The 112081-nt window shown below is 71.8% G+C and carries 108 protein-coding genes and 2 pseudogenes (1 of these 110 only partly in view); 67 read left to right on the top strand and 43 right to left on the bottom strand.

What is annotated here, in order from left to right; genetic code table 11:
- A protein-coding gene (locus AB0J93_RS07005) for a GNAT family N-acetyltransferase (RefSeq protein ID WP_363918948.1) crosses the window boundary here: on the top strand, positions 1–124 show its end. It extends 398 nt beyond the left edge of the window; only the last 124 of its 522 coding nucleotides appear in the window; its start codon lies beyond the left edge, outside the window; it ends in the stop codon at positions 122–124.
- A gap of 50 nt (positions 125–174) precedes the next feature.
- Here the strand turns inward: AB0J93_RS07005 and AB0J93_RS07000 are convergent, their stop codons facing one another.
- Both AB0J93_RS07000 and AB0J93_RS06995 read right to left on the bottom strand, forming a co-directional pair.
- Positions 175–762, bottom strand: a complete 588-nt coding sequence (locus tag AB0J93_RS07000) for a general stress protein (protein ID WP_363918946.1) — start codon at positions 760–762, stop codon at positions 175–177.
- Positions 763–933: 171 nt separating this feature from the next.
- Positions 934–2316, bottom strand: coding sequence for a glycoside hydrolase family 6 protein (locus AB0J93_RS06995; RefSeq protein ID WP_363918944.1), 1383 nt, complete (start codon positions 2314–2316; stop codon positions 934–936).
- Positions 2317–2480: 164 nt separating this feature from the next.
- Between AB0J93_RS06995 and AB0J93_RS06990 the strand changes: the two genes are divergently transcribed.
- Positions 2481–3443, top strand: coding sequence for an FAD-dependent oxidoreductase (locus AB0J93_RS06990; protein ID WP_363918942.1), 963 nt, complete (start codon positions 2481–2483; stop codon positions 3441–3443).
- 24 nt (positions 3444–3467) lie between these two features.
- On the opposite strand, the gene AB0J93_RS06985 is transcribed toward AB0J93_RS06990, so the two are convergent.
- Positions 3468–4745 (bottom strand): cation:proton antiporter, encoded by a 1278-nt coding sequence (locus AB0J93_RS06985; protein WP_363918940.1) that lies wholly within the window; start codon positions 4743–4745, stop codon positions 3468–3470.
- Positions 4746–4898: 153 nt separating this feature from the next.
- Complete coding sequence (locus AB0J93_RS06980) at positions 4899–7028, bottom strand: SpoIIE family protein phosphatase (RefSeq protein ID WP_363918938.1); 2130 nt, start codon at positions 7026–7028, stop codon at positions 4899–4901.
- A gap of 188 nt (positions 7029–7216) precedes the next feature.
- On the opposite strand from AB0J93_RS06980, the gene AB0J93_RS06975 reads away from it, so the two are divergent.
- A complete protein-coding gene (locus AB0J93_RS06975; protein WP_363918936.1) occupies positions 7217–8077 on the top strand; it encodes a hypothetical protein in 861 nt (286 codons plus the stop codon).
- Positions 8078–8146: 69 nt separating this feature from the next.
- Here the strand turns inward: AB0J93_RS06975 and AB0J93_RS06970 are convergent, their stop codons facing one another.
- Positions 8147–8518, bottom strand: a complete 372-nt coding sequence (locus AB0J93_RS06970; RefSeq protein ID WP_363918934.1) for a DUF6401 family natural product biosynthesis protein — start codon at positions 8516–8518, stop codon at positions 8147–8149.
- Positions 8519–8677: 159 nt separating this feature from the next.
- On the opposite strand from AB0J93_RS06970, the gene AB0J93_RS06965 reads away from it, so the two are divergent.
- Positions 8678–9124, top strand: a complete 447-nt coding sequence (locus AB0J93_RS06965; RefSeq protein ID WP_363918932.1) for a hypothetical protein — start codon at positions 8678–8680, stop codon at positions 9122–9124.
- Between the two features lie 73 nt (positions 9125–9197).
- Here the strand turns inward: AB0J93_RS06965 and AB0J93_RS06960 are convergent, their stop codons facing one another.
- From AB0J93_RS06960 to AB0J93_RS06940, 5 genes are all read right to left on the bottom strand, one after another.
- Positions 9198–9407 (bottom strand): hypothetical protein, encoded by a 210-nt coding sequence (locus AB0J93_RS06960; RefSeq protein ID WP_363918930.1) that lies wholly within the window; start codon positions 9405–9407, stop codon positions 9198–9200.
- A 170-nt stretch (positions 9408–9577) separates the two neighbouring features.
- Positions 9578–9835: a hypothetical protein gene (locus tag AB0J93_RS06955; RefSeq protein ID WP_099846597.1), complete on the bottom strand. Its 258-nt coding sequence runs from the start codon at positions 9833–9835 to the stop codon at positions 9578–9580.
- Positions 9836–9977: 142 nt separating this feature from the next.
- A complete protein-coding gene (locus AB0J93_RS06950) occupies positions 9978–10439 on the bottom strand; it encodes an SRPBCC family protein (protein WP_363918928.1) in 462 nt (153 codons plus the stop codon).
- A gap of 49 nt (positions 10440–10488) precedes the next feature.
- Entirely contained in the window at positions 10489–10905 is a 417-nt protein-coding gene (locus AB0J93_RS06945) for a DUF2795 domain-containing protein (RefSeq protein WP_363918926.1), read from the bottom strand.
- Between the two features lie 45 nt (positions 10906–10950).
- Positions 10951–11928: a YihY/virulence factor BrkB family protein gene (locus tag AB0J93_RS06940; protein ID WP_363918924.1), complete on the bottom strand. Its 978-nt coding sequence runs from the start codon at positions 11926–11928 to the stop codon at positions 10951–10953.
- Between the two features lie 140 nt (positions 11929–12068).
- Between AB0J93_RS06940 and AB0J93_RS06935 the strand changes: the two genes are divergently transcribed.
- Positions 12069–12470 carry a ChaB family protein gene (locus tag AB0J93_RS06935; RefSeq protein WP_363918922.1) on the top strand — a complete coding sequence of 134 codons (402 nt, stop codon included), beginning with the start codon at positions 12069–12071 and terminating at the stop codon, positions 12468–12470.
- 120 nt (positions 12471–12590) lie between these two features.
- Here the strand turns inward: AB0J93_RS06935 and AB0J93_RS06930 are convergent, their stop codons facing one another.
- Positions 12591–14024: an aldehyde dehydrogenase family protein gene (locus AB0J93_RS06930; RefSeq protein ID WP_363918920.1), complete on the bottom strand. Its 1434-nt coding sequence runs from the start codon at positions 14022–14024 to the stop codon at positions 12591–12593.
- Between the two features lie 69 nt (positions 14025–14093).
- Here AB0J93_RS06930 and AB0J93_RS06925 point away from each other — a divergent pair, with 69 nt between their 5' ends.
- Entirely contained in the window at positions 14094–15707 is a 1614-nt protein-coding gene (locus AB0J93_RS06925; RefSeq protein WP_363918918.1) for an NAD(P)/FAD-dependent oxidoreductase, read from the top strand.
- A 16-nt stretch (positions 15708–15723) separates the two neighbouring features.
- Here the strand turns inward: AB0J93_RS06925 and AB0J93_RS06920 are convergent, their stop codons facing one another.
- Together AB0J93_RS06920 and AB0J93_RS06915 are read right to left on the bottom strand one after the other, a co-directional pair.
- Positions 15724–16491 carry a polyprenol monophosphomannose synthase gene (locus tag AB0J93_RS06920; RefSeq protein ID WP_210824628.1) on the bottom strand — a complete coding sequence of 256 codons (768 nt, stop codon included), beginning with the start codon at positions 16489–16491 and terminating at the stop codon, positions 15724–15726.
- Positions 16492–16584: 93 nt separating this feature from the next.
- A complete protein-coding gene (locus AB0J93_RS06915) occupies positions 16585–17022 on the bottom strand; it encodes an SRPBCC family protein (protein ID WP_363918916.1) in 438 nt (145 codons plus the stop codon).
- Between the two features lie 250 nt (positions 17023–17272).
- On the opposite strand from AB0J93_RS06915, the gene AB0J93_RS06910 reads away from it, so the two are divergent.
- Genes AB0J93_RS06910 through AB0J93_RS06875 form a run of 8 tightly spaced genes read left to right on the top strand, consistent with a single transcriptional unit; the run spans position 17273 to position 25855 of the window.
- Positions 17273–18976 carry an HAD-IIIA family hydrolase gene (locus AB0J93_RS06910; RefSeq protein ID WP_363919462.1) on the top strand — a complete coding sequence of 568 codons (1704 nt, stop codon included), beginning with the start codon at positions 17273–17275 and terminating at the stop codon, positions 18974–18976.
- Positions 18973–19944, top strand: coding sequence for a glycosyltransferase (locus AB0J93_RS06905; protein WP_363918914.1), 972 nt, complete (start codon positions 18973–18975; stop codon positions 19942–19944). The genes AB0J93_RS06910 and AB0J93_RS06905 overlap by 4 nt, the downstream gene beginning before the upstream one ends.
- The gene (locus tag AB0J93_RS06900; protein ID WP_363918912.1) at positions 19935–21152 is read left to right on the top strand and encodes a glycosyltransferase; all 1218 of its coding nucleotides are present in this window, start codon (positions 19935–19937) and stop codon (positions 21150–21152) included. The genes AB0J93_RS06905 and AB0J93_RS06900 overlap by 10 nt, the downstream gene beginning before the upstream one ends.
- Entirely contained in the window at positions 21152–21805 is a 654-nt protein-coding gene (locus AB0J93_RS06895) for an SIS domain-containing protein (RefSeq protein WP_363918910.1), read from the top strand. Before AB0J93_RS06900 ends, AB0J93_RS06895 begins: the two co-directional genes overlap by 1 nt.
- A 10-nt stretch (positions 21806–21815) precedes the next feature.
- Positions 21816–23246, top strand: coding sequence for a PfkB family carbohydrate kinase (locus tag AB0J93_RS06890; RefSeq protein ID WP_363918908.1), 1431 nt, complete (start codon positions 21816–21818; stop codon positions 23244–23246).
- Positions 23243–23938 (top strand): SDR family oxidoreductase, encoded by a 696-nt coding sequence (locus AB0J93_RS06885; protein ID WP_363918906.1) that lies wholly within the window; start codon positions 23243–23245, stop codon positions 23936–23938. Before AB0J93_RS06890 ends, AB0J93_RS06885 begins: the two co-directional genes overlap by 4 nt.
- Positions 23935–24888 carry a glycosyltransferase family 9 protein gene (locus AB0J93_RS06880; protein WP_363918904.1) on the top strand — a complete coding sequence of 318 codons (954 nt, stop codon included), beginning with the start codon at positions 23935–23937 and terminating at the stop codon, positions 24886–24888. The genes AB0J93_RS06885 and AB0J93_RS06880 overlap by 4 nt, the downstream gene beginning before the upstream one ends.
- Entirely contained in the window at positions 24872–25855 is a 984-nt protein-coding gene (locus tag AB0J93_RS06875; RefSeq protein WP_363918902.1) for a DNA topoisomerase IB, read from the top strand. Before AB0J93_RS06880 ends, AB0J93_RS06875 begins: the two co-directional genes overlap by 17 nt.
- A 9-nt stretch (positions 25856–25864) precedes the next feature.
- On the opposite strand, the gene AB0J93_RS06870 is transcribed toward AB0J93_RS06875, so the two are convergent.
- On the bottom strand, positions 25865–26665 hold the full coding sequence (locus AB0J93_RS06870; protein ID WP_363918900.1) for a TetR/AcrR family transcriptional regulator: 801 nt from the start codon (positions 26663–26665) through the stop codon (positions 25865–25867).
- Positions 26666–26759: 94 nt separating this feature from the next.
- On the opposite strand from AB0J93_RS06870, the gene AB0J93_RS06865 reads away from it, so the two are divergent.
- Both AB0J93_RS06865 and AB0J93_RS06860 read left to right on the top strand, forming a co-directional pair.
- Positions 26760–27725 carry an ATP-binding cassette domain-containing protein gene (locus AB0J93_RS06865; RefSeq protein WP_363918898.1) on the top strand — a complete coding sequence of 322 codons (966 nt, stop codon included), beginning with the start codon at positions 26760–26762 and terminating at the stop codon, positions 27723–27725.
- Positions 27718–28482: an ABC transporter permease gene (locus AB0J93_RS06860; RefSeq protein WP_363918896.1), complete on the top strand. Its 765-nt coding sequence runs from the start codon at positions 27718–27720 to the stop codon at positions 28480–28482. Before AB0J93_RS06865 ends, AB0J93_RS06860 begins: the two co-directional genes overlap by 8 nt.
- A 130-nt stretch (positions 28483–28612) precedes the next feature.
- Here the strand turns inward: AB0J93_RS06860 and AB0J93_RS06855 are convergent, their stop codons facing one another.
- The 4 genes from AB0J93_RS06855 to AB0J93_RS06840 form a co-directional block, all read right to left on the bottom strand.
- A complete protein-coding gene (locus tag AB0J93_RS06855) occupies positions 28613–29116 on the bottom strand; it encodes a hypothetical protein (RefSeq protein WP_363919460.1) in 504 nt (167 codons plus the stop codon).
- Between the two features lie 131 nt (positions 29117–29247).
- Positions 29248–30879: a RecQ family ATP-dependent DNA helicase gene (locus AB0J93_RS06850; protein WP_363918894.1), complete on the bottom strand. Its 1632-nt coding sequence runs from the start codon at positions 30877–30879 to the stop codon at positions 29248–29250.
- A 47-nt stretch (positions 30880–30926) separates the two neighbouring features.
- Entirely contained in the window at positions 30927–31877 is a 951-nt protein-coding gene (locus AB0J93_RS06845; protein WP_363918892.1) for a TIGR03557 family F420-dependent LLM class oxidoreductase, read from the bottom strand.
- A gap of 72 nt (positions 31878–31949) precedes the next feature.
- A complete protein-coding gene (locus AB0J93_RS06840; RefSeq protein WP_278181633.1) occupies positions 31950–32072 on the bottom strand; it encodes a hypothetical protein in 123 nt (40 codons plus the stop codon).
- A 295-nt stretch (positions 32073–32367) separates the two neighbouring features.
- Here AB0J93_RS06840 and AB0J93_RS06835 point away from each other — a divergent pair, with 295 nt between their 5' ends.
- Entirely contained in the window at positions 32368–33882 is a 1515-nt protein-coding gene (locus AB0J93_RS06835; protein WP_363918890.1) for a glycoside hydrolase family 3 N-terminal domain-containing protein, read from the top strand.
- Here AB0J93_RS06835 and AB0J93_RS06830 read toward each other — a convergent pair.
- Positions 33866–34147, bottom strand: a complete 282-nt coding sequence (locus AB0J93_RS06830) for a GNAT family N-acetyltransferase (RefSeq protein ID WP_363919458.1) — start codon at positions 34145–34147, stop codon at positions 33866–33868. The two genes, AB0J93_RS06835 and AB0J93_RS06830, sit on opposite strands and share 17 nt — an antisense overlap.
- 108 nt (positions 34148–34255) lie before the next feature.
- Between AB0J93_RS06830 and AB0J93_RS06825 the strand changes: the two genes are divergently transcribed.
- From AB0J93_RS06825 to AB0J93_RS06795, 7 genes are all read left to right on the top strand, one after another.
- Positions 34256–34600 carry a hypothetical protein gene (locus AB0J93_RS06825; RefSeq protein WP_363919456.1) on the top strand — a complete coding sequence of 115 codons (345 nt, stop codon included), beginning with the start codon at positions 34256–34258 and terminating at the stop codon, positions 34598–34600.
- A gap of 59 nt (positions 34601–34659) precedes the next feature.
- Positions 34660–35481: a DUF1206 domain-containing protein gene (locus AB0J93_RS06820; protein ID WP_363918887.1), complete on the top strand. Its 822-nt coding sequence runs from the start codon at positions 34660–34662 to the stop codon at positions 35479–35481.
- 138 nt (positions 35482–35619) lie between these two features.
- Entirely contained in the window at positions 35620–36834 is a 1215-nt protein-coding gene (locus AB0J93_RS06815; protein WP_363918885.1) for a mechanosensitive ion channel domain-containing protein, read from the top strand.
- 146 nt (positions 36835–36980) lie between these two features.
- Positions 36981–37451, top strand: a complete 471-nt coding sequence (locus AB0J93_RS06810) for a phage holin family protein (RefSeq protein WP_363918883.1) — start codon at positions 36981–36983, stop codon at positions 37449–37451.
- On the top strand, positions 37448–37762 hold the full coding sequence (locus tag AB0J93_RS06805; protein ID WP_363918881.1) for a DUF3618 domain-containing protein: 315 nt from the start codon (positions 37448–37450) through the stop codon (positions 37760–37762). Before AB0J93_RS06810 ends, AB0J93_RS06805 begins: the two co-directional genes overlap by 4 nt.
- Positions 37759–38031, top strand: coding sequence for a DUF4235 domain-containing protein (locus AB0J93_RS06800; RefSeq protein ID WP_363918879.1), 273 nt, complete (start codon positions 37759–37761; stop codon positions 38029–38031). Before AB0J93_RS06805 ends, AB0J93_RS06800 begins: the two co-directional genes overlap by 4 nt.
- Positions 38032–38320: 289 nt before the next feature.
- Positions 38321–38524 carry a cold-shock protein gene (locus tag AB0J93_RS06795; RefSeq protein WP_013732668.1) on the top strand — a complete coding sequence of 68 codons (204 nt, stop codon included), beginning with the start codon at positions 38321–38323 and terminating at the stop codon, positions 38522–38524.
- 110 nt (positions 38525–38634) lie between these two features.
- Here AB0J93_RS06795 and AB0J93_RS06790 read toward each other — a convergent pair whose 3' ends face one another.
- Complete coding sequence (locus AB0J93_RS06790) at positions 38635–38829, bottom strand: hypothetical protein (RefSeq protein ID WP_363918877.1); 195 nt, start codon at positions 38827–38829, stop codon at positions 38635–38637.
- Between the two features lie 56 nt (positions 38830–38885).
- Entirely contained in the window at positions 38886–39869 is a 984-nt protein-coding gene (locus AB0J93_RS06785) for an aldo/keto reductase (RefSeq protein ID WP_363918875.1), read from the bottom strand.
- Positions 39870–39961: 92 nt separating this feature from the next.
- Between AB0J93_RS06785 and AB0J93_RS06780 the strand changes: the two genes are divergently transcribed.
- Complete coding sequence (locus AB0J93_RS06780; protein ID WP_363919454.1) at positions 39962–40753, top strand: trans-aconitate 2-methyltransferase; 792 nt, start codon at positions 39962–39964, stop codon at positions 40751–40753.
- Positions 40750–41775 carry an adenosine deaminase gene (locus AB0J93_RS06775; RefSeq protein ID WP_363918873.1) on the top strand — a complete coding sequence of 342 codons (1026 nt, stop codon included), beginning with the start codon at positions 40750–40752 and terminating at the stop codon, positions 41773–41775. The genes AB0J93_RS06780 and AB0J93_RS06775 overlap by 4 nt, the downstream gene beginning before the upstream one ends.
- A 287-nt stretch (positions 41776–42062) precedes the next feature.
- On the opposite strand, the gene AB0J93_RS06770 is transcribed toward AB0J93_RS06775, so the two are convergent.
- Both AB0J93_RS06770 and AB0J93_RS06765 read right to left on the bottom strand, forming a co-directional pair.
- Entirely contained in the window at positions 42063–43481 is a 1419-nt protein-coding gene (locus AB0J93_RS06770; protein WP_363918871.1) for a HAMP domain-containing sensor histidine kinase, read from the bottom strand.
- A 17-nt stretch (positions 43482–43498) separates the two neighbouring features.
- The gene (locus tag AB0J93_RS06765; RefSeq protein WP_363918869.1) at positions 43499–44188 is read right to left on the bottom strand and encodes a response regulator transcription factor; all 690 of its coding nucleotides are present in this window, start codon (positions 44186–44188) and stop codon (positions 43499–43501) included.
- Between the two features lie 74 nt (positions 44189–44262).
- On the opposite strand from AB0J93_RS06765, the gene AB0J93_RS06760 reads away from it, so the two are divergent.
- A complete protein-coding gene (locus AB0J93_RS06760; RefSeq protein ID WP_363918867.1) occupies positions 44263–45183 on the top strand; it encodes an ADP-ribosylglycohydrolase family protein in 921 nt (306 codons plus the stop codon).
- A gap of 23 nt (positions 45184–45206) precedes the next feature.
- Here the strand turns inward: AB0J93_RS06760 and AB0J93_RS06755 are convergent, their stop codons facing one another.
- Entirely contained in the window at positions 45207–46160 is a 954-nt protein-coding gene (locus AB0J93_RS06755) for a DUF1775 domain-containing protein (RefSeq protein WP_363918865.1), read from the bottom strand.
- A gap of 196 nt (positions 46161–46356) precedes the next feature.
- On the opposite strand from AB0J93_RS06755, the gene thrS reads away from it, so the two are divergent.
- From thrS to AB0J93_RS06740, 3 genes are all read left to right on the top strand, one after another.
- Positions 46357–48363: a threonine--tRNA ligase gene (thrS, locus tag AB0J93_RS06750; RefSeq protein ID WP_363918863.1), complete on the top strand. Its 2007-nt coding sequence runs from the start codon at positions 46357–46359 to the stop codon at positions 48361–48363.
- A 62-nt stretch (positions 48364–48425) separates the two neighbouring features.
- A complete protein-coding gene (locus AB0J93_RS06745; protein WP_363919452.1) occupies positions 48426–48938 on the top strand; it encodes an HIT domain-containing protein in 513 nt (170 codons plus the stop codon).
- A gap of 359 nt (positions 48939–49297) precedes the next feature.
- Entirely contained in the window at positions 49298–50356 is a 1059-nt protein-coding gene (locus tag AB0J93_RS06740) for an aldo/keto reductase (RefSeq protein WP_363918861.1), read from the top strand.
- Positions 50357–50360: 4 nt separating this feature from the next.
- Here AB0J93_RS06740 and AB0J93_RS06735 read toward each other — a convergent pair whose 3' ends face one another.
- Entirely contained in the window at positions 50361–52511 is a 2151-nt protein-coding gene (locus tag AB0J93_RS06735) for an elongation factor G-like protein EF-G2 (protein ID WP_363918859.1), read from the bottom strand.
- Between the two features lie 276 nt (positions 52512–52787).
- Between AB0J93_RS06735 and pgsA the strand changes: the two genes are divergently transcribed.
- From pgsA to pdxT, 6 genes are all read left to right on the top strand, one after another.
- Entirely contained in the window at positions 52788–53420 is a 633-nt protein-coding gene (gene pgsA / locus AB0J93_RS06730) for a phosphatidylinositol phosphate synthase (RefSeq protein ID WP_363918857.1), read from the top strand.
- 25 nt (positions 53421–53445) lie between these two features.
- On the top strand, positions 53446–54324 hold the full coding sequence (locus tag AB0J93_RS06725) for a phosphatidylinositol mannoside acyltransferase (RefSeq protein WP_363918855.1): 879 nt from the start codon (positions 53446–53448) through the stop codon (positions 54322–54324).
- Positions 54325–54337: 13 nt separating this feature from the next.
- Positions 54338–55498: a glycosyltransferase family 4 protein gene (locus AB0J93_RS06720; protein ID WP_363918853.1), complete on the top strand. Its 1161-nt coding sequence runs from the start codon at positions 54338–54340 to the stop codon at positions 55496–55498.
- A gap of 35 nt (positions 55499–55533) precedes the next feature.
- On the top strand, positions 55534–56031 hold the full coding sequence (locus AB0J93_RS06715; protein ID WP_363918851.1) for a hypothetical protein: 498 nt from the start codon (positions 55534–55536) through the stop codon (positions 56029–56031).
- Between the two features lie 237 nt (positions 56032–56268).
- A complete protein-coding gene (gene pdxS / locus AB0J93_RS06710; protein ID WP_363918849.1) occupies positions 56269–57186 on the top strand; it encodes a pyridoxal 5'-phosphate synthase lyase subunit PdxS in 918 nt (305 codons plus the stop codon).
- 7 nt (positions 57187–57193) lie between these two features.
- Positions 57194–57817, top strand: a complete 624-nt coding sequence (gene pdxT, locus AB0J93_RS06705; protein ID WP_363918847.1) for a pyridoxal 5'-phosphate synthase glutaminase subunit PdxT — start codon at positions 57194–57196, stop codon at positions 57815–57817.
- Between the two features lie 33 nt (positions 57818–57850).
- Here the strand turns inward: pdxT and AB0J93_RS06700 are convergent, their stop codons facing one another.
- Positions 57851–58699: a helix-turn-helix transcriptional regulator gene (locus tag AB0J93_RS06700; protein WP_363919450.1), complete on the bottom strand. Its 849-nt coding sequence runs from the start codon at positions 58697–58699 to the stop codon at positions 57851–57853.
- Between the two features lie 103 nt (positions 58700–58802).
- Here AB0J93_RS06700 and AB0J93_RS06695 point away from each other — a divergent pair, with 103 nt between their 5' ends.
- From AB0J93_RS06695 to AB0J93_RS06685, 3 genes are all read left to right on the top strand, one after another.
- Positions 58803–59519 carry an NAD(P)H-dependent oxidoreductase gene (locus AB0J93_RS06695; protein WP_363918845.1) on the top strand — a complete coding sequence of 239 codons (717 nt, stop codon included), beginning with the start codon at positions 58803–58805 and terminating at the stop codon, positions 59517–59519.
- Between the two features lie 7 nt (positions 59520–59526).
- On the top strand, positions 59527–59823 hold the full coding sequence (locus tag AB0J93_RS06690; RefSeq protein WP_363918843.1) for a hypothetical protein: 297 nt from the start codon (positions 59527–59529) through the stop codon (positions 59821–59823).
- A gap of 219 nt (positions 59824–60042) precedes the next feature.
- Positions 60043–60792: a YebC/PmpR family DNA-binding transcriptional regulator gene (locus tag AB0J93_RS06685; protein WP_099846556.1), complete on the top strand. Its 750-nt coding sequence runs from the start codon at positions 60043–60045 to the stop codon at positions 60790–60792.
- 257 nt (positions 60793–61049) lie between these two features.
- Here AB0J93_RS06685 and AB0J93_RS06680 read toward each other — a convergent pair whose 3' ends face one another.
- Positions 61050–62834, bottom strand: a complete 1785-nt coding sequence (locus tag AB0J93_RS06680; RefSeq protein ID WP_363918841.1) for a hypothetical protein — start codon at positions 62832–62834, stop codon at positions 61050–61052.
- A gap of 66 nt (positions 62835–62900) precedes the next feature.
- On the opposite strand from AB0J93_RS06680, the gene AB0J93_RS06675 reads away from it, so the two are divergent.
- Complete coding sequence (locus tag AB0J93_RS06675) at positions 62901–63452, top strand: hypothetical protein (RefSeq protein WP_363918839.1); 552 nt, start codon at positions 62901–62903, stop codon at positions 63450–63452.
- Between the two features lie 7 nt (positions 63453–63459).
- On the opposite strand, the gene AB0J93_RS06670 is transcribed toward AB0J93_RS06675, so the two are convergent.
- Positions 63460–64230, bottom strand: coding sequence for a nuclear transport factor 2 family protein (locus AB0J93_RS06670; protein ID WP_363918837.1), 771 nt, complete (start codon positions 64228–64230; stop codon positions 63460–63462).
- A gap of 68 nt (positions 64231–64298) precedes the next feature.
- Here AB0J93_RS06670 and AB0J93_RS06665 point away from each other — a divergent pair, with 68 nt between their 5' ends.
- Positions 64299–64487 (top strand): hypothetical protein, encoded by a 189-nt coding sequence (locus AB0J93_RS06665; protein WP_363918835.1) that lies wholly within the window; start codon positions 64299–64301, stop codon positions 64485–64487.
- Positions 64484–65107 (top strand): DUF402 domain-containing protein, encoded by a 624-nt coding sequence (locus AB0J93_RS06660; protein WP_363918833.1) that lies wholly within the window; start codon positions 64484–64486, stop codon positions 65105–65107. Before AB0J93_RS06665 ends, AB0J93_RS06660 begins: the two co-directional genes overlap by 4 nt.
- On the opposite strand, the gene AB0J93_RS06655 is transcribed toward AB0J93_RS06660, so the two are convergent.
- From AB0J93_RS06655 to AB0J93_RS06620, 8 genes are all read right to left on the bottom strand, one after another.
- Positions 65104–66165, bottom strand: a complete 1062-nt coding sequence (locus AB0J93_RS06655) for an ABC transporter permease (protein WP_363918831.1) — start codon at positions 66163–66165, stop codon at positions 65104–65106. The genes AB0J93_RS06660 and AB0J93_RS06655 overlap by 4 nt on opposite strands.
- Positions 66162–67055: an ATP-binding cassette domain-containing protein gene (locus AB0J93_RS06650; protein WP_363918829.1), complete on the bottom strand. Its 894-nt coding sequence runs from the start codon at positions 67053–67055 to the stop codon at positions 66162–66164. Before AB0J93_RS06650 ends, AB0J93_RS06655 begins: the two co-directional genes overlap by 4 nt.
- Before the next feature lie 81 nt (positions 67056–67136).
- Positions 67137–67817, bottom strand: a complete 681-nt coding sequence (locus AB0J93_RS06645; protein WP_363918827.1) for a response regulator transcription factor — start codon at positions 67815–67817, stop codon at positions 67137–67139.
- Complete coding sequence (locus AB0J93_RS06640; protein ID WP_363919448.1) at positions 67814–69028, bottom strand: sensor histidine kinase; 1215 nt, start codon at positions 69026–69028, stop codon at positions 67814–67816. The genes AB0J93_RS06645 and AB0J93_RS06640 overlap by 4 nt, the downstream gene beginning before the upstream one ends.
- Positions 69029–69564: 536 nt before the next feature.
- Positions 69565–71505, bottom strand: coding sequence for a M48 family metallopeptidase (locus AB0J93_RS06635; RefSeq protein WP_363918825.1), 1941 nt, complete (start codon positions 71503–71505; stop codon positions 69565–69567).
- Positions 71506–71515: 10 nt separating this feature from the next.
- A complete protein-coding gene (locus tag AB0J93_RS06630; RefSeq protein WP_363918823.1) occupies positions 71516–72112 on the bottom strand; it encodes a LemA family protein in 597 nt (198 codons plus the stop codon).
- 71 nt (positions 72113–72183) lie between these two features.
- Positions 72184–73128: a permease prefix domain 1-containing protein gene (locus tag AB0J93_RS06625; RefSeq protein WP_363918821.1), complete on the bottom strand. Its 945-nt coding sequence runs from the start codon at positions 73126–73128 to the stop codon at positions 72184–72186.
- Positions 73125–73466: a PadR family transcriptional regulator gene (locus AB0J93_RS06620; protein ID WP_204008260.1), complete on the bottom strand. Its 342-nt coding sequence runs from the start codon at positions 73464–73466 to the stop codon at positions 73125–73127. Before AB0J93_RS06620 ends, AB0J93_RS06625 begins: the two co-directional genes overlap by 4 nt.
- A 248-nt stretch (positions 73467–73714) precedes the next feature.
- Between AB0J93_RS06620 and dnaE the strand changes: the two genes are divergently transcribed.
- Together dnaE and AB0J93_RS06610 are read left to right on the top strand one after the other, a co-directional pair.
- Positions 73715–77248: a DNA polymerase III subunit alpha gene (gene dnaE, locus AB0J93_RS06615; RefSeq protein WP_363918819.1), complete on the top strand. Its 3534-nt coding sequence runs from the start codon at positions 73715–73717 to the stop codon at positions 77246–77248.
- A gap of 244 nt (positions 77249–77492) precedes the next feature.
- Positions 77493–78530, top strand: coding sequence for an aminotransferase class V-fold PLP-dependent enzyme (locus AB0J93_RS06610; RefSeq protein ID WP_363918817.1), 1038 nt, complete (start codon positions 77493–77495; stop codon positions 78528–78530).
- 182 nt (positions 78531–78712) lie between these two features.
- On the opposite strand, the gene AB0J93_RS06605 is transcribed toward AB0J93_RS06610, so the two are convergent.
- Positions 78713–79570 (bottom strand): SPFH domain-containing protein, encoded by an 858-nt coding sequence (locus tag AB0J93_RS06605; RefSeq protein WP_363918815.1) that lies wholly within the window; start codon positions 79568–79570, stop codon positions 78713–78715.
- A 139-nt stretch (positions 79571–79709) separates the two neighbouring features.
- Here AB0J93_RS06605 and AB0J93_RS06600 point away from each other — a divergent pair, with 139 nt between their 5' ends.
- The 3 genes from AB0J93_RS06600 (at position 79710) to AB0J93_RS06590 (ending at position 82639) form a co-directional block, all read left to right on the top strand.
- On the top strand, positions 79710–80321 hold the full coding sequence (locus AB0J93_RS06600) for a transcriptional regulator (RefSeq protein ID WP_363918813.1): 612 nt from the start codon (positions 79710–79712) through the stop codon (positions 80319–80321).
- Between the two features lie 136 nt (positions 80322–80457).
- A complete protein-coding gene (locus AB0J93_RS06595) occupies positions 80458–82035 on the top strand; it encodes an MFS transporter (protein WP_363918811.1) in 1578 nt (525 codons plus the stop codon).
- A gap of 4 nt (positions 82036–82039) precedes the next feature.
- Complete coding sequence (locus tag AB0J93_RS06590; protein ID WP_363918809.1) at positions 82040–82639, top strand: TetR/AcrR family transcriptional regulator; 600 nt, start codon at positions 82040–82042, stop codon at positions 82637–82639.
- A 68-nt stretch (positions 82640–82707) separates the two neighbouring features.
- On the opposite strand, the gene AB0J93_RS06585 is transcribed toward AB0J93_RS06590, so the two are convergent.
- The gene (locus tag AB0J93_RS06585) at positions 82708–84627 is read right to left on the bottom strand and encodes a helix-turn-helix domain-containing protein (protein WP_363918807.1); all 1920 of its coding nucleotides are present in this window, start codon (positions 84625–84627) and stop codon (positions 82708–82710) included.
- Positions 84628–84644: 17 nt separating this feature from the next.
- Positions 84645–85427 carry a 3-hydroxybutyrate dehydrogenase gene (locus AB0J93_RS06580; protein ID WP_363918805.1) on the bottom strand — a complete coding sequence of 261 codons (783 nt, stop codon included), beginning with the start codon at positions 85425–85427 and terminating at the stop codon, positions 84645–84647.
- Positions 85428–85660: 233 nt separating this feature from the next.
- Here AB0J93_RS06580 and ruvC point away from each other — a divergent pair, with 233 nt between their 5' ends.
- From ruvC to AB0J93_RS06530, 10 genes and pseudogenes are all read left to right on the top strand, one after another.
- Positions 85661–86188, top strand: coding sequence for a crossover junction endodeoxyribonuclease RuvC (ruvC, locus tag AB0J93_RS06575; protein WP_363918803.1), 528 nt, complete (start codon positions 85661–85663; stop codon positions 86186–86188).
- The gene (gene ruvA / locus AB0J93_RS06570; RefSeq protein WP_363918801.1) at positions 86185–86787 is read left to right on the top strand and encodes a Holliday junction branch migration protein RuvA; all 603 of its coding nucleotides are present in this window, start codon (positions 86185–86187) and stop codon (positions 86785–86787) included. Before ruvC ends, ruvA begins: the two co-directional genes overlap by 4 nt.
- A pseudogene (locus tag AB0J93_RS06565) lies at positions 86784–87065 on the top strand (Holliday junction branch migration DNA helicase RuvB); the annotation flags it as partial. The gene ruvA and the pseudogene AB0J93_RS06565, both read left to right, overlap by 4 nt.
- Positions 87048–87800: pseudogene (locus AB0J93_RS06560) on the top strand (LAGLIDADG family homing endonuclease); the annotation flags it as partial. The pseudogenes AB0J93_RS06565 and AB0J93_RS06560, both read left to right, overlap by 18 nt.
- Positions 87801–88856 carry a Holliday junction branch migration DNA helicase RuvB gene (gene ruvB, locus AB0J93_RS06555; protein WP_363919446.1) on the top strand — a complete coding sequence of 352 codons (1056 nt, stop codon included), beginning with the start codon at positions 87801–87803 and terminating at the stop codon, positions 88854–88856.
- A 138-nt stretch (positions 88857–88994) separates the two neighbouring features.
- Positions 88995–89333, top strand: a complete 339-nt coding sequence (gene yajC, locus AB0J93_RS06550) for a preprotein translocase subunit YajC (RefSeq protein ID WP_170863428.1) — start codon at positions 88995–88997, stop codon at positions 89331–89333.
- 286 nt (positions 89334–89619) lie between these two features.
- Entirely contained in the window at positions 89620–91515 is a 1896-nt protein-coding gene (secD, locus tag AB0J93_RS06545; protein ID WP_363918798.1) for a protein translocase subunit SecD, read from the top strand.
- 1 nt (position 91516) lies between these two features.
- Positions 91517–92698, top strand: a complete 1182-nt coding sequence (gene secF, locus AB0J93_RS06540) for a protein translocase subunit SecF (RefSeq protein ID WP_363918796.1) — start codon at positions 91517–91519, stop codon at positions 92696–92698.
- A 105-nt stretch (positions 92699–92803) separates the two neighbouring features.
- Complete coding sequence (locus AB0J93_RS06535; protein WP_363918794.1) at positions 92804–93370, top strand: adenine phosphoribosyltransferase; 567 nt, start codon at positions 92804–92806, stop codon at positions 93368–93370.
- 196 nt (positions 93371–93566) lie between these two features.
- A complete protein-coding gene (locus tag AB0J93_RS06530) occupies positions 93567–96002 on the top strand; it encodes a bifunctional (p)ppGpp synthetase/guanosine-3',5'-bis(diphosphate) 3'-pyrophosphohydrolase (protein WP_363919444.1) in 2436 nt (811 codons plus the stop codon).
- A gap of 281 nt (positions 96003–96283) precedes the next feature.
- Here AB0J93_RS06530 and AB0J93_RS06525 read toward each other — a convergent pair whose 3' ends face one another.
- Positions 96284–97117 (bottom strand): peptidylprolyl isomerase, encoded by an 834-nt coding sequence (locus AB0J93_RS06525; protein WP_363918792.1) that lies wholly within the window; start codon positions 97115–97117, stop codon positions 96284–96286.
- Positions 97118–97181: 64 nt separating this feature from the next.
- The gene (locus AB0J93_RS06520) at positions 97182–98123 is read right to left on the bottom strand and encodes a peptidylprolyl isomerase (protein ID WP_363918790.1); all 942 of its coding nucleotides are present in this window, start codon (positions 98121–98123) and stop codon (positions 97182–97184) included.
- A 245-nt stretch (positions 98124–98368) separates the two neighbouring features.
- On the opposite strand from AB0J93_RS06520, the gene AB0J93_RS06515 reads away from it, so the two are divergent.
- Together AB0J93_RS06515 and hisS are read left to right on the top strand one after the other, a co-directional pair.
- A complete protein-coding gene (locus AB0J93_RS06515; RefSeq protein ID WP_363918788.1) occupies positions 98369–99088 on the top strand; it encodes an MBL fold metallo-hydrolase in 720 nt (239 codons plus the stop codon).
- Between the two features lie 87 nt (positions 99089–99175).
- A complete protein-coding gene (gene hisS / locus AB0J93_RS06510) occupies positions 99176–100504 on the top strand; it encodes a histidine--tRNA ligase (RefSeq protein WP_363918786.1) in 1329 nt (442 codons plus the stop codon).
- A gap of 137 nt (positions 100505–100641) precedes the next feature.
- On the opposite strand, the gene AB0J93_RS06505 is transcribed toward hisS, so the two are convergent.
- Positions 100642–101472 (bottom strand): SGNH/GDSL hydrolase family protein, encoded by an 831-nt coding sequence (locus AB0J93_RS06505; protein WP_363918784.1) that lies wholly within the window; start codon positions 101470–101472, stop codon positions 100642–100644.
- A gap of 245 nt (positions 101473–101717) precedes the next feature.
- On the opposite strand from AB0J93_RS06505, the gene AB0J93_RS06500 reads away from it, so the two are divergent.
- From AB0J93_RS06500 to AB0J93_RS06475, 6 genes are all read left to right on the top strand, one after another.
- A complete protein-coding gene (locus AB0J93_RS06500) occupies positions 101718–102767 on the top strand; it encodes a S1 family peptidase (RefSeq protein ID WP_363918782.1) in 1050 nt (349 codons plus the stop codon).
- Between the two features lie 103 nt (positions 102768–102870).
- Complete coding sequence (locus AB0J93_RS06495) at positions 102871–103572, top strand: hypothetical protein (protein WP_363918780.1); 702 nt, start codon at positions 102871–102873, stop codon at positions 103570–103572.
- Between the two features lie 201 nt (positions 103573–103773).
- A complete protein-coding gene (gene aspS / locus AB0J93_RS06490; RefSeq protein WP_363918778.1) occupies positions 103774–105597 on the top strand; it encodes an aspartate--tRNA ligase in 1824 nt (607 codons plus the stop codon).
- A 128-nt stretch (positions 105598–105725) separates the two neighbouring features.
- A complete protein-coding gene (locus tag AB0J93_RS06485; protein WP_363919442.1) occupies positions 105726–106550 on the top strand; it encodes a sugar nucleotide-binding protein in 825 nt (274 codons plus the stop codon).
- A gap of 192 nt (positions 106551–106742) precedes the next feature.
- Positions 106743–107339 (top strand): helix-turn-helix domain-containing protein, encoded by a 597-nt coding sequence (locus AB0J93_RS06480; RefSeq protein WP_363918776.1) that lies wholly within the window; start codon positions 106743–106745, stop codon positions 107337–107339.
- Positions 107336–108709, top strand: a complete 1374-nt coding sequence (locus AB0J93_RS06475; protein ID WP_363918774.1) for an MFS transporter — start codon at positions 107336–107338, stop codon at positions 108707–108709. Before AB0J93_RS06480 ends, AB0J93_RS06475 begins: the two co-directional genes overlap by 4 nt.
- Here AB0J93_RS06475 and AB0J93_RS06470 read toward each other — a convergent pair.
- On the bottom strand, positions 108667–109401 hold the full coding sequence (locus tag AB0J93_RS06470) for a GNAT family N-acetyltransferase (protein WP_363918772.1): 735 nt from the start codon (positions 109399–109401) through the stop codon (positions 108667–108669). The two genes, AB0J93_RS06475 and AB0J93_RS06470, sit on opposite strands and share 43 nt — an antisense overlap.
- 182 nt (positions 109402–109583) lie before the next feature.
- On the opposite strand from AB0J93_RS06470, the gene AB0J93_RS06465 reads away from it, so the two are divergent.
- Entirely contained in the window at positions 109584–109793 is a 210-nt protein-coding gene (locus AB0J93_RS06465; RefSeq protein WP_093404409.1) for a hypothetical protein, read from the top strand.
- A 75-nt stretch (positions 109794–109868) separates the two neighbouring features.
- Positions 109869–111395: a replication-associated recombination protein A gene (locus AB0J93_RS06460; protein WP_363918770.1), complete on the top strand. Its 1527-nt coding sequence runs from the start codon at positions 109869–109871 to the stop codon at positions 111393–111395.
- Positions 111396–112081: the final 686 nt, after the last annotated feature.

Genomic DNA, 112081 nt, shown 5'->3' with positions numbered 1-112081 from the left:
CGCGTCCTGCCGGGTCGCCGAGCGGGCCGGCTTTCCGGCCGAGGGCACCCTGCGGCAGTCGCACCGCTACGGCGACGGCCGACGCTACGACGAGCACCTGCACGCCCGCCTCGCCACCGACTGACCGGGCGGCCCCACCCACGGCGGGACCGCCCGGTCGGCGTCTTCGCGGGGTCAGCCCGCCGTCTGCGGAGCCCGTCCACCCAGGTTGAGCCGGGCTAGCAGCTGACGGGCCTGGTCGGCTACGTCGGCCTCCACGGTGACCGCGTACTGGTTGGCCCGCAGGGAACTGGCGGAGGTGAAGTCACGCTGCCCGCCCGTCATCGCATGTGCCACGGCACCGAAGACGGCACCCCAGATCGCACCGATGACGAGGCCGGCGAGGATCACCGCCACCCAGTTGCCGACGGTGAAGATGCCGAACAGCAGGCCGATGAACAGACCGAACCAGGCCCCCGTACCGGCCCCGACCAGCGCCGCGCGAGCGGTGGTCATCCGGCCCAGCACGGTCTCCACCAGGGTCAGGTCGGTGCCGACGATGGCGGTGCGTTCCACCGGGAACCGGTTGTCGGCGAGGTGGTCCACCACCCGCTGGGCGGCCGGATAATCCGGGAACGCGCCGATCGTCACGGTCGGCGGCCCGGTCGGCGGTCCGTGGCCGTCGCCACTGGGAGCGGCCGGGCGGCCGCCGGGACCCGACGGGAGGGTGCCGCCGCCGGTCACACCCGGCTGCCAGGCCGAGGGGTTCGACTGTGTGGTCATGGGTCTCCTCCTTCGTCGCCGGTCGCCTTCCCCCGTCGGCGCGGCGGTAACACCCCGGCGGCCTCCGGCTCGTGCGCCTGCGCTGAAGCGGCGGCCCTACCGGAACAGGGGCGGGCCCCCGGCGCCGCCGGTACGGGCGGCGGCCGGGGGCCCTCGGGACGGGTCGGGCGATCAGGCGCAGGCGGTCCCGTTCAGCGTGTAACCGCTCGGCGCGGACAGGCTGCTGCCGGTGTAGGTGCCCTGAAGACCAACGCTTACCGTGCCGCCGCTGGGCAGGTTGCCGTTCCAGGCGGCGTTGCGGACCGTGATCTGGTTGCCGGACTGGCTCCAGTCACCGTTCCAGCCGTTGCTCAGCTGCACCCCGGAGGCGACGTTGAAGGTGAGGTTCCAGCCGTTCAACGCGGAGCCGCGGTTGGTGACCCGGATCTCGGCGGTGAAGCCACCGGTCCACGTGTTCGGGGTGAACGTCACCGAGCAGCCACCGCCGGGCGGGTTGGTGGTGGGCGGGGTGGTGGTGGGCGGCGTGGTGGTGGGCGGCGTGGTGGTCGGCGGGGTGGTGGTCGGCGGTGCCGTGGTCGGCACCGGACCGGCCGCGATGGCCAGGTCGTACGCCCGCTGCGGCACGAACTGACCCGCTGCCGCGATGCAGCCGTCCGCCTCGCCCGGCAGCTTCACCCAGAGGAACGCGTCGATGGCGGAGTCACCGGTGTTGGTGGTGCTCGGGGTGCCGATCGCCCGCCCCGGCGGGTCACACCATTCGGAGCCGGCCGGGCCGTTGCCGTTGCGGCTGGTGTCGACGACCGCCTTCAGTCGGGAGTTGCCGGTGGCCGCGATGATCTGCTTGGCGTACGAGACCTCGTCGGCGGTGCGGCGGTAGTTCGACACGTTCACCGAGATGCCGTCGGCGCTGTTGGCGATGTCGGCGGCGTTCAGCCGCGCGGCGGCCTCCCCGGCGGAGAGCCAGCCACCGTGGCCGATGTCGAAGTAGACCTTCGCCGCGGACGAACCCCGCTTGAGTGCCTTGCCGGCGTACGCCATCGAGGCCCGTACCTCGGCCTGCTGGCTCTCGTTCATGCAGCTGGTCATGATGGGGAGCACGTCGGGCTCCAGGATGATGCTGGCCGGCCGACCGCCGAGGCCCGCGGCGACCTGGTCCACCCACTGCCGGTAGGCCGAGTGGTTCGGTGCGCCGCCCCCGCTGTGGTTGCTGCAGTCACGGTTGGGGATGTTGTAGACCACCAGGATCGGGATCTTGCCGGCGGCGGCTGCGGCGCCGACGAAGGAGTCCACCTCGGCGCGTACGGTCGAGGTGTTGGTGGTGGTGTACCAGCGGGGCTGGGGGACGCTGGCGATCCGGTCCCGGATCACGGCGGCCTTCGAGTCGTTCGGGTTGGCCGCCACCCAGCGGGCGGCGCTGGTCTGCGGGTCGACGTAGAAGGCGGAGTCGGCGGCCGCGGCGGGCGCGGGGCGCAGCGCGCCCACGCCGACGCTGCCGGCCACGGTCAGTGCCGTCGCCACGACGCCGACCAGAGCGAAGGTGCTTCGGGTTCTCATGGTCTGCTCCTCGTACCCATCGAAGAAAGTGCGTGGAAGCGCTCCCACATGTCCGACAAGGTACGGGCCGATTGCCGGCTTGTGAAGACCTTCCGGAAGTATCCGACCGACCACCGTCTCCCGGGCGTCGAGCCGTGGCGGGCGGGCCGCCCTACGATCATGGGATGCATGGTGAGCGGTCGGGCGTGGTGGTGATCGGTGCCGGGATCGCCGGTGTGGCCTGCGCCCGGGAACTGCGCGACGCCGGCGTACCGGTCCAGATCCGGGAGCGGGGACGGGTGGCCGGCGGCCGGATGGCCAGCCGGCGCTTCGACGGCCGCCCCGCCGACCTCGGCGCGGCCTACCTGACCGTGAGCGACCCCGAGTTCGCCGAGGTGGTACGCGGCTGGCAGGCGGCCGGTCTGGCCCGCGAGTGGACCGACACCTTCGTCGCGTACGACGGTGGGGGCCGCCGCGAGGTCCGCGGGCCGATGCGGTGGGCGGCACCGCGTGGGCTGCGCTCGCTTGTGGAACATCTCGCCCGGGACCTGCCCGTGGTGGTGAACCGGCTGGTGCTCGGGGTCGGGCCGGGACCGACCGTGGACGGCGAGGAGTGCGCGGCGGTGGTGCTGGCGATGCCCGGGCCGCAGGCCGCGTGGCTGCTCGACCCGGGACTCGCCGCGGCCACCGAGGCCGTGGCACGGCAGCGGTGGTCGCCGACCCTGGCGGCGATGCTGCGGTTTCCGAGCCGGCGGTGGAGTGACTTCCGGGGCGCGTTCGTCAACGACCATCCCCTGCTCAGCCTGGTCTGCGACGACGGCGACCGGCGCGGCGACGGTGCTGCGGTCCTGGTCGCCCACACCACCGAGGAGTTCGCGGCCGGACACCTGGCCCAACCCACCGCGGCCGCGCCGGACGTCGAGGCGGCCGTACGCGACCTGCTCGCCCTCGCCGACCGGGCAGAACACCTGCACGTGCACCGGTGGACGTACGCCAAGCCGGCCGACGGTGGTGGCCCGGACACCGGCTTCCACCTCGACGACGACGGCATCGGACTGGCCGGGGACGCGTTCGGAAAACCCCGGGTGCAGACCGCCTGGTGCTCCGGCCGCGACCTCGGCCGGGCGCTGGCCCGCCGGCTGACCTGACCATCGCGCCGCCGGGTGGGCGGCTCAGGCGGCGACGGCTGCGGAAGGCTTCGGGGCCGCCGTCCTGGTACGCGGACCGGACGCGTCCAACAACCGCATGACCGGGGTCGCCGCGACGCCGTGTACAACCACGGAGACGATCACCACCAGGGCGGCGGTGGCCCAGACGAGCTCCGCCTGCGGGAAGTCCGCCTTCGTGGTGGCGTAGGCCAGGTAGTAGAACGAGCCGATGCCCCGGATGCCGAAGGTGGCGATCACCAAATGCTCCGCCGGTCGTCCCGGTGCGCCGCGCAGCGCCAGCCAACCGGCCAGCGGCCGGACCAGGAACACCAGAGCCAGGCCGACCAGCGCGGCGGGCCAGGTCAACGGGGCCAGCAGACCGCCGATCACCGCGCCGCCCAGCAGCAGCAACATCAGCACGGTGAGCAGCCGTTCCACCTGCTCGGCGAAGTCGTGCAGCACCGCGTGGTACTGGTGGCTGCGCTCCGCCGCCCGGATCGCGCGGGCGGCCACGAAGACCGCCAGGAAGCCGTAGCCGCCGGCCACCTCCACCAGCCCGTACGCCAGGAAGGTGGCGGCCAGCGCCAGGAATCCCTCCGCGTGCCGGGCCAGCCGCAACTCGCTGGGCGCCCGGAAGAAGAGCTTGCCGAGCAGCCAACCGATCAGGAGCCCACCGACCAGCCCGGCCCCGACCTTGTAGAGCAGGTCGACAGTGATCCAGCGGACCAGCCAGTCGCCGGGAGCGAGGCCGGTGCCGGCGATCGCGATCGCCGCGTAGACGAACGGAAACGCCAGACCGTCGTTCAACCCCGCCTCCGAGGTGAGCGCGAAGCGAACCTCGTCCTCGGAGTCCGACTCGGCGGTGGGTTCACCGACCTGGACGTCGGAGGCGAGGACCGGATCGGTCGGCGCGAGCGCCGCGGCGAGCAGCAACGCGCTGGCCGGCACCAGGCCCGCCCACCACCACCCGAGCAGTGCGACGGCGGCGATGCACAGCGGCATGGCCACGGCCAGCAGCCGCCACGTCGACGACCAGCGCGCCCAACTCAACGGACGATCGATCTTCAAGCCGGCGCCCATCAGCGCGACGATCACGCAGATCTCGGTCAGATGGGTGGCCAGATCCCGATGTGACAGGGGATCCGGCACGGGCAGTCCGGTGGGCAGCGCGTACACAAGCATCCCGAAGCCGAGGAAGGCCAGCGGCATCGACAGCGGTCGCCGCTCCAACAACCGAGGCAGGATGCCGGCGAGCAGCGCGGCCACGCCGAGCACCGCGAACGCAAAGTCGATCGTCTCCACCGGACCGCCTCTCGCCACGTCCGCGGCACGCGGACAGGTGGCGCACAACGTGCCCCGGCGGAGGTTCCGGTAATCCGGGGAAAACTCCCGCGCCCGGTGACGACGGTGCCGGCCGGTGACCGACGGCGAGCGGCGTCAGCCTCCGTGGAGTGCTCAGGCGGGTGGGAGCAGGATCTCGAACCAGACCGTCGAGCCGCGGACGGTGGGGTCGGTGCCCCAGGCGTCGCTCAGCTCCTCGATCAGACCCAACCCGCGTCCGCGGCTGCTCAGCGTCTCCGTGCGGGCCCGGCTCACCGTGCCCCGGGAACCCGAGTCGGCCACCGACACGAGCAGGCGCTCCGGGCTTAGATCGACCTCCACCCGAGCCGCGGTGCCGGCGTGCAGCAACGCGTTGGTGGTCAGCTCGCTGGTGCACAGCACCGCCGCGCCGATCACCGACTCCGCGACCTCCCACTCGGTGAGCTGGGCGGTCATCCAGTGCCGCACCCGGCTCGGCGCGGTCGGCTCGGCGGGCACCTCCATCCGCGCCGACCGGCTGGGCCGCACCGCGTACTCGACAGCGAGCACGGCCACGTCGTCCTCGGTCGCGCCGGGCACGGCCGCGGAGGCCACCGCGCACAACGACCTCGGGTCGCCGCTGGGTGCCCCGGCCACCGACTCCGCCAGGCGTTCCAGGCCGTCCGACAACCCGCGCCGGCGTCGTTCCACCACACCGTCGCTGAACAGCAGCAGCGTGTCGCCGGGCGAGAACGCGACGGTACGCGTCGCCGCCCGGTAGCCGATCCCCAACGGGGCACCGGAGGGCACGTCGAGGTACTCGGCCCTCGGCTCACCCGTCGCCGCACAGCGACGCACCAGTGGTGCCGGATGACCGGCGCTGGCCAGGGTCAGCTCCTCCCGGCCGACGTCGATGACGCCGAACGCCACGGTGACGAACAGCTCGTACGTGCCGGCCTCGGCGCCGAGGCTGCCTACCAGCCGGTCGAGCCCGGCGAGCACCTGGTCCGGGCGGGGGTCGTTGAGCGCCAGCGCCCGCAGCGCGGCGCGTACCTGGCCCATCCGTGCGGCGGCCTGCACGTCATGGCCGGCGACGTCGCCGAGGACCACACCCAGGTCGCCGGTGGGCAGCACGAACGCGTCGTAGAAGTCCCCGCCCGCGGCGTTGCCGTCGACCCCCGGGTCGTAACGCGCGGCGATCCGCAGGCGGGGCAGGACCGGCAGGTTCTCCGGCAGCATGCTGCGTTGCAGCAGTTGGGCGGTGCCGTGCTGGGTCTCGAACCGGCGGGCCCGTTCGGTGGCCTGCCCGACCAGTTCGGCCGAGGCTGCCAGCAGTGCCCGCTCCGCCGCCGACCACGGATGCGCCGAGCGGTAGCCGACCGTCAGCGCTCCCCGGACCACCGAGGCCCGCAGCGGTACCGCCGCCAGGGCCCGGATCTTCTCGTCGTGCCGGTCCGCCGCGATCTCGTGCAGGGGCTGGCCGTCGTCGATGAAGCTGGCCTGTCCGCTGCGGGCACTGACCACCGCCGGCGCCGACCAGCCGGCCGGGCCGCGCCGCCACAGCGGGGGCAGCCGCTCGTCCGCCTCGTCCACCAACTCGCCGCGGACCCGCCGGACCATCCGCCACCCGCTGCCACCGCCCCCGTCGTCCACCGCGAAGGAGACCCGGTCGGCGTCGAACGAGGTGATCGCGTAGCGCATTGCCACCCGGGCCACGTCGTCCAGGGTGAGCGTGCCGGCGAGCGCCGCGGCGAAATCGCTGAGGCCCTGCAACTGGCGGGTGGCCGGGCTGGTCTCGGCCACCACGGACAGCACGCCGACGACCCGGCCGTGGCTGTCCCGCAACGGTGAGCAGGCACGGGTGTAGACGGGCTGGTCGAGGGCGACGGCGGCAGGGTGCAGGGGGAGCGGGATCTCCCGGTCCAGGACGGGAACGCCGGTGCGATAGGTCTGCTCGACGACGTCACCCACCCCGGGGCGTTGCCAGACCTCGGCGAAGACCTCGGCGGGGGGACGGCCGATGGCCTCCGGGTGCCGATCGCCGATCAGGTCGGCGTACGCGTCGTTGTACAGCAGCAGCAACTCCGCGCCGAGGTGCAGGGCCATCGGGGCCGGAGAGGCGAGCACCACCTCGACGGTCGCGCGGACGGCGGGATCCCACGACTCGTACGGGCCGAGCACCGTGGCACCCCAGCGGGGGTGGCCGGCGACGGTCGCCGTGCCCGGCACCGCCGTGCCCGGCAGCGGGCCTGCTGGCGTGGGTACTCGCCCGACCGTTCCTGGCATGAACGCAGCCTAGTCCGCCCGCTCGACCGGCGTTCCCGATCATCGGCCGGGCGCGCCGGGTCGGGACGTCAGCGCAGGTCAGAGCCGTTCCGGTGCGGTCTGTCCAGAAAAAGGGGGTGATCGGAGCGGCGTGCTGGCCGGGGGAAGGGGTAAGCGCGCGGGGCAATCCATGCGACAGGAGGGACGTCATGCCGGAAACCCTCGCGGCCAGGCAGGTCAACATCGGTGACGCCGCGGCCGACATGTGGAGGTCGGTGCTGCTGTTCGTGCCCCGGGCCATCGCGTTCATCGCGATTCTCGTGGTCGGATGGCTCATCGCCAGAGCCGTGCTCAAGATCGTGGACACGGTCCTGGAACGGGTGGGGTTCGACCGGTGGGTCGAACGGGGCGGTATCAAGCGTGCGCTGGAGCGGACGCGGTACGACGCCAGTGACATCCTGGCGAGGCTCGCGTACTACGCGGTGCTGCTGTTCACCCTTCAGTTCGCCTTCGGCGTCTGGGGGCCGAACGCGATCAGCGATCTGATCGCCGGCGTGGTGGCGTGGCTGCCCCGGGCGTTCGTCGCGATCGTCATCGTGGTGGTGGCCGCCGCGATCGCCAACGCGGTGCGGGATCTCGTCACCGGGGCGCTCGGCGGGCTGTCGTACGGCCGCTTCCTGGCCGACGTGACGGCGATCTTCATCATCGCGCTGGGCGTCATCGCGGCGCTCAACCAGGTGGGTATCGCCACCACCGTCACCCAGCCCGTGCTGATCGCGGTGCTCGCCACGGTGGCCGGCATCCTGATCATCGGCGTCGGTGGTGGTCTGGTGCGGCCGATGCAGAACCGCTGGGAAGGCTGGCTCACCAGAGCGGCCGAGGAGTCGCGGGCGATCCGCGAGCAGCGGCAGGGTGCCGAGGCCGGTCGCGGCGACATGCAGCGGCAGATGGCCGACCGGACCGGCGCGGCCCAGCCGGCCGCCCGGGGATCGGAGTCCTCGATGGCCGGGGGACGGGGTACCTACCAGTCCGGCAACGCGGGCGACGAGACCCAGCAGTTCCGTCCGTGACGGTGCTTCGGTCGCGTTGCCGGTCGCACTGGGACGGGTGTCCGCCGCATGGCGGGCACCCGTCCCACCTCACAACGGTGGTGGCTGCGGCGCCGGGGTGTCCAGCGCGGCCGTAAGCGCGCAGACCGCGAGCAGGCGCAGCAGTACCCAGTCCGCCTCCGCCCAGTCGATCGGGGTGGCCGGCTGCCAGCCGTACTCCTCGGCGGCGGCGCGCACACCGTCGGCGTAACCGGCGAGGGCTGCGGCGGTCAACGGCCGCCGGTCCCCGCGCAGGCTGTCACGCACCGCGGCGGCGTGCTGGTCCACGGCGGCGAGCAGCCCCGGCCGGGCGGAGGCGGCGGCGAGCCCGTCCAGCCCCACGGCGTTGGCGAGCGTGACCAGACTGGACCGGGTCCAGTCGACGGCGGTGGGGGAGACGACCCGGTTCGACGGCACGCGCATGGGGAACGAATGTAGCCAACCCGCAGCGTCGCGACCTCGGCCGCTCGGACGGTCCCGGTATCCGCGGCGGTGCCCGGCAGGTGTCCGAGGGGATCGAGTCGGGCGCGGCGGACGGCGGGTAAGCGGACGCTGCGGCACGACCGGCACCAGGAGGTACGGATGGACACCACCGACGGGCCCGACGAGCAGCACCGGCGTCCGGCCGGAGTGAGCGACGACACGGTGGCCGCCCTCGGCAAGCTCAGCGAGGCCCTGGAGTGCGTGGAACGCGCCCGTGGTTATCTCTACTCGCTGCACCAGCTCATCGGGCACGCCGACCTGATGCTCGACGACGCGGTACGGATGTTCCGCGACGCCGGGCACCCCGGGATCGCCGACCGGATCGCCGACGAACTGGTGGGCCGCAACGTCATCGCCGGTCGGTGGACGTTCCAGATCGTCGAGGACTTCGACGACGGATACCACGCGGTGTTCCGCGACCTGGACCGGTCGGCACGTGACCAACTGGTCGGTGGCCGACGGCACCTCTACGAGGCGGAGATGAAGGAACGCCGCCGGACACACGGGCGTTCGGGCCACGAGGCGCGCCCGGTTGGCGAACCATGAGCCCTCGGCCCGGCCGAGGCGCGCGGCCGGCGAAGTGTGCCGCCTCGACCCGGCCGGTGACCTCGGGCAGCCCCTACTCGGAAGGCGCGTCCGCCGGGCGGCGCCGCGCGGCGTCGTCGGCGATGATCACGGTCGCCACCATCAGCGCGACGCAGAGGCTGAACAGCCACGAGCTGTCGTCGACCAGCCTGGCGGAGACGGGTGCCTGCACTGCGGCGAGGAGGAAGCCGAGCCATGCCAGGCGACGCTGACGCGTGGAGAGGAAGCCGGAGCCCTGATGCATTCCGAAAGTCTTGCGCGCGACGCGGCCATTGCCGTCAGCCGAACGGCCGATTCTGCCTGAGCTGTCCGAATTCGCCGTCCGTTCGGCTGACCTGTTTCCGCTGCCGGCTGTCGCGCTCCGGGTACCTCACGGACCGCTGCCGCGGCCCGGAACGCGTACCCGTGGTGGTGTCAGAGAGTGTCCGGGCCGGTGCGCCCGGTGGTGGAGGGGCGGTAGGCGCGGTCCGGATCGGTGGGTTCGCGGCCGGTGCCGGGCACCTCGCCACCCCGGTCGGCCGCCTCGGGGCCGTGCCCGAAGGCGGCTTCCTCTCCGGCGTCGTTGCCGGTCACGTCGTCGGCCTGCCCGTCGAGCGTGGACCGGGCGACGGCCCGGTCCAGTTCCTCCAGCGGGAGTCGTTCCTCGTTGCGCCACGCCCTGTCGTCGGTCATGCCATCGCGGTACCCCCGCGCCGTCGTCGCAAACGGCACCCCCAGGCCGGGCGTGATCGTTCGGCGGTAGGGCACCGGATCCGGTGCACGCGGCGACGGCCGCCGGGGACACCCGGCGGCCGTCGACGGTCTCATCGCGGGATCAGGGCTGCGGACGGTCGACCTGCCCGCGCCACGCACCGGTCTCCTGACCGCGCCGCTCGATGAACGTCTTGAACCGTTGCAGGTCGCCCTTGGCCCGGCGGTCGACCACGCCGAGCTTGTCGCCGGCCTGCTCGATGACGCCGTGCGGGTCGAACTCCAACTGGAGGCTGACCCGGCTGCTGTTCTCGTCCAGTCGGTGGAAGGTGACCACCCCGGAGTGCTGGGTGCCGCCGGTCGACCGCCACGCCACCCGCTCGTCGGGCAGCTGCTCGGTGATCTCAGCGTCGAACTCCCGCTTGACCCCGGCGATCTCGACGGTCCAGTGGGTCATCGTGTCGGAGACCTGGCGAATCTCCTGCACGCCCTCCATGAACTGCGGAAACTCCTCGAACTGGGTCCACTGGTCGTACGCCGTCCGCACCGGGACGGCCACGTCGACATGCTCAATTACGCCACTCATCAGCATCCTTCCCTGCGCTTGGTGAGGCTTGCGGACCGGTCGGGTCCACCTACCAGCGCGTTGTCTCGTTTGTGTGGCCGAGCGCCGCCCACACCTCGGACACCGTCTGGTACCGGGTGCTCTCGGGCAGGCGCTCCAACGCGGCCAGTACGTCGTCGGGGGCCTCGTTCTCGCGCGCGTTGGCGAGCAGTGCGGCCCGGTCCCCGGGTAGGGCGCTCATCGTGATGAACCGCCCCAACCGGCTGCGGGCCTCGACGTCCTCGGAGGTCATGCCCTGGGGAGCGCCGCTGCGCAGGTCGCCGGCCGGCGCCGTGGTCGGCTCCGGCTGGTCCTCTCCCGCGGGCTCCGGGACGCGGAACTCGTCGACCCGTGAGCCGCCGGTCCCCGGCCCCTGCACGAGGCCGCTGACCTCCTGGCTCATCTGCTCGTCGACCCTCGGTGAGTGCTTGCTGCTGCCGCGATCCATGTCTTCTGCGCTACCCGGCGGGACGGGTGGTAAACCGGTGAGCGGTCACGCACCGGCCGGCGACCGCGGCGGCAGCACCGGCTCGTCGGCGTCCTCCCGGCCGGACTGGAGCCGCCGTCCCCGCTGAAGTTCGGCGTTGATCTGGACACCGAGCATCAGCGCGGAGTTGGACAGGTAGAGCCAGACCAGGAACGCGATCACCGCTCCGAGGCTGCCGTACGTGGTGTTGTACGAGCCGAAGTTCGCCACGTACAACCCGAAGCCGAAGGAGCCGAGCGCCCAGGTGGTCAGGGCCACCACCCCGCCGGGGGTGAGCCAGCGGAAGCGTGGCTGACGCACGTTCGGGGCGACCCAGAACAGCAGGGACATCAACAGCATCGCGATCAACGCAAGCGCCGGCCACTTGGCCACCGCCCACGCGGTGCGGGCCGCACCGCCGGCCCCCACCAGGTCACCGACCGCGTCGGCGACCGGGCCGCTGACGATCAGACCGGCGGCCACGGTGGCGAGCAGCACCAGCGACAGGGCAGCCAGTCCGATCTGTGTCGGGCGCAGCTTCCACACCGGCCGTCCCTCGACCACGCCGTAGATCGCGTTCGAGGCCCGGGTGAACGAGGCGATGAAGTTCGAGGCCGACCAGAGCGCGCCGAGCAGACCGAAGCTGAGCAGCACCCCGGCGGAGCTGTTCTGGTCCACCACCTCGCGGACCACGCCGACGAAACTCTCGTTCGCCACCACGGAGCCGGCACCGACGTCGCGGGCCAGATCGAGCACCGTGTCGACGGTGCGTTCACCGTCGGAGACCAGACCGACCAGGGCCACCACCACGACGGTGGAGGGGAACAGCGCCAGCACCCCGTAGTAGGTGAGCGCGGCGGCCCAGTCCGTGCAGTTGTCCCGCAGGTAGTTGCGTCCGGCGCGGACCAGCACGCCACGCCAGGTCTGCCAGCGGAGCTGGCGGATCCCGGGTAGCCCCGGCACCGGCGGATCGGTCGACGGGGCGTCGGGGTTCGTCGTCGTCATAGCCGCTCCCTGGGCACTGCGGGCACCGTAGCTGGCCCCGCCGGTACCCGGCGCGGTCGAGCGGCAAACGCCGCCGACGTTTGCCGCCGCATCGCCCGGGTACACCAATCCGAATCGCTCGCACACGGAGGAGGATCGAGATGCCCGGGCGCGAGGTACTGCCCAGCACGCTGCGGCGCTCCCCGGAGAAGGCCCAGCGCACCTGGGAGAAGACACACGATTCCGCGGTCGAGACCTACGGCGAGGGCGAGCGGGCGCACCGCACCGCGTTCGCCGCCGTCAAGCACGAGTTCGAGAAGGTCGGCGACCACTGGGAGCCGAAGGGCCGCAAGGGCCCCAGCGACCAGCAGGCCGCCGGCGGTGGCCCCGCCCGGCGGGCACCGACCGCCGGTGGGGTCGACGCGAACGCCCCCAAGGAACACCTCATGGGGGTGGCCCGCGAACTGGACGTGTCGGGGCGGTCGAGCATGACCAAGCCGGAACTGGTCAAGGCCATCCAGAAGGCCAACGACCGCCAGACCCGCAAGGCCCGCGGTCGCTGAGCCGACGTTCGTCGACCCACACGGCCCGTGGCGGGTCGAGCCCGCCGTTCGTCGACAGGGGCCCGACCGGCGTACGCGCCGGGCCGGGCCCCTGCGGCACGCCCGGTCCGAGGCGCCGGTTCACCAGTGGCCGCCGCCGGGTGCCTGAATGTGTACCGCCTTGGTGGCGGTGAACTCGTCGAGCAGCTCCGGTCCGTAACCGAAGCCCTGACCACTGCCCCGGCGGGGGTGCGCGGCACCGGCCGGCGCGCCGCCGAAGACCGCGTTCACCTTCACGGTGCCCACCGGCAGCTCCCGCCAGGCCCGCTGGGCGTGGCTCATCGACCCGGTCAGCACGGTCGCCGCCAACCCGTACGGTGAGTCGGCCGCGCATCGCAGCGCCTCGGAGAACGAGTCGACCACCACCACGGCGGCGACCGGGCCGAACGTCTCCTCGCGGATCAACGCCAGGTCGTGCCGGCAGCGGTCGACCACGGTCGCCGGGTAGAAGGCACCAGGCCCCTCCGGCAGGGTGCCGCCGACGCGCAGCCGGGCGCCGTCCGCCATCGCCGCGATCACCTGCCCGTGGACCTGATCGCGATGGCGCCGATCGACCAGCGGGCCGAGCTGGGTGTCCGGGTCGCGCCCCGGTCCGACCCGCAGTGCGGCGGCCCGCTCGACCAGCGCGTCCACGAAGTCCTCGGCGACGTCGCGGTGGGCGTAGATCCGCTCCACCGCGACGCAGATCTGTCCGGCGTTGGCGAAGGCGCCCAGGGCGGCCTCACCGGCGGCCCAGTTCGGGTCGACGTCGGCGTCGACGATCAGCGGGTCGCTGCCACCGTTCTCCAGCAGCACCTTGGCGCCGGTGCCGGCCGCGGCCGTGGCGATCGCCCGGCCGGTGGCGCTGGAGCCCACGTGGGCGACCATGTCCACCTCGGCGGCGGCCAACGCCGCGCCGGTCGTCGGGCCGCCGCTGAGCAGCGACAGCACCCCGGCCGGCAGGGCGGTGTCGAATGCGCGGGCCAGCAGCCACCCCGTCGCGGGAGTGCGCTCGCTGGGCTTGTGCAGCACCACGTTCCCGGTGACCAGGGCCGCACCGAGCAGCCCGCACGACACGGCGACCGGGTCGTTCCACGGCGTGATGGCAGCCACCACGCCACGCGGCTGTGGCGTCATGAAGTCGATCGCGGCGGGATCGCCGTGCAGGGTACGGCCGCCCCGGGCCGGCGCGAGTTCGGCGTACTGCCGCAGGGTGGCGACGCCCGCCTCGACGCCGCCCCGGGCGTCCGCGAGAGGCTTGCCCATCTCGGCCGTCGTCGCCTGCGCCAGGTCGTCGGCGATCTCGCTGACCGCGTCGGCGATCCGGTGCAGCGCCGCGGCCCGCGCCGCCGGGGCCGTCGCGGCCCACTCGGACGCGACTCCCCGCGCCGCCGCCACCGCCTTGTCGACCTCGTCAGCGGTGGCGATCGGGGCGCTGGTCACCGGGCGGCCATCGGCCGGATCGTGCACCGTCAACTCGCCGGCCTCCCCGCCGGCACCCCAGACCCCACCGATGAGCTGCGTGACCGTGTACATGGCGCGCTGCATGCCCGGGCCCGGCCCCGGCAAACGTTTCGTCGGAACGACTCGGGGTAGCGTCCTCGGATGACTTCGCCAGGTTCCCTCGGTGCCGAGCGGGCCGACGCCGTCGTCGTCGGTGCCGGACACAACGGCCTGGTCGCCGCCAACCTGTTGGCCGACGCGGGTTGGGACGTGCTGGTGCTGGAGGCGACCGGGGTACCCGGCGGGGCGGTGCGCTCGGCCGAGGTGACCGCGCCCGGCTACCTCAGTGACCTCTTCAGCTCGTTCTACCCGCTCGGCTACGCCTCGCCGGTGCTGCGCGGGCTCGGCCTGACCCGGTACGGGCTCTCCTGGCGGCACGCCCCCGACGTGCTGGCCCACCTGTTCCCCGACGACCGGGCCGCCGTGCTCAACCGCGACCCCACCGTCACGGCGGCGTCACTGGAGACCTTCGCCCCCGGTGACGGCGAGCGCTGGCTGACCGCGTACGAGCAGTGGCAGCAGGTCGCCGACCCGATGCTGGAGCTGATCACCACTCCGTTCCCGCCGGTACGCGGCGGCCTCGGCCTGCTGCGCCGACTGCGGGTCGGCGGCTCGCTGCGGCTGGCCCGGCGGCTGGTGCTGCCGGCGAGCCGGCTCGGTGAGGAACTGTTCACCGGTGCCGGCGGGCCGGCGTTGCTCGCCGGCTGCGCCCTGCACACCGACCTGTCCACCGAGGAGGCCGGCTCCGGCGTCTACGGGTGGCTGCTCGCCATGCTCGGCCAGCAGGTCGGCTGGCCGGTGCCGGAGGGCGGCGCGCAGAAGATCACCGACGCGCTGGTTGCCCGGTTGGCCGAGCGGGGCGGCCGGATCCTCTACGGTGCCCGGGTGGACCGGATCCTGGTCGCCCGGGGCCGGGCGGTGGGGGTACGCACCGTCGGCGGTACCAACTGGCGGGCCCGTCGGGCGGTGCTCGCCGACGTGCCCGCGCCCGCGCTGTACCTGGATCTGGTCGGCCCGGCCGTGCTGCCCCCGCGACTGGTGGCCGACCTGGAACACTTCCGCTGGGACGGGTCCACGCTGAAGGTGGACTGGGCGCTGTCCGCCCCGATGCCCTGGACGAACCGCCGCGTGTCCACCGTCGGCACGGTGCACCTGGGAGCGGATCTCAACGGGCTTACCGGTTACGCCGCCACGCTGGCCCTGGGCGAGCTGCCGCCGGACCCGTTCCTGCTGGTGGGGCAGATGTCGGTGGCCGACCCGAGCCACTCGCCGCCGGGCACCGAGTCGCTCTGGTCGTACACCCACCTGCCGTTTCGCCGGCACTGGCGGGCCGACGACATCATGGCCCACGTCGAGCGGATGGAGACGGTGCTGGAAGCCGCCGCCCCCGGGTTCCGCAGTCTGGTCGTGGGCCGGCACGTGGCCGGCCCGGCCGAGCTGGAGGAGGCGAACCCGAGCCTGGTCGGCGGCGCGCTGGGCGGCGGCACCGCCGCCCCCTACCAGCAGCTCTTCCTGCGGCCGGTCCCCGGACTCGGCCGCGCCGACACCCCGGTGGACCGACTCTTCCTGGCCAGCTCGTCGGCACACCCCGGCGGCGGGGTGCACGGCGCACCCGGCGCGAACGCCGCCCGTGCGGCGCTGGCTCGCGACCGGGCCCTCACCGGTGGGTTGTACCAACGGGCGATCGCCAGCGCGCACCGGGCCGTCTACGCGTGACCGCCGGGCCGACCGGTCAGGGCTCGATGTTGCGGTGCCGGGTACGGAGCTTGAACGGCATGAGGGCGCTTTCGATCTTGGTGGCGGTGGTCATCTTCGAGGCACCGTCCCGCCGCTCCTCGAACCGGATCGGCACCTCCAGGATGGTGTGCCCCAACTTGGTGGCCAGGTAGTGCATCTCGACCTGGAAGCTGTAGCCGTTGGACTGCACCCGCTCCAGCCCGATGTCGCGCAGCGCGTCGGCCCGCCAGATCTTGAAACCGGCGGTGAGGTCGCGGATACGTACCCGCAGCAGCGTGTGCACGTACAGGTTCGCCCAGCCACTGAGCGCCCGTCGGTACAGCGGCCAGTTCTCGTCCAGCTCGCCGCCGGGCACGTAGCGTGAGCCGATGACCACACCGGCCTGAGTGGACAGCAGGGCGCCGAGCATGCCCGGCAACGCCTCCGGCGGGTGGGACAGGTCGGCGTCCATCTGGGCCACGTACTCGGCGCCGCCGTCGAGGGCCCGGCCGATCCCGTCCACGTACGCCCGGCCCAGACCCTCCTTGCCCGGCCGGTGCACGACCTGCACCCGTTCCGGATGCTCTATGGCGAGCTTGTCCGCGACCTCACCGGTGCCGTCGGGGGAGTTGTCGTCGGCGACCAGCACCTTCAGGCCGGGTAGGGGCAGCGCGAGGAGACGCTCGACCAGCGTCGGCAGGTTGCCCGCCTCGTTGTAGGTCGGGACCACGACGGTCAGGCGCACGTCCCGCCACGGCGAGGGCAACTGGACGGGTTCGATCATGGGGGACATCCTCGGTCTGCGGACAGGGTTCCCCGTGAGCGTAGCCACTTGTCCCTTCCGGGGTGAAATGGCTCCCCGTCGCCGTGCCCGCGATCAGTCCGGTGTCTTCTGCCGGCGGGCGATGTCGGAGAGCCGGTCCAAGGTCTCCTCGTTGCGCAGATGCAGCACCAGATCATTGATTTTGGTGCGGATCCAACGCAGCGGTCCGGCAGCGAAGTCCTCGGCGAGCAGCACCCGGGTCGCGTCCGTGCCGACGGGTTCCAGGGTGAAGACCACCACCGCCTCCCCGGCTGGCCAGAGTTGCACCCGGAGCACGAGTTTTCGACCCGGCTCGCAGGCCAGCACCGTCGAACAGTCCTCCAGGGAGAACGGCCAGGGACCGGCTCGGTGGTACAGCCGGGTGCCCACCCGGGGCCAGTCCTGGTCCACGTTGCGCATGTGGGCGGTGCCCACCACCCAGTCGCTGTAGGTCCATCCGTCCGCGAGCACCGCCCACACCTGCCCGGCCGGTACCTCGATCAATTTCTCCACGACCGCCACCGCCCCTCGGTACCCGGCCCGTGGCCTCGGCTAACGAGGTGGCCGGGTTAGCTTCTCGGGGACCGCGGGTAAGGCCAACCGCGGGCGGCCGTGCGGGTGCCGCCGGTGCGCGGTGTCCTCAGCCGCGTCGCGGGTGACGTTTACTCACCGGGGCGCAGGGAACCCGCCGCCCGTGCGACAGGACCATGGGGAGCCGGATCAGCGCAGGTCAGCAGGGGTGCTGGCCGAATCCGACCGGACCATGTCCCGCCCGGTCCTGTTCGACGCGGTCCTGCTGGACCGGGACGGCACCCTGGTCGAGGACGTGCCGTACAACTCGGATCCGGACAAGGTGCGCCCGATGCCGGGTGCCCGCGCGGCGTTGGACCGGCTGCGGGCGGCCGGACTGAAGCTCGCCGTGGTGACCAATCAGTCCGGGTTGGCTCGGGGGCTGTTCACCGAACGACAGTTGCACCGGGTGCACCGCCGGATCGAGGCACTGCTCGGCCCGTTCGACTCCTGGCAGGTGTGTCCCCACGACGACGGGGACGGCTGCGCGTGTCGCAAGCCGAGGCCGGGCCTGGTGCACGCCGCAGCTCGGGCGCTGGGCACCGTACCTACCCGCTGCGCCCTGGTTGGTGACATCGGCCGCGACGTCACGGCGGCGCTGGCCGCCGGTGCGGCCGGCATCCTGGTCCCGACGCCGGTGACCCGCGCCGAGGAGGTGGCGGCGGCTCCGTGGGTGGCCGCCGACCTGCCCTCGGCCGTCGCGGAGATCCTGCGGCGTCAGGCCGCACTGGGCCCGGCGAAGCCGATGTCGGGGGCCGGGAACCGTTCCGAGGTCACGGGTGCCCGGCGAGCCGGCGCGGGACGCCCCGGCAGCGGTCGCACCGTTCTGGTGGTGCGGTCGGACTCGGCTGGTGACGTGCTGGTGACCGGACCGGGCATCCGGGCGGTCGCCGCCGGGGCCGAGCGGGTGGTGCTGCTCTGCGGGCCCCGCGGGCGGGCCGCCGCCGACCTGCTGCCCGGGGTCGACGAGGTGATCGAGCACCGGCTGCCCTGGATCGACCCGGCCCCCGCGCCGGTGGATCCGCCGGAGCTGGCCACCCTGGTCAGCCGGCTGGCGGCGGTGGCCGCCGACGAGGCGGTCATCTTCACCTCGTTCCACCAGTCGCCGCTGCCCTTGGCGCTACTGCTGCGGATGGCCGGCGTCGCCCGGATCGCGGCGATCAGCGACGACTACCCGGGCAGCCTGCTGGACGTGCGGCACCGGGTGCCGGTTGGCGTGCCGGAGGCCGAACGGGCCCTGTCCCTGGCCGCCGCCGCCGGTTACGCGCTCGGCGAGGGCGACGAACCGCACCTGCGACTGCGCCCGGTCCCACCGCCACCGCTGGCGGCCGGCGAACCGGGTTACGTGGTGCTGCATCCCGGCTCGGCGGCACCGGCCCGGGGTTGCCCGCCCGAGTTGGCGGAGCGGATCGCCGACGAGCTGAGCGCCGCCGGGTACCGGGTGGTGGTCACCGGCGGTCCCCACGAGCGGGACCTCACCGAGCGGATCGCCGGACGGCACGGCCGGGATCTCGGTGGCCGCACCGGCCTGGCCGAGTTGGCCGGGATCGTGGCCGCGGCCGGCGCGGTGGTGGTCGGCAACACCGGTCCGGCGCACCTGGCCGCCGCGTACGGCGTGCCGGTGGTCAGCCTCTTCGCCCCCACCGTCCCCTTCGGGCAGTGGGGGCCGTGGCGGGTGCCGACGGTACGCCTCGGCGACGCCAGCGCCGCCTGCCGCGACACCCGGGCCGCACGGTGTCCGGTACCCGGGCATCCTTGCCTGAGCGACATCGAGCCAGGTGCCGTCCTCGACGCGCTGCGACTGCTGGGTGTGGCGCCGGACCGGGTGGCCACCGGTCCGGCCGGGCCCACGACGGCACCCGAGGTGGCCACCGTCGGCGGTGGGGGCGGCCGATGAACATCCTGCTCTGGCACGTGCACGGTTCCTGGACCACCTCGTTCGTGCACGGCAAGCACCGCTACCTGATCCCGGTCACCCCGGACCGGGGGCCGTACGGGCTGGGCCGCGCCCGGACGTACACCTGGCCGGAGAGCGCCGCGGAGGTGAGCCCGGAACAGTTGCGCACCGCGGACGTCGACCTAATGATCCTGCAACGCCCCGAGGAACTCGACCTGGCCGAGCAGTGGCTCGGTCGCCGGCCCGGCCGGGACCTGCCGGCGATCTACGTGGAGCACAACACGCCGAAGGACGGCCAGATCCCCAACAGCCGCCACCCGATGGCCGACCGGGACGACCTGCTCATCGCCCACGTGACCGCGTTCAACGAGCTGTTCTGGGACACCGGTACCACCCGCACCACTGTCGTCGACCACGGCATCGTGGCACCCACGGCGGCCTGGACCGGCGAACTGGACCGGCTGGCCGTGGTGATCAACGAGCCGGTACGCCGGTGGCGGGTCACCGGCACCGACCTGCTGCCCCGGTTCGCCGAGATCGCCCCGCTGGACGTCTTCGGCATGAAGGTGGCCGGGCTGGCCGAGCACCTCGGTCTGCCGGCTGACCGGTTGAAAAGCCACGACGACGTGCCGCAGCACCGGATGCACGCCGAGTTGGCGCGCCGCCGGGCGTACCTGCACCTGTGCCGGTGGACGTCGCTGGGGCTGAGCCTGATCGAGGCGATGGCCATGGGGATGCCGGTGGTGGCGTTGGCCACCACCGAAGCGGTGATGGCGGTGCCACCGGGTGCCGGTGCCCTTTCCACCCGGGTCGACACCCTGCTGGAGGCCGCCGACCGCTTCGTCGCCGAACCGCAGCGGGCGCGCGCGGCCGGCGCCGAGGCTCGCGCCGCCGCTCGTGAACGTTACGGCCTCGACCGTTTCCTCACCGACTGGGACCGGCTGCTGGAGGAGGAAGTATGCGGATAGCGATGATCTCGGAGCACGCCAGCCCGCTCGCCATCCTGGGCGGCGAGGACGCCGGTGGCCAGAACACGCACGTCGCGGAACTCTCCGCCGCGCTCGCCGCCGCCGGGCACGACGTACGGGTCTACACCCGCCGCGACGCGGTGGACCTACCGGTGACCGTACGCAGCCCGGACGGCTACGACGTGGTGCACGTGCCGGCCGGGCCGGCCGAGCCGGTGGCGAAGGACGCCCTGCTGCCGCACATGCGCCCGTTCGGCGCCTGGCTGATCGACAGGTGGCGGGGCGGGGACTGGGCCCCCGAGGTGATCCACGCCCACTTCTGGATGAGTGGGCTCGCCGCGCTTGAGGCCGGCCGGCAGACCGGGGTGCCGGTGGTGCAGACCTACCACGCCCTCGGCACGGTGAAGCGTCGTTACCAGGGTGTGCAGGACACCAGCCCGGCCCGGCGGATCGGCTACGAACGCCAACTGGGTCGTTCGGTCGACCGGGTGATCGCCCAGTGCCGCGACGAGGTCGGTGAGCTGGTCCGGATGGGGGTCCCACGCACGGCGATGACGGTGATCCCGTCCGGTGTCAACCTCGCCACCTTCGCCCCGCTGGGGCCGGCCACAGAGCGGGAGCCCGGGCGACCCCGGATCCTCACCGTCGGCCGGTTGGTGGAACGCAAGGGCTTCCAGACGGTGGTACGGGCGATGGCGCACGTCCCCGAGGCCGAGTGCGTCGTGGTCGGTGGTCCGCCGGCCGGCCTGCTGGAGAGCGACCCGTACGCCCGGCGGCTGCGGGCGCTCGCCGGCAGTTGCGGTGTCGCCGACCGGGTTCGCCTGGTCGGTGCGGTGCCCCGGGAGGAGATGGGCCGCTGGTACCGCTCGGCGGACATCCTGGTCGCCGCGCCCTGGTACGAACCGTTCGGGCTGACCCCGCTGGAGGCGATGGCGTGCGGGGTGCCGGTGGTGGCCACCGCCGTCGGCGGCCTGCGTGACACGGTGGTCGACGGCGTGACCGGGGACCTGGTGCCGGCGCGGGATCCGCGCGCGCTGGGGGAGGCGCTGCGTGCGCTGCTCGACGACCGGATCCGCCGGTTCGCGTACGCGGGCGCGGCGCGGGCCCGGGCCCGCCGCCACTACTCGTGGGCGGTCACCGCGCAGCGCCTCGCCGAGGTCTACGACGAGGTGGCCGCGGTACACCGACCGACCCGGGTGGTGGCCTGATGAGCCTGCTCGACGCGCACCTGGCACACCTGACCGCGGCGCTGCCACCGTTCCGGCGCTGCGAGCCGCTGCTCAACCGGTGGGGCGCGGCGCTGGCCCGGCGGCTCACCGACGGCGGTCGGCTGCTCGTCGCCGGCAACGGTGGCAGCGCCGCCGAGGCGCAACACCTGACTGCCGAACTGGTCGGCAAGCTCCGCGACGACCGTCAGCCGCTGTCCGCCATCGCGCTGCACGCCGAGACGTCGGCGTTGACCGCGATCGGCAACGACTACGGCTACGAGGAGGTGTTCGCCCGGCAGGTCCGCGCGCACGGCCGACCCGACGACGTGCTGCTGTTGCTGTCCACCAGCGGTGGCAGCGGCAACCTGCTCGCCGCCGCGCGGGCCGGTCGGGAGGTGGGACTGCGCTGCTGGGCGTTCACCGGGCCGGTGCCGAACCCGCTCGCCGAGGCGTGTCACGAGGTGCTCGCCGTGGACTCGCCGGACACCCAGGTGGTCCAGGAGTTGCATCTGGTCTCCAGCCACCTGCTCTGCGAGTACGTCGAGCAGGCGATGGCGGATCAGCTGACACCGGTGGCGCCGGCGGCCGGTGCGGTGCGGGCCGGTGTCGAGGTGGTGCTGGACGGCGGTGCCGCCCGGCCGGTGCAGGCGTGAGGAGGCAAGCGTGACGGGACCCGTGGTGGTGGTCGGCGACACCCTGCTCGACCGGGACGTCGAGGGTGTGGTCAACCGGCTCTGTCCGGACTCGCCGGTGCCCGTGCTCGACGAGATCGCGCACGTGGATCGGCCCGGCGGCGCCGGGCTCTCCGCCGTCTTCGCCGCCGCACAGGGTGCCGAGGTGGTGCTGGTGACCGCGTTGGCCGACGATGCCGGTGGGGCCCGGCTGAGCGTGCTGCTCGCCGCCGCCGGGGTGCAGGTGTATCCGCTGCGGCTGGCCGGTGCGACCCCGGAGAAGATCCGGTTGCGGTCCGGGGGTCGGGTGCTGCTGCGCCATGACCGGGGCGGCGGGGTGGGGGAGCTGGGGGAGCCGGGCGAGGCGGTGTTGCGCGTCCTGGACCGGGCATCGGTGGTGCTGGTCAGCGACTACGGCCGCGCGGTGGCGCGGCAGCCGGCGCTGCGGGCGGCCCTGGCTTCGATCCGCGCCCCGCTGGTGTGGGATCCCCACCCTCGTGGTCCCGCCGCGGTACCCGGAGCGAACCTGGTCACCCCGAACGAGGCGGAGGTGCGGGAGTTGATGGAGGCCCCGGTCGGCGCCACCCGGCTGGCCACCGCCGCCGAGGGGGCGCAGCGGCTGCGGCAGCGGTGGCGCGCGGGGGCGGTCGCGGTGACCCTCGGTGCCGACGGCGCGCTGCTCAGCCACGCCGGGTCCACCCCGCTGATGGTCCCCGCCCCGGTGGCCGCCGAGGGGGACACCTGCGGCGCGGGCGACCGGTTCGCCGTCGCCGCCGGCCTCGCCCTGGCCCGTGGCGCGCTGGTCTCCGAGGCGGTGCAGGAGGCGGTGGCGGAGGCCTCGGCGTACGTGGCGGACGGTGGTGTGGCGACGGCGCTGCCGGCACCGGTGCGGCGTGCCCCGCAGGCGGTGCACGCCGCGGTGGCCGGCGACCGGGTCGGGGTGGCCGCGTCCGCCGCCGCGGTCGCCCGGGTCCGCGCCGCCGGAGGCACGGTCGTCGCCACCGGCGGCTGTTTCGACCTGCTGCACGCCGGCCACGTGGCGACGTTGCAGGCCGCCCGGCAGCTCGGCGACTGCCTGATCGTGTGCCTCAACTCCGACGCCAGCATCACCGGCCTCAAGGGGCCGGACCGGCCGGTGATGCGCCAGGACGACCGAAGTCGCCTGTTGGCCGCGTTGAGTTGCGTCGACGCGGTAATGATCTTCGACGAGCCGACGCCGGAGGCGGCGCTGTCCTGGCTGCGCCCGGACGTCTGGGTCAAGGGTGGCGACTACGCCTCCGGCGGCGGTGACGGTGACGGCCTGCCGGAGGCGGAGCTGCTGCGTCGGTGGGGCGGTCACACGGTGGTGGTGCCCTACCTGGACGGGCGCTCCACCACCGAGCTGATCGCCGCGACGGTCACCCGGACGGAGACGGTCCGGTGAGCGTGTCGGGTACCGGGCGGACGGTGCTGGTCACCGGCGGCTCCAGCGGACTGGGTGCGGCCGTGGTGGCGGCGGTGGCCGCCGCCGGTGGTCGGCCTCTGGTGCTGGATCGGCGGGCGCCGGCCGACGGGGTGCCCTGGATGGAGTGCGACCTGGCCGACACCCGCAGCGCCGAGGCGGCCACCCGCGAGTTGGTCGAACGCGTGGGCGGGCTGGACGCCGTGGTCACCGCCGCCGGCATCGACGTGCCCGGTCGGCTCGCCGACGTGCCCGGTGAGACCTGGGACCGGATCATCGCCGTCGACCTGCTGGCGACCGCGGCGGTGGTCCGGGCCGCGCTGCCGTTCCTGACGGCATCCAGGGGCACCGTCGTGACGGTGGCCTCGACCCTCGGAGTCAAGGCGGTCAGCGACGCGACGGCGTACTGCGCGGCGAAGTTCGGGGTGGTCGGTTTCACCCGGGCGCTCGCCGCCGAACTGGCCGGTACGGTCGGCGTCACGCTGCTCATCCCGGGCGGGATGCGGACGGCCTTCTTCGACGAGCGCGACCCGCAGTACCGGCCGGGGGCGGACGCGATCCTCAACGATCCGGCCGACACCGCTGCCGCGGTCATGTTCGCCCTGTCCCAGCCGGCCGGCTGCGCGATCCGCGAGATGGTGGTCTGCGCCGATCAGGAGACGTCGTACCCATGATCCTGGCGCTGCGTGCCCTCGGCGTCGGTGACCTCGTCACGGCGGTCCCGGCGTTGCGGGCGTTGCGGGTGGCGTACCCGGACCAGCAACTGGTGCTCGCCGCGCCCGCCTGGCTGGGGCCGCTGGTCGAGCTGGTCGGCGGGGTGGACCGGTTGCTGCCCACCGACGGCCTGACCCGGCTGGACCGGCCCGCCGGGCGGGTGGAGGTGGCGGTCAACCTGCACGGCCGGGGTCCACGGTCGCACCGGCTGTTGGCCGCCGTCCGCCCTGGCCGGCTGCTCGCCTTCGCCAACGCCGAAACGCCGCACGTCGACGGGCCGGAGTGGGACGACGAGGAGCACGAGGTGTGGCGCTGGTGCCGGCTGCTGCGGGGGTACGGGGTTCCGGCCGACCCGACCGACCTGGACCTGCGCCGGCCGGAGCCGGGCTTGGCGGCCGGCGGTGTCACGGTGCTGCACCCCGGCTCGAAGGAGCCGGCCAAACGCTGGCCGGCCGGCCGGTACGCGGCCCTGGCCCGGGAGCTGACCGGGCGGGGGCACCGGGTGGTGTTGACCGGCAGCGCGTCGGAGCGGGCCGGGGTCGCCCGCATCGCGTACCAGGCCGGGTTGCCAGCCGCTGCGGTGCTGGCCGGCCGGACGGACCTGGCCCAGCTCGCCGCGCTGATCGCCGGGGCGCGCCTGGTGGTCAGCGGGGACACCGGGGTGGCACACCTGGCCACCGGCTACCGCACCCCGTCGGTGGTGCTGTTCGGCCCGGTTCCGCCGGCGCGTTGGGGGCCGCCGCCGGAGCGCCGACGGCACCGGGCGCTCTGGGCCGGCGCGCGGGCCTGGCCGGCGTGGGACGGGGTGGGTGACCATCCCACGATGGTCGCCCTCGGTGTGGACGAGGTGCTGGCCGCCGTCGACGAGGTGGAGCGGGCGGTGCGGGTGGACCGTGCGGTTGCGGCGTAGCGATCCGGGTCGGCCGGGGTACCGGCGACGCCGACGGGGCGGGGGCTGGTCGTTCCTGGGCCCGCGCGGCGAGCCGGTACGCGACCCCGACGAGTTGGCCCGACTGCGTGCCCTGGTCATCCCGCCGGCCTGGCGGGACGTGTGGATCTCGCCCCACCCCAACGGTCACATCCAGGCCATCGGTGTCGACGCGGCCGGCCGTAAGCAGTACCTCTACCACCCGCTGTGGCGACAGCGGCAGGACGAGGCGAAGTTCGACCACGTGCTGGAGGTCGCGGGCCGGCTGCCGCTGCTGCGCGAGCGGGTCGGTCACGACCTGGCGGTACGGGGGCTGCGCCGCGAGCGGGTGCTGGCGACGGTGACCCGGCTGCTGGACATGGGCACCTTCCGGGTCGGCAGCGACCAGTACGCGGCGGGTGAGGATCCGACGTTCGGGGTGGCGACCCTGCGCCCCGAGCACGCCCGGCTCCGCCGGGGTTGTGTGCTGTTCGAGTTCCCGGCCAAGGGCGGCATCGAGCAGGTACGGCTGATCTCCGACCCGCAGTTGTGCCGGGTACTGACCGACCTGCGTCGGCGGCGGCGGGCGGCCGACCGGTTGTTCGGTTACTGGGACGGCCGGCAGTGGCGGGACGTACGGGCCGACGAGGTCAACGACTACCTCCGCGAGGCCAGCGGCGGCGAGATGACCGCGAAGGATTTCCGTACCTGGCACGCGACGGTACGGGCGGCGACGGAGCTGGCCGCGTTGGCCTCCGCCCGGTCGGTCACCGCTCGCCGTCGGGCGGTGGCGGCGGTGATGAGGCAGGTGGCGGAGTTGCTCGGCAACACACCGACGGTGGCCCGCGCCTCGTACGTGGACCCGAGGGTGGTGGATCTGTTCCACGACGGTGTGGTCGCCCCGGTGACCGAGGGGATCTCTCCGGAGCAGGCCGAGCAGGCGGTGCTGACCCTGCTCGCGCGGGCCTGACCGGGCGCCTCAACCCGCGTCGGACGGACCGTCGCCACCCGACCGGCCGGCTTCGCGGGCCGGGACGGCGGCCCGAGCCTCGATCATCGCTGCCACGCCGTCGAGGATCCTACCCAGCCCGAACCGCCATTCGAGGTCCGTGTCGTCGTCGTACTCGTCGCCCTCGGCCAGTAGCTCGTGGATCGCCGGGTACGGGCCGGGCGCGGTGACCGTGGCGAGGTGCTGCCAGTAGCGCAGGCCCACCTCCTCCGGGGTCTGCCCGGTCCGGGCGGCACCCTCGGCGATGTCGACGGTGAGCGTGGCCCAGCTGCGGGCGTATCCGCTGACCAGCATGATCGCGGCGATCCGCTCGCTGGCCCGCAGGCCGGTGCCGCGCAGGGCGGCGAGCCCGTACTCCAGCCAGCGGACCTGGTTGGGGTTGATCGGTGGGCCGCTGATCGGCACGTGCCGCATCCAGGGCTGTCGGCGCAGTGCGGCGACGTTTCCCTCACCCCAGCGGGCCAGCGCCGGTCGCCAGCCCTCGTCGGCCCCACGCGGGCGTGGGGGCGGGCCGTACGCGGTGTCCACCATGAGGTCGAGCAGGTCGTGCTTGGTCGGCACGTACCGGTAGAGCGACATCGTCGCCACGCCGAGTTCGCTGGCCACCCGGCTCATCGACACCGCCGCCAGCCCTTCGCCCTGGGCGATCTGGATTCCGGCGGCAACGACCTGGTCCAGGCTGAGGCTGCGCTTCGGACCACGGCTCGGGCGGTCGCGCAGGCCCCAGGCGAGCGCGACGCTCTCGGGCAGCTCGACGTCGGGTTTGTCCACTCCACCTCCCAGGCCGGCGTTGACCGCCAGCATAGCCTCTGCGTATGGTCTACGCAGAAACGCGTATGTCGTACGCAGATTCGTGGAGGTGTTCATGGTGAACGGACCGCCGTCGGTCGAACTTGTCGACCTGCGCAAGTCCTTCGGGGATGTGGTCGTGCTCGACGGGCTTACCCTGCGGGTACCCACTGGCGGGGTGCACGCTCTGCTGGGCCAGAACGGGGCCGGCAAGACCACCACGGTGCGGATCCTGGCGACGCTGACCCGGCCGGATTCGGGTACCGCCCGGGTCGCCGGTCACGACGTGGTGCGGCAGCGGCGGCGGGTACGCCGGGCGATCAGCCTCGCCGGCCAGCACGCGGCGCTCGACGACGGGCAGACCGGCATGGAGAACCTGACCATGCTGGCCCGGCTCGCCGGGCTGCGGGCACCCGCGGCCCGCGCCCGCGCCACGGCGCTGCTGGACCGCTTCGACCTGGCCGACGCCGCCGGGCGACGGGTGGTGACGTACTCCGGCGGAATGCGGCGGCGCCTCGACCTGGCGGCCAGCCTGGTCGGTGCCCCGTCGGTGATCTTCCTGGACGAGCCCACCACCGGCCTCGATCCGCGCAGCCGGCAGGGGCTGTGGGAGGTGATCGGCGAGTTGGCCGGTGCCGGGGTGACGGTGCTGCTCACCACGCAGTACCTGGAGGAGGCCGACCAACTCGCCGACCGGATCATGGTGCTGCACGGCGGTGGGCTCGTCGCCGAGGGGACGGCGAGCGACCTCAAACGCCGGTTCGGTGCCCAGCGGTTGGAGCTGACCTGGCGCGACGCCGCCGGTCTGGCCGAGGCGGCGCGGCGGTTGGGTGACCGGGTCACCCACCGCGAGCCGGCCCGGCTGGCGTTGTCCGTGGCCACCGACGGCAGCGCACCCCAGGTACGTCGCCTGCTCGACGAGGTCGATCCGGACCGGCACGGGGTGGTCCGGTTCACCGTCCGGGAGGCGACCCTCGACGACGTCTTCTTCACCCTCACTGGCCGTCCGGCCAGCCCCGAGCGGGAGGTGGCCCGTGTCTGAGCTGACCGTGCGGCCGATGCACGCCGCGGTGATGATCGGCCGTTGCGTGCGGCTGTCCCGGCGCAACGTCGACGCGCTGCTCACCTCGCTGCTGCTGCCGGTGATCCTGATGCTGCTCTTCGTCTACCTGTTCGGCGGGGCGATCGAGACCGGTTCGGCGTACGTGACCTACGTGGTGCCCGGTGTGCTGCTGCTCTGCGCCGGCTTCGGTGCGGCCGGCACGGCGGTCAGCGTCACCACCGACCTGACCAACGGGATGATCGAACGGCTACGCACGATGGACGTCGGCGCCACCTCGATCCTCGCCGGGCACGTGGTGGCGAGCGTGGCCCGCAACACCGTCTCCACGGTGCTGGTGCTGGGGGTGGCCGTGGCCATCGGGTTCCGGCCGGCCGTCGCGCCGCTGCGCTGGTTGGCCGCCGCCGGGGTGCTGCTGCTGTTCCTGCTGGCGGTGTCCTGGTTGTCGGCGGCGTTCGGCCTGCTGGCCCGGACCCCGGAGGCGGCCAACGGCTACACCTTCCTGGTGATGTTCCTGCCGTATCCGAGCAGCGCCTTCGTGCCGGTCGAGACCATGCCCAGCTGGCTGCGTGGCTTCGCCGAGCACCAACCGGTCACGCCGGTCATCGAGTCGCTGCGCGGACTGCTGCTGGACACCCCGGTCGGTACGGCACCGACCCGGGCGGTCATCTGGTTCGTCGGCCTGCTCGCCGTAGCGATGCTCCTGTCCGCCCTACTCTTCCGCCGCCGAATCGCCTAACCCCCACCCACCCCCACCCACCCCCCACTTCACCGAGTTGATCATGAGGTTAGCGGCGGTCCTGATCTCCGCTGGTGCCGCTAACCTCATGATCAACAGGGCTTACGGGGGGTGGGGGGTGGGGGAGGGGTCAGTCGTTGAGGATCTGGGAGAGGCGGTCGCGGAAGCGGCGCTCGGAGGGGCTGACCTCGGTGCCGCCCAGGCCGAGCACGCCGCCGGTGCTGGCGGCGCCGACGACCTGCTCGGCGATCTCCACCAGCCAGTGCCGGTACGCGCCCGCCTCGCCCTCGTCCACCTTGGCCGCCAGCAGCGCCGACGCCTCCTTGGCCCGGCCCAGCACGTCCTCGGCGTAGCCGCGCGGATCCGCGGGCTCGATGACCGGCAGCTCCTCACCGGCCTCCGGGTCACCGACCCGGGTGACGATCTCGCCGGCCACGGCGGCCACCAGCGGGCTGGCCGACTCCCGTCCGCCGGAGATGGTCTCCAGACCGGCGGCACCCTCGGCCATCGTCGCCTTGGTCCCGTCGGACTCGGCGGCGCTCGCCGCGGTGAGCACCGACTGTGGCAGGCCGACCAGCAGCCCCCACTCCTCGTCGGAGAAACCGAAACCGGTGTACGCCGGTTCTTCGATCACGACCCGCCCCTCCCGTTCGTCGTTCACGTCTTCGTCAGCCCTACCGCCGGCGGCGGTGCGGCCCGGTCTGGCCCAGCCGCCGGAACCGGCCGGCTCGACACGGTCCAGCCGCCGGCGGCGGCCGGCTCAGGTTAGTCCAGGGTGAGCAGACCCTGTTCGGACACCACGCTGACCGACAGCGTCTTGTACCCGACCTCGTCGAACAGGACCGTCATCCGATCCTCCTCGTAGCTGAGCACCAGGCCGGAGCCCCACTCGGCGTGCCGCACCTGGCTGTGCACCGGGAACGGGCCGACCGAGCCGTCGTCGGGCACGCTGGTGCCGGCGTGGCAGTTGTCGCAGTGCCCGCAGATCTCGGTCATCTGCTCGCCGAAGTAGGCAAGTAGCGTCTGTCCCCGGCAGGCGCTGGTCTCGGCGAAGGCCCGCATCATGTCGGTACGCGACCGGGTCAGGCTCTGCTGCCGTTCCGCCTCGGCCACCGCGGCAGCCGCCGCGTCGACCGGGGTGGGGGCGTAGCGGGGGGCGCCGACCCGTTGCCCCGCCGCCTGCTGAGCGGCGCCTACCTGCTCCAGCAGGGCGAGGTACTGCCCGAGCTTGCGGGGGCCGAGCCCGGTCACCTCGCGTAGCTCCTTGCGGGTGGTCGGTTCCTTGCGCAGCAACGCGGCCAGGTCGCGCAGCTCGGTGGCGTCGGGCAGGCCACCGCTGAAGTAGCGTTGCAGCCCGACGTCCTCGGCCTGCCAGAGCAGCAGGACCCGGGCCGGCTGGCCATCGCGGCCGGCGCGGCCGATCTCCTGGAAGTAGCTGTCCGGCGAGTCGGGCAGTGCCATGTGCACCACCCAGGCGATGTTCGGCTTGTCGATACCCATGCCGAAGGCCGAGGTCGCCACCATGATCGGCACCTGGTCGGCGAGGAACGCCTCGTGCAGCCGGGCGCGGGCGTTGGCGGGCATTCCGCCGTGGTAGTACTGCGCGGGAAAGCCCGCGTCGGTCAGCCGGGCGGACAGTTCCTCGGCGGCGCGGCGGGTGGGCACGTAGATGATGCCGGGTCGCCCGTCCTCGCGCAGCAGGGCGATCAGGCGCCGCCACCGGTAGTCCTCGGTGGGGCAGTGCGCCACCTCGAAGAAGAGGTTGGGCCGGTCCAGTCCGGACACCACGATCTCGGGCTTGCGTAGCCGCAGCCGGTCGACGATGTCGTCGCGTACCGGTGGGGAGGCGGTGGCGGTCAGCGCCACCACCGGTGGCCGGCCGATGCCCTCGATGAGCTGCCCGAGGGCCAGGTAGTCCGGCCGGAAGTCGTGGCCCCAGGCGGAGATGCAGTGCGCCTCGTCGATCGCCACCAGCGCCGGCTTTAGGTCCCGGACCTCGGCCAGCCGGTCGGGGTTGGCCAACTGTTCCGGGGTGATGAAGAGGAACTCGGCCCGCCCGTCGCGGATCTCGGCGATCGCCTCGGCCTGCTGGGCCGCGGTCTCGTCCGAGCTGATCCGGACCGCTCGCAGTTCCGAGCGCTGTCGCTCGTTGAGCGCGGCGATCTGGTCCTGCTGAAGTGCCAGGAGGGGGGAGATCACCACGGTCGGGCCGGGGATCAGGCTGGCCGGGATCTGGTAGATCGCCGACTTGCCGGCGCCGGTGGGCAGCACCACCAGGGCGTCGCGGCGGCGCATCACGGCGCGCATCGCGGCCAACTGGTTGGGCCGCAGGGCGGTCCAACCGAACAGGCTGCGCGCGGCTCGGCGCAACGACATCGAGTGCGTGGTCAGCTTCATCGAAGGCCGCAGGTACCCGGGAGGATCCGCGCCGAAACCCCGGTTGATCAGCGCACCCGGGGCAGCACCTCGCGCTGGTACAGGTCGAGCAGCCCCGGCCAGTTCGGTCCGGTGTTGGCGACGTAGACCTCGTCGAAACCGGCAGTCGCGTACGCGTCGATCCTCGCCAGGTGGGCGTCGGCGTCGTTGCCGCAGACGAACGCCTCCCGCATCGCCTCCGGGTCCACCAGCGTGGCGGCCTGCTCGAAGTGGCGGGGCGAGGGCAGGACCTGGAGCAGCTCACCGGGGATCGCCTCGGTCGGCCAGCGCTCGTACGCCAGCCGCATGCCCTCCTCGACCGTCGGCGCGTACGCGGCCTTGAAACCGGCCTGGCAGGGCTTGTCGCCCCCGCCGTTGTCCCGGAACCGGCTCACCAGCTCGGCGTCGGGCGTGGTGTTGACGAAGCCGTCGCCGATCCGCGCGGCCAGGTCCACCGCCTTCGGCCCGAATGCGGAGACGTAGATCGGCGGGGGCGTCTCGGGCAGCGTGTAGATCCGGGCGTGCTCCACCTGGTAGTGCCGGCCGTGGTGGTTGACGAAGCCACCGCGCCACAGCTTGCGCATCACCTCGACCGCCTCCTCCAGCATCTCCAGGCGGACGCCGGCCTGCGGCCACGGGCCGCCGAGGATGTGTTCGTTGAGTGCCTCGCCGGAGCCCACCCCGAGGACGAACCGGCCGGAGTGCAGCACCGCGCTGGTCGCCGCGGCCTGGGCGAGCACCGCGGGGTGGATGCGTACGGTCGGGCAGGTGACGGCGGTGGTGACCGGTAGCCGGCAGACCTGGCTCAGCGCGCCGATCATCGACCAGACGAAGGGGCTCTGCCCCTGGGCGTCCGTCCAGGGATGGTAGTGATCGGAGATCCACAGCGCCTCGAAGCCGGCCCGCTCGGCGGCCCGGGCCTGGTCGAGCAGCTCGGCCGGCGCGTACTCCTCGGTGGACAGGAAGTATCCGATCTTCATTTCTCCCCCTCGGGGCCGCCGCCTGTGCGGCAGGCGGTACCCCGGCGGGCGCCGGTCACACCCGGCGGGTGGTCAGCGGCGGAACATCGCGCGGATGGCGAGGAGCAGCAGCAGGCCGCCGACCACCAGGCCGAGCAGGCGTACGCCGGGGATGTCGGCCGGGCTCGTCGCGTCGGCCAGCAGTACGGGGTCCATACCCGCACTGTCGCGGTGCAGCGCTCCCAAGGCAACTGTAAGGTTTATTGACTATTGAGTGGCGCGGTGTGACCATGTCTGCACCGCCGGCTGGCGGGGGAGTCCACGGCGGAACACGCGGGGGTACAGCGCCGAATGAGCGAGCGGCAGCGAGCGAATCATCAACTCAGCGCGGCGGTGCCTCATGGCGGCACGCAGCGAAGCGGAGTGCCGGCATGAGCGAGCGGCAGCGAGCGAATCATCAACTCAGCGCGGCGGTGCCTCATGGCGGCACGCAGCGAAGCGGAGTGCCGGCATGAGCGATCGAGTCGAGCGCAACGGAAACCTGGCGACCCTGGCGGCTGCGGTCCTCCAGCCCGGTTTCGTCGGCACCGTCCCACCTGCCTGGATCTGCCGCTGGCTCGGCGACGGGCTCGGCTCGGTGGTGCTGTTCAGCCGTAACGTCGTCGATCCCGTGCAGGTCGACGCGCTGACCGCCGCGCTGCGCGCGGAGCGGCCGGACGTGATCGTCGCCATCGACGAGGAGGCGGGCGACGTCACCCGCATCGAGTCCGGCCGGGGCAGCTCCCGACCGGGCAACCTGGCGCTCGGCGCGGTGGACGACCCGGCGCTGACCGAGGAGGTCGCCCGCGATCTCGGCGTGGAACTCGCCGCCGCCGGGATCACGCTCAACTACGCGCCGGACGTCGACGTCAACTCCAACCCGGACAACCCGGTGATCGGCGTCCGTTCGTTCGGCGCCGAGCCGTCGCTTGTCGCCCGGCACACCACCGCCTGGGTACGCGGCCTGCAGTCCGGTGGCGTCGCCGCCTGCGCGAAGCACTTTCCCGGCCACGGTGACACCCGCGTCGACTCCCATCACGATCTGCCCCGCATCGACGCCGACCGGGCCCGGCTGCACGCCGTCGAACTGGCTCCGTTCCGGGCCGCGGTGGCGGCGGGCGTCCAGGCGGTGATGACCGGGCACCTGCTGGTGCCGGCCCTGGATCCCGACCTGCCGGCCACTCTGAGCGGCCGTATTCTCGGTGGCCTGCTGCGCGAGGAGATGGGCTTCGACGGAGTCGTGGTGACCGACGCGGTGGAGATGGGCGCGGTGGCCGACCGCTACGGTTTCGCCGGTGCGGCGGTGCGTGCCCTGGCCGCCGGGGCGGACGCGATCTGTGTGGGCGGCGAGCACGCCGACGAGGAGACGGCCCGGCACCTGCGCGACGCCATCGTCGACGCGGTCGTCGCCGGCGAGCTGCCCGAGGAGCGGCTGACCGAGGCGGCCAAGCGGGTCGGCCAACTCGCCGCCTGGACGGCGGCGGCCCGTACCGCCCGTTCCGCAAGCCCGGCCGGCGGCTCGGCTGTGGGACTGGTCGCGGCGCGACGTGCCGTCCGGGTAACCACCGGCGATGCCCCGGCCACGACGCTGCCGCTGACCGGCCCGGCGCACGTGGTGGAGTTCCAGCCGCCGCACAACATCGCGATCGGGTCGGAGACCCCCTGGGGGGTGGCGGCACCGCTGGCCGCCCTCGTGCCGGGCACCACGAGCGTCCGGCACGTCGAGCACTCGGTGCCGGCCGACCTGGCCGCCGACGCCACCGGCCGGCCCCTGGTGCTGGTGGTCCGCGACCTGCACCGGCACGCCTGGATGCGGGACGCGGTCGACCGGGCGCTGGCCGTCCGCCCCGACGCGGTGGTCGTCGAACTCGGTGTGCCCGCGCTGGTCACCGGCGCGGTGCACGTCGCCACCCACGGCGCCACCCGGGCCGCCGGTCGGGCCGCGGCCGAGCTGCTCGCCGGCGGTGCCGTCAGTCCGGGCTGGTGACCAGGTCGGCGTACTCCGGGTGGCGTTCGATGAAGGCGGCCATGAACGGGCAACGTGGCACCACCCGCTGCCGCTGCGCGCGGACCTGGTCCAGGGTGCCACGCATCAACGCCGAACCGACGCCCATGTTCTGGAAGGCCGAGTCCACCTCGGTGTGCGTGAAGATCAGCACCTGGTCGCGGGGCAGGTACGCGGTGAAGCCGGCGAGCGCGTCGTCGACCAGGATCTCGTAGCGGTGTTTGGCGGGATTGTCCTCGACCAGCATGCTCACCCCTGCATTGTCCATCGCCGGTCGGCCCAACCGGTCGGTTCGCCGGGGTCTCGTACGCTTGACGGCGTGACGAACCGACTCCCCGCCGGCAGGACCCCGCTCATTCCCACCCGTGGCACCCCCACCCGACTCGCCGGACTGCTGGCCGGTCTCGCGCTCGGCGCGGCCCTGCTGGCCGGTTGCAGCTCCGAGGGGGCCAGCACCGACTGCGGGCTGGACGCCTGCACGGTGACCTTCGACCGGGGCGTGGACGCCCGGGCCAACATCCTCGGCGTCGAGGCACGTCTGGTCGAGGCGCAGGACGACGTGGCCACCATCGAGGTCGGCGGCGAGCAGCTCTCCCTCACGGTCGGCCAGCAGGCGGCCGACGTCGGTGGCCTCGCGGTCACCCTGGACAGCGTCACCGACGCCGAGGTGAAGGTCCGCATCGCGCGTAACGGCGGCTGACGCGATCCGGGCGGCGGCCAGCACGTTTGGAAATCTTCGCGTTCGGAGATTGAGGCGCCATGTCTCTTACCCGGAACGCCGAAGCCACCGCCGCCCGTACGGCCGACAGCCGGTGGCTGGAACTCCTCGCCCGGGCCGGTTTCATCGGCTACGGGATCGTGCACCTGCTGTTCGGCTGGCTGGCGCTGCAGATCGCGTTCGGCAACTCGTCCGACGACGGCGACCAGTCCGGCGCGCTGCGTACCCTCGCCGCGCAACCCATGGGCCAGTTCCTGGTCATCGCCATCGCCGTGGGCATGCTCGCCATGGCGATCTGGCAGGCCCTCGAGGCGGCCGTCGGGCACCGCACCGAGCGGGGCAACGACCGGCTCAAGGAACGGATCATCTCCGCCGCCCGCACCGTCATCTACCTATGGCTGGCCTGGACCGCCTGGAAGGTCTTCTCCGACGCCAACTCCGACAGCGCTTCCCAGCAGGAGGGCCTGACCGCCCGGATGATGGAGTCCACCGGCGGCCGGTGGCTGGTCGGCCTCGCCGGCCTGGTGCTCCTGGGCATCGGCGTCGGTATGACGATCTACGGCGTCAAGAAGAAGTTCATGAAGCGGCTGAAGACCGGCGAGATGAACGCCAAGACCCGGCAGCTCGCCCGCCGGCTCGGCATGGCCGGATACGCCTCCCGGGGTGTCGCCTTCGCTGTCACCGGCCTGCTGGTCATACTGGCCGCGGTGAACTACGACCCGGAGAAGGCCCGTGGTCTGGACGCCGCCCTCCGGACCCTGCGTGACCAGTCGTTCGGCACCATCCTGCTCATCCTCATCGCGCTGGGTATCGCCGCCTTCGGCGTCTACTGCTTCCTCCAGTCCCGCTACCGCAAGGTATGACCTTCTCCTCCCCGGCCACCCCCGCGGTGGCCGGGGCCGGCAATCCAAGGCACCATTGCCCCTTTGCCGGATCTTGATCGCCCGTGCGCCGGACGTCACCGCCGGGGGCCGCCGTCGGGCCGGAAGGAGAAGCGACACGTGCACAGCTACCTCGGGACGGTCGTCGCCACGCTCGCCGCGGCGGCGATCGCTCTTGCCGTGGTCGAGGTGGTGCATCGTCTCACCCGCCGGTGGGGCCGTCGATCGCTGCTGCTGACCGAGTTGACCGAGCACGCGCACCGCTCGTTCCAGGTCGCCGCCACCGTGCTCGCCGTGCAGCTCGCCGTCCGGTTCAGCACCGGGTACGCGATCGGCACCGGCTGGCGCCAGGCGTTGCTGCACCTGCTGGTGCTCGCCGTCATCGCCGCCGTGGCCTGGCTGGTCGCCTCGCTGCTGGTGGTGGTGGAGGACACCGCGCTGGCCCGGTTCCGGGTGGACGTACCGGACAACCGGCACGCCCGGCGGGTGCGTACCCAGGTGGTGATGCTGCGCCGGGTGACGATCGTGGTGATCGTCGTGCTCACCCTCGGCGTGATGCTGATGACCTTCCCCGCCGTGCGGGGCATCGGTGCCGGCGTACTGACCAGCGCCGGTGTGGTCGGTGTCGTCGCCGCCCTGGCCGCGCAGAGCCTGCTGGGCAACGTCTTCGCCGGTCTGCAACTCGCCTTCAGCGACGCGGTACGCCTCGACGACGTGGTGGTGGTCGAGGGGGAGTGGGGCCGGATCGAGGAACTGACCCTCAGCTACGTGGTGGTCCAGATCTGGGACGACCGGCGGCTGATCCTGCCCACCTCCTACTTCACCAGCACGCCGTTCCAGAACTGGACCCGGACCGAGGCGAAGGTCCTGGGCACGGCCGAGTTCGAGGTCGACTGGTCGATCCCGGTGCAGGCCATGCGGGAGGAACTACGCCGGCTGGTCGAGAGCACCGAGCTGTGGGACGGCCGGGTCTGTGTCCTCCAGGTCACCGATGCGACCGGCGGGATGATCAAGGTTCGCGCGCTGGTGAGCGCCGCAAACGCGGGCGCGCTGTGGGACCTGCGCTGTCGCGTGCGGGAACATCTGGTGGCGTGGGTACGCGACCACCGCCCCACCGCGATGCCCCGACTTCGTACGGAGGTCGGCGACGGCGGAAGCGACCTGCCGTGGCAGTGGGTCCAGCCGCGGCACTCGGGGCGCCGCCGGGCCGAAACCGAGGTGCCCGACGACGCCCGACTCTTCGGTGGCAGCGACGACGGCCACGCCCGCAACGAGGCCTTCGTCGGCCCCGACGAGACCGTCGAACCTCGGGAGCCCGCCGAACCTCGCCGCTGACCACCTCGTTATCCACTCGGATGTGGAGGTTTGGCGCGGCGTTCGGCGGGGACGTGCTGCCCGACGCTTCTGCCCCCTTTTCGGGAACAGGATTGACGAGCGGCGACTCCGGGCATACAGCGCGGTGATGACGAGAGGGGGACAGCATGGCTGACGTGGCGAACGCCCGTACGTCCCACAACGGGCGTACGTCCCACAACGGGCGTACGTCCCACAACGGGACCGAGCCGTCCACCGCCGAACTGGTCCAGCGGGCGACCGAGCAGGTCTCGCGCCTGGTTCGGGACGAACTGGCGCTGGCCCGCGCCGAGCTGACCGAGAAGGGCAAACAGGCCGGTATCGGTGTCGGTCTGTTCGCCGGTGGGGGCGCCCTCGCCTTCTTCGGTCTGGGTGCACTGGTGACCGCCGCGATCCTCCTGCTGGCCCTGGTGCTGCCGGCGTGGGCAGCCGCCCTGATCGTGGCGGTGGCGCTGTTCCTGGTCGCCGGAGTGCTCGCGCTGATCGGCAAGCGTCGGGTCAGCCGCGCGGTCCCGCCGGTGCCCGAGGCGACCGTGCGCAGCCTGCGGGCCGACGTCGACGTGGTCAGCGCTGCGGTGAAGGACAGGGGACGGGCATGACGGGCAACGGTACGGGTGACACGGAGGCGCTGCGGGAGGAGATCCGGCGCACCCGCGTCGAGTTGGGCGAGACGATGGAGGCGCTGGCCGCCAAGGCCGACGTGAAGAAGCGACTGAGGTCCTCGGCGGATCAGGCCCGGGAGCGGGTACGCGAGCAGGCCGCGCTGACCGTCGCCCGGGTCCGCGCCCAATCCGGTCTCAACCACGAGCTGGGACGGAGTCGGCAGGGGCCCGCTCCGTTCATCGCGCTCGCGGCCGGTGCCGTCGCCGCCGCCGTGGTGTTGATGATCATTAGAGGGAGGCGTGCGTGAGCAAGGGAATCGGCAGGGCCGCCTACAAGCCGGTCGGCGTGCTGATGGGCTTCGCCGCCGGTGCGATCGCGGGCGCGGTCTTCCGCCAGGTGTGGAAGATGACGGCCGGTGACGGCGAGGCGCCCAACCCGACCGACGAGGACCGCCGCTGGGGTGAGATCCTCGCGGCGGCCGCCTTGCAGGGAGCCATTTTCTCGGTCGTTCGGGCTGCTGTGGACCGGGGCGGCGCGGTCGGCGTGCGTCGGCTCACCGGTCGTTGGCCGGACTGAATATCGGTGTCAAGGCCCTCTCACCAGTTGCCGGTGAGAGGGCCTTTCGCCTTGTCCCACCGCCTCCACCCGACGGATCCCACGCATCCGTCAGGTCACATGTCGGAGAATTTCGTCGGTTAGGTTGTGCAGAGTTTTTGCGTACGTGGTTAAGCTGTTCCACGCTGTTGAGAGATGGCGTGGGTTGAGAGAAGTCTCCTTCACCGGGGGCCGCCTCAGGCACCGCTGCTCGAAAACGGCCAACCGGCCGCACGGTGTGCTCGGCCGCCAGTTTTAGAAGGAGATACACATGGCGCAGGGAACCGTGAAGTGGTTCAACGCTGACAAGGGCTTCGGCTTCATCACCGTCGACGGCGGGGGTGCTGACGTGTTCGTCCACTTCTCGGCCATCCAGTCCAGCGGCTACCGCACGCTGGAGGAGAACCAGCGGGTGGAGTTCGAGATCGCCCAGGGCCAGAAGGGTCCGCAGGCCGAGCAGGTCCGCCCCCTCTGAGGCACCGGTCGGCGACCGTCGGCCACTGGCGAGGCAGTCCCCGAATCAGTGCGAAGCCCCGCGTCCCGACCGGACGCGGGGCTTTCCGCATCGTTGGCTGCGGTGTGGCCTCAGCGGCGGCTGCGGGCGCGTACGCCGAGCCAGAGCAGGGCCAACCCGACAAGTACCAGCAACGGTCCGAGTACCGCCCAGATCCGCTGGCCGGTCATCACGCTGCCCTCGACGTAACCGAGGCCCTGCACCGTCCACACCGCGCCCACGACCACGGCCAGCAGGCCGAGCGTGAGCCGAAGCCAACCGTTCATCGCGGTCTCCCTCCGCTGTGGCCCGTCACCGGACGGCCCGCCGCCGGGCGCACCGCTCACCATCGGTGGTGCACCTGGGGGCGGATCAGGTCGTCGTAGACCGCCGCCACCTCGGCCAGTTCCGCAGTGGACAGTGGTGGCTGGCTGGCCACGGCGGCGTTGCCGCGGGCCTGGGTGGCGTCGCGGGCACCGGGGATGACCACGGTGACGCCGGGTTGGTCGAGCACCCAGCGCAGCGCGAACTGGGCCATCGTGCGGTCCTCGCCCACCAGCGGGGCGATCCGTCGCACGGCGGCCAGGCCGGTGGTGAAGTCCACCCCGGAGAACGTCTCGCCGACGTCGAACGCCTCGCCGTGCCGGTTGTAGTTGCGGTGATCGTCGGCGGCGAAGGTGGTGTGCTCGTCGTACCGGCCGGAGAGCAGGCCACTTGCCAGCGGGACGCGGGCGATGATGCCGACCCCGGCGGCCGAGGCGGCCGGCAGTACCCGTTCCAGCGGCTTGTGGCGCAGCGCGTTGAGGATGATCTGGACGCTGGCCACCCCGGGCCGGGCGATCGCGGTGAGCGCCTCGTCGCAGGTCTCCACGCTGACGCCGTACGCGGCGATGCGCTTCTCGGCCACCAGGGTGTCGAGGGCGTCGAAGACCTCGTCGGCGGCGAAGACGGCCGTCGGCGGGCAGTGCAGCTGCACCAGGTCCAGCGTGTCCATGCCGAGGTTCGTCCGGGACCGGTCGGTCCACCGACGGAAGTTGTCCAGCGTGTACGCCTCGGGCGTCTGCGCCACCCGCCGGCCCATCTTGGTCGCCACGGTCAGCCCGGCGTCGGGGTGCGCCGCCAGGAAGCGTCCGATCAGCTGTTCGCTGCGCCCGTCGCCGTAGACGTCGGCGGTGTCCAGGAAGGTGACCCCGGCGTCGACCGCGGCGGTGAGCACCGCCATCGCGTCGTCCTCGGTCACCGTGCCCCAGTCGGCGCCGAGTTGCCAGGCGCCGAGCCCGACCACGCCGACCTGGCGATCCATGCGGGGGAACGTGCGTTGCTCCATACGGTGAGCCTAGTGACCCGGCTTGCCTCGGCGGGGGGCGGGCCGTACGGTCAACAAGACGGACGTACGGTTTGCGAGAGGTGGGGGTGGCCATGTGGGATCCGGCGACATATCTGCGCTACGGCGACGAACGGTCCCGACCCTTTCACGACCTGCTGGCCAGGGTGGGCGCCGACCGCCCCCGGCGAGTGGTCGACCTCGGCTGCGGCCCCGGCACCCTCACCGCCGTGCTCGCCGCCCGCTGGCCGGACAGTCGGCTCGTCGGCCTGGACTCCTCGCCGGAGATGATCGCGCGGGCCACCGCGCTGGACGTCCCGGCCAGCTTCCGCGTGGCTGACGTCCGCGACTGGCGTCCCGACCCGGACACCGACGTGGTGGTCAGCAACGCGGTGCTCCAGTGGGTGCCCGGCCACCGGGACCTGCTCGTCCGCTGGGCCACCGAGCTGCCGGCCGGTGCCTGGCTGGCGGTGCAGGTGCCGGGAAACTTCGACGCGCCCTCCCACCGGGCGCTGCGCGAGGTCGCCGGTCGCCCGCCGTGGCGGGCGGCGTTGACCCCGCTGCTGCGGGAGGCCCCGGTCGCCGACCCGGTCGACTACGCCGGGTCGCTGGTCGCCGCCGGCTGCACCGTCGACGCCTGGGAGACTACCTACGTGCACCTGCTGGCGGCCGGTCCCGACGCGGACCACCCCGTGCTGACCTGGCTGGAGGGCACCGCCCTGCGCCCGGTCCGGGCCGCGCTGGTCGCCGCCGGCTGGTCCGCCTTCCGGGCCGCGCTGGCGGTACGCCTCACCGAGGCGTACCCGGTGCGGCACGGCCAGGTGTACTTCCCGTTCCGACGGATCTTCCTCGTCGCCCGTACCGGTTTCGCCCAGGAGAACTCGTGACCGACCTGCGTACCTTCATCGCCGGACTGCCCAAGGTGGAGCTGCACGTGCACCACGTCGGCTCCGCCTCGCCCCGCATCGTGGCCGAGCTGGCCGCCCGGCACGAGGGGCGCAGCCCCGTCCCGGCGGACCCGCAGCTGCTGGCCGACTACTTCGTCTTCCGCGACTTCGCCCACTTCGTCGAGCTGTACCTCAGCGTGGTGGACCTGGTCCGGGACCCGGACGACGTCTGGATCCTCACCCACGAGGTGGCCCGGGAACTGGCCCGCCAGCAGGTCCGCTACGCCGAGCTGACCGTGACGCCCTACTCCCACGTACGGCGCGGCATTGCGGCACCGGCGTTCTGCGAGGCGATCGAGGACGCCCGCAAGCGGGCCGCCGCCGACTTCGGCATCGAGCTGCGCTGGTGCTTCGACATTCCCGGCGAGGCGGGCCTGCCGGCCGCCGAGGAGACCCTGCGGATCGCGCTCGACGAGCGCCCCGACGGGCTGATCAGCTTTGGCCTCGGCGGCCCGGAGGTCGGCGTGCCGAGGCCGCAGTTCAAGCCCTACTTCGACCAGGCCCGCGCGGCCGGGCTGCGGTCGGTGCCGCACGCCGGGGAGACCACCGGCCCGCAGACGATCTGGGACGCGCTGCACGAGCTGGGTGCCGAACGCATCGGCCACGGCATCTCCGCCGCGCAGGATCCGCGACTGCTCGCGTACCTGGCCGAGCGGCGGATCGCGCTGGAGGTCTGCCCGACGTCGAACGTGCGCACCCGGGCCGTGGCCGACATCGACGAGCACCCGCTGCGCCGGCTGGTCGACGCCGGGGTCCAGGTGACCATCAACTCCGACGACCCACCGATGTTCGGCACCACCCTGGACGACGAGTACGCCGTCGCCGCCCGGCTGCTCGACACCGGCCCGGACGGGGTGGCCGCGCTGGCCCGCGACGCGGTGACCGCGTCCTTCCTCGACGAGACCGGCAAGCAGCGGATCCTCGCGGAGATCGACAGCTACCTCGCCGGTCAGCGCGGCTGACGCCATCGCCCTCCGGCAGGTGCGGGGGGCGAGCACAGACGGTCAGCTCGGCCGCCTCCGGCCAGGTGGCGCGCGGCGGGAGGAGGTGTGGGGGGACCGTGTCTCCCGCCGCGCGCACTGCTCCACCGACCGAATGCGCTGGGAGCGATAGGCCGGTGGAACTGCTGGGTTCGCAGCGATCCTGTCAGTCGGACCGGTCGGGTGGAACGGGGTTAATTCGGATCTAAGAAAGACTTGTGCCGTCGCACAGCCCGAGGCGACCGGCCACGATCCGGCGGTCCTGGCCGTCAGCGGTCCGTCGGACGCTGACGGGGCCAGCGGCGTCCACCGGCCTTCTGCTCCCGGCCCTCCCGGGCCATCCGGCCCACCAGGCCGAATCGGCTCACCTGGCGCGGCGTCGCCTCCGGGTCGGACAGCAGCATCACCACACTCGCCCCGCCCAGGTGGGCCCGGTCGATGCTTACCGAGCCGTTGGCCTGCAACGCCACCCGCTTGGCGATGTCCAGCCCCAGCCCGGTGGAGCCCTGGTCGCTGGCGCCGCGCCGCAGGGCCCGGTCCGGGTTGGCGATACCGGGGCCGGCGTCGTCGATCCGGATGGCCACGTAACCGTCGCGGCGCGACACCGCCACCTCGAACGCGGTGCCCTGCGGGGTGTAGCGGAACACGTTGCCGATCACCGCGTCCAGGGCGGCGGCCAGCTCGGCCCGGGGCACCGGCGCGGGAATACGCAGTTGGGCACCGGAGACCCGGTGCGGGCGGTTCTGGTCACCGGCGAGAGCGGCCCAGAACACCATCCGGTCCCGGACCACCTCGCTCACGTCGCACGTCGCCGGGGGCGCGGCCTCGGTCGCCACCGCCTTGCGGGTGGTCTTGATCAGTACATCGATCTCACCCTCCAAGGTGACGATCGCCTGCCGGATCCGCCGAATGCCGCGCCGGTAGTCCAGCTCGGCCTGACTGAACGAGCCGACACTTGTGTCGTCGGACTCCAGTGCCTCGGCGTCCAACCGCAACACGGTCAGCGGGGTACGCAGCCGGTGGGACAGGTCCGCCACCAGCTCCCGCTCCTCGGTGCGCGCCGCCACCAACCGTTCCGCCATCCGGTTGAACGCGTGGCCGGCCTCGACCAGCTCGCGCGGGCCGTGTGGCTCGACGCGTACGCCCAGGTCGCCGTCGCCGATGGCGAGCGCCGCCTTGACCAGAGCGCGGCTCGCGTCGGCCGCGCGGGCGGCGAGTCGGTCCACCACCAGCATCGCGGCGCCCACAAGCGCGACTGCCACCCCGGCCAGCAGCAACCACCGGCCGCCGCCACCGGCGTCGAGCACAGCGTCCGGGACGAAGACCTCCACCACGGCGGTCCGCTCGCCCAGCACCACCGGATCCAGCCGCAGCAGCCCGCCGTCGATGTCGACGACAAGTGAGCGGCCCTGCTCCCGGGCCTGCTCCAGCTGCGTCGCGTCGGCCCGCCCGGCGGAGGAGTCCACGTCGAGCCCGTGCACGACCGGCCGGGTGGCCGGGTCGCCGCCGCTGGCCTCGATCGCCCGGGTCACCACCGCCGACTCGGTGCTGATCGCCAGCGCCCCGGTCACCAGCGCGCTGCGCCGGGCCGCGTCGGCGATCGCCTCCTCACGCGCCTGCCCGCCGAGGGTCAGCCCGAGCGGCACCAGGAAGGCCAGCGCCAGCAGGGTGCCCACGCCGGCCGTCAACAGGGCCAGCGCCCTTCTCAGTCCGGCGCCACCAGCCGGAAGCCCACCCCCCGCACGGTGCGCAGGTAGCGCGGCTTCGCCGCGGACTCGCCCATTTTGCGCCGTAGCCAGTACAGGTGAACGTCGATGGTCTGATCCTCGCCGACCGATGGCTGCCGCCATACCTCCTCCAAGAGCTCCCGCCGGGACACTACCCGGCCAGGGCGGGCGGCGAGATACGCCAGCAGGTCGAATTCCTTGCGGGTCAGCGCCAGCGCCGCGCCGTCGAGCTGGGCACTGCGCTCGCCGACGTCCACCCGCAGCCCACCGACGCTGTGCACGGCCGGCTGGGTGGAGCGGCTGGCCCGGCCCGCGCGACGCAGCACGGTGGTGATCCGGGCGTCCAGGTGCGCGCCGGTGAACGGCTTGATCATGTAGTCATCGGCACCGGCCCGGAGCAGCTTGACCACGGACTGCTCGTCGTCGCGGGCGGTGGCGATGATGATCGGCACGTCGGTGATGCCCCGGAGCATCCGCAACGCGTCCGAGCCGTCCAGATCCGGCAGGCCGAGGTCGAGCACCACCAGGTCCGGTGTCTCGGCGGCGACCCGGCGCAGCGCGTCCAGGGCGGTGCCCACCGCGTGTACGGCGTGACCCCGGTCGGTGAGGGAACGAAGCATCGCGCCGCGTACGACGTGATCGTCTTCGACCAGGAGGACGGTGGCCACCCAAGCACGGTACTCGGGGCGGCAAGTGCGGCGTCATTGCGGCCCACCCCGGAACCCGCCAAGCTGGGGCGACCATGACGTTCACCCTCTATCCGGACACCCGCCTGGCCCTGGCCCGGGACAGCCTCGCCGGCCTGTCGGTCGGCGACGCCCTCGGCTCCCAGTTCTTCGTTCCCGGCCGGCACGCCGCCGACCTCGCCGCCGATCGTCTCCCGCCACCGCCCTGGCAGTGGACCGACGACACGGAGATGGCCTGCTCGGTGCTGACCCGGCTGGCCGAGGCGGGCCGGATCGACCGGGACAGCCTGGCGCTCGACTTCGCCGGACGTTGCGAGCCCTACCGTGGCTACGGCCCCGGAGCGGTGCGCATCCTGCGCCTGATCCGGACCGGCACCCCGTGGCCGGTCGCCGCCGCGTCCGCGTTCGACGGGCAGGGGTCCTGCGGCAACGGGGCGGCGATGCGGGTTGCCCCGCTGGGCGCGTACTTCGCCGACTCGACCAGCCGGGTGGTCGCGCAGGCACAGGCATCGGCCGAGGTGACCCACGCCCACCCGGAAGGGATCGCCGGTGCGGTGGCGGTGGCGGTGGCCGCCGCGCGAGCCGCCCGGGCCCGGCTGGACGGCGACCGGCCGGACCCGGGTCGCCTGCTCGCCAGCGTCGCCGCCGCCGTGGACCCGGCGACCGAGGTGCACCGGGGCGTACGCCGGGCGGCGGGGTTGCTGGGCCGTCCGCTGCCGGAGGTGGTGGACGCACTCGGCAACGGATCCCGCGTCACCGCGCAGGACACCGTCGCCTTCACCTGCTGGGTCGCCGCCACCCACCTGAACGACTACCCGGCCGCGGTACGCGCCTGCGTGGCGGCGGGTGGCGACGTGGACACCACCGCCGCCATCGCCGGTGGGGTGGTCGCCGCGTACACCGGGGTCGCCACCGAGGGCGGCGTGCCCGCCGACTGGCTGGCCGCCCGGGAGCCGCTACCCGACTGGGTCGGCTGACCCGGACGCGCCGCGCCCGCCGCTCACCGCCGCGCGCCCGCCTCGACCTTCTCGGCACCGGCACCCTTGGGCGTCCCGGCCGCACCGGAGCCGTCCGCCACGTCGCTTGGCGTCCCGCCACCGGCCGTCCCGGCGGTGGCCGTCTCAGGGCCGTCCGCGTCGCCCGTCCTGCCCGCGTCGGAGCCGGCCGTCGCAGGCCCGGCTGGCGGCTGCTCCTCGTCGAGCACCGAGCGGTCGATCTCCTCGGTCGTCGCGCGGCGTCGGCGGCTGATCAGCCAACCCGCCACCGCGCCGCCGCCGAGGCCGGCGACCAGCCCGGCGGCGAGCAGGCTGTTGGCGTTCGGACCACCGTCGGAGGCGGCGGTGGTGGGCGGAGCCTCGGCGGGCGCTGCGCCGCCGGGGGCCGCGCCATGCCCACCGTGGGCACCCGGATAGGCCGGATCACCCGACACCAGCGTCAGCGTGGGCAGCGGACGCTGGCCGGGGCGACCGCCCCACTGCACCTGGAGTCCGTCGGCGTACGTCTGCACCAGCTCGAAGGTCAGCCGTTCGGTCTGCGGCAGCGGAGCCATCGAGAACACCAGCCGAGCCGGGCCCTCGCCCGCCGCACCCTTCGCCCGCGACCAGATCAGCGAGGCGGTCACCACGTCGGTGGCCGGGCCGTGCATGCCCGCCACCGGCCGGTCCAGCTTCCGGGTGGTGATCGTCGGTGCCCAGCCCGGCACCGACAGCGGGTACACCTCGGCGATCGGCGGGTCCTCAGGGATCCTGATCTCGACCTTCTCGGTCCGGACGCCCGGCCGTTCGTCGGGCACCACGAATTCGAGCTTCACCGCGTTGCCCTGCTGCGCCTCGGTCGGGGTGAAGGTCACCCCGTCGGCCCACGCCGTGGCGGGCCAGAGCAGCACCACGGCCGTGGCCAGGGCGGCCACCAGCACGCCCCGGCGTCGACGGCTCCCGCCGTGCGTCATCGCCATCTGGGTTCCCATCCGTGTCCACGCGGCCGGAACCGGCTCCGGCCACACCCGGTAGTTCGGATTCCGGGCCGGAAAGGTTCAACGATGGCGGCAATCGTCTGCCGGCGGTGTCGACGACGGCGACGCCCGGGCCGCCCGATAGCATCAGTGCGCCGGCATCGGCACCATCCGTCACGTCTGCTGCGAGGAGTCATCCGTGTCCGCACCCCGTACCCCCGCCGTGGCCGACCCCGTCGTCGTCGCCGCCGGGACCACGGCGGCCGACGCGGTGGCCGCGGCCGGGCTGCCCACAAACGGCCCCCGGGCGATCGTGGTGGTCCGCGACCCGCACGGCGTGCTGCGCGACCTGGACTGGCGACCGGCCGAGGAGACCGCCGTCGAGCCGGTCGCGCTGGACTCGCCGGACGGGCTGAACGTGTTGCGCCACTCCACCGCCCACGTGCTGGCCCAGGCCGTACAGGACATCTTTCCGCAGGCGAAGCTCGGCATCGGCCCGCCGATCGACAACGGCTTCTACTACGACTTCGCGGTGGACAAGCCGTTCCAGCCCGACGACCTGGCCAAGCTCGAGAAGCGGATGCAGGAGATCATCAAGTCGGGGCAGCGGTTCCGGCGTCGCCGCTTCGACAGCCTGGACGAGGCGAAGACCGAGCTGGCGGCCGAGCCGTTCAAGCTGGAGCTGATCGACGTCAAGGGCGAAGGGCTGGACTCCTCCGAGGTGATGGAGGTCGGCGGCGGCGAGCTGACCATCTACGACAACCTCGCCGCCGACGAGGACAAGGTCTGCTGGTCGGACCTGTGCCGGGGGCCGCACCTGCCGAACACCCGGCTGATCGGCGCGTTCAAGCTGATGCGCTCGGCCGCCGCCTACTGGCGTGGGTCGGAGAAGAACCCGCAGTTGCAGCGGGTGTACGGCACCGCCTGGCCGACCCGCGACGGGTTGAAGGCGTACCTGAAGCTGCTGGAGGAGGCCGCCCGGCGCGACCACCGCAAGCTCGGCGCGGACCTCGACCTGTTCAGCTTCCCCGACGAGATCGGTTCGGGCCTCGCGGTATTCCACCCCAAGGGCGGCATCATCCGCCGGGAGTTGGAGGACTACTCGCGTCGCCGGCACGAGGAGGCGGGGTACGAGTTCGTCAACAGCCCGCACATCACCAAGGCGCAGCTCTTCCAGACCTCGGGCCACCTGCCGTACTACGCCGACACGATGTTCCCGCCCATGCAGTTGGAGGGGGCGGAGTACTACCTCAAGGCGATGAACTGCCCGATGCACAACCTGATCTTCCGCTCGCGCGGACGGTCCTACCGCGAACTGCCGCTGCGGCTGTTCGAATTCGGCACCGTCTACCGGTACGAGAAGTCGGGTGTGGTGCACGGCCTCACCCGGGTACGCGGCCTGACCCAGGACGACTCGCACATCTACTGCACCCGGGAGCAGATGCCCGGCGAGCTGACCACCCTGCTGTCGTTCGTGCTGGACCTGCTGCGCGACTACGGCCTTGACGACTTCTACCTGGAGCTGTCCACCCGCGACGACTCCCCGAAGTTCATCGGCTCGGACGACGACTGGGCGGAGGCCACCGAGGCGCTGCGCACCGCCGCCGAGACCTCCGGTCTGGAACTGGTGCCCGACCCGGGCGGCGCGGCCTTCTACGGCCCCAAGATCTCGGTGCAGGCCAAGGACGCCATCGGCCGGACCTGGCAGATGTCCACCATCCAGGTCGACTTCAACCAGCCGGAGCGATTCGGTTTGGAGTACCAGGCGGCCGACGGCACCCGGCAGCGGCCCGTCATGATCCACCGGGCCCTCTTCGGTTCGATCGAGCGGTTCTTCGGTGTGCTCACCGAGCACTACGCGGGCGCGTTCCCGGCCTGGCTGGCCCCGGTGCAGGTGGTCGGCATCCCGATCCGCGACGACCACGCCGACTACCTGCACGGCTTCGTCGCCGCGCTGCGCGCCGAGGGCGTCCGCGCCCAGGTGGACGCCGGTGACGAGCGGATGCAGAAGAAGATCCGTACCGCGCAGCAGCAGAAGATCCCGTTCATGGTGATCGCGGGCGACGACGACGTGGCCGCCGGCACCGTCTCGTTCCGCTACCGGGACGGCTCCCAGCGCAACGGCGTACCGCTGGCCGAGGCGGTCACCCACGTCCTCGACGTGGTCACCTCCCGGACCAACACCGGCCCCTCCGCCGAGATGTGACGGCCGGGAAGGGCCGTAGGATCGCCGGTGTGACTGGGGCGGAGGAGCACACCGACAGGGACATGGCCGACGGGCTGGACCGGCTCTGGACGCCCCACCGGATGACGTACATCTCCGGGGAGGACCGGCCCGAGGGGGGTTACGAGCGACCCTCCGGGTGCCCGTTCTGCCTGGCGCCCACCCGGCCGCCGGAGGAGAGCCTGGTCGTGGCGCGTGGTGGGCACGTGTTCGTGGTGCTCAACCTGTACCCGTACAACCCGGGGCATCTGCTGGTCTGCCCGTACCGGCACGTGGCCGACTACACCGACCTGGACGGGCCGGAGACCGCCGAGCTGGCATCGTTCACCCAGACCGCGATGCGGGTGATCCGCAAGGTCAGCAGCGCCCACGGCTTCAACCTGGGGATGAACCAGGGCGGAGTCGCTGGTGCCGGCATCGCCGCCCACCTGCACCAGCACGTGGTGCCCCGGTGGGGTGGTGACGCCAACTTCATGCCGGTGATCGGGCGTACCAAGGTCCTGCCGCAACTGTTGGGCGACACCCGCGACCTGCTCGCCCGCGCCTGGCCCTCCTGACCACAGCCCGCCTCCGGCCCGTCCCGCGCCGTCGGTGCCGTTTCCGCGCCGCGCCGTCTCCCGCTCGTGCTTCGCGTCTTGTCGCCCGGGTGACGGCGGCAGCCCTTGGTCCGCGCCCTTTGCTCTGCTTCAACCCACGCGGAGGTTACGCAGTGAAGTCGATGCGTATCAGTAAGCAGAGCAAACGGGACACGTCGAACAGTGGCTTCCCGGGGGCCATCCGCAGGTCGGTCGCGGCGCGGACGAAACGGCGCCGGATCCCGCCGCCAGTCGGGTGATCCGTACGCACACCGGGACCCGTACGGATGATCGTGCTGGATGTTCGTCAACGTCTGTCCGAAAGATGGCACGATGCGCCGGTGGTGGAGTCGACGCGGACGCTGGGCCGCAGCGGCATCGAGGTCAGCGCCATGGGCATGGGCTGCTGGGCGATCGCCGGCCCGTGGGCCGAGGGGCGCATGCCGCTGGGCTGGGGGGCGGTTGACGACGAGGAGTCGGTGCGGGCGATCCGTCGCGCGCTCGACCTCGGCGTGACCCTCTTCGACACCGCCGACAGCTACGGCGCGGGACACGGTGAACGGGTCCTCGGGCGGGCCCTGGCCGGCCGCCGTGACGAGGCGGTGATCGCCACCAAGTGGGGATACACGTTCGACGAGCGGACCCGGCAGGCCATCGGGCCCGACGCCTCACCGGCGTACCTGCGGCGGGCCGTGTGGGACTCGCTGCGCCGCCTCGGGACCGACCGGATCGACCTCTACCAGCTACACCTGGCCGACCTGCCCGTGCCGCAGGCCCACGAGCTGATCGGCTCGTTGGAGGACCTGGTGGCCGACGGACTGGTTCGTGCGTACGGCTGGAGCACCGACCGGGCCGACCGGGCTGCGGCCTTCGGGCACGATGCCCCGCACGCCGCCGCCGTGCAGCACAGCCTGTCGGTGCTGCGTGACGCACCCGACCTGCTCGCCGTCTGCGAGAAGTACGACCTGGCCAGCGTCAATCGTGGTCCGCTCGGCATGGGGTTGCTCACCGGCAAGTACCGCCCCGAGTCGGTGCTGCCCCGCGACGACGTGCGGGGGATGACCTCGGGTTGGCTGGAGTGGTTCCGGGGCGGGCGGCCGGCGCCGGAGTGGCTGCGCCGGGTGCACGCGGTCCGGGCCACGTTGACCGCCGACGGACGCACCCTGGCGCAGGGGGCGCTGGGCTGGATCTGGGCGCGCAGCGATCGGGCCATCCCTATCCCGGGCTGCCGCACCGTCGCCCAGGTCGAGGAGAACGCCGCCGCGTTGGCCCTCGGTCCGCTCGCCCCCGACCACTTCGCCGAGGTGGAACGGCAGCTCGCCGCCCTGCGGGCCGCCGCGCTGCGGGAGGCCGACCGCCCCTACTGGCCCAGCCCGATGCTCCCCACCGCCCGCCCCTGACCGGTCAGGTGTGCTCCTTGCGGATCTGGTCGGCGAGGTGGGCGGGCATCGGGTCGTAACGGACGAAGTGGCGCCGGAAGGTGCCGGCTCCCGAGGTCATCGCCCGCAGCTCCACGGCGTAACGCAGCAGCTCCGTGGCGGGCACCTCGGCGCGTACCAGGGTGCGGCCCTCCGAGGCCGGGTCCGGTTCGGTGCCGAGCACCCGGCCGCGTCGCCCGGACAGGTCGCCCATCACCGCGCCCACGTTGCCGTCGGGCACCCGTACCGTCACCTCGTCGACCGGCTCCAGCAGCGCCGGCTGCCCCTGGTCGGCGGCGTCACGCAGGGCCAGCGCCCCGGCGGTCTGGAACGCCGCGTCGGAGGAGTCCACGCTGTGTGCCTTGCCGTCGACCAGGGTGACCCGCAGGTCCACCACCGGGTGGCCGGCGACCAGACCGCGCTCCATCTGGGCGCGTACCCCCTTCTCCACCGAGGGGATGTAGTTGTGCGGGACCGCGCCGCCGACCACCCGGTCGACGAACTCGAAGCCGCCGCCGCGCGGCAACGGCTCCACCTCGATGTCGCAGACGGCGTACTGTCCGTGGCCGCCGGACTGCTTGACATGCCGGCCGTGCCCCCGGGCCGGCACGGTCAGCGTCTCCCGCAGCGCCACCCGCACCGGCTCGGTGTCCAGTTCCACCCCGCCCGCGCGCAGCCGGTCGAGGACCACGTCGGCGTGCGCCTCGCCCATGCACCACAGCACCAGTTGGTGGGTCTCCGGGTTGCGCTCCAGCCGCATCGTCGGGTCGCCGGCCACCAGCCGGCCGAGGTTGCGGGCCAGGGTGTCCTCGTCGGACCGGGACTTCGCCACGATCGCCACCGGCAGCAACGGCTCCGGCATCTCCCACGGCGCGATCAGCAGTGGGTTCTCCTTGGCGGAGATGGTGTCGCCGGTCTCCGCGCTGCCGGACTTGGTGATCGCGCAGATGTCACCGGCCACCGCCACGCCGACCTCCCGCAGGGTGGCGCCGAGCGGGCTGTAGAGGTGGGCGATCCGTTCGTCGGCGTCGTGGTCGGGGTGCCCGCGTTCGGCCAGACCGTGCCCGGACACGTGCACGGTCTGCTCGGGGCGCAGCGTGCCGGAGAAGACCCGGACCACGCAGACCCGCCCGACATGCCGGTCGATGGTGGTCCGCACCACCTCGGCCACCAGGGGGCCGTCCGGGTCGCAGGTCAGCGGCGGCCGTGGGGAGCCGTCCACCCCGGTCACCGCGGGCAGCGCGTGCTCCGGCGGGGCGGGGAAACCGGCGGTGAGCACTTCCAGCAACGCGTCCAGGCCGACCCCGGTCGCCGCGCAGACCGGTACCACCGGATAGAAGTGGCCGCGGGCGACCGCCTTCTCCAGGTCCTCCACCAGGATGCCGGCGTCGATCTCCTCACCTTCGAGGTACCGGTCCATCAGGGTCTCGTCCTCGCTCTCGGCGATGATCCCCTCGATCAGCTCGTTGCGGGACTCGACGATGGCCGGCAGGTGCTCCGGGTCGGGTTCGCGCACCTGCGGCGGCAGCCCGCCCGTGTAGTCGAAGACCCGCCGCGTGATCAACCCCAGCAGGCCGACGGTGGATTCGCCGTCGTCACCGAGCATCGGCAGGTAGAGCGGGAGCACGTTGTCGCCGAAGACCCGCTGGCACAGCGCCACCGCCTCGTCGAAGTCGGCGCGGGGATGGTCCAGTCGGGCCACCGCGACCGCCCGGGGCATGTCCACCGCCGCGCATTCCTCCCACAGCGCCGCGGTGGCCGCGTCCATCCCGTCGACGGCGGAGACCACGAAGAGCGCGGCGTCGGCGGCCCGTAGCCCGGCGCGCAGCTCACCGACGAAGTCGGCGTAGCCGGGCGTGTCGAGCAGGTTCACCTTGATCCCGTCGTGCAGCAGCGGCGCGCAGGCCAGGGCGACCGAACGCTGCTGACGTACGGCGGCCGGGTCGTGATCGCAGACGGTGGTGCCGTCGGTGACCGAGCCGGCCCGGGCGATCGTTCCGGAGGCCGCGAGCAACGCCTCGACAAGCGTCGTCTTGCCCGCCCCGGAATGCCCGACGAGCACCACGTTGCGGATCCTGGTGGGGTCGGTCACCGCCGGTACGCCGGCGGCCCCCTTGTCCTGACTCCTCTGCGCCATCGGGCGCACCTCCCTCAGCCGTGGTGGTGGGTGGCGACCGCCGCACGCGACGGGATGCGGCCCGGGCGGGGTGCTGCGGCGATATCCTCCGGTGATTCGCTGGGAACCGGGCAGTCAACAGGCGGCGGGGTGAGCCGGGTCACCCTTATGGCTCGATCTCACACCCGATGACGGGCCGACACAACCCTCTTCGGGCGGGCCGCCGCGCCGGCTGAGCGTGGCTGGTCAGACGGGCGGTGTCGCCGGTCGAGCGCCGACCGTTATCGTGGGACCGCCATGGCGAAGATCTTCCAAGTGTCGGCCCGCGCGGGGATGACCCGCGTCGTCGAGCCGATCGCCCGTAGCCTGCTGCGCGCGGGCGTGTCCCCCAACGCGGTCACCGTCGCGGGCACCCTCGGGGTGCTCGTCGGCGCGCTCGGCTTCGGCGCCCGCGGCCATCTGGTCGCCGGTGCGCTGATCGTGACGGTCTTCGCGCTCACCGACCTGCTCGACGGGACGATGGCCCGGATGAGCGGCGGGTCGACCCGGTTCGGTGCGTTCCTCGACTCCAGCATGGACCGGGTCGCCGACAGCGCGGTGTTCGGCGCGGTCGCGTTCTACCTGGCCACCGAGGGCAACCACGCGGGCGTGGCCGCCGCGCTGATCTGCCTGGCCGCGGGTGGGCTCGTGTCGTACGTCAAGGCCCGCGCCGAAGGGCTCGGGATGACCTGCAACGTGGGCATTGCCGAGCGTACGGAACGACTGCTGATCGTCGGTGTCGGCGGTCTGCTCGCCGAACTGGTCCACCCGGTGGCGCTGCCGATCGCGCTCTGGCTGCTCGCGGCGGTGTCCCTGTTCACCGTCGGCCAGCGGATGCGGCACGTGTACCGGCAGGCCCAGCAGGTCGACGTGCCGGGCGGCCACGGGTGACCGGCACAGCCGGGCGGAGTACCCGGTGAATCTCACCGAGTTCGGTTTCGTCGCCGGCTGGCGGCTGGTCCGCGTGCTGCCCCGGCCGGTCACCGCCGCCGCGTTCACCGCCGGGGCCGACCGCGCCCACCGCCGCCGTGGCCCGGGTGCCACCCGGCTACGCGCCAACCTCCGCCGCGTGGTCGGGCCCGAGCTGCCCGAGGCCGAACTCGACGACCTGGTCCGCCGGGGCCTGCGCTCGTACGCCCGCTACTGGATGGAGGCGTTCCGGCTGCCCGCGCTGAGCCGCGAGCAGCTGCTCGCCGGGTTCCGGCTGGACCGCGCCGAGGTGCTCGCCGCGGACGTGGCCGCCGGGCGTGGTGCGGTGGTGGCGCTGCCGCACGCCGGCAACTGGGACGCGGCCGGGGCCTGGGTCGCCGCCAACGGCTGGCCGCTGTCCACCGTCGCCGAGCGGCTCAAGCCGGAGGGCGTCTTCGAGCGCTTCGTCGCCTTCCGGCAGGGGCTGGGCATGGAGATCCTGCCCACCAACGGTGGTGCCCGCCCGGCGATCGACGTGCTGACCGACCGGCTGGCCGCCGGGGCGGTGGTACCGCTGCTGGCCGACCGGGATCTCTCCACCCGTGGCGTGGAGGTGGACTTCTTCGGCGGCCGGACCCGGATGCCGGCCGGTCCGGCACTGCTCGCGCTGCGTACCGGCGCGCCGCTGTATGTGGCGTCGATGTGGTACGAACCGGATGCGGCGTGCGCCTCGCTGGTGGGCCCGCTGCTGGTGCCGGGGCCCGAGGCGGGCACCCTCGACACGCGGGTCCGATCGCTGACCCAGCTGATCGCCGACGGTCTCGCGACGGGCATCGCCCGGCATCCGGAAGACTGGCACATGCTGCAACGGATGTGGCTGGACTGAGGGGACGGGCGCAATGCGGATCGGCATCGTCTGCCCGTACTCCTTCGACGTACCCGGCGGGGTGCAGAACCATGTCATGGACCTGGCGGAGGCGCTGATCGGGCTCGGGCACGAGGTGAGCGTCCTCGCCCCGGCGGACGAGGATTCACCGTTGCCGCCGTACGTGGTGTCGGCCGGCCGGTCGGTGCCCCTGCCGTACAACGGCTCGGTGGCCCGGATCGCCTTCGGGCCGGTCTCCACCGCCCGGGTACGCCGCTGGATCACCCGGGGCGACTTCGACGTGCTGCACGTGCACGAACCGCTCGCGTTGAGCCTGTCCATGCTCGCCGTGCTCTCCGCCCGGGGGCCGGTGGTGGCCACCTTCCACACCGCGATGACCCGGTCCCGAATGCTCGCCGCCGCCCAGGGGATGCTCCAGATCGTGTTGGAGCGGATCACCGCTCGGATCGCGGTGAGCGCCCTGGCCCGCAAGGTGCAGGTCGAGCACCTGGACGGCGGGGCGGTGGAGATCCCCAACGGGGTGGCGGTGGCCAAGTTCGCCGGGGTCGAACCGCTGCCCGGCTGGCCGGGCGAGTGCGGGCCGGGCACCGGCGGCACCCTCGGCTTCCTGGGCCGCTTCACCGAGCCCCGCAAGGGGTTCCCGATCCTGCGCGACGCCTTCGTCGAGCTGGCCCGGCAGCGTCCCGGCCTACGCCTGCTGGTCGCCGGTCCCGGCGACCCGGACGACCTGTTCGACAGGTTCCCGCCCGACCTGCGGGACCAGGTCACCTTCCTCGGCCTGGTCTCGGAGGAGGAGAAGGCGCGGATGCTGCGCAGTGTGCACCTCTACGTCGCGCCGAACACCGGCGGCGAGTCGTTCGGCATGATCCTTACCGAGGCGCTCGCCGCCGGCACCACAGTCGTGGCCAGCGACCTGGACGCCTTCCGCCGGGTACTCGACGGCGGCCGGGCCGGCCGGCTGTTCCCGACCGGCGACGCGGTGACCCTGCGTGCGACGCTGTCGCAGTTGCTGGACGACCCGGCTCAGCGGGCGGAGCTGACCGCCTGCGGTGACCAGGTGGTGGCAAATTTCGACTGGCCCGTGGTTGCCCGCCGGGTTCTGGAGGTATACGCAGCGGCGATCGAGGCCACCGACGGGCGGGTGATCGACCAGGAGTGGGTGGAGTTGACCTGATCGCGAGGAACGGGAGCAGCACTACGATGCCGGGCATGTGGTGGGTGGTGGGCGCGACGGTGGTCGTCGCCCTGGTCGCGGTGTACCTGATCTGGACCGCCGGCCGGGTCGAACGGCTCCAGGATCGCGCCCAGCTCGCCGCCCGCGCCCTCGACGCCCATCTGCTGCGCCGGGCCGCCGCGGCGGCGGTGCTGGCCGAGCGCCGCTACGGCGTCGAGCTGTACGCGGCGGCGCGCATCGCCCTCGACGCCGAGCCCGACGAGCGGGAGGCGGCCGAGAACGACCTGACCCGACAGCTGCGGACGGTTCCGCTCGATCCCACCGACGCCGACTGCGAGGCGGTCATCGCCGCCAGCCGACGGCTCGCCCTGGCCCGCCAGGTGCACACCGACCTGGTCCGCGACGCCCGGTCGGCGCGCGGCCGGCCACTGGTGCGGTTGTTGCGGATGGGACGCCGGCACACCTGGCCGCGCTACTTCGACATCGACGACCCGACCCTCACCTTCCCCGCCGCCGACGTGCCCAGCCGCTGACCCCCCGCCGTTCGGCCGACGCCGACCGGCGCCGGCCGAAGGTCGGCGACCACCCGGGCCGCCGGGCACCGGAACGGCCGAACCGTCCGGGCCGCCGGAAGGTGGCGGCCTCCCCGAGGCACGGGTGACGGCGGACACAGTGCAGGCCACCACGGGTCTGATTGGCTGTCGGAGCGGCGTTGGCCCGGGCGTAGCATCTGCGCTGCCACCTGCCGAGGACGCCTGAGGAGCGACGACGTGTCCGAGACGACTTCCCCGAACGCCGGTCCCACCCCGGTCGTCGGCACCGCCCGCGTGAAGCGCGGCATGGCCGAGATGCTCAAGGGCGGTGTGATCATGGACGTGGTCACCGCCGAGCAGGCCAAGATCGCTGAGGACGCCGGCGCGGTAGCGGTGATGGCGCTGGAGCGGGTACCCGCGGACATCCGTGCCCAGGGCGGGGTGTCCCGGATGAGCGACCCCGACATGATCGACGGCATCATCAACGCGGTCTCCATCCCGGTGATGGCCAAGGCCCGCATCGGCCACTTCGTCGAGGCGCAGATCCTCCAGTCCCTGGGGGTCGACTACGTCGACGAGTCCGAGGTGCTCACCCCGGCCGACTACGCCAACCACATCGACAAGTGGGCGTTCACCGTGCCGTTCGTCTGCGGCGCGACGAACCTGGGCGAGGCGCTGCGCCGGATCACCGAGGGCGCCGCCATGATCCGCTCCAAGGGCGAGGCCGGCACCGGCGACGTCTCCAACGCCACCACCCACATGCGGAAGATCCGCCAGGAGATCCGCCGCCTCCAGTCACTGCCGACCGACGAGCTGTTCGTCGCGGCGAAGGAGTTGCAGGCACCGTACGAGCTGGTCAAGGAGATCGCCGAGACCGGCAAGCTGCCGGTGGTGCTGTTCACCGCCGGTGGCATCGCCACCCCGGCCGACGCGGCGATGATGATGCAGCTCGGTGCCGAGGGCGTCTTCGTCGGCTCCGGCATCTTCAAGTCCGGCAACCCGGCCCAGCGGGCCGCCGCGATCGTCAAGGCGACCACCTTCCACGACGACCCGGACGTGCTGGCCAAGGTGTCCCGCGGCCTCGGCGAGGCGATGGTCGGCATCAACGTCGACGACATCCCGCAGCCGCACCGCCTCGCCGAGCGCGGCTGGTGACCCGACGGTGACGGCACCCGTCATCGGTGTCCTCGCCCTCCAGGGCGACGTCCGCGAACACGTCACCGCGCTGACCGTGGCGGGCGCGCGAGCCCACACCGTACGCCGGCCGGAGGAACTGGACGCGGTCGACGGCCTGGTCATCCCGGGCGGGGAGTCCACCACGATCAGCAAGCTGGTCGACATCTTCGAGCTGCGCGGCCCGATCGACAAGCGGATCGCCGACGGAATGCCGGTCTACGGCTCCTGCGCAGGAATGATCATGCTGGCCACCGAGGTGCTCGACGGCCGGCCGGACCAGCGCGGCTTCGACGGCATCGCGATGACCGTCCGCCGCAACGCGTTCGGCCGGCAGGTCGACTCCTTCGAGGCGCCGGTGGAGATCACCGGCATCCCAGGTGGGCCGCTGCACGCGGTCTTCATCCGTGCGCCCTGGGTCGAGCGGGTCGGCGAAGGCGTCGAGGTGCTCGGCACGGTGGCCGACGGACCAGCCATAGGTCGGATCGTCGCCGTACGCCAGGGCAACCTGCTGGCCACCTCGTTCCACCCGGAACTCACCGGCGACCCGCGCCTGCACGCCTACTTCGTAGATATGGTCCGCGCCCCCGCTGATCCTGCCCCGCCCGCCTGACCACGCCCGCCTGACCACGCCCAGTCTTGGGCTTCAGCCGGCGACGGAGCGGAGGCTGCCGGGGCGGCGCCCCAGGAGGCGGTCCAGTGCTGCGGCGCTGTCCGCGTCGGTGGGCTGCTGCACCACCAGTCGCTGCTGGTCGTCGGCGAGTTCCAGCGTCTCGTACGACAAGCGCAGCGGCCCCACCTCCGGATGCCGCAGCCAGCGCACCCCGCTCGGCTGCACGGCGACCGGCCGGCGCTGCCACCGGGACCGGAACGGTTCCCCGACGGTACGGCCGAGCCGTTCGGCGAACGCGTCGGTGGCGGGGTCGCCCCCGCGCAACCGGTGCAGGTCGGCGACCTGCTGGTCGGCGAGGTCGGCCCAGTCGGGGAAGTGCTCCGGTGCGCGTTCGTGGGCGAAAGTGAACCACACGAGGTTGGGCTGCTCGTCGTCGAGCAGCCCCAGCGGGCGGGCCAGCCGGTCGAACGGCTCGTTCCAGGCCAGCACGTCGCCGAGCCGGTTGATCAGGTACGCCGGTCGGTCCCGTAGCGCCTCCAGCAGCGTCCGGACCTGTGGGCGGACGGTACGTGACACGAACGGCCGCCCACCCGCGCACAGTTCCCGGCGTTGGTCGACCGACGCGAGCTGCTGAAGGTGCCGCCGGTCGGCGTCGTCCAGCCGCAGCGCCTCGGCCAGCGCGGCGAGGATGCCCGGCGACGGGCGGGTGTCCCGGCCCTGTTCGAGCCGAGTCAGGTATTCCACACTGACCTGGGCCAACGTGGCCAACTCCGCACGCCGAAGGCCCGGCGTGCGCCGCCGGCCGTTGGTGGGCAACCCCACCTGCTCGGGCCGCAGCGCCTCCCGGCGGCTGCGGAGGAACGCGCCCAACTCGCCGTCCATCACGCGTCCAGTCTGCCGCGCCCGTGGCCCGGGAGCGTGTCCCCGCCAGGGCTACCCTCCCGCCGGTCTCCCCGAGTGCTCCCGACAGCGGTGGGATCGGCTCATGAACGGAACACGACAGCACGGACCGATCAAGGTGGGCCTGGTCGTCGGCAGCAGCCGCCCGGGGCGACGTGGCCCGACGGTGGCAGGATGGGTGGCCGAGACGACGGTCGGGCATCCGGCGGCGCGAGCGGGTGAGGTGACCATCGAACTGGTCGATCTCGCCGAGCAGCGGCTGCCGATGCTCGACGAACCGGTGCCGGCGAGGTTCGGCGACTACCGTCACGATCACACCCGTCGCTGGTCGACGGTAGTGGCGGCGTACGACGCCTTCGTCTTCGTCACCCCGGAGTACAACAGCTCGGTCCCGGCGGTCCTCAAGAACGCGATCGACTATCTCGACGCCGAGTGGCGCGGCAAACCGGCCGGTGTGCTCACCTACGGCGTACGCGGTGGCGGGCGGGCGGCCGAGCACCTGCGGCCGATTCTCGCCGAGGTGGGCATGGAGGTCCTACCGACCCATGTCGAGCTGGGGTTGTTCACGGACTTCGACTGGACCGGTGCGGATCGGTCGGACCCGACCGCCGACGGTCGGATCTCGCCCGGCGAAGACAGGGCGGCGATGATCACTGCGATGCTCACCGAACTCCTCGCCGCGGTACGGGAACACCGCGTCGGCCACCGGGCGGACCTGGCGACGGGTGCCGGCGAGGCGGCGGACCTGACGACGGGTGCCGAGATGGCGGGCCGGGACGCCGTCCCGGCTGTTGGCCGGTGAGCCGATCATGGAGACCCTTCTGATCACGTATCGCGTCCGCGCGGACCGCCTCGACGAGCATCTGACCCTGCTTGACGCGGTACACCGGGACCTGACCCGGCTGCGCCCGCCCGGATTCCGCTATCTGACCCTGCGGCTCGACGACGGCCTCAGCTTCGTCGACGTCGTCATGGGCCCGGACCTGCCCGGACCGCTGCCGTCGCTGGAGTCGTTCGGCCACTTCCGGGCGGAGCTCGACGAGCGCTGCGAGCAGCGCAGCACTGCCGAGTTCACAGTGCGGGGGTCGTACGGCATGGGGGAGTGACTTCGTCCGCTTTGTGTCGATCGGTGGAGAGCGGGCCGGCGGCTGACGTGCGGCGGGTGACGGTCACCCGCCGTACGTCGGTAGGATTGTCGAGATTCGGCAGGGCCATCTGGCCGCCACTGCTTCCACCAGAGCTGACCGGCACCACCGTGTGCGCCGGTGCGGAGCGGGGCGCTCGGTGCGGTCGATGCAGACGGCGGGTAGCAACGGAGGTAACAGATGTCCGGCCACTCAAAGTGGGCGACGACCAAGCACAAGAAGGCGGTCATCGACGCCAAGCGCGGCAAGATGTTCGCCAAGCTGATCAAGAACGTGGAGGTCGCGGCGCGTACCGGCGGCGGTGATCCGGCCGGCAACCCGACGCTCTACGACGCGATCCAGAAGGCCAAGAAGAACTCGGTCCCCAACGACAACATCGACCGGGCCGTCAAGCGCGGCTCCGGCCTGGAGGCCGGCGGCGCCGACTACCAGACGATCATGTACGAGGGGTACGGCCCGAACGGTGTCGCGCTGCTGATCGAGTGCCTGACCGACAACCGCAACCGCGCCGCCACCGAGGTACGCACCGCGCTGACCCGCAACGGCGGCTCGTTCGCCGACGCCGGCTCCGTGTCGTACATGTTCTCCCGCAAGGGCGTGGTGATCGTGCCCAAGGCCGGCACCACCGAGGACGACGTGATGATGGCCGTCCTCGACGCGGGCGCCGAGGAGGTCAACGACCTCGACGAGGCGTTCGAGGTGGTCTCCGAGCCGGGTGACCTGCTCGCCGTGCGGACCGCGTTGCAGGACGCCGGCATCGAGTACGAGTCGGCCGAGTCGTCACTGGTGCCCAGCGTCACCGTGCCGCTGGACGAGGAGGGCGCGCGCAAGATCTTCAAGCTGATCGACGTCCTGGAGGACAGCGACGACGTGCAGAACGTCTACGCCAACTTCGACGTCTCCGACGAGGTCATGGCCGCCGTCGGCTGACCGATCGCCTAGATATACGCACCTCCCGGATACGTTGGTGTCCGGGAGGTATATCTCATGGTCAGGACTCCGCTGGAGCTGGATGATGATCTGCTTGCGGAGGTGACCGCTGGGTGTCACCGGGCCTGCTCGGCCTGATCATCGGGGGCCGGCGCGGTCGGTGGACTGCTCGCCGCGGCGGCCACCGGCGCACGGCAGCTGGTCGATCGATGCCGTGCTCGGCGGAACGCTCGGCGCCGTGATCGCGGTACCGCTGCCTATTCCCGGCGGAAGCACCGGTTGATGGCGGCGACGAGAGAGAACCCAAGAACCCATCCGAGCAGGATCATGGCCCAAGTCCAGAAGAGCAGCGGAGTGCCCCAGTCCTTGCTGGCATCGGGTATCCACTTGTCGATCTGAAACAGATTGACGGCGGGGATCAGTAACTGGACCGAGTATGCGACAGGATTGAAGCACGGGTGGTTCTCGGGGCATCGAATGTCATTGGCATGCGGTTCACCGGAGGTCTTCGCGCCTACCGGCGCCATGAGGTTGTTGTGCTCGGCTGTATGGAAAAAGATGATGTTGAGCGCCACGAACGGGAGTGCGATGAGGAGCGGCTGGTAGAGGCGGTAGCCGTACCTGACCGTGGCCCACATGAAGAAGTTCCACGCCTTTGAGTGACGGGGGAGTTTGTCCTTCTTCCGGAGCTGCTTCAAGCCGGCGACCGCCACCTCGCGCTCTTCGATCTCCTTCCCCGCTGTCCGGTAAACCTTGCTGAGTTGCAGGTACGGCTGGCGCGAGTAGCTACGCATACGGCTGAGAATCTCGACGCGCTCTTCGTACGAAATCGCGCTATCGCCTTCGCTCTCGATTGTCTGATAGGTGAAGCCTTCGAGTTCGACGCGATCCACCGGGTAGCTGGTCACGCTGTCCTGAAGTCTCGCCACGGTCGCGTACCGCAGATCGACGAGTTGTGTGGGAGTGCCGGCCGGCAGCAGGATGAGCGAACCGCCGGCCCGTAACCCGTACGCGTCGAGTGATTTGTCGCCGACCTCGCTGAGATGGCCTCCGCGCAGGTCCACGTCCCGCGTGATGTCCACGTCCCGGAGCGACACTTCGCCGGTCGCTCGGAAGCCGCTGGTGAGCAGTACGTCGCCGCGCCCGACCATGCCGGTCAGGTCGAGAGCGACACGTCCCAGTGCGTGGAAGACGCCACCGCTGCAGTCGAGCTGTCGCCCAACGGTGGCCCGTGCCAGGCGAACGCCACCGACCGCCCGAAAGCCGTCGTTGAGCATGACGTTTCCCTCGGTGGTCAGGCCGTCGGCGTCGAGGGCGATGTCTGCCTCGTGGTTGAACAGTCCGCCGGTGCAGACGATCGCCTCGGTGACACTGGCACCGCACAACCAGACCTGGCCGTTTGCGGTGAAACCCTGTCCGAGATCGGGATCCTTGTCGAGGTAGACGCCGCCGCGACAGAGCAGTCCGGTGGCGTCCAGGGCGCTGCCGGACGGGTTGTCGAAGTGTCCCCCGGTGCAGGTGAGCTGGCGTTCCAGTACTGCCCCGACCAGCCGCACCGCACCGTGCGCCGCGAAACCCCGGTCGAGATACACGTCCTCGGCGGCCAGCCGAACCGCCTCGATCGCGACACCGCCGCGGCCGTCGAACCGGCCACCGCTACAGCTCAACTCACCCGCGATCTGCGCACCGACGATGCGTACCGTGCCGGTGGCGTGGAAGTCCTGATCGAGGTAGCAGCCGGTGGTGGCGCGTAGCGAGTCGGCGCGTAGCGCCAGCCCGTTCGGGTTGTGCAGGGTGGCGTTGCGGAAGGAGAGCAGTTCCGCCCGTGCCCAGCACAGCCGGACTTCTCCGTCGGCGTGAAACCCTTCGTCGCAGCGCAGTTCCCGGCCCACGTTCACCCAGGTCCCGTCGATCGCCGGCGCCGGCGTGTTGCTGAACTGGCCGCCCCGGCAGTCGAGATCGTGCTCGATGTAACTGGAGTCGAGCGTCACGCCGCCGGCCACTCGTACCTCGTCCAGGAACAGCCCGCCCTTGATGACCATGTCGGGCCCACGGAAGGCCGCGCAACTGGGCCGGCTCCTCAGTCGACTGCGACTGAGCCTCAGGTCGTGCTCCAGGTGGATGTTGGCGAAGCTGGCCGCTGTGATGTCGCAGTCGACGGCACTGATCTCCTTGCATCCGTGGAGGCTGTCGGCGGCGAAGCCGTTGAGCCGACAACCGATGAACTCGATCGTCTCGTCGCAGCGCGCCCCGGACAGGTCGACACCTTCGTCGAACTCGCAGTCCCGAAACGACAGGCCGTGCTTCAGGTGCAGTCCGGACAGGTCCAACTGGCCCCGTACCCGGGCACGGGTGATGACCACGCGATCCTGGACCGGGTCACCGGCGCTGGCACAGAGAAAGTGGACCGCGCGGGCACCGACCTCGTTGCCGAGCCGCTCGTCAGGCTCCGCTGGCCTGCCGTCAGCCACCTGGCCGAGCAACCGCCATTCGCGGTCGTCGGGCTCGAATTCAAGGCGGCTGCGCCAGTCCTTGCCACACACGAGTTCCTCCCGCGCCGCCATCGGGTTCGGCTTGACCGGGAACCTTCCGAAGGTGCCTGTCGGCAGAGTATCCGCAGGTCAGCCCCGGGGGAGGGGGATTGGCTGAGCGGAGCCTGAGGGCGGTTCAGGGGAAGAGGGTGGTGGGTGGGAGGTGTCTGCCCTCTTTGCTGTGGGAGTAGTCGCGGGCCTCGGTGACCAGGCCGTCGGCGTCGAAGCGGACAAGCGTGCAGCCGGAGATGGTGACCGGCTCGTCGTACGGGTAGGTGATCGCCCAGTACTCGATGGTGGCCGTGTCGCCGTCGACCCGTGGTTCGCCGAACCAGACCTCCGCCGGCCGGGTCTCCTCGCCGAAACACTCCGCCACGTACGCCCGGAGGCCGGCACGGCCCCGGTGCGGGCGGAACATCGACGCCCAGTGGTCACCGTCCTCCGCCTGCAGGTCGACGATCCTCGCCACGTCCCGGGCGGGCCAGCCCTGAGCCCAGGCGTCCGCCCACCGTCGGGCGGCATCCCGTACGTCCATGATCGTGCTCCTCGTGTCCAGGGGTGCTGGATTTCTACCGTCGGGGTGTGACACTCGCGGGCGTGCCAGGCCGTTGAGCCGGGGTGCGGCCCAGCCCAGGAAGCGGTCGAACAGCTCTGCCGGCGTCGGCGGTCGATGTCCAGCCAGCCCCAGCAGGTCCCCGGTGGCGTCGAACAGCTGACCGGCCAGGTAGATCGAGAGGCCGACCCGGTCCGGGCCGTACTCGTGGCGCAGCAGCATCCGGGCGGTCGGGCACGGCCATGCGGCGGTACACGCCTCGCAGGACCAGTCGGGCCGCCGAGGCAGGTGCCGATGCACCCGATGCAACCGCCTCAGCGGCTGGTCGCGGCGCGAGAGAGGGAGTTGGGACATACCTCATACGGTGACCCATCGGGTTGACCCGAGTCAAGGAGCCAAGGCAACTGTCTACGGTCCGCCTTATGGAGCTGGTGGGCGCGCATGAGATCCGGATCATGCTTGGCGGCATCAGCAAGCAGCGCGTCTATGTGATCACCAGCCATCGGAACTTCCCCGAGCCGGTAGCGGATCTGATGCAGGGCAAGGTGTGGCGGAAGGCGGATGTGCAGGCGTGGATTCGGGAGCATCGGCCGGAGCTGGCGGGGGATTGACCCCGACGCCGGAACCGGTGGGCGGACGCTTCGCCCCGGGCCAGGTGGTGGTGCGACGGGAGATCCTGCGCGGTGAGGTGTGGTTCGGCTGCCCGACGATCTGCGTCGAGGATTCCGCCGACCTGCTCGCGCTCTACCTGCCGCCCGGGGCCGAGTTCGGCTTTCCCGAGTCTGGTGAGTTCCCGTGCGGCCGGCACCCGTGGCAGCTCGCCGGGCACACCGCCTGGACCGGTCACGGCAAGCTGATGCTTCAGCGGCCCGGCGAGGCACACGCGGTCGACGTGTTCTGGTCCGGCTCGGAGCGCGTCTTCGCCGGCTGGTACTTCAACCTCCAGGACCCGTTCCGGCGTACGCCGATCGGGGTGGACACCCTCGATCACGAGCTGGACCTGTGGTGGGCGGCGGACGCCGACCGGTACGTCTTCAAGGATGTGGAAATCTTCGCGCAGCGGCTGGTGGAGGGGCGCTACCCGGGCATGGGCGAGGCGATCCGCGCCGAGGGCGACCGGATCGCCGCCCGGCTTGACGCCGACGAACGCTGGTGGGACGAGTCCTGGTCGACCTGGCAACCCGACCCGACCTGGCCCGTCCCCCGCCTCCCCACCAACTGGGCGTCTTAGCCGAGGGTTTCGCGCTCCCGCCAGGCGGTGCGGATGGAGGTGCGGCCGTTGGTGCGCAACAGGGAGCCTTCGTACACCCGGGCTCCGGCGAGCAGGAACCCCGCCGCCGTGACCAGGAGCAGGGCCAGCGAGACGACCAGTTCCCAGCCGGCGGCGTCGCCGTTGAACAGCCGCAGCGGCATCGCCGTCGGCGAGGAGAATGGCAGGTAGGACAGCCCCCGCATGGCGGTGACGTTGTCGTTGAGGAAGATCACCGCGAAGAACGGCAGCATCACCGCGAGCTGTACCGGCATCGACACGCCACCGATGTCCTCCAGCCGGTTGACCAGCGCGCCGGCCGCCGCCCACATCGACGCGATAAGCACGAAGCCGAGCAGGAAGAACGGCACGAACCAGCCGATCGCCGGCGCGAGCAGCGACAGCAGCGTGGTGTTGTCACCGAACGCCATACCCGCCACCGCGACCACGGCCACCAAGCCGATCTGCCCGAGCGCCAGGATCGTACCGGCGAGCATCTTCCCGGCCAGCAGGGCGCGGACCGGCACCGCGGCAACGAGGATCTCCACGATCCGGGTCTGCTTCTCCTCGATGATGCTCTGCGCGATCTGCACCCCGAAGGTCTGCGAGGTGATGAAGAAGATGAAGGCGAAGGCGAACGGCACCAGGAAGGCCACCACCGGGTCCACCGCATCCGGGTTCAGCAGCCGGACCGGGGGTTCGGTGCTCAACGCGGAGACCACGTCGTTGGGGGCGTCGTCCATGGCGAGCACGGCCGGGCCGGCGACCACCGCGGCGTCCGCGTCGCCGTCGCGGACCGCCTGCTCGGCTGCGGCGTCGTCGGGTACGGCGAGCACCTCCAGCCCCGCCGCCCGCAACGGGCCGGCCGCCGCCTCGGTGACGGCCACTGTGGACGGTCCGCCGGACAGCAGCGGCGGCAGGATCGTCGCCGCCGCGGCGATCAGCAGGAAGACGACGGTGCTGATCAGGAAGGTACGGTCGCGCAGCTTGACCCGGATCTCCCGGGCGGCGACCAGGCGGGTGGCCTGCATGGCGTTCACTTGGCGACCTCTCGGAAGATCTCGGCGAGGGAGGGAGTGATGGGGCGGAACGCGCGAACCGGGCCGCGTTCCAGTGCGGCGCGCAGCACCGGCTGTTCGTCGGTGCCGGCGGCCAGGTCGAAGACGGCGCGCGCGCCGTCGAGGTCGACCAGGCTCACCCCGGGGTGGTCGCGCAGCCAGCCGGCGTCGGTCTCCACCACCAGCTCGAAACGGGGCGTGGTGTACGCCGAGCGCAACTGCTGCCGGCTGCCGGCGGCGCGGATCGAGCCGTCCGCGATGATCACCAGGTCGTCGCAGAGCCGTTCGACCACGTCGAGCTGGTGACTGGAGAAGAGCACCGGAGCACCGGCGGCGGCCCGCTCCCGCAGGACGCCGACGACCGTGTCCACGGCCAGCGGATCGAGGCCGGAGAAGGGCTCGTCGAGCACCAGGACCTCCGGGTCGTGCACCAGCGCCGCGGCGATCTGGGCTCGTTGCTGGTTGCCCAGGGACAGCGTCTCCAGCAGGTCGTTGGCCCGCTCGGCGAGACCGACCCGCTCCAGCAGCCCGTCGGTGGCGCGTCGAGCGGCGTCGACGGTCAACCCGTGCAGCTGACCCAGGTAGGTGACCTGCTCGCGGACGCTCATCTTCGGGTACAGGCCGCGTTCCTCGGGCATGTAGCCGAAACGCCGCCGAGCGTCCCGGCTCAGCGGTTCACCCCGCCACGTCACCTGGCCGGCGTCCGCGGCGAGCACCCCGAGGATGATGCGCATGGTGGTGGTCTTGCCGGCACCGTTGCCGCCCACGAAGCCGGTCATCCGGCCGGCGGTGACGTCGAAGGAGACGTCCTTGAGTACCTGACGGTCGCCGAAGCTGCGGTCGACGCCGTCGAGACGGAGCACGCTGGTCATGGCGTAACGCTAGGTCGTCGAGGACCGGCTGCCGTCCGCCCGCCGACGGAGATCATGACTCCCTCTCGCGGCGGAGGTCGCTCACCCGCCGGGCCGCACCACCCCGTGTTCATACGCGAAGACCACCGCTTGCACCCGGTCGCGCAGCCCCAGCTTGGCGAGCACCCGGCTGACGTGTGACTTCACCGTCGCCTCGCCCAGGTGAAGGCTGGCGGCGATCTCGGCGTTGCTGGCGCCCCCGGCGACGAGCACCAGGACCTCCCGTTCCCGGGGTGTCAGGCTGCCCAGCGCCGCCTCCGATGTCACGTCATCACCGGGTTGACTGCCCGGGCGGGCGAAGGTGGCGATCACCCGCCGGGTGAGTTCCGGCGCGAGCAGGCCGTCGCCCCGGGCCACCACCCGGATCGCGTCGACAAGCGCCTCCGGCGTGCCGTTCTTGAGCAGGAAGCCGCTCGCCCCGGCGCGCAGGGCGGCGAACAGGTAGTCGTCGCGGTCGAACGTGGTGAGCATCAGCACGGCCGGCCCGCCCGGCTCGTCCTCGCCGGCGCTGATCCGCCGGGTGGCTTCCAGCCCGTCCACCCCGGGCATCTCCACGTCCATCAGCACCACGTCCGGGCGCAGCGCCCGGGTCATGCCGACGGCCCGTTCCCCGTCGGCGGCCTCGCCGACCACCTCGATGTCGTCCTCGATCTCCAGGATGACCCGGAAGCCGGTACGCACCAGGTGGTGGTCGTCGGCGAGGAGCACTCGGATCGGGTTCATGCCGGGCTCCCCGCCGGTAGCGGGAAGCGGACCCGCACCCGCCAGCCACCGCCGGCACGCGGACCCACCTCCAGTTCCCCGCCGTGGGTCGCGACCCGTTCCCGCATCCCGATCAGTCCCAGCCCGTCGGCGTTCGCCGTGCGGCTGGCCCGGCCGTCGTCGCTCACCTCGACCTCCATCTCCTGCGCCAGATAGCGGATCCGGACGTCGAGCAGGCTCGCCCCGGTGGCGTGCTTCAACACGTTCGTCACGGCCTCCTGCACCACCCGGTACGCGGCCTGGGAGACCGACTCCGGCAGCGGCTGCGGATCGCCGTACACCCCCAGGGTGGCGCGTAGCCCGGCCTCGCGCGCCCGGTCCACCAGGGCGGCTATCCGGTCGACCCCGGCCGGCTGCCGGGCGTTTGCCGAGTCACCGTCGCGGGCCCGCAGCACGCCGAGCATCCGACGCAGCTCGTCGACCGCTTGACGGGCGGTCTCCTCGATGGAGGCCAACGCGGTGCGGGCCTTCGCCGGATCCTTGTCGAAGACCCGGCGACAGGCCGCCGCCTGCACCCCCATCACCGACACGTGGTGGGCGACCACGTCGTGCAGCTCACGGGCGATCCTGACCCGCTCGCCGACCACCGCGTGCTCGCGTACCTCGGCCTGTGACCGGCGCAGCCGTTCCGCCTGCTCGGCCACCTGGTGCTGACGACGGGCCGCCACCCAGGCGGTCTCGCCGAAGAAGTACGCGAACCCGAAGTACAGCGCGTTGACCAGGATTCCGGTGACGATCGCGGCGAGTACCGGAGGCACCGGGCCGACCGCGTCGGCAAAGGACTCCGCGCTGAGCGTGCGGTAATTGATCGACAAGGCGATCCCCATCCAGGTGAACATCGCAACGATCACACTGATCCGCAGTCGGCGGGACAACCGACGGTCCCGGCCCCAGGCGCCCAGTGTGTAGATGGCGATGAACAGCGCCCAGGAGGAGAGCTGCCACTCGGGGACGGCGCGCACCTGCGAACCGATGAACGCGGTCGACACGGCCAGCGTGGCGGCGACGGGGAAGCGACGTCGCCAGATCAACGGCAGCGGCACCGCGACGGTCCAGAAGAGCTGTTCGACACCGGACGGTGGTGGTCCCAGCATGAACGCCCCGGTGCTACGGGCCAATGTCAGGCTGAGCAGGGCAAGGGCCGTAGCGGCCAGCCCGGCGTACAGGTCCAGCCGCCGCTGCTCCGGCGTCGGCCCCGGCCGTCGCCACTCGTCACTGGTCTCGGCCCGTCGCCACTCGTCGGTGGTCGCGTCGGGCTGCCGCCATTCGTCGACGGTCTCGGTGGTCACCCTGGGCAGCATGCCATCCCCCCGCAGCCCGCCTGTCGCGTCGGCTGAGATCCGGCCGGCGGTCCGCTCACCGGCCCTCACGGACAGTGCTGCCCGACCTCCCCCCACCAATACCTCTGCACTCCCTTTGCTCTGCTTCAACCGACGCAATACTCACGGAAAGTAGCGGAGGGTGCGCCATGTGCGGCCGGAGGCTGACGCAGCATGCCAGGTCAAGCGCCAGTGCGTGGGTTGAAGCAGAGCAAAGCATGCGTAGTGGAGTAGAGGTAGGTCCCGTTGTCGTGACGGACGGCAACTGTGACTCTCTGTTTGGTCTCACCGGGCCCGCACCTGGCAGAGCACCGCCGCGTCGGGCTGGCCGCGTCGCGCCGCGCCGCGTCGCGTCGCGCCGCGCTGGGCGGGGCGGTCTAGGGAGGCGATCAGCCGGTGACGTGGCCGGCCATGGGGGGCAGCGGACAGTGCAGCAGACCGCAGATCGTCCGCAACAACTCGATCTCGGGCACGGTCATCATCCCGTCGTGGCTGATCACCGCGACGGTGGCCGCCACCAGCCGCTCCTTGTCGGCCGGGCGCAACCCGTCGAGCACCGGCCAGGCGGTCTCCAGGGCGAGCACGCCGTTCTCCGGTGGTGCGTACGGCAGGTCGGTGCCGGGCAGCAGCGCGGCGACGCCGGCCTGGAAGGCCCGTTCCGCCTCGGGTCGATCGGGGTGGCCTACCTGGGCGAGGATGGCCAGCAGGGCGGCTGCCGCGGAGCGCGCGTCGGTGAGTTTGCGCCGGTCGGTACGCCACCGGGAGTCCGGCCGCAGCGACTCCTCCAACTCGGCGAGCAGCAACCGGGACAGGCAGTACTCGGTCACGTTGATCGCGCCGTCGGCCTGGATCAACGTGAACACGGCCGCCAGCAGTGACTCCACCTCGGCGCCGGGTCGATCGCGTAGCGCCGGGAAGGCCAGCTCGGCCAGCGGCAACCGCAGGTCGGCGGGAAGCTCGACCAGCTCGTCCGCCGCGTGCAGCGCGCCGTCGGCCAGCTGCTGGCCGTGTCGCTGCGCCACTGCGGCGTACTGGTGCTGCCGGATCTCCGGCTCGGCGCTGAGCAGCAGGCCGAGCAGCAGCGGCACGGCCGCCTCCCGATCACGGGCCCGGTCGAGCAGCGGATCCGGGATCCGGTCGAGGATCGCTGCGGCGTGGGTGTAGGCGGTCGCGGTAGGGGCGGCGACCCGGGCCAGCACCTCGTCCGGTGCGACGCGTACCCGCTCGCCGCGTACCGGTGGCCCGGGCTGCGCTGGCGTCGTCCGCCCCGGCGCCAGGCCCATGGCGATGTCCTCCTGGCGGCCCGACGGCGGTGCCGCCGCCCACTGCCGCGACAACTGTTGCAGTTCGGCCGGGTTGAACGACGGTTCCAACGCCTTGATCCGGTCGGCCAGCGGGGGATGGGTGGCGAACCAGGACGTCCTGGCCGCCTCGCCGAAGAGCATGTGCCCCACCTCGTCGCGCTTCGGCGACTTCAGCTCGGAACCGTCGCTGAGGCCCCCGATCTTCTTCAGCGCTCCGGCGATGCCCCCGGTCTGGCGGGTGTACTGCACCGCCGAGGCGTCGGCCAGGTACTCCCGCTGCCGGGAGACCGACGCCTGGATGAGCCGCCCGGCGAGGACGCCGACGTAGCCGGCCACCAGCAGGGCCAGGCCCACAAGCGCCAGCGGAGCGGCACTGCCGCCGCTGTTGTTGCCGCGCGACCGGCCGCCGCCGATGACCCCGGCGCGGGCCAGCCCGCGGCCGATCACGGTCAGGAAGAGGATGCCGAACAGCAGGCCCATCAGCCGGATGTTGAGCCGCATGTCGCCGTTGACGACGTGACTGAACTCGTGGGCGATCACCCCCTGGAGTTCGTCGCGGTTGAGTCGCTGCAACGCGCCCCGGGTGACGGCGACGGCAGCGTCGGACGGGGTCCACCCGGCGGCGAAGGCGTTGATCGCCGTCTCCTCCGGCAGCACGTAGACCTCGGGGACGGGTACGCCGGAGGCCAGCGCCATCTCCTCGACGACGTTGCGCAGCCGGCGCAGCTCCGGATCGGTGGTGTTCGCCGGAACCGGCACCCCGCCCAGTTCGCGGGCCACCTTCCCGCCGCCGCCGCGCAACGCGAGCGTACGGACCAGGGCGGCCAGCCCGATCGCGGCGAGGGTGCCGATGGTGACCATGGCGACGAACCCGGCGAGCTGGGCGGGATCGGCGGCGGTGGCGTTGAAGGCGAACAACGCCGCGAGATTCACCACCACCACGATCCCGACCACGGCCAGCACGAACAGCAGCACCAGCCGGGTCGACAGCCGGCGCACCTGACGCTGTCGTTCGAAGAAGTTCATCGCCGCCCGATCAGAACGAGACCTGCGGTGCCTGGCGCTGCTGCGGGTCGTCCGGCTGGAACAGCTCCGCCGGGCCGAACGAGAACATCCCCGCCACCACGCTGGAGGGGAACACCTCGCGCTTGTTGTTGTAGGCCATCACCGCGTCGTTGTACGCCTGCCGGGCGAAGGCGACCCGGTTCTCCGTCGAGGTCAGCTCCTCCGACAGCTGCATCATGTTCTGGTTGGCCTTGAGATCCGGGTACGCCTCGGAGAGCGCGAACAGCCGACCCAGGGTGGCGGTGAGTGCGTTCTCCGCGCCGCTGAGCTGCTGCATGGCGGCCGGGTCACCGGGGGCCGCCGCGGCGGTGGCCTGCGCGTTGACGGCGGCGTTGCGGGCGTTGATCACCGCCTCCAGCGTCTCCCGCTCGTGCTTGAGATAGCCCTTGGCGGTCTCGACCAGGTTGGGGATCAGGTCGTGCCGCCGGACGAGCTGCACGTCGATCTGGGCGAAAGCGTTGCGGTACGCGTTGCGGGCCCGGACCAGCCCGTTGTAGATCGAGACGCCGAAGCCGACCACCGCCACGACGATCAACACCAGGCACACCAGTCCGATGATCAGTTCCACGGCCGCTCCCTCGGTGTCTGTCGGCACTTCCGCTGATCATCGTACGTGCGTCGGTCCAGGCCCGCTCCTGCTCAGTGCGCGGATCGACGCGCCTTGACCGCGCTGTCGACGATGTCCCAGAGGGTGATGGCGACGATCACCACGACGCTGATCCGGGTGACCGTGCCGAGTCCGCCGTCGTTCAGCCAGGCGAAACGAGCGACGAACTCCGGGTTGAGCAGCCGGTCGTCGAGCAGCAGCCAGATCGCCGGAACCGCGAACGCCAGGCTCAGTACGGCGTTGACGGCGACCAGCGGCCAGGTCCACCGGCGGGCGCGGTACTTGGCGATCTCAAACGCGATGCTGGCGAGCAGGACGACGAGCAGCAGCGGCAGCCAGAACGTCCACAGCGCCGGATCGAGAACCGGCAGGCGCTCGCCGTCGGGCCCCATCACCGACTGGAAGTGCTGCCACGGCAGGAAGGCGGCGAACAGGCCCAGGAACACGATCGAGGCACACACGTCGGTGAGCGTGACGTCCCGCTCGGCGGGGTGCTCGGGTAGCTGGTCGACGCTCCATTCGGGCAGGTTCAGCGGAGTGCCGAGGCGTTCCATCACCGCGAAGACCAGGGTCACCCAGAAGGCGATCTGCACGGCGACGTTGAACGCCCCGGCGATGCCCTCGCCGATCGCGCCCGCCGCATTGTCGGCGACGGTGGCCTGGAGTACGCCCATCAGTACCCCGACGATGGCGGGAATGGTGCTGAGCAGCACGATCAGCAGCCGCTGCCAGGCCAGGTAGTACTCGGGGCCGATGAGTTGCAGCCGACGGTCGGTGTATCGGGCGGCCAGCTGCGCCGGATTGCCCAGCTCGGTGAGGACGGCGCGCTCGGCGGTGGCGGCGTCGACCCCGTCGGCGGTCCGACCGTCGATCATGTCGGCGATGGAGGCGCGCAGTTCCGTGGCGATCTCCTCGCGCCGCCGGGTCGGCACCGAGCGCAGGGTGGCGGCCAGGTAGCGGTCGGTCAGGGAGGTCATCGGGGTGCTCCTTCGATCAGGGTGGTGAGGGAGGTCTGTACGGCGGCCAGGTCATCGAGCAGCCGCCGTAGCACCTGCTCGCCGGACTCGCTGGTGCGGTAGAACTTGCGCGGTCGGCTCTCCTCGGTGTTCCACTCGCTGGTCAGGAGCCCCTGTTCCTCCAGCCGCCGCAGTAGGGGATAGAGGGTGTTTGCGTCGACGGGGAAGCCGTGCCCGGTGAGTCGTTGCAGTAGCGCGTAGCCGTAGTCGGGCCGGCGCAGCGCGACCAGACTGGCCACCACCACCGTGCCCCGACGTAGCTCCTGTAGATGGGTCCGTAGGACGTCATCACTGACCATGCGTCACACCATACTGTGTGCCACACACTGTTGTCCATCGCGCAACGATGTCGCCGAACCAACATCGTGTCAGCCAGGGCTTTTGGGTCCGGCAACGCGGCGTCCGGTCATCCGGGCGCCCCGCGTCGTTCGTCCAGGCGTGCTGTGCGGGTCGTCGAGCACCTGGCGCGGCGCGCTTCAGCGGCCGGAGACGGCGGGGTTAGGGTTAGCGCCGACCGACTCGATCAGCTGACCCGGGGGGCCTCCGCATGGGCGATTCGTTCGCGCATCTGCACGTGCACACGGAGTACTCGATGCTTGACGGGGCGGCCCGGCTCAAGGATCTGTTCGCCGAGGTCAAGCGGCAGGGAATGCCGGCGGTGGCGATGACCGACCACGGCAACATGCACGGCGCGAACGACTTCTACAAGCAGGCGATGGCCGCCGGGGTGACCCCGATCCTGGGCATCGAGGCGTACGTGGCGCCGGAGTCACGGTTCCACAAGCAGCGGGTGCGGTGGGGCCGGCCGGAGCAGAAGAGCGACGACGTCTCAGGTAGCGGTGGCTACACCCACAAGACGATCTGGGCGCGCAACAAGACCGGCCTGCACAACCTGTTCGCGCTGACCTCGCGCTCCTACACCGAGGGCTACTTCGTCAAGTGGCCCCGGATGGACACCGAGCTGCTGGCCGAGTACGCCGACGGACTGATGGCCACCACCGGCTGCCCGTCCGGCGAGGTGCAGACCCGGCTGCGGCTCGGCCACGACGCGCAGGCCCTCGAAGCCGCCGCGAAGTACCAGGAGATCTTCGGCAAGGAGAACTACTTCCTGGAGCTGATGGACCACGGCCTGGACATCGAGAAGCGGGTCCGCGACGGGTTGCTGGAGATCGGCCGCAAGCTCAACATCCCGCCGGTGGTCACCAACGACTCGCACTACACCCACGAGGCGCAGTCCGAGGCGCACGACGTGCTGCTCTGCGTGCAGACCGGAAGCAACGTCGCCGACCCGAACCGGTTCAAGTTCGGCGGCAGCGGCTACTACATCAAGTCGGCCGACGAGATGCGCGGCGTGGACAACTCCGACCCCTGGCTGGAGGGTTGCCGCAACACGCTGCTGGTGGCCGAGCGGGTCGACCCGACCGGGATGTTCGAGTTCCACAACCTGATGCCGCGCTTCCCGGTGCCCGAGGGGGAGACCGAGGAGTCCTGGTTCCGTAAGGAGACCTTCGCCGGCCTGGCCCGCCGGTACCCGGAGGGCATCCCCGAGGGGCACGTCGTACAGGCCGAGTACGAGTTGGGCGTCATCATCCAGATGGGCTTCCCGTCGTACTTCCTCGTGGTGGCCGACTTCATCCAGTGGGCCAAGGCACAGGGCATCGCCGTCGGTCCCGGCCGTGGCTCCGCGGCCGGTTCCCTGGTCGCGTACGCCCTGGGCATCACCGACCTGGACCCGATCCCGCACGGGCTGATCTTCGAGCGGTTCCTCAACCCCGAGCGGGTCTCCATGCCGGATGTCGACATCGACTTCGACGAGCGTCGGCGCGGTGAGGTGATCAAGTACGTCACCGACAAGTGGGGTGAGGACAAGGTCGCCCAGATCGCCACCTTCGGCACCATCAAGGCGAAGGCCGCGATCAAGGACTCGGCCCGGGTGCTCGGCTACCCGTACGCGGTCGGCGACCGGATCACCAAGGCGATGCCACCGGCGGTGATGGGCAAGGACATCCCGCTCACCGGCATCTTCGACCCGAAGCACCCGCGTTACGCCGAGGCCGGCGAGATCCGCGGCCTGTACGAGTCCGACCCCGACGTCCGCAAGGTGATCGACACCGCCAAGGGCATCGAGGGGCTGATCCGGCAGACCGGGGTGCACGCCGCCGGGGTCATCATGTCCGCCGAGCCGATCATCGAGCACATCCCGCTGATGCGCCGGGACGCCGACGGGGCGATCATCACCCAGTTCGACTACCCGACGTGTGAGTCGCTCGGGTTGTTGAAGATGGACTTCCTCGGCCTGCGCAACCTGACCATCATCGACGACGCGCTGAAGAACATCGAGCTGAACCACGGACTCAAGGTCGACCTGCTCAAGCTGCCGCTTGACGACAAACCGACGTACGAGCTGCTGGCCCGGGGTGACACCCTCGGCGTGTTCCAGCTCGACGGCGGGCCGATGCGGTCGCTGCTCCGGCTGATGAAACCGGACAACTTCGAGGACATCTCCGCCGTCCTGGCGCTCTACCGACCCGGCCCGATGGGCGCCAACTCACACACCAACTACGCGCTGCGCAAGAACGGGCTCCAGGAGATCACCCCGATCCACCCGGAACTGGCCGAGCCGCTGGAGGAGATCCTCGGCCCGACCCACGGCCTGATCGTCTACCAGGAGCAGGTGCAGCGTGCCGCCCAGGTGCTCGCCGGGTACAGCCTCGGCAAGGCCGACCTGCTGCGCCGGGCGATGGGCAAGAAGAAGAAGGAGGTCCTCGACAAGGAGTTCATCCCGTTCCGCGACGGGATGAAGAGCAACGGCTACTCCGACGAGGCCATCAAGACCCTGTGGGACATCCTCGTCCCGTTCGCCGACTACGCCTTCAACAAGGCGCACACCGCCGGCTACGGGCTCGTGTCGTACTGGACCGGCTACCTGAAGGCCAACTACCCGGCCGAGTACATGGCGGCGCTGCTGACCTCCGTCGGTGACGACAAGGACAAGATGGCCATGTACCTGTCGGAGTGCCGGCGGATGGGCATCCAGGTGCTGCCACCGGACGTGAACACCTCGGCCGGCCCGTTCACCCCGGTCGGCCGGGAGATCCGTTTCGGCCTCGGCGCGATCCGCAACGTCGGCGCGAACGTGGTCGCCGCGATCATGCGCTGCCGCGAGGAGAAGGGCGAGTACGCCGACTTCTACGACTTCCTGTCCAAGGTGGACGCGGTGGTCTGCAACAAGAAGACCATCGAATCCTTGATCAAGGCGGGGGCGTTCGACTCGCTGAAGCATCCCCGCAAGGGCCTGCTCGCCGTGCACGCCGACGCCATCGACGCGTACGCCGACGTCAAGCGTAAGGAGGCCGTCGGGCAGTACGACCTGTTCGGTGCGGGCTTCGGCGACGACGAGGTGGCGACGAACACCACGGTCATGCCGACCATCGCCGAGGGGGAGTGGGACAAGCGCGACAAGCTCGCGTTCGAGCGCGAGATGCTCGGCCTGTACGTCTCCGACCATCCCCTGTTCGGCCTGGAACACATCCTCGGCGCGGCGGCCGACACCACCATCGCGGCACTGTCGGAGGAGGGCACCGTGCCCGACGGCGCGGTGGTCACCCTCGCCGGCATCCTCTCCGGCGTGCAGCGACGGGTCACCAAGCAGGGACGGGCATGGGCCTCGGCCACCCTGGAGGACCTGGCCGGTGGCGTGGAGACGCTGTTCTTCCCGAACACCTACGAGGTGATCGGGCAGTACATCGCCGAGGACGCGATCGTGGTGGTCAAGGGCCGGGTCGACCGGCGCGACGACACCCCGCGCATCATGGCGATGGACATGTCCCTGCCGGACATCAGCACCAGCACCGCGAACAAGCCGGTCACCCTCACCATCCCGGTGACCCGCTGCACCCCGCCGCTGGTGGAGCGGCTCAAGGAGACGCTGGTGCTGCACCCCGGCGACGCCGAGGTGCACGTCAAACTCCTCAACGGCACCCGTACCACCACCCTGCGCCTGAGCCCGGTCCGAGTGGCCGCCACCACCGCCCTCATGGCCGACCTCAAAAGCGTCCTAGGCCCCGCCAACGTCACCTAACACCCACCCCCACCCCCACCCCCACCCCCACCCCGCTGCGCTCGCCCCCACCCCACCCCACCCCACCCCCTCCGCGCGCGCCGATCTTGCAGTTTTCGTCGCTGGAATGCGCCGATTAGACCCTTTTGGGGAGACAACAACTGCAAGATCGCCGAGAGCGGGGGTGGGTGGGGTGGGGTGGGGTGGGGCCACGGGGGTGGGATTGGCGCTTAGGGGTGGGGGTCGAGGCCACTAGCGTCGGGGTGTGGAACTGGAGCAGGCGCAGAAGCTGTGGCAACCGCAGCCGGGCTGGCTGAACACCGCCAGCTACGGGTTGCCGCCCGACCCGGCCTGGGACGCGTTGCAGGACGCGCTGGCCGCGTGGCGGGTTGGGCGGGGGGCGTGGGAGGACTGGGGCACGTCCACCGACCGGTCTCGGGCGGCGTTCGCCCAACTGGTCGCGGTACCGGTCGCCGACGTCGCGGTCGGCGCCACCGTGTCGCAGTTGCTGGCGCCGGTCGCCGCCGCGCTACCCGCCGGCGCCCGGGTGCTGGCACCCGCGGTCGAGTTCACCTCCAACCTGTTTCCCTGGCTGGTGCAGGCCGAACGGGGCGTCGAGGTGCGCACCGTCCCGCTGGACGAGCTGGCCGCCTCCATCGATGCGGACACCGACCTGGTGGCGTTCAGCCTGGTGCAGTCCGCCGACGGCACGATCGCCGCGTACGACGAGATCGTCGCGGCGGCCCGGGCCCACGGCGCGCTCGTCGCGGTGGACGCCACTCAGGCGTGCGGCTGGCTGCCGTTCGACGCGGCCCGCGCGGACGTCGTGGTGGCCGGCGGATACAAGTGGCTGATGGCTCCCCGGGGCACCGCGTTCGCCTACCTGGCTCCCGGGCTGCGGGACCGGCTGCGACCCGACGCCGCCGGCTGGTACGCGGGTCGCGATCCGCACGCCTCCTACTACGGGCCGCCGTTGCGGCTGGCCGACGACGCCCGCCGGTTCGACCTCTCACCGGCCTGGTTCAGCTGGGTGGGCGCCGTTCCCGCGCTGGAACTGCTGCTGGAGATCGGCGTCGAGCAGGTGCGGGCGTACGACGTGACGCTTGCCAACCGGTTCCTCACCGGTCTGGGGCAGCCACCCGGGCACAGCGCGATCGTCACCGTCGAGGTGCCCGGCGCGCAGGAGAAGCTGGCCCGCGCCGGGGTACGCGCGGCGGTGCGGGCCGGTCGGGTCCGGGCCTCGTTCCACCTCTACTCCACCACCGAGGACGTCGACCTGGCCCTCGACGCGCTCACCTCCTGACCGCGCCGTCCACGCCGCACCGGACGGCTCGCCGGTGTGCGGCCGGCGCCCGCCGCCCGCACTCATCACCTGACCGGTGAGGGCGGGCGGCACGGTCCGCCGGGCGTCTCCCGGCCCGGGCCGGGAGGCCTCCCGTCACCCCGGACGGTGTCCGGAAAAGGTGCGGGACGGGTCCGCCCGGCTCACTTGCCGGTGATGATGCCCGGGTTGATGCACAGTCCCGGCGAGCTGCCGTGCTTGTCCGCGATCTCCAGGCAGCGGGTCACCTTGTCCACCGTCGCGTTGGTCTCGGTGACCTGCTTCTGGATCTCGGCGTTGAGGCGGTCCTGTTCGAGGTTGCGGGTCTGCGCGAGCTTGTCCTGGAACGCCTTGATGTTGCCCTCGGTCTTGTCGTCGTGGTTGACCCGGGTGATGGTGACCGACAGGATCTCGACGTCGTCGGTCAGCCGCCCCTCGGCGTTGGACTTGATGCTCGCCGAGAAGGGCTTGAGGTCGACGTTGAGGTTGCCGGTCTTCGAGTCGATGCGCTCCAACGGGTTGTAGGTGGCGAAGGCGTCGTTCACCGCGCTGTCGAGCTGGACGCCGACCCGCTGCCCCCGGAAGCTCTCGAAGTCACCCTTGTAGTCCATGAACTGCTGCGGGGCGTTCTCGGGCCGGACCTGCCACTCGACAAGCACCTCCACGCACGCGTCCGCGAGGGTGCCGGTACGCACCCGCACGCACTGGTCGCTGCCGATATGGTCGTATTTCTGCCGCCCGGCGTCCCACTCGCCGACCCGCTGCCATGGGGTGACCCATTTGAGGCCGGAGCCGGTGACCTCACCGGTCGGCTTGCCGAAGCTGGTGACGATGCCGACCGAGCGGATCGGTACCGAGTGGGCGCTCGACGCGACGGTGAGGATCGCCGTACCGGCCAGGGCGCCGACCGCCGTCAGCACGCCGATCTGCCGCACCTGGCGTTGCGAGCTGAACAGGACGACGGCGACGGCGATGATCGCAGTGACGGCGGCGACGATCGCCAGGATGAAGCCGAAGGGCATGAGGGGACCTTTCCGGTGACGGCCTTGCTGAGTTGATCATCAACGTAGCTGTCCGGGTCAAGGCGGTCGCGAGCGCATCCGTGGCGGGGCGTCCCGACGAATCCCCCGGTGGAGACCTGTCCACTGGGAGGAAAGTCTGGTGTCTGGGGTACCGATGCCGGCCGAGGTCGTGCAGATCGCGGGCAAGCGCCTGACGGCCGCCGCCGAGGAACTCGACGGCAACCGGGTCGCCGCGCTGGTCGTCGAGCTGGCCGAGGAGTGGGGAGTGGTTCGGCTGTGGGACGACGTCTGCGTGCCGGTGCTCACCGCGCTGGGCGGGCGGACCGCCGTCGGGATCGCCGTCGAGCATGCCCTGTCCGAAGGCGTCCGGGTCGGTCTGGACGTGTTCCGCCGCGATCCGGATGTCGGCCCGCCCACCGACGGCGTGCTGCTGGCCGGGGCGGAGCAGGAGGAACACAGTCTCGGACTGCACGCGCTCGCCGCCGCGTTGCGTGAGCGCGGCCGGGGCTGCCTGCTGGTCGGGCCGGCGCTGCCGTGGACGGCCTTGGCCAGCGCCGTCCATCGGGCCCGGCCGCACACCGTCGCGGTCTGGTCCCAGTCGCCGGTGGCCGGCCGGTCGTACCGCATCGGCCGCTTTGCCCGGGACTTCCCGGCGGTCCGGGTGTACGGTGCCGGGCCGGGCTGGGTCGAGCCGCTCACCCCACCCGCGACGCGTCTCGAATCTCTCTCCACCGCCCTCCGGGTGCTGTAGCCCAGGCCGGCCCGCGCGTGGTTGTCGCCGCCCCCATGGTGACGCGGGTCATACCGATACGGATCCGTTCCGTATCGTAAATGTCCTACGCTCATAGCCGACGCGGACGGGACCGAATCGAAAACCGGGGGCGGAGATGCAGCCGAACGAGAACACCGGACACCCGAGGAGGTGGGCGATCCTCGGCGTGCTGGTGATCAGCCTGCTCGTGGTCGTCCTCGACAACACCATTCTCAACGTCGCGCTACGCACGCTCGCCGACCCGGTGCACGGGCTAGGGGCGAGCCAGGGCGAGTTGGAGTGGTCGATCAACTCCTACACCCTGGTCTTCGCCGGGCTGCTGTTCACCTTCGGCGTGTTGGGGGACCGCGCCGGCCGCCGCAGGATGCTGCTGATCGGGCTCGCGCTTTTCGGCCTGGCGTCCCTGCTGTCGGCGTACGCGCAGACGCCCGGCCAGTTGATCGCCACCCGGGCGCTGATGGGCGTCGGCGGCGCGGCCATCATGCCGGCGACGTTGTCGATCATCTCCAACGTCTTCGACCCTCGGGAGCGAGGACGTGCCATCGGCATCTGGGCCGGCGCGGTCGGTCTGGCGGTGGCCATCGGGCCGGTCCTCGGCGGGTTGTTGCTGGAGCACTACTGGTGGGGCTCGGTCTTCCTGATCAACGTCCCGGTGGTGGCGCTCGGCGTGATCCTGGTTGCGTTGCTGGTGCCCGAGTCGCGCGACCCCGAACCGGGCCGCATCGACGCGTTCGGCGTGCTGCTCTCGGTGGTCGGCCTGGTCGCCCTCACCTACGGCATCATCGACGGCGGCGAGCACGGCTTCGGTCGACCCCTGGTCTGGGTCTCGATCCTCGGCGGCGTCGCGGTGCTGGCCTGGTTCGTCCTGCACGAGCGACGCAGCAGCCACCCGGCGCTGGACGTCCGACTGTTCCGGGTACCCAGGTTCGCCGCCCCGGTGGCGATGATCGGCCTGGTCTTCTTCGCCGCGATGGGCGTGATGTTCTTCAGCTCGTTCTACCTGCAACTGGTACGCGGCTACAGCCCGCTCGAGACCGGCCTGCTCTTCCTGCCCTTCGCGGTCGCCCAACTCGTCTTCGCCCCACGCAGCGCCACCATGGTCCGCAGGTACGGCAGCCGGGCGGTGGCGGTGGTGGGTCTGGTGTTGACCTCGGTGGCGTTGGGCGCGTTCGCCTTCGTCGACGCCGCCACACCCATCTGGCTGGTGCTTGTCGCCTTCTTCCTGCAGGGCGTCGGGATGGCCAACATCATGCCGCCGGCCACCGAATCGATCATGTCGGCGCTGCCCCGGGAGAAGGCCGGCGTGGGCTCCGCGGTCAGCAACACCATCCGGCAGGTGGCCGCCGCGCTCGGCGTCGCGGTGATCGGCTCGGTGCTGGCCGCCGGCTACCGCAACGGGATCGAACCGGCCCTGGCGGATCTGCCATCGACAGCCGGCGAAGCCGCCGGTGAGTCCATCGCCGGCGCGTACGCGGCAGCCGGTCGGCTCGGTCCGGCGGGCCCACAACTGATCGCGACGGCCAACGACTCCTTCGTCTCGGCCATGCATCTCTCGGCCACGCTGGCCGCGCTGGTCGCCGCGGCCGGCATCCTGGTGGCCCTGCGCTTCATGCCCAGCCGGGCCACCACCGGCGCTCCGGTGACGATCGACGAACCCGGGTTGGCCGGTGCCGCACCCGGGCAGGGACAATGAGGAGATGACCAGCACGGCGGACGCTGCACGACCACCTGGGCGGCCACGCAGCGTCCGCGCGGACGAAGCGATCATCGAGGCCACCCTGGACCTGCTCGCGGAGGGCAGCACCATCGAGACGATCTCGGTCGAGGCGATCGCCGCGCGGGCCGGGGTGGGCAAGGCCACCATCTACCGCCGCTGGCCGGGTAAGGACGCGCTGCTACGCGACGCGTTGCGTCGGCTCAAGGGCGATCCGCCGCAGCCGTCCGGGGGGTCCATCCGCGAAGACCTGATCACGCTGGTCACCGCGATCGGCCACAACGTCGACCCGCGTGCGGCGCAGATCATGCCCTGTCTGGTGCCGGAGATGAAACGCAGCCCCGAGCGGTACGCGTTCTACCAGAGCATCGTGGAGCCCCGCCGGGCGGCGATGCGGGAGGTGCTGCGCCGTGGCGTCCGCGAGGGCGAACTCCGCACCGACATCGACATCGAGGTGACGATGGCGATGCTCACCGGCCCGATGCTCATCCAGCGGGTGCTGAACTGGAACCCGGACCTCGACGAGGCGACCCTGCCGGAAAAGGTGGTCGACGGCCTCCTGGCTGGTATCCGCGCTCGCTGACCCGCGTCGTGGCCGCTGCCGCCAACATCGCTCTCCGCGGCAGCCGCCGCGAGGTGTCCGACGTTCGCTCAGCCGGCCGGCGTACGCAGCCGGTGCAGGCGCAGGGCCAACTGGACCTCCAGCGCCCGATCCGGGCGCTGCCAGTCGGCACCGAGCAACTGCCCGACCCGCTCCAGGCGCTGGGTCACCGTGTTGACGTGCACATGCAGCTGCTCGGCGGCCCGGGCCAGGCTGCCACCCACCCCGAAGTACGCCTCCAGGGTCCGCACCAACGCGGTGCCCCGCCGGGCGTCGTATTCGATCACCGGCCCGATGGTCGCGGTGAGGAACCGGCTCACGTCGGCGTCGCCGCCGTCGTCGACGGCACCCAGCAGCAGCCCGACGAAACCCAGCTCGGCGCTGCTCGCCCCCTGCCCGGCCCGGCCCAGCGCGCCGAGCGCGGTCAGGCAACGGTCCGCCTCCCGGAACGCGGCGGCCAGCGACGCCGGGCCCGTCGACGGGCCGCTCGCGCCCGCGGTCACCGGCCGACCGGTGATCCGGGACAGGTCGCGGGCCACCGCCCGGGCACTGCCACCAGCGTCCCGACCGGGCAGCATCAGCGCCACCCGACCGTCCCGCGCCGCGGCCAGCCCGCCCCGCGTCGAGGCGTACGTGGTGGCCCAGGAGAGCACCCGCTGCCGGGCGGAACCGGTCGCCGCGATGGCGTCGTCGCCGACGGCCACCAGCACGTGCGGCGCGTCCAGGTCCACGCCCAACCGACGCGCCCGGCTGCGTAGCGCGTCGGTGTCGCGCAGCGGCCGGGCGATCAGATCGTCGAGCAACTCGCCCCGGACCCGTCCCTCCGCCTCGGCGACGGTACGCCGGAACAGCAGCAGCAGGGCGGTCACCAGCGCCGCCCGTTCCAGGATCCGCTGGTCGGCGTCGGCCGGCTCGCCCTCCGGACGCAGCACCAGCACGCCCAGGTTCTCCGCGCCGGCCACCACCGCGGCGTACCACAACCTGCCTCGGCGTACGCTGCGTCCCTCGGTCCGCGACGCCGCGACCGCCTCCACGATCTCCGCCCGGTCCGGCTCGTCGATCTCACCGACCTGGGCCAGCCGCCGTCCCTCGGCGTCCAGCGCCAGCAGCGCGCCACCGAGCACGTCGGTGACGGCTGAGGCCACGTCCTCCACCCCGCCGCCGCGCAACACCAGCGCGGTCATCCGGTCGTGCGCCGCCGCGGCCCGCTCCACCGAACTGCTGTGCGCGCGGATGGTGGTGTTCGCCGAGGACAACTCCTCCAGCGCCGAGCGGGTCTCGGCCAGCAGCCGCGCGGTGTCGATCGCCACCGCGGCGTGGGCCGCCAGTGAGAGCAGCAGCGCCACCTCCTCGCGGGCGAACGGCCGGGCCGAGCGGTTGGCCGCGTAGAGCACGCCGATGCTTGTCGAGCCGAGTCGCAGTGGCACCCCGAGGATGGCCACCAGCCCTTCCTCACCCACCCCGGCGTCGATCTCGCGGGTGTGGTGGAACCGCTCGTCCTCCGGGTAGTTCGCGGTGACGTACGGGGCGCCGGACTGGGCCACCAGTCCGCCGAGCCCGGCACCCATCGGCAGCCGCAGCCGCTGGAACCGGGCGGAGACCGAACCGTCGGTCACCCGCATGTAGGTGTCACCGCGCTCGGCGTCGTCGAGCGTCATGTAGGCGACGTCCGCACCGAGCAGGTGCCGGGCCCGGTGCACGATCGCCCGCAGCACCTCGTCCAGGTCGCGCAGCCCCGCCAGGTCGCTGACCGTGTCGTACAGGCCGGACAGTTCGCTCTCCCGGCGGCGGCGGCGCTCCAGCAGTGCCCGTACCCGCAGCGCCACCGTCTTGGCCTGCTCCAACTCGGCGAGGCGCTCGGCGGGCAGCCCGGCCGAACGGGCGGCGACCAGCGGCCCCTCGAACTCGACCGCGGCTGCCTCCCGGGCGAGCAGCTCCAGGAACTCCACCGGCGACGACATGACCGACATTCTGCGGGTGGCCGGCGTCAGTTCGCCGTCCAACCCCCGTCGAGCGCGATCGAGGCACCGGTGAGGAACCCCGCCGGAGGTGAGCAGAGGTACGCCAGCAGCTCCGCCACCTCCTCGGGCTCGATCAGCCGCTTCACCGCGGCCCGGGCCAACATGATCTTCTCGATCACCTCGGACTCGGGGATGCCGTGGGCGGTCGACTGGTCGGCGATCTGGCTCTCCACAAGCGCGGTACGCACGTACGCCGGGTTGATGCAGTTGGCCGTCACCCCGTGCGCCGCACCCTCCAGCGCCACCACCTTCGACAGCCCCTCCAGGGCGTGCTTGGCGGAGACGTAGGCCGCCTTGTACGGCGAGGCGCGCAGCCCGTGCACCGAGGAGATGTTCACGATCCGCCCCCAACCGCGGGCGTACATGTGCGGCAGCGCCCGCCGGATCAGCAGGAACGGTGCCTCCACCATCACCCGCTGGATGTACTCGAACCGCTCGACGGGAAAATCCTGGAGCGGTGCCACGTGTTGCAGCCCGGCATTGTTGACCACGATGTCGACGTCGGCGTCGAGTGCGTCCACCGCCGCCGGGTCGGCGAGGTCCACCCCCTCGGCCCGGCCGCCGGCCTCGGCGGCCACCAGCTTGGCCGCCTCGACGTTGCGGTCGACCACCACGACCGTGGCGCCGGCCGCGGCCAGCCGCAGGGCACAGGCCCGGCCGATGCCGCCGCCTCCACCCGTCACGAGGGCGGTACGACCGGCCAGGTCGACGTTCACGACGTGGGGGACCGCCACGGGTTCTGCCGTCATGGCGCAAGAAGTTACGAGCTGTGTGGTCGGGCGCACATGGGATGGTGGCACATACTCCCGCCCTACTGTGTGGTCGTCCGCTACATCCCGGCCGCACCCGCCACGGCGGGCTCGGCCCCGCGCGGCACCGCATGGTGCCCCGGCCAAGACGGGCGTGTCCCGCGGCGCGCGGTGGCGGCGGCATCGGTAGGGTGTCGAACACACGTACTGGCTGGCGGCTGGAGGGAGGCGGCGTGCGGGTGCTCGGCGTCGACCCGGGGCTGACCCGGTGCGGCGTCGGCGTGGTCGAGGGAGTACCCGGTCGGCCGTGCACGCTGATCGCCTACTACGTCGTCTACACCGACCCGGCCGACGAGCTGCCCACCCGCCTGCTGCACCTGGACCGCTCGCTTACCGAGCTGGTTGCCGAGCATCGACCGGACAGCGTGGCCGTGGAGCGGGTGTTCAGCCAGCACAACATGCGTACGGTGATGGGCACCGCCCAGGCCAGCGGGATCGCGGTGCTGGCCGGCGCGCGCGCCGGGCTGCCGGTGCAGACGTACACCCCGAGCGAGGTGAAGGCGGCGGTGACCGGTTCCGGCCAGGCGGACAAGGCCCAGATGACCGCGATGGTCACCCGGCTGCTTCGGTTGCCCGAGCCGCCCCGGCCGGCGGACGCCGCGGACGCCCTCGCGCTGGCCATCTGCCATGTGTGGCGCGGCGGCACCCGGTCGAAACTGGCCGCCGCGGCGGACCGGGTCAGACGAGGAGGAGCGAGATGATCGCCAGTGTGCGTGGCGTGGTGGCCACCACCGGCCCGGACCACGCCGTGATCGAGGTCGGCGGGGTGGGCCTGGCCGTGCAGTGTGCTCCCGGCACGCTCGCCGACCTGCGGGTCGGCCAGCCGGCCCGGCTGGCCACCAGCCTCGTCGTCCGGGAGGACTCGCTCACCCTCTACGGTTTCGCCGACGACGACGCCAAGGCGCTGTTCGAGCTGTTGCAGACCGCCAGCGGGGTCGGCCCGCGGCTGGCCCAGGCGGTGCTCGCGGTGCACACCCCCGACGCGGTACGCAAGGCCATCGCCAACGCCGACACGGCGGCGCTTACCCGGGTGCCGGGCATCGGCAAGAAGGGCGCCGAACGGCTGGTGCTGGAGCTGCGCGACCGCATCGGCCCGGTGCCGGTGGCCGCCGACGGCGCGGCCGGGGTGACCGGCGGCAGCTGGCCGGATCAGGTCCGCCAGGCGTTGATCGGGCTCGGCTGGACGGCCGGCCAGGCCGACCAAGCGGTCGCCGCCGTCGCCGAGACCGTCGACGGCCCCACCCCGCCGGTGCCGGTGCTGTTGAAGCAGGCCATCCGGCTGCTGGGCCGGGCCCGATGAGCAACGAGAACCTGGTCTCGGCGTACGTCAGCGACGCGGAGCTGGACGCGGAGGTCAGCGTCCGACCGAAGCGGCTGGACGAGTTCATCGCCCAGCACCGCGTCCGGGACCAGCTCGACCTGCTGCTCCAGGGCGCGATGCGGCGCGGCTCCCCACCCGACCACATTCTCCTGTCAGGGCCACCGGGCCTGGGTAAGCCGGTCTCTGTCGATGCCCTGGTCCTGCTGGAGGACGGCACGCGACGGCGTCTCGGCGACATCGTGGTGGGCGACCGGGTCATCAGCCGGACCGGTGCGGGCGCGACTGTGTCCGCCGTGCACGAGCAGGGGGAACTGGACAGCGTCCGGATCCGTACGGCGAGCGGACGGGAGGTGGTGGCAGCTCCCGACCACCCGTTCTGGACGCCGGAGGGGTGGGTCAAGGCAGGTGATCTGACCGATCGTGATTTCGTGGCGAACGTCCTGGCTCCGGAGTTGGTCGCCGACGGTACCGAGAGCACCGAGGAGTACCGCCTTGCCGGGTATCTCGTCGGCGACGGGTGCACGAGCAACCAGGTGACCTTCACCGGTGGTGACGAGGACGTGTTGGCCGACTTCCGGTCCACCTGCGATCGGCTCGGGTACGGCCACACCACCCGACCGAACAGCGCCCGTAGCTCCTCGATCCGCATCTCGGGCCTGCTGCCCTGGTTGAAGGAACACGATCTGCTCGGCAAGAACGCCTGGTCCAAGCGGGTTCCGGCGTTCGTGTACCGGGGCGATGCCTGGCAGGTGTCGGCGTTTCTCGGTGCCTACTTCGCCTGTGACGGCACGGTGAGCCGCCGTGGGCGGGACAGGTACGACGTGGTGGTCGAGTACTACAGCGTGTCCCGGGAACTGCTCGCCGATGTACAGCATCTGCTCCTCCGACTGGGCGTGCAGTCGAGGTTGAAGCTCAAGCGAGGGCGGTACCAGGGCAGGCCGCACGAGTCGTGGCGGCTCACCATCACCAGCCAGGATGACGTGGCCAGGTTCGTGCAGCGAGTCACGGTGCTCGGTGAGCGGGGTAGGCGGCTGGCGGAGTGGGCGCCGCGTCGGGATAGGTTCGAGGAACGGCTGGCGACCGACCGGGTGGTGTCCGTCGAGCCGGTTGGCTTGCACGAGTGCCGGTGCCTGACGGTCGACGGTGATCACACCTTTACCGTGAATGACCTGGTCGTGCACAACACCACCCTGGCCAACATCGTCGCCGCCGAGTTGGGTGCCGGGATCCGGGTGACAAGTGGGCCGGCGATCGAACGCTCCGGGGATCTGGCGGCGATCCTGACCAGCCTGGCCGAGGGTGACGTGCTCTTCATCGACGAGATCCACCGGATTGCCAGGCCGGCGGAGGAACTGCTCTACAGCGCGATGGAGGACTTCCGGGTCGACGTGGTGGTCGGCAAGGGGCCGGGCGCCACCGCCATCCCGCTCGACGTGGAGCCGTTCACGCTTGTCGGCGCGACCACCCGGTCGGGTCTGCTCACCGGCCCGATGCGGGACCGGTTCGGCTTCGTGGCTCACCTGGACTTCTACGCACCGGCCGACCTGGAGACGCTGCTGCACCGCTCGGCGCGCATCCTCGGGGTGCCGATCACCGACGACGGTGCGGCGGAGATCGCCGGCCGGTCCCGGGGTACGCCCCGGATCGCCAACCGGCTGCTGCGCCGGGTGCGGGACTACGCCGAGGTACGCGCCGACGGTGTGGTCACCGTCGAGACCGCCCGGGCCGCGCTGACCGTGTACGACGTGGACGCTCTCGGGTTGGACCGGCTCGACCGGGCGGTGCTGACCGCGCTCGTGGATTCGTTCCGGGGTGGCCCGGTCGGCCTGTCGACCCTGGCCGTGGCGGTGGGGGAGCAGCCGGACACCGTCGAGGAGGTCTGCGAGCCGTTCCTGGTGCGGGCCGGGCTGCTGGCGCGTACCCCTCGGGGCCGGGTGGCCACCGAGGCCGCCTGGCACCATCTGGGCCGTACGCCACCGAATGGTACATTTGCGGCAGAAGCTCCTCCCGCGCCCGATCTGTTCACGCTGGACGTCGGCGAGCCGTGATCTGTTCGTGATCTCTGCCGCATTCGGCGTTCCCAGACAGAGCGACTAGACTCGCCGCGGTCTGTACAGGACGTGAAAATCCGCCTCCGTTCCGGCGCCGACGCGCCGGTCCGGCGGCCAATAGGAAGGTCGACAACCGTGCACTACGCAGCAGAAGGCGGCGGAGCGGGAGGCTTCACGCCGATCCTCATGATCGCTCTGCTCTTCGGCGTCATGTACTTCATGATGATCCGTCCGCAGCAGAAGCGCCGCCGCGAGGCCGAATCGATGCAGTCCAACCTCTCCGTGGGCGACGAGGTGGTCACCATCGGTGGGCTCTACGGCACGGTCACCGGTGTCGAGGACGACAGCGTCCTGCTGGAGGTCGCTCCCGGAGTGCAGACCCGCTACGCCCGCCCGGCGATCGCCCGGGTGGTCACCCCGGCGGAGCGCCCGGTCGAGTCGCCCGTCGAGGAGTCCGACTCCGTCAAGGACTGACGCCGAGTCCCATCCGGGTTGCCGGTCTCCCGGCGGTTCGGATGGGAGGTGCCCACGCGCGTCCCCGGGTGGGTGCCATCCTCGAATTGCGCATTGAGACAATTGGATAGAAGGCCGACGCCGGGCGCCGGCGCGCCGGCTCGTACCCGGTCCACGCGTCCGCGTCGACCGCCCGAGGCGGCGGCGCCAGCCTGAGCGCCGTCGGAAGGCAGACCGTCGGCCGGGGGATTCCGGCCGACCCGCCGCCGCGCCCGCGGCGGCGTGACCACAGGGAGACAGGACAGCCGTGGCACCACCTCAGGGACAGATGCGCCCAGGACGGCAGTTGGCCGTGCTCGGGGCCATCTTCGTCGTCCTCTATCTTTTGGTGTTCTTCTCGGGCGGCGCCAGCGGTGGCTGGAAGGATCGGCTCGAACCCCGCCTCGGTCTCGACCTGGTCGGCGGTACCCGGCTCACGCTGGAGGCCACCAACACCCTGGACGGCCGGGCCCCGACGGCGGAGAACCTGGAACGCGCCCGCCAGATCATCGAGAGCCGGGTCAACGCGTACGGCGTGGCCGAGGCGGAGGTGGTCACCGAGGGCGACCGCAACATCGTCGTCTCCCTGCCCGGCGAGAACCGCGAGCTCAACGAGGTTGGCAGCGCCGCCGAGCTGCGGTTCCGGAAGGTGCTGAAGATCGCCGACGGCAGCGGGTCGATCCCGTCGCCGGCCCCGAGCGAGAGCCCTTCGGCGACCCCGTCCGGCACCGCGAGCCCCGAGGCCACCCCGTCGGGCTCCGCGAGCCCCACGCCCGACGCCGAGGCCACCTCGTCGCCCGACGCTGGTGGCCAGGGCGGTGGCGCGCCGACGCCGACGCCGACGCCGTCGGCGACTGCGTCGCCCGCCCCGTCGGCCACGCCGGACGAAGAGGTGACGCAGAGCATCGAGGAGCAGCGCCGAGCCGTCGAGCAGAAGGTCGGCGCCGAGGCGTGGGCCGCGGCGAGCGGACTACAGGCGCCGGCCGACCTGAGCGCCGACCCGTCGCTGGCCGACAAGCTCAAGCCGTTCGGTGAGCTGACCGGCCGCGAGGTCGCGGTGCTGCCGGCGCAGATGCAGTTCAACGTGCCGACGATCAGCTGCGTCCAGCTCGACGACCGGCCTCCGGCGTCCATCTCCAACCCGGAGCAGCAGGTCGTCGCCTGTGAGGGTGGCTACGCCAAGAACCTGCTGGACGTGGCAAAGGTGCTCGGCACCGACGTCTCCGACGCCAACGCGGTGCGCGACCAGACCAGCCAGTGGGTGGTCAGCCTCAACTTCACCGGCTCGGGCCAGGACAAATGGACCGCGCTGACCCGCGAGGCGTTCAACAACGAGGGCCAGGCGTGTGACGCGTCCGCGCTCGGTGACGAGGGCAAGTGCCGGGTCGCCGTGGTGCTGGACAACGCGATCATCTCGTCGCCGCAGATCCAGGGCGTGCTGACCGGCAACTCCCAGATCACCGGTAACTTCAGCAACGCCGAGGCCAGTGAGCTGGCCGGCTACCTCAGCTACGGTGCCCTGCCGGTCACCTTCGAGGCGCAGGAGCAGCAGAACGTCACCGCCACCCTGGGCGCCAGCCACCTGCGGGCCGGTCTGCTCGCGGCCGGTATCGGCATGCTGCTGGTCATCATCTACTCGTTCTTCTACTACCGTCTGCTCGGCTCGGTGATCTTCCTGAGCCTGATCCTGTCGGCGCTGCTGCTCTTCGGCGCCCTGGTGGTCCTCGGCCGGCAGATCGGCTTCACGCTCACCCTCGCCGGCATCGCCGGCATCATCGTCTCGCTCGGTGTGGCGGCGGACTCGTTCGTCATCTACTTCGAACGACTGAAGGACGAGATCCGGGAGGGCCGCAGCCCACGTAGCGCGGTACCCCGCGCCTGGGTCCGAGCCCGCCGGACGATCATCTCCGCCAACGCGATCACGATCATGTCCGCGGTGGTGCTCTACATCGTCTCGGTCGGCACGGTGAAGGGCTTCGCCTTCGCCCTCGGCCTGGCCACGGTGCTGGACCTGCTCGTGGTCTTCCTCTTCCGGCATCCGATCATGACGATGTTCGCCCGAACCAAGGCGTTCCTGTCCCCGCGGGTCAGCGGCCTGGGCCGGGCACTGCCGGCCCGTTCGGAGCCGGCCCAGCCCCGCAACCAGCGTGTCAAGGAGGCCTGAGATGGCTGAGACTGGTCTGGCAGCCCGCCTCTACCGAGGTGAGGCCGGCCTCAACATCGTCGGCCGGCGCAAGGTGTGGTTCACCGTCGCCGCCGTGCTGGTGATGATCGCGCTCGGTAGCGTCATCTTCCGGGGCTTCAGCCTCGGCATCGAGTTCGCCGGCGGCAACTCGTTCCAGGTCCCGACAAGTGTCGGCACCCTGGAGCAGGTGGAGCAGCGCGCCGGCGAGGTGCTGACCGGTGAGGGCGGCCGGGTCGTCACCACCCAGCAGGTCGGTGGAGGCGGGGGCGAGTTCTACGAGCTGCGTACCACCGAACTCGACGCCGAGCAGGCCGAAGCGGTCCGGGTCGAGTTGGGGCAGGTGTTCAACATCGACCCGGCGGAGATCGCCAGTAACCGGGTCAGCGAGGCGTGGGGCAGCCAGGTGACCAACCGGGCACTGCTCGGTCTGGTGATCTTCCTGGCGCTGGTGACCGTCTACCTGGTCCTGCGCTTCGAGTGGCAGATGGCCGTGGCGGCCATCTTCTCGCTGGTGATGAACCTGGTCCTCACCGCCGGTCTCTACTCGATCGTCGGCTTCGAGGTCACCCCGTCGACGATCATCGGATTCCTCACCATCCTGGGCTTCGCCCTGTACGACGTGGTGGTGGTCTTCGACAAGGTGCAGGAGAACACCAGAGGGATCACCGCGAACAACAACCAGACGTACGGCGAGGCGGCCAACCTGGCCGTGAACCAGAGCCTGATGCGGTCGATCAACACCTCGGTGGTGGCCCTGCTCCCGGTCGGCGGCATCCTGTTCATCGGTGCCGGCCTGCTCGGCGCGGGCACCCTGAAGGACCTCGGCCTGGTGCTCTTCGTCGGTATGGCGATGGCCTTCGTCACCTCGATCACGCTGGCCACCCCGCTGCTGGTGGTGCTGAAGAACCGTGACCCGCGGATCCAGGCACACAACAAGCGGGTGCTGGCCCGGCGCGGCACGGTCAACCGGGGCGAGACCCCGGCCAAGGCCAGCCCGGCTGCCACGGCCGAGCCGGAGCAGGAGCCGGTCACCGCGGAGGCCGGCGCCCTCGCCGGTGCCGCCGCGCCGAAGGTGGGCGCCCGGCCGGCGGGCAAGCGTTCCGGTGGCGCTCGGGGTGGGCGTCCCGGTGGCGGTAACCGTCCGGGCGGAAAGCGACGCTGAGGACGCTCGGAACGACCCGGTAGGAACAGGTACCGGCGGCGTCCTGCATGCTGTGCGAGCAGTGTGCGGGACGCCGCCGTCGTGTGGAAGGGATGCGGAACTGCCGTGACGGAGACCCACAGCACCGGGGTACGCGGAGACAGCGGGCCGGAGGCGGCCCGGCTGGTGGCCAGCCGGGTGCTCGATGTGCCCGACTTCCCCAAACCCGGCGTCATGTTCAAGGATCTGATGCCGTTGTTCGCCGACGGTGCAGCCTTCCGGGACGTGATCGACGGGATCGTCGCGTACCACGGACGGGAGTCCTTCGACGCCGTGGTCGGCATCGAGGCGCGGGGATTCGTCGTCGCCGCCGCGATCGCGTACGCGACGGGAGTCGGGGTGGTGCCGGTGCGTAAGGCCGGCAAGTTGCCCCGTCCGGCGTACGCCGCCTCCTACGAACTGGAGTACGGCGAGGCCACACTCGAGGTGCACCAGGACGCCTTCACCGCCGGTCACCGGGTGCTGGTGGTCGACGACGTACTCGCCACCGGTGGCACGGCGGCGGCCACGCTGGACCTGGTCGAGCGGGCGGGTGGCACGGTGGCGGGCTTCACCGTGCTGCTGGAGTTGTCGTTCCTCGGTGGGCGTGACCGACTGGCCCCGCGTCCCGTGCATGCCCTGTTGACCGTTTGAGACGGCGACGACCCCGGACGAGCCCGGCACGGTCCGTCCGGCGGAGCGGCACGGCACCCCCGGTGGGGGTAGCATTGCCCATTGCTGACCGGGCGGTTACCCGCCTGTGCGGCGCTAGACCAGACCGGCCGACGCACGGTCGGTGTCGTCCCGGCGAGCGGTGAGGAGGCCGGTGTCCCACGAGGTCGTTCCTCCGGTGGAGGGCACGGTGCACCCGACAGGTGACGCGGAGGGCTCGCTGACCGACCGCAACGGCGTCGTACCGGCGTCGGGTGGCGGGTCCGCGGCGCAGCAGACCGGTGACCCGGCTCGTCCGTCCGTCGGCGTCGGGGACGGTGCCGGCGATTCCTCGGCGGCCGGTGGTTTCGCCCTGTCCCACGCGCCCACCGGGCGGCGGGTCCGGGCACGGCTCGCCCGGTTCAACGCGCCATGGCAGTCGTCGCAGGTCAGCGAGGTGCTGGAGCCGCTGATCGCGTCACACCGGGAGAATCACCCCAAGGCTGACGCACGGCTGTTGCAGCGGGCCTTCGACACGGCGGCGCGCTGGCACTCCGGGCAGTACCGCAAGTCCGGCGACCCCTACATCACCCACCCGCTCGCGGTGGCGACCATCCTGGCGAACCTGGGCATGGACACCACCACCCTGGTCGCCGCGCTGCTGCACGACACCATCGAGGACACGGAATACTCCCTCGACCAGATGCGGTCCGACTTCGGTGGTGAGGTAGCCCTGCTGGTCGACGGGGTCACCAAGCTCGACAAGGTCAAGCTCGGCGACGCGGCGAAGGCCGAGACGATCCGCAAGATGGTCGTCGCGATGGCCAAGGACCCACGCGTCCTGGTGATCAAGCTGGCCGACCGGCTGCACAACATGCGGACGCTCACCTTCCTGCCGCGCCCGAAGCAGGAGCAGAAGGCGAAGGAGACGCTGGAGATCCTCGCCCCCCTGGCCCACCGGCTCGGTATGAACACGATCAAGTGGGAGCTGGAGGATCTGGCGTTCGGGACGTTGTTCCCGAAGCGGTTCGAGGAGATCAACCGGCTGATCGGGGAGCATCAGCCGCAGCGCGAGGCGTTGCTGCGGCAGGTGACCCAGAAGGTGCAGACCGACCTGAAGGCCGCCAAGATCAAGGCGGAGACCACCGGTCGGCCGAAGCACCTGTACTCGATCTACCAGAAGATGATCGTGCGGGGGCGGGACTTCAACGACATCTACGACCTGGTGGGTGTGCGGATCCTGGTCGACACGGTGCGGGACTGCTACGCGGCGCTGGGGGTGATCCACGCGAACTGGCAGCCGGTGCCGGGCCGGTTCAAGGACTACATCGCCATGCCGAAGTTCAACATGTACCAGTCACTGCACACCACGGTTATCGGTCCGACCGGTAAGCCGGTGGAGATGCAGATCCGCACGTACGCGATGCACCGCACGGCGGAGTTCGGCATCGCGGCGCACTGGAAGTACAAGGAGCACAAGGGCACCCAGATCGTCGGCCCACCCGCGCACATCGACGAGATGACCTGGCTGCGGCAGCTGCTGGACTGGCAGCGGGAGGCCGCCGACCCGAGCGAGTTCCTGGACGCGCTGCGGTTCGACCTGTCCAGCCAGGAGGTGTACGTCTTCACCCCGAAGGGTGACGTGATCCCGTTGCCGACGGGGTCGACGCCGGTGGACTTCGCGTACGCGGTGCACACCGAGGTGGGGCACAAGTGCATCGGGGCGCGGGTCAACGGCAAGCTGGTGCCGTTGGAGTCGACGCTGTCCAACGGTGACGTGATCGAGATCTTCACCTCGAAGTCCGACACGGCCGGCCCGACGCAGGACTGGCTCGGCTTCGTGAAGAGCCCCCGGGCGCGGACGAAGATCCGGCAGTACTTCAACAAGGAACGTCGCGAGGAGGCGATCGAGGAGGGCAAGGACGCGATCGTCAAGGCGATGCGCAAGCAGGGCATGCCGTTGCAGCGGATGCTCACCTCCGACAACCTGATGGCCATCGCCCGGGACCTGCACCTGCCCGATGTGGCGTCGCTGTACGCGGCGGTCGGCGACAGTCAGGTCTCCGCCCAGTCGGTGGTGCAGAAGCTGATGGCCTCCTACGGCGGCGAGGAGGGCGCGGCCGAGGACATCGCCGAGACCGCCGTGGCCACCCGCCCGCCGCGCAGCCGCGCCTCCAGCCACGATCCCGGTGTGGTCGTACGCGGTGTCAGCGACGTGTGGATCAAGCTGGCCCGCTGCTGCACTCCGGTCCCGCCCGACTCGGTGTTCGGTTTCGTGACCCGTTCCGGCGGGGTGAGTGTGCACCGCGACGACTGCGCCAACGCGGAGGATCTACGCGCCCAGGGCGAGCGGGTGGTGGAGGTGAACTGGAAACTCACCTCCGCCTCGACCTTCCTGGTGGCGATCCAGGTGGAGGCGCTCGACCGGCACAAGCTGCTCGCGGACGTCACCCGGGTGCTCTCCGAAGAGCGGGTCAACATCCTCTCCGCCACCGTCACCACCACCCGCGACCGGGTGGCGGTGAGCCGGTTCAGCTTCGAGATGGCCGACCCGAAACACCTAGGGCACCTGCTAGCCGCCGTACGCAAGGTAGACGGCGTCTTCGACGCCTACCGCGTAACCTCCGGCGCCTAACCCCCTCCCACCCCACCCCCACCCCCGCGCTACCCCACGCCCGCGCTACCCCCTGCGCCCGCGATCTTGCACTTTTCGTCTCCGCATATCGGGTAAAAGCCTCGTAACGGCGACACAAAGTGCAAGATCGCGGGTGCGGGTGCAAGATCGCGGGTGCGGGTGCGGGTGCGGGTGCGGGTGCGGGTGCGGGTGCGGGTGCGGGTGCGGGTGCGGGTGCGGGTGCGGGTGCGGCGAAGCGCCCGCCGGGCGTGGCCGGCGGGCGCTTCGGAGGTTGGTTCGGGTCAGGCGTCGGTCATGGTGAGGTCGGTGATGACGACCTCCTTCTTGGGGTGACCGCCGCCGGCCTGCTGGGCGAACGCGCCGTCGTCACCGGCCGCCGCGACGTCGTTCACGATGTCCATCCCGCCGGTGATGGTGCCGAGGACGGTGTAGTTCGGGTCCAGCGGCGAGTCGCCGTACACGATGAAGAACTGGCTGCCGCTGCTGGACGGCTGGCCCGAGTTGGCCATCGCGATGACGCCTGCCGGGTACGGCGGCCGCTTGTCGGCCGGCAGGTTCTCCTCCGCCATCCGGTAGCTCGGGCCGCCGGTGCCGTCGGTGTCCCGCCAGCCCTCGCCGGTGGCGCTCGGATCGCCGCACTGGAGCACCTTGATGCCTTCGGTCACCAGCCGGTGGCACTTGGTGTTGTCGAAGAAGTTCTGCTCGGCCAGGTGGGTGAAGCTGCCCGCCGTGCACGGCACCGCGGACCGGTCGATCCGGGCGGTGATCGGGCCGAGGTTCGTGGTGATCGTCATGGTCTGGACGCCAGCCTTGCTCTGCTGGGTGTCCGGCAGCCCGACGTCCTTGGTCGTCGGGCTGCGTTCGCCGTCGGCCAGCTCGACCCAGTCGCACTGCACGGAGTTCGCGTCCTGGGCCGTGTTGTCGGTGCCGCTGTCGTCGCCGAGCACGTTGCTGGCCAGCCAGGCCGTGCCGGCGACCACCAGCAGCAGGACCACGCCGGCCCCGACGACCGCCTGCGTCTGGCGGCGCTTACGGGCCCGAGCGGCCCGCTCGGCCATCTCCTTCTCGAGCCGGGCGCGGGCCGCCGCGCGCTGCCGCTCTCTGGTGGACGTCACGCCTCGATCCTCCTGGACTGTATGTGGATGCCGCTGCGGTGGGTGGGGGCCCGGTCGACCGTGGTCAGCCGGCGCTGGCGCTGGCCTCGGGCGCGCCGGAGGCCGCCGGACTTGGCGTGCCCGAGGACTCCGGACCCGGCGTGCCCGAGGGGGCCGGATCGGCGGATGACGCCGGGTCCAGCACGGGCTCGCCGACGGTCAGGCTCTGGATGACCACGTCGTCATTCTCCGGCTTGACCTTCTCCCCGGCCCCATTGTCCACCGTCGGCAGGGCACCGATCTTCTCGACGACGTCGAGGCCCTCGGCGACCCGACCGATGATCGGGAACGCCGGCTCGGCGGTGGTGAAATCCTTGAAGAAGATCAGGAACTGGCTGCCGTTGGCGCCGGGTGGGTTCGAGATCATCGCGACAGTGCCCTTGGGGTACGTCGGTGGCTCGTCCGGCGACGGGCTCGGCTCCGGGGAGGCCTCGGGGGCGGTCGGCACGTTCTCGCTGTGGAACGAGTAGGCCGGGCCGCCCAGACCGGTGCCGCTGGGGTCGCCGCAGCGCACCGCACCGTCGGCGGTGATCTCGTGGCACTTGGTGTTGTCGTAGAACGACTGGCTGGCCAGGTGGGCGATGCTGGCCGCGGCGCACGGGGCGCTGGCGAGATCCAGCTCGACGGAGATCGGCGCACCCTGGTTGGTGGTGATCGTCATCGGCCGGGTGCCGGTGACCGGCAGCCCGGTGGTGGGGGGCTCACCGACATCCTTGAGGTTGGCGTTGCCCTCGGTGTTCTGCGGGGTCCAGAGGCAGACCTCGTCGGCCGCGGTGTCCTCGGTCGGCTCGCGGTCGAACGCGCCGAGTGCCCACGCCGAGCCGGCGACGACCAGTACGAGGATCAGGGCGGTGCCGACACCGGCCTGGATGCGTCGGCGACGCCTGGCGGCGGCGGCCCGGCGGGCCAGTTGCCGGTCGAGCTTGGCCCGCGCCAGTTTGCGCTGCCGGTCCCTGCTGGAAGCCACCCGTGCTCCCCTTTCCTCTACCCTGGTCGTTACCCGGTGGTCGTGTACCTGTCGGGCGGCAGGTGTGCCACGCCACACGCCCGCCAGAGTGTACGGGTACCGGCTGGGAAAGTGGTGTACGAGGTCGGTGCCCATCTACATCGGGATCCGTCAGTGCCTCACTCGGGGGTCGGCGGGGCGGACCGGCCGGACGGCGACGCCGGTAGGCTGCCGGGGAGGACGACTCGACGGAAAGGGGTGCGGACGTGCTCGTGGCCGGCTTTCCCGCGGACGCCTTCGGCACCAACTGCTACGTGGTCGCCACCGGGCCGGGGGAACAGTGCGTGGTGGTCGACCCCGGCATCGGGGTGGTCGACCGGCTCGACGCGCTGCTCGCCGAGCATCGTCTGCACCCGGCCGCGGTGCTGCTCACCCACGGGCACCTCGACCACACCTTCTCCGTGGCGCCGGTCTGCGGGGCGCGCGGGATCACCGCGTACGTGCATCCCGACGACCGGGAACTGCTGGCGGATCCGACGAAGGCGCTGTCGATGGACCTGACGCAGCTCTTCGGCGGGCGACTGCCGTACGCCGAGCCCGAGGACGTGGCCGAGTTGGCCGACGGTACGACGCTCGCCCTCGCCGGGCTGGAGATCACCGTCGACCATGCGCCCGGCCATACCGGCGGGTCGGTGCTCTTCCGGCTGCCCGGCGCCGGCTCGTCCTGGGAGGCGGAGCAGATCTGCCTCTCCGGTGACGTGCTGTTCGCCGGCTCGATCGGCCGCACCGACCTGCCGGGCGGCAGCATGCCGACGATGATCACCAGCCTGCGGGACAAGATCCTCCCGTTGGCCGACGACACCGTCGTCCTGCCCGGCCACGGCCCCACGACCACCATCGGCCGCGAGCGCGTCACCAACCCGTACCTCGTCGAGGTGGCGGAGATGGGCGGCGCGCGACCGGCGGCACCCACCCGCGGCCTGTAACGGTCGCGTCGAGACCTCACCGCGCGGACCGCGCGGGATCGTCAGCAGACTCTGCCGCGCAGCGCGCGGCTGCCGAGGGAGTACGTCATGAGCAAGCCCACGCCCATCTCCGGGTTCCCGGAGTGGACGCCCGCCCAGCGGATGATCGAGCAGTACGTGCTGGACCGGATCCGGTCGACCTTCGAGCTGTACGGCTTCGCGCCCTTGGAGACCCGCGCGGTCGAGCCGTTGGACCAACTGCTGCGGAAGGGGGAGACCTCCAAGGAGGTCTACGTGATCCGGCGGCTGCACGGCGACCCGGAGGGCCCGGCCGGTGACGACGCCCTCGGTCTGCACTTCGACCTGACCGTGCCGTTCGCCCGGTACGTGTTGGAGAACGCCGGCAAGCTGAACTTCCCGTTCCGCCGCTACCAGATCCAGAAGGTGTGGCGCGGTGAGCGCCCACAGGAGGGGCGTTACCGGGAGTTCCTCCAGGCGGACATCGACATCGTCGACCGGGACACCCTCGCGGTGCACCACGAGGCGGAGATGCCGTTGGTCGTCGGGGACGCGCTGCGGTCGTTGCCGATCCCGCCGATCCGCATCCAGGTCAACAACCGCAAGATCTGTGAGGGCTTCTACCGGGGCATCGGCCTGACCGACCCGGAGGCGGCGCTGCGTGCGGTCGACAAGCTCGACAAGATCGGGCCGGCCGGGGTGGCGGAGCTGTTGGCCGGCACGGCGGGAGCGAGCGAGGCGCAGGCGAAGGCGTGCCTGGCGCTGGCCGAGATCAACGCGCCGGACGCCTCCTTCGCCGACGCGGTGCGCGCGCTCGGGGTGAGCCACCCGCTGCTCGACGAGGGGGTCGAGGAGTTGGTCCGGGTGGTGGAGACCGCCGCCGCGCACACGCCGGGTCTCTGCGTGGCGGATCTGCGCATCGCCCGCGGCCTGGACTACTACACCGGCACGGTCTACGAGACACAGCTGATCGGGTACGAGCGGTTCGGCTCGATCTGCTCCGGCGGGCGGTACGACAACTTGGCCAGCGCGGGCAACGCCAGCTTCCCCGGGGTGGGCATCTCGATCGGCGTGACCCGCCTGCTCGGGCTGCTCTTCGGCGCGGGCGCGCTGTCCGTGTCGCGGGAGGTGCCGACCTGCGTGCTGGTGGCGGTGACCAACGAGGAACTGCGTTCGGCCAGCGATTCTGTCGCCGGGGCGCTGCGGTCCCGGGGCATCCCGACCGAGGTGTCGCCGAGCGCGGCGAAGTTCGGCAAGCAGATCCGGTACGCCGAGCGGCGCGGCATCCCGTACGTCTGGTTCCCCGGCACCGATGGCGCCCCCGACGAGGTCAAGGACATCCGCTCCGGCGAGCAGATCGCCGCCGCCCCCGGCGAGTGGACCCCGCCCCGCCAGGACCTCACCCCCCTGGTGAGCTGACCCCCCGCACGCCCCGCCCCGCCCTCCACCGACCCCGGCGATCTTGCACTTTCGGTCGCCGATACGGGTGTTGTATCCCGTTCTGACGCGACGAGAAGTGCAAGATCGCGGGGGTGAGGGGAGGGGGAGGGGGAGGGCTACCAGGCGAAGCCGGCGGGGTAGGAGATGGTGGCGAGGGTCTGCTGGCCGGTGGTGTTGGGGTGGAAGTAGTCCCAGGTGGAGAGCTGGGCGAGGGTGAAGGGGTAGCCGAAGACGGCGTTGTTGTCGTATCGGCAGTTCGAGCCGTACGCGGCGCAGGCCGCCGCGAGTTGGCCGTTGAAGTCGATCACCCGCTGGCGGACCCGGGTGCGCCGGTCGACGTCGGCCTGTGCGGTGGAGGTCGGGTTGGCCAGGATGGACTGGCAGATGCCGAAGAGCGACCAGGCGGTGCGGGCGCTGCCGCTGCCTTTGCCGACCGTCCAGAGCCGGTGCACGTCCGGGATGCTGATCACGAAGACCCGGGCGTTCGGCAGGCCCGTCTTCAGCCGGTTCAGCGCGGAGTCGATGTTGGCCCGGAAGGTGGCCGGCGAGGTCATCGTCGACTCCGAGCTGGTGCAGGCGTCGTTCGCGCCGATCAGGATCGTCACGTAGCCCACGCCCTGGCTGACCGCGGTGCCGGCCTGGCCGTACAGGTCGGCTGATTTCGCGCCGGTGCGGGCGGCGTTGTGGTTGCGTCCGTTGATGGCCGGGTCGATCCGTCGGATGCGCAGGTAGTGACTGTTGACGGTGGAGTTGTCGCCGGTGCTGAACGAGCGGCTGGTGCAGTCGACGTACCACCCGCAGGCGTTGAAGCCGCGCGTGATGGAGTCGCCGAGGCTGGCCATGGAGGTGGGCGGTGGGCCTGGGTCGGCCGTCGCGGGGCTGGGGGCGAGCAGGGCGAGGGCGGTGACGCCGGCGAGGGTGGCCAGCGTACGTCGGATGAGGGGCATGGTGGCCTCCGGTTCACGGGTGCCGGACAGCGGCGGTTACCGGAGCGTATAGATGACTTTCTGTGTCCACAATGTTGCGGAGCGGTTACCTGTGGCCGATGGGTGAATTCGGGCAAACAGGGGTCTTGCTTACGATCTTAAATATGTGAATACTTTCCCTCGCTCGGCCATTTCCCCAGGTGGTCGAGCTGCCCCCGTCCCTGTCGACGTGACAGGGCCCATCCCCCATATCGGGAGGCTGTTACATGCGACCCACGAGGTCAATGCTCCGCCGCGTCGTCACCGTCGCCGCGGCCGGAACCCTGGTCGCCGGCGTGTTGGCCGGCACCCCCGCCCAGGCGGCACCCGGGAGCGTCACGCCCGACGCCGCAACCGCGCTCGCCGATCGGCTCGGTGACCGCGCCGCCGGTGCGTACGCCGACGCCAGCGGCAAGATGGTCGTGGCCGTCACCGACGTCGTCGCCGCCCGCCAGGTGGCCGCCGCCGGCGGCACCCCCAAGGTCGTCAAGCGCGGCGCCGCGGAGCTGAACCGCGCCACCGCCGTGCTGGAGCGCTCCGCCAAGATCCCCGGCACCGCCTGGTGGACCGACCCGGTCACGAACCAGGTCGTCATCTCCGTCGACAGCACCGTGACCGGCGCCAAGCTGGAGCAGGTCAAGGCCGCTGCCGCGCGCACCAACGGCGCGGTGCGCATCGAGGCCGAGGCCGCTCCGCTGAGCACCCTCATCTCCGGCGGCCAGGCGATCTACGCCGGCGGCGGTGGACGGTGCTCGCTCGGCTTCAACGTGCGCAGCGGCAGCACGTACTACTTCCTGACCGCCGGGCACTGCACCAACATCTCGTCGAGCTGGTACAGCAACTCGGGCCAGACCTCGCTGCTGGGCACCCGCGCGGGCACCAGCTTCCCGGGCAACGACTACGGCATCGTCCGGCACAACAACTCGGGCAACGCGGCCGGCAACGTCTACCTCTACAACGGCAGCTACCGCGACATCACCGGCGCCGGTAACGCGTACGTCGGCCAGTCGGCGCAGCGCTCCGGCAGCACCACCGGCCTGCGCAGTGGCTCGGTGACCGCGCTCAACGCCACGGTCAACTACGCCGAGGGCTCGGTCTCCGGCCTGATCCGCACCAACATCTGCGCCCAGCCCGGTGACAGCGGCGGCGCGCTGTTCAGCGGCAGCACCGCGCTCGGCCTGACCTCCGGCGGCAGCGGCAACTGCTCCACCGGCGGGACCACCTTCTTCCAGCCGGTCACCGAGGCGTTGAGCCGCTACGGCGTCAGCATCTTCTGACCTCCCCGTCAGGAGAACCTCCTCCGCCTGCGGGCCGCCGGATTCCTCCTCCGGCGGCCCGCACCGCTGTCTCGGATCACGTTCCATCAACTACGGTGGACCGATGGTCGTACGATTCCTGGCTCAGCTCCGCGCACCGATTTTCGTGTGCGGGCAGGTGATCGCCTGGGTACTGCTCGCCGTGGACGCGCGTCGTGAATGGAATGCGTTCTGGTTCGTCGGGCTCCTCCTGGCGCTCGGTGCGCTTGCCGCGATACCAGCGAAAGTCGTCGATGCGCCCGAGTTCCGCCCGGTCGCCCTGGTCACCCAGTCCATCGGCGCCGGCATCGTCGCGCTGGCTCTGTACGACACGGCGGACAAGCGGGCGCTGTGGGCGTACGCCCTGGCCGCCCTCGGCGCGGTGGCCCTGCCGGCGAGTCGGACCGCGCTCGGGGCCTTGCCGGCGAGTCGGCCGGCACTCGGGGCCTTGCCGGCGCGTCGGACCGCGCTCGGTCGGGCGACCGTGATCGGCGTGGGGGCGGCGCTCCTGCTCACCATCGGCGCATCGGCTCCGGCCCTGGCCTGGGGTGGTACCCAGCCCGAGGTGATGGTGTGCGTGCGGCCGGAAGTGACCGTCGACGAGCTGATGCGCGAGAGCCACCGCTTCGATCCCGATCACCTCATCGCCGGCTTCGGATTCGACGGGCCGCAGACACCGTGTCTGGAGGTGATCTTCGATCCCGGTGCCACCGCTGGCGACGCCGACGAGGTCGCCCGCCGCTACGCCGCGGACCCGAGGGTCGCGTCCGTGAGCCGGACGCGCTGACGAATCTGTCTGCGTACGAGGACCAGGCGAGGTCGCCCGCCAATCCCGCTCCGGCGCTGCCGCCGCCTTCGCCCCAGAGTGTCAAGAAGGGGCCCTTCGGCCACCGCAGGCGTTAACAGGGGGCCCTTCCGCACACCCGGGGAACGGAGGCGGGCAGAATGCGGGAGCACAGACATTGAGCAGACGAGGGAGACGTACGTCGTGATCCGTACCCATGACGCCGGCAGCCTGCGTGCGACGGACGCCGGCACCACGGTGACGCTCGCCGGGTGGGTGGCCCGCCGGCGCGACCACGGCGGTGTCATCTTCGTCGACCTGCGGGACGGCTCGGGCGTGGTGCAGGTGGTCCTCCGCGAGGAGGACGCGCACGCGCTGCGCAACGAGTACTGCGTCAAGGTCGTCGGTGAGGTCACCCGGCGGCCTGAGGGCAACGAGAACCCGGAGCTGCCCACCGGCGAGATCGAGGTGACGGCGGCCGAGCTGGAGGTGCTCTCCGAGGCCGCGCCGCTGCCGCTGCCGGTTGACGACCAGGTGGTGGCCGGGGACGACGTCCGGCTCAAGTACCGCTACCTCGACCTGCGGCGCGGCGGCCCGGCGCGGGCCATGCGGCTGCGGTCACGCGCCAACCAGCTGGCCCGTATGGTGTTGCACGAGCGCGACTTCCTGGAGATCGAGACGCCGACGCTGACCCGGTCCACGCCGGAGGGCGCCCGCGACTTCCTGGTGCCGGTGCGCCTCCAGCCGGGCAGCTGGTACGCGCTGCCGCAGTCGCCGCAGCTGTTCAAGCAGTTGCTGATGGTCGGCGGGATGGAGCGTTACTACCAGATCGCCCGCTGCTACCGCGACGAGGACTTCCGGGCCGACCGGCAGCCGGAGTTCACCCAGCTCGACATCGAAATGTCCTTCGTCACCGAGGACGACGTGATCGACCTCGGTGAGGCGATCGTCGCCGCGCTCTGGTCGGAGTTGGCCGACCACGAGATTCCCCGACCCATCCCGCGCATCACCTGGCACGACGCCATGGCGCGGTACGGCTCGGACAAGCCCGACCTGCGGTACGGCGTCGAGCTGACCGAGTTGACCGACTACCTGCGCGGCACCCAGTTCCGGGTCTTCGCCACCGCGATCGACGCGGGCGGCTACGTCGGTGCGGTGGTCATGCCCGGCGGTGCCGGCCAGAGCCGTAAGGAACTGGACGGCTGGCAGGACTGGGCCAAGGCGCGTGGCGCCAAGGGACTGGCCTACGTGGTGCTCGACGCCGAGACCGGCGAGGCACGCGGGCCGGTGGCGAAGAACCTGTCGGCCGAGCACCTGGCCGGGCTGGCCGACGCGGTCGGTGCCAAGCCGGGCGACGCGATCTTCTTCGCCGCCAGCCCGGACACCCGGGAGGCGCAGGAACTGCTCGGTGCGGCCCGCATCGAGATCGCCAAGCGGGCCGGCCTGGTCGACGAGAGCGCCTGGGCGTTCTGCTGGGTGGTCGACGCGCCGATGTTCGAACGGACGTCGGCCGAGAATGGCGCGGCGGGGGGATGGACGGCCGTGCACCACCCGTTCACCTCGCCGAACTCCGACTGGGTCGACCGGTTCGAGGAGGCGCCGGACCGGGCCCTGGCGTACGCGTACGACATCGTCTGCAACGGCAACGAGATCGGTGGCGGCTCGATCCGTATCCACCGGCGCGACGTGCAGCAGCGGGTGTTCGACCTGCTCGGCATCACTCCCGAGGAGGCGCAGGACAAGTTCGGCTTCCTGCTGGAGGCGTTCAGCTACGGCCCGCCGCCGCACGGCGGCATCGCGTTCGGCTGGGACCGGGTCTGCATGCTGCTCGCCGGCGCCGACTCCATCCGCGAGGTGATCGCCTTCCCCAAGACCCGGGGCGGCTTCGACCCCCTCACCGGCGCCCCCACCCCCATCACCGCCCAGCAGCGCACCGAGGCCGGCATCGACGCCAAGCCCAAGCCCCCGCAGCCCCCATCCCACGCGGGCACCGCCGGCCCCGCCGCCCCCGTAGCCGACCCCACCTGACCCACCCACCGCTCCCCACGGGCCGGGCCCGAGTCCTCGTCGATCATGAACTTGTTGTCCCGTGAACCGACGTGGCGTGACAACAAGTTCATGATCAACGGTGTGGGTGGCGAGTGCGGGAGGCGACGGTGCGGGTGCTGGTGGTGGGTGGGAGTGGGTTTTTGGGGCGGGAGGTTTGTCGGCAGGGGGTTGGCGCGGGGTGGTCGGTTGTCGGGACGTACCACTCGGGTGAGATCGGGATGCCGGGCGTCGAGGTGCGTCGACTGGACGTGACCGATCGGGCCACGGTGCGCGCCCTGGTCGCGCAGGTGCGCCCCGACGCCGTGGTCAGCACCCCCTACCGGTACGGCGACTGGGCGGTCACCGCCGACGGGGCGGCGCACGTGGCGTACGCCGCCGCGCGGGCGGGTGCCCGGCTGGTGCACATCTCCAGCGACGCATTGCACGCCGGGCGACCCGAGGCGTACGCCGACGACGACCCGCCCACTCCGATTTTCCCGTACGGGGCGGCCAAGGCGGCTGCGGAGACGGCGGTGCGGGCGATCGACCCGAATGCCGTGCTGGTGCGCACCTCGCTGATCCTGGGTGAGGGGAGCAAACAGGTTCAGCTCTGCCGGGATGCGCTGGCTGGTCGGGCGACCCTGTTCACCGATGAGCTGCGCTGCCCGATCGACGTCGGTGATCTCGCCGCCGCCGTTTTGGAACTGGTGGGCGCCGATGTCGCCGGCCCGCTCAACGTGGCGGGCCCGGACGCGGTCAGCCGGGCGGGGCTGGGCCTGCTGGTGGCCCGCCGGGAAGGCATCGACCCGGCCGGCCTGAAGACCACCACCGGAGCCGGTGCCGGTGTGGTGCGCCCCACCGAGGTACGCCTCGACTGCTCCCGAGCCGTCGGCCTGCTCCGCACCCGGCTGCGCGGCGTCTCGGAGCTGCTCGCCGCCACCGCCGGTCGATGAGCACACCGTCGTCCGGCCGTCCATGGCACAGCCGGGCGGGGAGGTAACCGCTTCTCGGCCGCTCGAAGGAGAAGGTTCAGCTCAGAAGGGCAAAGTCAACCCGCCCCGCACGCCGACCCACCCCCACCGGCACGCTGACGGCAGAGTGCACAACTATTGTGCACAATAGTTGTGCACAGGTATTGTGCATCCATGACCGATGGAGAGCGTCGCCCGTCGCCGCGACAGGTCCGGGTCGATCACCGGCAGGTGCGGGTGCTGGCGCATCCGCTGCGGGCCCGGCTGCTCGGCGCGCTGCGGGTCAAGGGGCCGGCCACAGCCACCACCCTCGCCGGACTGCTCGACAGCAACACCGGCGCGACCAGCTATCACCTGCGCCAGTTGGCCGAGGTCGGGCTGGTCGTCGAGGAACCCGGCCGGGGCACCGGGCGACAGCGTTGGTGGCGGGCCGCCCATGACGTGACCAACTGGGAGAACACCGACTTCGACGACGACCCCGACGCCCGGGCCGCGATGGAGTGGATCCAGGCCGAGCAGGTCCGCCTCTTCGTCGAGCACACCCAACGATGGTTCGCCGTCCGCGACGAGTGGTCACCCGAGTGGCGGGACGCCTTCGGCATGAGCGACGCCTTCCTGACGGTTCCGGCGGCCCGGTTGACCGAACTTCAGAAGGAGCTGTGGCGCACCCTGGAGCGCTACCGGGCCGAGGCTGATCCGGATGAGCCCGGTGCCGAGCAGGTGCAGATCTTCCTCGCCACCTTCCCGCTGCTGCTCGGGAGGAAGCCGTGAGCGAACTGTCCGTACGCCAGATCCGGCGTCGTTTCCTGATCCTGCACGGTCTGCGCTGGCTACCGACCGGCCTGCTGATCCCGGTGGTGATCCTGCTGATGCAGGAGCGCGGCCTGACCCTGACCCAGATCGGTCTGGCCGCTGCCGCCCAGGGGGTGGTGGTGCTCGCCCTGGAGTTGCCGACCGGTGGGTTCGCCGACGCGCTGGGCCGCAAGCCGGTGCTGGTGGCGGCCGGTTCGGTCAGCCTCGTCTCACTGGGTCTGCTGGTGGTGGCGGACTCGTTCGCCCTGCTGGCCATCGTCTGGGCGTTGCAGGGCGTGTTCCGTGCCCTGGACAGTGGCCCGCTGGAGTCCTGGTACGTGGACAGCACCCTGGCCGTCGACCCGGATGCCGCGTACGAGAAGGGGCTCGGTCACGGTGGCACCGTGCTCGGCCTGAGCATCGCGGCCGGTGCCCTGCTCAGCGGCGGACTGGTCGCGCTCGGTCCGCTGGGCCCGGTCAGTGCCCTGACCACGCCGGTGCTGGCCGCCCTCGGTCTGCAAGGGGTTTCGCTGCTGGCGTTGCTGACCCTGCTGGTGGAACGGCGACCGGCGAGCGGGCCCGGTGCGGTGCGGGCCTCGGTCCGGGCCGCGCCACGCATGGTCGGCGAGGCGTTCGGCCTGCTGCGCCGTTCCCGGGTGCTGCTCGCCCTGGTCGCGGTCGAGCTGTTCTGGGGCTTCGGGATGGTCACCTTCGAGAGCCTGCTGCCGATCCGGCTGGCCGAGGTGATCGGCGACGCCGACCGGGCAGCCGCCCTGCTCGGCCCGGCGAGCACCATCGCCTGGCTGGCCTCCGCGGCCGGCGCCGCTTTCACTCCGCTGCTCGTCCGCCGGCTCGGTGCCGCACCCGGCGCCGCGCTGCTGCGGATCGTGCAGGGCGTCACCGTGGTCGCGATGGCCCTGCTCGCCGGACCGGTCGGCGTGCTGATCGCCTTCTTCGCCTGCCATGCCGTGCACGGCGCATCGAACCCACTGCACATGGGACTGCTGCACCGGCAGGTCGATGGCCCATACCGAACCAGTGTGATCTCGGTGAATTCGATGGTGGCCCTGCCGGCCGGTGCGCTCGGCGGCGTGCTGCTCGGCTTCATAGGCGACCGGGCCGGGGTGAGCACGGCGATGCTTGTCGGTGCGGTCGCGCTGGCGGTCGCCGCCCCGCTGTACCTGCCCGCCTGGCGGGCGGGCCGGGTCGCCGGCCAGCCGAGGCCGGCCGCTGACCAGGCCGGAAGGATCGCGGACGAACCGGCCGCCGACCGGGCAGGAAGGACCGCCGACGGCCCGACCGACGATCAGGCGAAGCGGACCGAGGTGAGCGGGAACGTGTCGGCGTAGCCGAGTCGCCGATAGAGCCGGATCGCCGGCACGTTGCTCGGGTAGACGCCCAGCGCCACCATGCCGTACCGGGCCAGCAGGGCCCGCGTCATCCCGGTGGTGATCGCAGCACCGAGACCGCGCCCCCGATGCTGCGGCGCCACCGCCAGCCCGGCGAGGAAACCGACCTCGCCCCGGGTCCGGTCGGCACCGCAGGCGACCAGCCGGTCACCGTCGCGGATGCCGTACCAGCCGCGCACCTGCGGACTGCCCGGGCGGGCGGTACTTGTCGGAAACGCCTCGTCGATAAGCGCCGTCAGCGCCGGGTGGTCTGCCTCGGTCAGTCGTACCACCCGCTCCTCGCCGGGCTGAGCCGGCGGCGCGCCTGTCGTCCAGAGGAAATCCCAGTCCTCGTACCCGGCCACAGCCGGCCCGATCGGCGCGGGGTCCGCGCGGGGCAGATGGATCCACCGCCCAGCACCGACTGCCCCCGCTGCGGCCAGCGAGTTGACCAGGTCGATTGCCGTCTCCGAAGCGCCGATCACGCCACCGATCGGCCCCTGCTCGACCGCGAGCAGCCAGCACACGGTCCCGGCACGTCGCCATCCACGCGCCGGTTCGTGACACGGCAGCGAGTGCCGGACGAATGGATGGCGACCGGTCGCGGCCAGGACGGCATCCCGCCCGTCGAGGATCTCGTCGGCGACGATCATGCCGCCAGCGTAGGTGGTCGTGCCGGGCCGCAACCCGGGCCCGGTCCGCTCCGGGCGGGCCGTGCGGGCACGCGAGCCCGGTGCGGCGGTGATGGTAACCGCGATCCACCGTGGAGATTGGCGAGCCGACCGATCGGGTACATCCCGCGCCGACCTACTGGAACCCCCACCGGAGGAACGTCATGCTCGCCATCGCCGCAGCCGTCGTCTTCGGCTTCGCTCTGTTGCTCGACCTGCTGGACACCAAACTCGGCGCACCGGACCTGTTCAACTGGAACACCCTGGTGCTGATCGGTCTGCTGCTGCTCTCGCTTTACCTGGCCGGCGTCGGCCGAGGGCCGGGTGGCGGGGGTGGTCGTTGGTACCGGGGTCGCCGCCCGGGCCGCGGCTGACCGGAAACGATCACCCCTGGCTCGGCCGGCGGCGCGATTCCGGCGTTGTCGGCCGAGCCCGGTACTGTTCTCGTGATGGAGTCCGACGCCCTCTTCACCCTCGGTGAACCCGCCACAGCGCCCGGTGCGCAGACGGGTTCCGGCGGTGTCGGTGGCTTCACCCCGGCCGGGCCGGACGCGCCGCTGCCGGTCCGGATGCGCCCGGCCAGTCTGGACGAGTTGGTCGGCCAGGAACACCTGCTCACCCCCGGTGCGCCGCTGCGGCAACTGGTCGCCGGCAACGCGCCGATGTCGGTCATCCTCTGGGGGCCGCCGGGCAGCGGCAAGACCACGATCGCCCACCTGGTCGCCGCCGCCACGGACCGGCGGTTCGTCGCCATGTCCGCGCTGACCGCCGGGGTGAAGGACGTCCGGGCCGTGATCGACACGGCCCGACGGCAGCGGCGCTCGGGTGGCCCGCCGACGGTGCTCTTCATCGACGAGGTGCACCGGTTCAGCAAGACCCAGCAGGACTCGCTGCTCGCCGCGGTGGAGGACCGGACGGTCACGTTGCTGGCGGCCACCACCGAGAACCCGTACTTCTCGGTCATCTCCCCGCTGCTCTCGCGGTGCGTGTTGCTCACCCTCCGGCCCCTCGACGACGTAGCGGTACGCGGGCTGCTGCACCGCGCGCTTGTCGACGAGCGCGGGCTGGCCGGGGCGCTCACCCTCGCAGCCGAGGCGGAGGAGCACCTGGTCCGGTTGGCCGGCGGGGACGTCCGCAAGGCGCTCACGGCGCTGGAGGCGGCGGCCGCCTCGACGACCGCGCTGGGCAACGACCAGATCGACCTGGCCACCGCCGAACGCGCGGTGGACACCGCGGCCGTCCGCTACGACCGGGCGGGGGACGCCCACTACGACGTGACAAGCGCCTTCATCAAGAGCATGCGCGGTTCCGACGTGGACGCGGCGCTGCACTGGCTGGCCCGGATGCTGGTCGCCGGGGAGGATGCCAGGTTCATCGCGCGGCGGTTGGTCATCTTCGCCAGCGAGGACGTCGGCATGGCCGACCCGGCGGCGCTCGGTGTGGCGACCGCCGCGGCCCACGCGGTGGAGTACGTCGGCCTGCCCGAGGCGCAGCTCAATCTCGCCCAGGCCGTGATCCACCTGGCGACCGCGCCCAAGTCGAACTCGGCGACCACCGCCATCGGGGCGGCGATCGCCGACGTGCGCTCCGGCCGGGGCGGGCCGGTGCCCCGGGGCCTGCGGGACGCCCACTACTCCGGTGCCCGGGGTCTCGGGCACGGCATCGGCTACCGCTACCCGCACGACGACCAGCGGGGCGTGGTCACCCAGCAGTACGTGCCCGACGACCTGGTCGGCACCGACTACTACCGGCCGAGCCAGCACGGCGCGGAGCGATCGGTGGCCGGCCGGCTGCCGTTGCTGCGCCGGATCGTCCGCGGGCTGTTCACCCCTGCCCGCACGGACGAGCCGGCACCGGGCGGTCGGCCGGCCCGGCCGACGTCGTCCGGGGGGGACGATGGCGACGGTCGTACGGCCACGGCAGCCCAGGTGGCCGAAGAGGTCGGCGCGAGCGCCGACGGGAGGGGTCAACAGTGAAATCGTCGGACCGACCGGAGGAGAGCCCGGACGCGCGGCGCGGCAAGAGTCGCCGCTGGGGTCGGGGCAGATCCGAGGCCACCCCGGAGGAAGCGGGGGGCGGCGAGGATTTCGGCTGGATCGACGACCTGCGTTCGGCCAAGCAGCAGCGCGCCGAGCTGGGCCCCGACGGGACCGCCGTCGAGCCGCACGCTGGGCGCAGCGGGCCGGAGCGCCCTGGCCAGCAGCCGCCCGTGCGGTCCGGCCCCGCGCCGGTCAACCACCCGGGGCCGGACGGGCCGGTACCACCACCACCCGGCCGCGGCCCGGCCGAACCTCCACGAGCGCGTCCGGTCGACGGCCCCTGGCCGGGCAACCCTGCCCGGCCGCCCGCCGGCCCGCCCCCCGGACGGCTCCCGGCCGCCCCGCCGTTCGCCACCCCACCGCCGCCCGCCGCCCGTCACGAGCCCGACGCACCGAACACCCCGCCCGCCGGTTGGCCACGGCAGCCCGGAGCCGCCGGGCCACCCGCCCGGCGGCCACATCCCGGTGAGGCGGTTCCGGGCGACGGTCCCAGACCGGTTCCAGAGGCCGGCCCGGTCTCCGGCGTACCGACCTCTCCGGGTCGACCGCCCGGACCGGCGTCGGGTGTGCCCGCAGCACAGGTGTCGGGCCCGCCCGGGCAGCGGCGCCTGCCCGGCGTCCGG

The sequence above is a fragment of the Micromonospora sp. NPDC049374 genome (assembly GCF_040677165.1).
Taxonomy (GTDB): Bacteria; Actinomycetota; Actinomycetes; order Mycobacteriales; family Micromonosporaceae; genus Micromonospora.
Note: the sequence above shows the minus strand (reverse complement) of the source record. Positions and strands in the feature narration are given on the sequence as shown.

Excerpts from the sequence above, each read along its gene's own strand:
- AB0J93_RS06895 (WP_363918910.1), top strand. The coding sequence starts at position 21,152 with ATGAGCCTGCTCGACGCGCACCTGGCACACCTGACCGCGGCGCTGCCA.
- AB0J93_RS06700 (WP_363919450.1), bottom strand. The coding sequence starts at position 58,699 with ATGGACGGCGAGTTGGGCGCGTTCCTCCGCAGCCGCCGGGAGGCGCTG.
- AB0J93_RS06605 (WP_363918815.1), bottom strand. The coding sequence starts at position 79,570 with ATGCCCTTCGGCTTCATCCTGGCGATCGTCGCCGCCGTCACTGCGATC.
- AB0J93_RS06945 (WP_363918926.1), bottom strand. The coding sequence starts at position 10,905 with ATGGATCGCGGCAGCAGCAAGCACTCACCGAGGGTCGACGAGCAGATG.
- AB0J93_RS06960 (WP_363918930.1), bottom strand. The coding sequence starts at position 9,407 with ATGCATCAGGGCTCCGGCTTCCTCTCCACGCGTCAGCGTCGCCTGGCA.
- AB0J93_RS06460 (WP_363918770.1), top strand. The coding sequence starts at position 109,869 with ATGGAGTCCGACGCCCTCTTCACCCTCGGTGAACCCGCCACAGCGCCC.
- pgsA (WP_363918857.1), top strand. The coding sequence starts at position 52,788 with ATGGCGAAGATCTTCCAAGTGTCGGCCCGCGCGGGGATGACCCGCGTC.
- AB0J93_RS06715 (WP_363918851.1), top strand. The coding sequence starts at position 55,534 with ATGTGGTGGGTGGTGGGCGCGACGGTGGTCGTCGCCCTGGTCGCGGTG.
- AB0J93_RS06970 (WP_363918934.1), bottom strand. The coding sequence starts at position 8,518 with ATGCGCGTGCCGTCGAACCGGGTCGTCTCCCCCACCGCCGTCGACTGG.
- AB0J93_RS06665 (WP_363918835.1), top strand. The coding sequence starts at position 64,299 with ATGGAGCTGGTGGGCGCGCATGAGATCCGGATCATGCTTGGCGGCATC.
- AB0J93_RS06580 (WP_363918805.1), bottom strand. The coding sequence starts at position 85,427 with ATGACGGCAGAACCCGTGGCGGTCCCCCACGTCGTGAACGTCGACCTG.
- AB0J93_RS06755 (WP_363918865.1), bottom strand. The coding sequence starts at position 46,160 with ATGGCGATGACGCACGGCGGGAGCCGTCGACGCCGGGGCGTGCTGGTG.
- AB0J93_RS06695 (WP_363918845.1), top strand. The coding sequence starts at position 58,803 with ATGAACGGAACACGACAGCACGGACCGATCAAGGTGGGCCTGGTCGTC.
- AB0J93_RS06930 (WP_363918920.1), bottom strand. The coding sequence starts at position 14,024 with ATGTACACGGTCACGCAGCTCATCGGTGGGGTCTGGGGTGCCGGCGGG.
- AB0J93_RS06790 (WP_363918877.1), bottom strand. The coding sequence starts at position 38,829 with ATGAACGGTTGGCTTCGGCTCACGCTCGGCCTGCTGGCCGTGGTCGTG.
- AB0J93_RS06925 (WP_363918918.1), top strand. The coding sequence starts at position 14,094 with ATGACTTCGCCAGGTTCCCTCGGTGCCGAGCGGGCCGACGCCGTCGTC.
- AB0J93_RS06635 (WP_363918825.1), bottom strand. The coding sequence starts at position 71,505 with ATGAACTTCTTCGAACGACAGCGTCAGGTGCGCCGGCTGTCGACCCGG.
- AB0J93_RS06760 (WP_363918867.1), top strand. The coding sequence starts at position 44,263 with ATGACGTTCACCCTCTATCCGGACACCCGCCTGGCCCTGGCCCGGGAC.
- AB0J93_RS06785 (WP_363918875.1), bottom strand. The coding sequence starts at position 39,869 with ATGGAGCAACGCACGTTCCCCCGCATGGATCGCCAGGTCGGCGTGGTC.
- AB0J93_RS06900 (WP_363918912.1), top strand. The coding sequence starts at position 19,935 with ATGCGGATAGCGATGATCTCGGAGCACGCCAGCCCGCTCGCCATCCTG.
- AB0J93_RS06480 (WP_363918776.1), top strand. The coding sequence starts at position 106,743 with ATGACCGATGGAGAGCGTCGCCCGTCGCCGCGACAGGTCCGGGTCGAT.
- AB0J93_RS06780 (WP_363919454.1), top strand. The coding sequence starts at position 39,962 with ATGTGGGATCCGGCGACATATCTGCGCTACGGCGACGAACGGTCCCGA.
- AB0J93_RS06500 (WP_363918782.1), top strand. The coding sequence starts at position 101,718 with ATGCGACCCACGAGGTCAATGCTCCGCCGCGTCGTCACCGTCGCCGCG.
- AB0J93_RS06595 (WP_363918811.1), top strand. The coding sequence starts at position 80,458 with ATGCAGCCGAACGAGAACACCGGACACCCGAGGAGGTGGGCGATCCTC.
- AB0J93_RS06995 (WP_363918944.1), bottom strand. The coding sequence starts at position 2,316 with ATGAGAACCCGAAGCACCTTCGCTCTGGTCGGCGTCGTGGCGACGGCA.
- AB0J93_RS06935 (WP_363918922.1), top strand. The coding sequence starts at position 12,069 with ATGCCCGGGCGCGAGGTACTGCCCAGCACGCTGCGGCGCTCCCCGGAG.
- AB0J93_RS06465 (WP_093404409.1), top strand. The coding sequence starts at position 109,584 with ATGCTCGCCATCGCCGCAGCCGTCGTCTTCGGCTTCGCTCTGTTGCTC.
- AB0J93_RS06745 (WP_363919452.1), top strand. The coding sequence starts at position 48,426 with ATGGCCGACGGGCTGGACCGGCTCTGGACGCCCCACCGGATGACGTAC.
- AB0J93_RS06975 (WP_363918936.1), top strand. The coding sequence starts at position 7,217 with ATGCCGGAAACCCTCGCGGCCAGGCAGGTCAACATCGGTGACGCCGCG.
- AB0J93_RS06835 (WP_363918890.1), top strand. The coding sequence starts at position 32,368 with ATGAGCGATCGAGTCGAGCGCAACGGAAACCTGGCGACCCTGGCGGCT.
- AB0J93_RS07000 (WP_363918946.1), bottom strand. The coding sequence starts at position 762 with ATGACCACACAGTCGAACCCCTCGGCCTGGCAGCCGGGTGTGACCGGC.
- AB0J93_RS06980 (WP_363918938.1), bottom strand. The coding sequence starts at position 7,028 with ATGCCAGGAACGGTCGGGCGAGTACCCACGCCAGCAGGCCCGCTGCCG.
- AB0J93_RS06810 (WP_363918883.1), top strand. The coding sequence starts at position 36,981 with ATGGCTGACGTGGCGAACGCCCGTACGTCCCACAACGGGCGTACGTCC.
- AB0J93_RS06950 (WP_363918928.1), bottom strand. The coding sequence starts at position 10,439 with ATGAGTGGCGTAATTGAGCATGTCGACGTGGCCGTCCCGGTGCGGACG.
- AB0J93_RS06905 (WP_363918914.1), top strand. The coding sequence starts at position 18,973 with ATGAACATCCTGCTCTGGCACGTGCACGGTTCCTGGACCACCTCGTTC.
- AB0J93_RS06920 (WP_210824628.1), bottom strand. The coding sequence starts at position 16,491 with ATGATCGAACCCGTCCAGTTGCCCTCGCCGTGGCGGGACGTGCGCCTG.
- AB0J93_RS06865 (WP_363918898.1), top strand. The coding sequence starts at position 26,760 with ATGGTGAACGGACCGCCGTCGGTCGAACTTGTCGACCTGCGCAAGTCC.
- AB0J93_RS06910 (WP_363919462.1), top strand. The coding sequence starts at position 17,273 with ATGTCCCGCCCGGTCCTGTTCGACGCGGTCCTGCTGGACCGGGACGGC.
- AB0J93_RS06670 (WP_363918837.1), bottom strand. The coding sequence starts at position 64,230 with ATGTCCCAACTCCCTCTCTCGCGCCGCGACCAGCCGCTGAGGCGGTTG.
- dnaE (WP_363918819.1), top strand. The coding sequence starts at position 73,715 with ATGGGCGATTCGTTCGCGCATCTGCACGTGCACACGGAGTACTCGATG.
- AB0J93_RS06720 (WP_363918853.1), top strand. The coding sequence starts at position 54,338 with ATGCGGATCGGCATCGTCTGCCCGTACTCCTTCGACGTACCCGGCGGG.
- AB0J93_RS06625 (WP_363918821.1), bottom strand. The coding sequence starts at position 73,128 with ATGACCTCCCTGACCGACCGCTACCTGGCCGCCACCCTGCGCTCGGTG.
- AB0J93_RS06840 (WP_278181633.1), bottom strand. The coding sequence starts at position 32,072 with ATGGACCCCGTACTGCTGGCCGACGCGACGAGCCCGGCCGACATCCCC.
- AB0J93_RS06505 (WP_363918784.1), bottom strand. The coding sequence starts at position 101,472 with ATGCCCCTCATCCGACGTACGCTGGCCACCCTCGCCGGCGTCACCGCC.
- AB0J93_RS06850 (WP_363918894.1), bottom strand. The coding sequence starts at position 30,879 with ATGAAGCTGACCACGCACTCGATGTCGTTGCGCCGAGCCGCGCGCAGC.
- AB0J93_RS06735 (WP_363918859.1), bottom strand. The coding sequence starts at position 52,511 with ATGGCGCAGAGGAGTCAGGACAAGGGGGCCGCCGGCGTACCGGCGGTG.
- AB0J93_RS06955 (WP_099846597.1), bottom strand. The coding sequence starts at position 9,835 with ATGACCGACGACAGGGCGTGGCGCAACGAGGAACGACTCCCGCTGGAG.
- secF (WP_363918796.1), top strand. The coding sequence starts at position 91,517 with ATGGCTGAGACTGGTCTGGCAGCCCGCCTCTACCGAGGTGAGGCCGGC.
- AB0J93_RS06820 (WP_363918887.1), top strand. The coding sequence starts at position 34,660 with ATGTCTCTTACCCGGAACGCCGAAGCCACCGCCGCCCGTACGGCCGAC.
- AB0J93_RS06880 (WP_363918904.1), top strand. The coding sequence starts at position 23,935 with ATGATCCTGGCGCTGCGTGCCCTCGGCGTCGGTGACCTCGTCACGGCG.
- AB0J93_RS06470 (WP_363918772.1), bottom strand. The coding sequence starts at position 109,401 with ATGATCGTCGCCGACGAGATCCTCGACGGGCGGGATGCCGTCCTGGCC.
- AB0J93_RS06495 (WP_363918780.1), top strand. The coding sequence starts at position 102,871 with ATGGTCGTACGATTCCTGGCTCAGCTCCGCGCACCGATTTTCGTGTGC.
- AB0J93_RS06690 (WP_363918843.1), top strand. The coding sequence starts at position 59,527 with ATGGAGACCCTTCTGATCACGTATCGCGTCCGCGCGGACCGCCTCGAC.
- AB0J93_RS06645 (WP_363918827.1), bottom strand. The coding sequence starts at position 67,817 with ATGAACCCGATCCGAGTGCTCCTCGCCGACGACCACCACCTGGTGCGT.
- AB0J93_RS06965 (WP_363918932.1), top strand. The coding sequence starts at position 8,678 with ATGGACACCACCGACGGGCCCGACGAGCAGCACCGGCGTCCGGCCGGA.
- ruvA (WP_363918801.1), top strand. The coding sequence starts at position 86,185 with ATGATCGCCAGTGTGCGTGGCGTGGTGGCCACCACCGGCCCGGACCAC.
- AB0J93_RS06795 (WP_013732668.1), top strand. The coding sequence starts at position 38,321 with ATGGCGCAGGGAACCGTGAAGTGGTTCAACGCTGACAAGGGCTTCGGC.
- AB0J93_RS06620 (WP_204008260.1), bottom strand. The coding sequence starts at position 73,466 with ATGGTCAGTGATGACGTCCTACGGACCCATCTACAGGAGCTACGTCGG.
- AB0J93_RS06650 (WP_363918829.1), bottom strand. The coding sequence starts at position 67,055 with ATGACCAGCGTGCTCCGTCTCGACGGCGTCGACCGCAGCTTCGGCGAC.
- AB0J93_RS06590 (WP_363918809.1), top strand. The coding sequence starts at position 82,040 with ATGACCAGCACGGCGGACGCTGCACGACCACCTGGGCGGCCACGCAGC.
- AB0J93_RS06685 (WP_099846556.1), top strand. The coding sequence starts at position 60,043 with ATGTCCGGCCACTCAAAGTGGGCGACGACCAAGCACAAGAAGGCGGTC.
- AB0J93_RS06585 (WP_363918807.1), bottom strand. The coding sequence starts at position 84,627 with ATGTCGGTCATGTCGTCGCCGGTGGAGTTCCTGGAGCTGCTCGCCCGG.
- AB0J93_RS06680 (WP_363918841.1), bottom strand. The coding sequence starts at position 62,834 with ATGGTCATCAAGGGCGGGCTGTTCCTGGACGAGGTACGAGTGGCCGGC.
- AB0J93_RS06990 (WP_363918942.1), top strand. The coding sequence starts at position 2,481 with ATGCATGGTGAGCGGTCGGGCGTGGTGGTGATCGGTGCCGGGATCGCC.
- AB0J93_RS06845 (WP_363918892.1), bottom strand. The coding sequence starts at position 31,877 with ATGAAGATCGGATACTTCCTGTCCACCGAGGAGTACGCGCCGGCCGAG.
- AB0J93_RS06940 (WP_363918924.1), bottom strand. The coding sequence starts at position 11,928 with ATGACGACGACGAACCCCGACGCCCCGTCGACCGATCCGCCGGTGCCG.
- AB0J93_RS06805 (WP_363918881.1), top strand. The coding sequence starts at position 37,448 with ATGACGGGCAACGGTACGGGTGACACGGAGGCGCTGCGGGAGGAGATC.
- hisS (WP_363918786.1), top strand. The coding sequence starts at position 99,176 with ATGAGCAAGCCCACGCCCATCTCCGGGTTCCCGGAGTGGACGCCCGCC.
- AB0J93_RS06830 (WP_363919458.1), bottom strand. The coding sequence starts at position 34,147 with ATGCTGGTCGAGGACAATCCCGCCAAACACCGCTACGAGATCCTGGTC.